We start from the raw sequence: 106,387 nt of genomic DNA, 5'->3' as shown, positions 1-106,387 counted from the left end.
TCTACCAAAGCATCGAAAAACAAATGGGACGAGAAAAACTCAATCAACTCCTCGACCTGCTCGAAGAACTACAAGCCGTCAAAGTCTGACCGAACGCGCATTTGGCTGCGCGGGTCAGCATTGCCGCTTTTCTTTGAAAGACACAGGCTGGAGTTGCCTGGGCGTCGCACGCTCCCATCACAAAACGTTTTCCGTCTCAAGCTGAAAGCTCCCCAGCCTCCGAGCACAATGCACCTTCACGTTTGACGACGGACCACGTTCAGCCAAAAACCTCCAACTCCAGTAGAACATGGTGTCAAATCCATTTGGCCGCCGACGAACGAGGGCCTACCACGCGGGCCAAGTCAGTCATTTCAATCACATCCAAGAGCCACGACACCTTTTAAAAGCTGGCTCTTCCTGTTCAACAAAATACTGGATGTTGGATACAATATCCTCTATAGCTGCGCGTATCGACTGATTCAGGGAGGATCACATGCTCAAGAAACTCGCCGCACTGGCGGCCCTCACCACTATCACCACAACTCCTGCGATGGCGGACACGCTGGACGATGTCGTAGATCGCGGGACATTGCGCTGCGGTGTTGTGTTGGATTTTCCGCCAATTGGGTATCGCGACGCGAATAACGAACCGGCAGGCTTTGACGTCGAATACTGCAATGATCTGGCCGCCGCACTTGAAGTTGAGGCCGAAATCCTGCCGTTGACCTGGGCCGAACGCCTGCCAGTGATCGTCACCGGACGCGCAGACGTTGTGTTCGGAGCAACCTCGGACAGCCTTGAACGGGCGCGGACGGTAGGCTTTACCATTCCTTACGCCATCTATTATGCGCAGGGTGTCGTGAATGCCGAAAGCGGCATTGAGACCTTCGAGGATATCCGTGGCAAGCGCGTGGCCGCCGCGATCGGCACCGTGCCCGAGCAGGAATGGCTGAAGATCGCCGCCGAATGGGGCGAAGAAGGCAATTACCAGGGCTACCAGTCCGAGAATGAGGTTTTCCTGGCGGTGGCTCAGGGCAAGGCCGATATCGGCATTACCACAAACACTGCCGTGCTGCCGATTACCCAGCAATATGACACTGTTGTTGCCGGCCCTCGCATGCCATGGACCACCGACTACACTTCGGTTGTAGGCAAGCGCGAAGATGTCACCTGGCTGAACTTCCTGAACCTGTTCGTGACCCACCAGGTGCGTTCGGGCCGCTATCAGGAGCATTGGGGTAAATATGTCGGCGGCGAAGCGCCTGAGCTGCGCATTCCCGGCGTAATGTACTGACCCTTTCCTACTCCATGCTTTCGTCCGGCTATGGCCGGGCGAAAGGACCGGTAGATTGCTTGAGGAACACCCGTGTTCGACTATAACTTCCATTGGCGACCGGTGATGAAAAGCCTGCCGGACCTGCTTGAGGCGTCGCTGCTGACGATACAGGTTGCCGTGCTGGCAATGGTCCTTGGCATTATCATCGGACTTTGTCTGGCGCTGACGCGGCTGCACCTGAAAGGTCCGCTTTACTGGTTCGCCTCAGCCTGGGTCGAACTGGCGCGCAATACTCCGGCGCTGTTCCAGCTGTTCTTTTTCGGCTTCGGGCTTGGTGCCTTTGGCCTGCATCTGTCGCCGTACTTCATCGTGCTGGCCGGGCTGACATTCAATTGCGCCGGTTATCTGGCTGAAAACTTCCGTGGCGGCTTTCAGGCCGTCCCCGAGACACAGCTACGCGCGTCCCGATCGCTGGGCATGACAGCGTGGCAGGCTTACACACGCGTCGTGATCCCGCAGGTGTTTCGCATTGTCTATCATCCGATCACGAACCAGATGGTCTGGGCTGTTCTAATGTCGTCACTGGGTATGCTGGTCGGCTTCCGGGAATTGTCGGGCGAGACCCAGTTCTTTGCCTCGCGCACTTTCCGAATCTTTGAATATTTCGCCGTCACCGCGGTCATCTACTACGTGATTGTCAAAATCATCCTGCTTGCCTCGCGCCTGCTGGCGTCCCGGCTTTTCCGCTACTGAAGGAGGCACAGATGCAACCCACTGTCAGCTTTTTCAGCGGCTTCAACATCAACGATCTGTGGTTTCTGGGCGAAGCCGCGCTGCGAACGCTCTGGATTTCAGTGCTTTCGATTTCCATTGGAACGGTTTTTGGCGTGGTGTGCGGTTGGCTTCTGTACGAGGGCAAACTGGCAGCGACCCTGACGTTGGCTCCGGTTCTGGATATTTTCCGGTCGGTCCCTCTGATCATCCAGCTGGTGCTGTTTTACAACTTTGCACCTATTGTCGGGCTCAATCTGGACCCGTTTGCCTCGGGCGTGGTGATCCTGTCCATCTACACGGCAGCACTGGTTGCGAATGTGGCGCGCGGCGGGATTGAAGCCGTTGGTGATCCGATGCGCCGCGCCGCGCGCAGCCTGGGCATGACCTATTGGCAGGATCTGCGATATGTCGTCTTCCCGATCGGAGGGCGCGCGGTGTTCCCTGCATGGGTCGGGGTCGCGCTGGGTGTGATGAAAGACAGCGCGCTGGTCTCGGTTCTGGGCTATGTTGAACTGCTGAAAGCCAGCCAGATCCTGATCACCCGCACGCAGGAACCATTCCTGATCCTGACAATCGCTGGCGCGTTCTATTTCGCGCTCAGCTATCCGATTTCGCGGTATTCCGCGTCGCTAGAAAAAAGGTGGGCCCAATGATCGAAATTCGCGACCTGCACAAATATTTCGGATCGCTGCATGTGCTGAAAGGTATCGATCTGGATGTGCAGAAAGGAGAAGTTCTGTCGGTGATCGGTGCGTCAGGCTCCGGCAAATCGACCCTTCTCTATTGCATCAACGCGCTGGAACCGATCCAGCAGGGATCGGTCAGGGTTGATGGCATTGATGTTCATGCAAAAGGCACCGACATCAACAAGCTGCGCACAAAGCTGGGGATGGTGTTCCAGCAATGGAACAGCTTTCCGCATCTGACAGCACTGGAAAACGTTGCGTTGGCCCCGAAGATTGTCAAAGGCAAGTCGAGAGACGAGGCGCGTGACATTGCCGCAAAGCAGTTGACCCATGTAGGGTTGGGCGAAAAGCTGAACGTCTTCCCCTCGGCCTTATCGGGTGGTCAGCAGCAGCGTCTTGCCATTGCCCGCGCGCTGGCGATGGAGCCGGAATACATGCTGTTTGACGAAGCAACCTCGGCGCTGGATCCTGAACTGGTGGGCGAAGTTCTCGACACGATGCGGCTTTTGGCCGAAGAAGGGATGACGATGATTTGCGTCACGCATGAGATGGGTTTCGCTCGTGATGTATCAGACCGGGTTGCTTTTTTTCATCAGGGCGTGATGGAAGAGATCGGCCCGCCCGCCCAGATTTTTAACGAAGCCCAATCTGAACACACCCGCAAATTCCTGGCGAATGTGCGATAAAAGCCCCCGCCCCAAAACAATTAGGAAGGTTACCTTCATGTCCCAGAATATCTTCACCGGCACCATGCCAGCCCTGATGACCCCCTGCAAACCGGACCGGACACCGGATTTTGACGCGCTGGTGAAAAAGGGCAAGGAAATGATCGCAGCGGGTATGTCTGCCGTGGTCTATTGCGGCTCGATGGGCGACTGGCCTCTCTTGTCGGATGCCGAACGGATGGAAGGTGTCGAACGTCTGATCGCGGCCGGACTGCCCGTTGTCGTCGGCACAGGTGCGATAAATTCGAAATCCGCCGTGGCGCTTGCCGCGCATGCGCAAAAGGTTGGAGCGGCAGGGCTTATGGTGATCCCGCGTGTATTGTCGCGTGGATCGTCCATCGCGGCGCAGCGTAATCATTTCAAAGCGATCCTGTCGGCCGCACCTGATATTCCGGCAATCATCTATAACAGCCCGGTTTACGGCTTCGCGACGCGCGCCGATCTGTTCCTGGAATTGCGCGCAGATCATCCCAACCTGGTTGGGTTCAAGGAATTCGGTGGCAAAAGCGATCTGCGCTATGCGGCGGAACACATTACCTCGAAGGATGATCAGGTTACACTGATGGTTGGTGTGGACACCGAGGTCTACCATGGCTTCGTCAATTGCGGCGCCACCGGTTCGATCACAGGGATTGGCACTGCCCTGCCGAAAGAAGCACTGCTGCTGGCTGCCCTGTGCCAGAAAGCGGCGGCCGGTCATGCCGAAGCGCGCCTGCGCGCGCGGGAACTGGAAGAGGCCTTTGGTGTGCTGGCCAGCTTTGACGAGGGCACCGATCTGGTGCTGTATTACAAACACCTGCTGGTCCTGAACGGCGAAGAGGAATACCGTTTGCACTTCAACGAAACCGACGAGTTGACAGATGCCCAGCGCAACTATTGCGAACAGCAATACGACCTGTTCCGCACTTGGTTTACTGATTGGTTCGGCCAGGGCGGAGTCATTGCTGAATGCATGTGATTGACAGTCACACCGGGGGAATGCCTACGCGGGTGATCCTCGACGGCGGCCCCGATCTGGGGTCCGGCCCGCTGGCCGAGCGTGCACGACGCTTGGCCAGCGAGCATGAGGTGTTCTACAAATCCATCTTGCTGGAGCCGCGTGGGCAGCCCGGAATGGTGGGGGCGCTTCTGGTCGCGCCCGAAGATCCAGGGTGTGAGACCGGCGTGATCTATTTTGATGCGGATGCAGTTCTTGGCATGTGCGGTCATGGCACCATCGGTCTGGGCGTCACTCTGGCACATATGGGCAGAATCCGGCCGGGCACGCATCGGGTTGAAACTCCGGTCGGTGTCGTCTCGGTGGATTTACTGGACGCCAATACCGTACGCGTCACAAATGTCGAGAGCCGTCGCGTGCGGGCAGCAGTGCAGATTGAGGTTGGCGGCTATGGGTCGATAACCGGCGATCTTGCCTTTGGCGGAAATTGGTTCTTCATTGTTGATCCCAGCCCAATCCCGGTGAACCCGGGAAACATTCGGGCGATTACCGATCTGACCATCACCATACGCGAAGCCTGCATCGCACAGGGCGTGCATGGCGAAAACGGAGAACTGGTCGACCATGTGATCCTTCAGGATCAATCCCCCAACAAGGATGTTCACAGCCGCAACTTTGTACTGTGCCCGGACAATCAATATGACCGGTCGCCCTGCGGTACCGGCAGTTCGGCGCGCCTCGCCTGTCTGGCGGCAAACGGGGTGCTGGAAGCAGGGGAAGAGATTGTGCAGGAAAGCGTGATCGGCAGCCCCTACGTGCTGAGCTACCAACCCGGCCCGAACGGGGGTGTCATTCCCACCCTGACCGGGCAGGCGCATATCATGTCGGAAGGCAGGTTGGTTTTCGCGCCGAATGATCCGTTCCGTGATGGCATCGCGCTTTGAAGTCAAGGCCGGGGACAGACGCTGTCCGGTCCCCGACCCCGTACCACTATTTGAGAACCTGTAACCATGCAGCATGACACCAAGACGGACATAGTTGTGATCGGTGCTGGCATCATTGGCATCAGCGCTGCGCTAGCGTTGCAAAAGCGGGGAAGGCAGGTGCTGGTGCTGGACCGTGAAGGCGTTGCAGCCGGGGCGTCAAAGGGCAATGCCGGGGCCTTTGCCTTTACAGATATCGTGCCGCTTGCAACGCCTGGGATCATGCGCAAAGCGCCAAAATGGTTGCTTGATCCGTTGGGGCCTTTGTCGATCCCGCCCGTTTATGCGCTGAGTATTGCACCGTGGATGCTCCGGTTCTGGCGGGCCAGTTGGCGCGATCGTTATGCAGCCTCACTATCCGCACAAGCCGCGCTGATGAACCACAGCCGTGCGGCGCTGGAGCGTCAGATCGAGCATGTAGACGGCGAGGCGCTGATGCAGCGCGAAGGCCAGTTGCAGTTGTTCGAGAGTGAGGGCGAATTCCGTGCCAGTCTGCCCACCTGGAACTTGCGCAAGGACCATGGCATCCCGTTTGATCTTCTGGACAGCCCGGATGCTATTGCCGAAATTCAGCCCGGGCTGAACCGGCGATTTACCCATGCGGGTTTTACCTCGACATGGATGAATACCGTCGACCCTGCCCACTGGACCGAGCATCTGGCGGCACAGTTCATCGCGCGCGGTGGGCAGGTAAAGATCTCAGGGATCACGGCACTGAAACCAACCGATGACGGCGTGCGCCTTGACACGGACAACGGCGACATTTCGGCAGGTCAGGTGATTGTTGCCGCCGGAGCCTGGTCACACCAACTGGCCAAGACCCTGGGGGATCATATCCCGCTTGAGACCGAGCGGGGTTATAACACGACCCTTCCCGAAGGCGCTTTTGACCTGCGCACTCATCTGACCTTTGGGGGGCATGGGTTTGTGGTAACCCGGATCAACGGCGGCGTGCGCATCGGCGGTGCAGTCGAACTGGGTGGATTGAAGCTGGCCCCGAATTACCGGCGCGCTGACACGTTGCTGGCCAAGGCCGGGCGCTTCATGCCAGACCTGAACCTGGAAGGCGGCACGCAATGGATGGGCTTTCGCCCTTCACTGCCTGACAGCCTGCCAGTGATTGACCGATCTTCGCGCGCACCACAGGTACTTTATGCCTTTGGCCATGGTCATCTGGGGCTGACCCAATCCGCAGGCACGGCCGAACTGGTGGCCGATCTGGTCACTGACGCCAAGCCGGTGCTCGATATGTCACCTTTCGCATCCACACGCTTCTAATCTGGAGAACACCTTATGAAAATCACCGGGCTGAACGTATATCAGGTGAATCTGCCGCTGAAAGAAGGCCGCTATAGCTGGTCCAACGGCAATTTTGTCGAAGTGTTTGACAGCACCGTTTTGGAAATCATCACGGATGAAGGGTTGAAAGGCTATGCCGAATGCTGCCCGCTTGGCTCGGCCTATCTGCCGTCTTTCGCGCTCGGCGTCCGGGCCGGGCTGGCAGAGCTGGCCCCGCATTTGATCGGGCAGGACCCACTGAATATCGGTCAGATCAACCGCACGATGGATGCGGCCTTGCGGGGTCATCCTTATGCCAAGGCCCCGGTGGATATTGCCTGCTGGGATCTGCTGGGCAAGGCCACGGAACAGCCGCTTTACACCTTGCTGGGGGGCGCGGCGCAGGACGATGTGGTGCTTTATCGCGCGATCAGTCAGGAAGCACCCGAGATCATGGCCAAAAAGATCGAAGGCTATGCCGCCGAAGGCTACACCAAGTTTCAGCTCAAGGTGGGTGGCGAGGCCAATGACGACATCGACCGTATCCACGCCACCCGCGCCGTTCTGAAAAAGTCGGACCTGCTTGTAGCAGACGCCAATACCGGCTGGACCCGGCACGAGGCCGCACGCGTGGTGGGCGCGATTTCGGGTCTGGATGTCTATGTGGAACAGCCTTGCCTGACCTATGAGGAATGCGTGTCGATCCGCCGCCGCACCGCGTTGCCCTTCGTGATGGACGAGGTGATCGACACTCCCAACACGCTGGTCCGCGGCATTGCCGAAGACGCGATGGATGTGATCAACCTGAAGATCTCGAAAGTCGGAGGGTTGACCAAAGCCCGTCTTATGCGTGACCTCTGCGTGGCGCACGGCATCCCCATGACGATCGAAGACACCTGGGGCGGTGACATCACCACGGCGGCCATCGCACATCTGGCCCGTTCAACGCCGTCCGAGTTCACATTCTCTGCCACGGATTTCAACTCTTACGGCACGGTGGACATTGCCGAGGGTGCGCCAAAGCGTGTCAACGGCCGGATGACCGCACCCGCCCATCCGGGTCTGGGCGTTACACCGATTTTTGACGCTCTGGGCGAGCCTGTCGCACAATATTGAGAGATCCGATGCGGAGCAGCAAAACCGTTCATATCATTTCAGCCCATGCAGAAGGCGAAGTAGGGGATGTTATCGTTGGGGGCGTCGCCCCGCCACCGGGCGACACCTTGTGGGAACAGCGCAGCTTTGTCGCGGGCGACCAGACGCTGCGCAACTTCGTTCTGAACGAACCCCGAGGCGGTGTTTTCCGTCATGTCAATCTTCTGGTGCCCCCAAAACACCCCAAGGCCGACGCGGCCTTTATCATTATGGAACCCGAAGACACACCGCCGATGTCAGGTTCGAACTCAATCTGTGTTTCAACCGTATTGCTGGATGGCGGGATCATTCCGATGCAGGAACCCGAAACTCATATGGTGCTTGAGGCCCCGGGCGGGCTGGTTCATGTCCGGGCAGAATGCAGCGGTGGCAAAGCGCAACGCATTTTCGTGCAGAACCTGCCCAGCTTTGCCGACAAACTGTCCGTCCCGCTTGAGGTGCCCGGATTGGATACGATCATGGTTGATACTGCTTATGGGGGTGACAGTTTTGTCGTGGTCGATGCAAAGGCATTGGGATTCGAAATTGTCGAACATGAGGCCCGTGACATTGCCCGATTGGGGGTGAAGATTACCAATGCAGCCAATGAACAGCTTGGGTTTTCGCATCCTGAAAACCCGGATTGGGACCATATCTCATTCTGTGCTTTCTGCGGCCCGCTGAGCCAGACCAAAACCGGATTGACCGGAAAATCTGCCGTGGCGATCCAGCCCGGCAAGGTTGATCGGTCGCCTACGGGTACAGCGGTTTCCGCACGCATGGCGCTGATGGCTGCAAAAGGGTTGATGTCGCCGGGTCAGACATTCGAGGCAGTCTCGATCATCGGATCACGGTTCACCGGTCGGATTGTCGATACCACCGAAGTGGCGGGCCGTGCCGCGATTGTCCCCGAAATCAGTGGGCGCGGCTGGATCACCGGCATTCACCAACACATGCTTGACCCGGATGACCCCTGGCCTGGCGGGTATCGCTTGTCGGACACCTGGGGTGTCTGACTAAACAGTGCATTGGCCGTGCCCACTCTCAGGGACAGGCAGTTACAGAAGGTTCCATTCGCTCTTGGTCTTACCGTGTTGTCTCAGCAGGGTTGAATCAACATGGATATTGGATGCATTATCAAACGGAGTGTCCTTAATCAGCTTTCTGGGTGGCCGAGTCGCGGCTTAACTTGGAATAACGCCGGTAACCGGTAGCTGTACCCAAACAAGTGGCAGGAAAGATATGGCAGGAAAGCGCGCGATAACCAAGCAAAGCCTACCAGATGTCATCGCGAACGATCTTCGTGAACGTATTCTGAACGGTGAACTTGCCGAAGGTGAAGCTATTCGCCAGGAAGCTCTGGCTGAGGAATACGACGTATCGCGGATGCCCATCCGCGAAGCCCTAAAGCGTCTGAACGCTGAAGGTCTGATTCAATGGGCCAATAATCGGGGCGGATCAGTCACCAAACACTCGCTGAACGAAATCGGAGAAATATTCGACCTTCGAATGCTTATTGAAGTCGATCTTTTCCGCAGAGCCATTCCGCAGATGACATCTGCCGACTTCGCACGATGCAACGAGATATTGACACAGATGGAAGCGTCTTATGACGAGAATGACGTCGGGAAGTGGGGGATCCTGAACTATCAATATCACTCCGCCCTCTACGCGGCGTCACAGAGGAAACTGACAAATGAATTGCTGGATCGCGTCAATCTGCAATCTGACCGCTATGTCCGAATGCATCTGAGCGTGATGAAACAGCGGGAACCGGCGAAAAAAGAGCATCGAGAACTGTTGAAACTGGCGCAAACAGGGAACGTTGACGAAGCCTGTGACATGCTGATGCGGCACATCCGACGAACAAAGGAACAGTTGCTGGAAATGATCGTAGCAAAACGCGCCATGGAGGAGACCTAACAGGGCGCTTGATTGTCTCTCTTAATTGGATACATTATCCATAGCTTCAGAATCGTAAATATGGAACCTTCATGACCTGCTCCCCCCATGGCAAGCACCTCATCGCTGGAAATTGGCTTTCAGGTGACACGTTTTTTCAGTCACAGCCCGCTTTTGGACCGTCACACAGTTTTTCGGTGGGGCGCCTTCAGGATGTTGACGCGGCTGCGGAAGCTGCCGAAGAAGCGTTCTGGAGCTATGGTTTGTCGACCCGGGAAGACCGCGCGGCATTTCTGAATGCCATCGCAGATGAGATCGAAGCCCGCGCCGAGGCGATTACTGCAATCGGAACGCAGGAAACCGGCCTGCCCGAGGCCCGTCTGCAAGGAGAGCGGGGTCGCACATCGGGCCAACTTCGCTTGTTTGCCACACATATTCTGAGTGGTGAGTATCTGGATCGGCGCCACGACGGCCCGTTGCCAGACCGCTCGCCGCTGCCGCGCCCGGATCTGAAAATGATCCAGCGCCCAATTGGCCCTGTCGCCGTATTCGGTGCTTCGAATTTCCCTTTGGCCTTCTCAACCGCAGGCGGCGACACCGCTGCCGCCTTGGCTGCTGGGTGCCCCGTTGTCGTAAAAGGGCACAGCGCCCACCCGGGCACTGGTGAGATCATAGCCGAGGCTATACATGCTGCCATCGAACGCTGCAAAATTAATCCCGGTGTCTTCAGTCTTATTCAGGGGGGTGACCGGACCGTGGGTTCCGCTTTGGTACAGCACCCGCTGATCAGGGCTGTCGGGTTCACTGGCTCATTGGCTGGTGGTCGGGCACTGTTCGATCTATGTGCCGCACGTCCTGAGCCAATCCCGTTTTTCGGTGAACTTGGCTCGGTCAACCCGATGTTCATTCTCGATGCTGCGCTGACGAACCGGGGCGACAACATTGCTCAGAACTGGGCGGGGTCGCTGACCATGGGCGCAGGTCAGTTCTGTACCAACCCCGGGGTCGCCGTTATGCTGGCGGGTGCAGCAGCGGACCGCTTCGCTGAGACCGCGCGAACCGCCCTGTCAAAGACACCCGCGCAGACCATGCTAACCGACGGCATCGCCGACGCTTATCGAGCTGGTCAGGCAAGGATCGCCAATACAACAGGTGTGCAGGAGGTTCTGACCTCGATGTGTGGCCAACGCACCGCGTCCCCGCACCTGTATCGCACCAATGCTGTGAACTGGCTGGCAAACGAAACCCTTGGTGAAGAGGTTTTTGGCCCGCTAGGCGTTATTGTGACCGCCGAAACGCCTGACGAAATGCAGGCCGTCGCACACAGCCTGCAAGGTCAGCTGACCTGTACACTGCATATGGATGATGCGGACATGGACACCGCGCGTTCCCTGATGCCGATCCTCGAGCGCAAGGCCGGGCGTGTGCTGGCCAATGGCTTTCCCACGGGCGTCGAGGTCTGCGACAGCATGGTGCATGGCGGCCCCTACCCCGCTTCGACCAATTTCGGTGCTACCTCGGTTGGCACATTGTCAATCCGGCGGTTCCTGAGACCAGTGTGTTACCAAAACATGCCAGACGCTTTGTTACCCGAACAATTCCTCTGATCCTTCAACAACACGCTGCAAAAGCATCAAGGCTCATCGCGAGAAAAGCGATGAGCCACGTGCCCTATGCGCGAATTTGACGGGTGCTGCGCTTTGGCCTGTTCAGTTGCTTTGCTAAACACCTGCCAGTTAGCCCCACTTACGACTCTCTTTTCCATTGGTGTTAGCATGTTGTTCATACCTACTGACCATGGCGGAGACCATCGCCCACATATCCGTAAGTGTTTAAGCTGGTAAACGCGGATTAAAAAACAACTTGCTACAAATACACACCATAATGCATAAATATTGCTAGCATTTTAGAGCATTTGAATAAGAATAACACATTTCTGGGGGCAAAAATCGAGCTTGGCGCGCTTCGCGCTTACTTAGACCCGTGGGGGGAAGGGGCTCTGGTTTGACTTGGTTAAAGATTGTGTTGGTTGTATTTGTTGTTGCGCTCATGCCAGCGCAAGCCCTTGCCAACATCGGGACAGTTATCAGCGCCAAGCAAGGCGCTCAGATCATTCGCGCCGGAAACGCACAGCCTGTCATTTCAGGAATGGATGTGGTGTCGGGCGATACGATTTCTACAGACCACAGCGGTTTGGTGCAGATCGTATTTGTGGATGAAACCAAAATTGCCGTAGGCCCCAATGCGCATATGGTTTTGGATGTGACCATGCTGCGCGGCAACCGAAAGGCCAAAAGCTTTGCCGTGCAGGCCTTGGGCGGCAGCTTTCGATTCATTTCAGGCAAAAGCAGAAAAAGAGCCTATTCGATCAAGACCCCGACAGCGACAATGGCAGTTCGTGGCACAACCTTCGATATGTGGGTCGTATCACAAACCCAAAGCGCAATGCTTGTCCTGCACGGAACTGTTCAAATGTGCAGTGCACAAGGGTCTTGCAGGTCCACAGGCCGCGTGTGCAGCATGTATGCCACCGGTGGAGGCGGAACAGTCGGGCGGCCCGCTGATCAGGCACAGTACGATCAAGCACTGAAAGAGGGATTCCCATTTATTCAGTCGCAGGAAGGCCTTCTGCCTCCTTTGCAGGTACGGGTTGAGGGATGTTCTGGCGAAGGCGCGCCCGTGCAGCAGGCCAAAGTCGACAGGGCCGATTTTCGCAGAACTGCGCCCCAGCCGCGCCCAGTCAGCGTCGCAGCGCCGCCAGCACCTCCGTCAAACCCAGAGCCAGAAGTAGAACCAGAACCGGAGCTGGAAGAACCAGAACCAGAACCAGAACCGGAGCCAGAAGAACCGGAACCGGAACCGGAAGAGCCTGATCCGGAAGAGCCTGAACCGGAACCCGAAGAACCTGATCGAGAGGAACCAGGTCAGGAAGATCCAGAGCAGCAAGAATCAAATAGTGAGCTGTTCCGGTAGCGATGTCGAAAAAGCGGAAATGGACTCACTTGTCCGGGGAACGACATGAGCGACGAAAAGCGCAAAACCAGGACAGGGAAATGGGCGTTCCGCCTTGTCGGATTGTGTCTGATCCTGGTGGGTTGTTTCATCCGAGTCATGGATCCTTATCCTGTGCGAATGACCCGTCTGATCTATTTCGACGTTCTGCAAAGGTCGTCTCCGCGAGAGTTCAATCCTGACCTCCCCATCCGGGTTGTAGATATCGACGAAGCCTCTCTGGCCAATTGGGGGCAATGGCCCTGGCCCCGAACACTGGTGGCGCAGATGGTTCAAAATCTGGGTGAATACGGTGCTGCGGCCATCGCGTTTGATATGTTGTTCGCTGAACCTGACCGGTTTTCGCCCTCGCGTCTTCTGAACGATCCATCTTTGGCAGGGGTCCTCACAGTGGAACGCCACGCTCAGAAGCTCGATAACGATGTCTTGCTTGGGATGGAAATCGCCTATTGGCCAGTCGTTCTTGGGACTGCCGCACGATTGTCGGCGGAAGGAAACCCCATCACTGCAAAAGCAGGTATCATTGAGTTCGGGGAAAATCCCGCCGCGGGTCTAATTTCAGTTCCTCATTGGACGCCAATCGCGCCCCCTTTGGACCGGACCGCTGCGGGTATTGGTGGGGTCAACGTCTCGCCCATCGGCGGAACCGGTATCATGCGCCGTGTGCCGGTTCTTTGGCGCGGGCCGGACGGGCTGTTGCCGGGTCTGTCAATTGAAGCCCTGAGAGTTGCCTTGGGTGAAACCAATATCGTAGCCGAAGGTGCGCAGGACGAAACAGGCATCATGTTGGCGGTTGAGGTCGGGGGATACCGTATACCAACGACAGAAAACGGCGAGATTTGGCTGAGATACCGGCGGGATGCGCCCGAACTGTACATCTCGGCCAGCGATATCCTCAAAAGCTCGGATGATGCGGATGTTCGGGCGGAAGTTGAGGGGCGGATCATCCTGATCGGAACGTCGGCCGCCGGTTTATTCGATATGCATCAGACAGCGCTTGGAGAGAGCGTTCCCGGCGTTTCAATTCATGCTCAGGTGCTGGAACAGGTCCTGACCAACGAAATGCTAAGCCGTTCGGACGTGACCGCAGCGCAGGAAATGCTTGCCTTCGCCTTTCTCGGGCTTGTCGTGATTGCCGTCATGTCCAGTTTTGGTGCGGTTGCATCTTTCATTGCAGGCGGTGTCGCCGCTGCCGCCGTTCTGATATTGAGTTGGCTGGTCTTTCAAAACCAGTCGGTTTTGTTCGACGCCACATTTCCGCTTATCGGTGGCATGGCCAATTTCGGGCTGCTGGCAGGGTATCTTTTCCTGTCCAGCGAACGGGAAAAGCGCAAAATCCGGAAAGTCTTCTCTCATTACGTCGCCCCGGAAATCCTTGATGAGATGGAAGCCACCGGGCATCAGCTGCAATTGGGAGGCGAGACGCAGGATATCACAGTGATGTTTTCCGACATCCGGGGTTTCACACCTCTGTCTGAATCCGCATCTGCCACCGAGCTAGTCTCACTGCTGAATGCGCTTTTTTCCAGTATCGGCGATCAGATACTGGCTGAACGAGGAACCATCGACAAGTTTATCGGCGACGCTGTTATGGCGTTCTGGAACGCGCCTTTGCCTGTCGCTGACCACCCGTGCCGGGCTTCATTAGCCGCGCTGAAAATGCGGCGCGCTTTGGCAGAGTTCAATGCATCCGACATCATGCAAAACCGCCCCCCTATCGCGCTGGCAACGGGACTTGCCACAGGGCAGGCCTGCGTCGGCAACATCGGCTCGCAGAAACGGTTCAACTACACGGTTATCGGTGACGTCGTGAATGTCTCAGCACGGATCGAACAATGCTGTCGAACAGTCGACTATGACATCGTCGTTTCCAACGGCGTCCATGAAATCACGCATGGGGATCTGGCCATGTTAGAGGCCGGGCATGTTGATCTGAAAGGCAAAGCCAACCCGGAACCCGTCTTTGTTTTGGTGGGCGATCAGGCCCTGTTGCAAACAGCGGCATTCCAGGATCTCAGGGCTGCACATGCAGAGCTGATTTTGGCGATCACCAATCGACACCCGAACAGCCTGGTCAAGACCTTGTGCCAACAGTGCGAAGAACTGGCTGAAGACATCGAGCCCGGCTTGCGTCAGTTCTACAGGGTGCTGCCCGGTCGTGCCGCTGACTTCCGGTCGAACCTACCATCCGGGCAATTCATGTTCACACGCCACAATCTTGGTTAACCAGCCACGTTTTCCGGCGTTTGCCCTCTTTGGGTCACGCTCACACCGGAACAAACTGATGCAGAACGGGTCGAAAACTGCCGTTACTGTAGTCTCTGCCCGTCATTTCCGAAGTAATATGCACGGTTGGGATCAAACCCGAATTGTACATCGTCACCCGGAGCAATTGCATGCTGGCCAAACAAACGAACTGTAATTGGCACGTTACTGGTTTGCAGAATGACATTGGTATCACCGCCCAACTGCTCAACATGCGAAACGGTGCCGGCGATCGGTCCGCCGCTTTCCAGGCGGATGTCCTCCGGGCGCAACCCCAGTTCGCGCGCATCGCCCGGGGTCAGGTTGTCCGCAGGCAGAAAATTCATGGACGGTGAACCAAGAAAGCCCGCGACAAAGCGGTTTGCCGGGTTGTTGTACAGCTCCATCGGGCTGCCGACCTGTTCCACCCGTCCGTCGCGCAGCACCACAATCTTGTCGGCCAGTGTCATCGCTTCTGTCTGATCGTGCGTGACATAAATCATCGAGGCCGAGAGTTGCCTGTGCAGATTTGCGATCTCGATCCGGGTGTTCATGCGCAAAGCAGCATCAAGATTGGAGAGCGGTTCGTCGAACAGGAACAGCTTGGGTTGGCGCACGATGGCGCGACCGATGGCAACACGCTGGCGCTGCCCCCCCGACAGTTCGGATGGGTAGCGGTCAAGATAGGGCTCCAACCCCAGCATCCGGCTCGCCTCCGCGACCCGCTCGTCGATCACGGCTTTCGGCTGGCGTTCCTGTTTCAGGGCAAGGGTTAGGTTGCCGCGTACATTCAGGTGCGGATAAAGCGCGTAGCTCTGGAACACCATGGCGATGCCACGTTTCGAGGGCGGGGTCAGATTGACCTGCTCGCCAGCAATTCTGATCTCACCCGATGTGGCATCTTCAAGCCCTGCAATAACGCGCAGAAGAGTGGACTTGCCGCATCCGGAGGGGCCGACAAAAACCACAAACTCGCCGTCCTCAACCTCAAGATTGATGTCCTTCAGGACCTCTACATTGCCAAAGGATTTGTGAATGTTTTTCAGTGAAAGGGCGGTCATTGGCGGGTCTCCTCAAGAGAAACGGGTTGGCCAGTGCGGATGCTTTGATCAGCGGCCAGGCAGATGGCAAGGGATTGTACGGCGTCGGACATATGGCGGGTCAGGTCGATATCCTCGGCGATGGCGCGCAGCATATAGGCTTGTTCAGCATCGCACAGTTCCTGATGGCCGGGCTCATCAGGCATGTCGATAATCCTGTCGCCCTGCGGCGTGTGAACCAGAAGGCCACCAACCTTGGTGTGACCATCGATGTCCGCTGACGCGCCCTTGTTTCCGTCGGTGATCGAAACAGACCCGTTGGGTGACACGATGTCCTTCACGAAAAACGCGGTTTCGGACATCATCGGACCCCAACCAGCCTCGTACCACCCGACCGAACCGTCGTCGAACACGACCTGAAACTGGCCGTAATTGTACATGTCAGGCGCGATTTCATCCGACAGGCGCAGACCCATGCCATGAACGCGAAGGGGGTTTGCATCGGTGATCTGGCACATCACATCGACATAATGCACACCGCAATCCACGATGGGCGACGTGGTCTGCATCAGGGCCTTGTGCGTCTCCCACTCAGGGCCCGAGGATTGTTGATTCAGGTTCAGACGGAACACATAGGGGCCACCCAGAGTGCGAGCCTCGGCGATCAGACGCATCCAGGATGGGTGGTGGCGCAGGATGTAGCCCACGACCAGCTTACGGTTCAGACGCGCCGCTGTTTCGACCACACGCCGCGCATCGGCAACGTTGGTGGCGAGCGGTTTTTCGACAAACACATGCGCACCCGCCTCCATCGCGGCGCAGGCGTAATCCGCGTGACTGTCCGAATAGGTCGCAACCACAACCAGATCCGGTTTGGTTTCGGTCAGAGCGGCTTCAAAACTTGAATACACCGAATAGCGCGTCAGATCAGGGTGATCCACGCGGCCGGATCGGTTCACCAGCCCGACAATCTGTGCGTCCGGGTGGTGGTGATGTGCCAGCGCATGGCTCAGCCCCATATTTCCAAGGCCTGCGATCAGGACGCGGGTCATTTCACCGCTCCTGACGTGATGCCGCGGATAAGCTGTCGCGAGAAGATCACATAGAGGATCAGCACCGGCAGGATCGCCATTGAAAGGGCTGACAAGACCGCATTCCAGTCTGTCACAAACTGACCGATGAAGACCTGGCTGCCCAGCGTCAGTGTCTTGGTCTCTTCCGCAGGGGCGAGGATCAGCGGGAACCATAGATCGTTCCAGATCGGGATCATGTTGAACACGGCAACCGTTGCCATTGCCGGACGCACCAGCGGCAACACAAGCCGAAAGAAGATTGTGTATTCGCTTAGCCCGTCAATGCGGCCCGCATTCTTGAGGTCGTCACTCACCTGTTTCATGAACTCGCTGAGGATGAACACCGCCAAGGGCAGGCCCTGCGCCGTATAGACAAGGATCAGCGCCCACAGGGTGTTCACCAGCCCGGTCGCCACCATCATTTCCAGGATGGCCACAGTGCCGATGCGGATCGGGATCATGATTCCAAGCGCCAGGTACAGACCCATAAGCATGTTGCCCTTGAACCGGTACTCACTCAGCGCATAAGCCGCCATTGCGCCAAACAGCAGGACCAAAGTCAGGGATGCAACGGTCACAATCAGAGAGTTTTGGAAATAAAGGAAGAAATCCCCCTGTTTCATCACTGTCTGATACCCGATCATCGAAAAACTGTCGGCATCGGGCAGCGCCAGCGGTTCGCGAAAGATCGCCTTGCGGGTCTTGAAGCTGTTGATCAGGATCACGAAAACCGGAAACAGTGCGATCAGCGTATAGAAGATCAGTGCACCATGCATCGCGAAGGTGTTTAGCGGGTTGGAGCGGGCCTTGTTCATGTCATCTGCTCCTTACAGCTGGTACCGGCGCATCCGGGTCTGGATGCCGAAAAGGTAGACACAGACACCCAGCAGGATGATTGCAAACATCGCACCAGCGATGGCCGAACCCATATGCGGATCACCCAATTGCAGCTGGAAGCCAAAGAATGTGCGATACATGAAGGTGCCAAGAATATCGGTCGAGAAGTCAGGCCCCGCCAGAGCGCCCTGTGCAGCATAGATCAGATCGAAGGCGTTGAAATTGCCGACAAATGTCAGAATTGAGATGATCCCGATCGAGGGCAGGATCAGCGGCAGCTTGATTTTCCAAAAGGCACTTGTACCGGTGATGCCATCCACTTCCCCGGCTTCCAGGATTTCCTCGGGAATCGACAGCAAGGCCGCGTAGATCAACATCATCGGGATGCCAACGAACTGCCAGACCGAAATCAACGCCAGTGTGGTCAGGGCATATTCCTCCTTCCCCAACCACGGGGCAAAGAGGGATTTCAACCCAACCGCGTCCAGCATCGAAGGCGCGATGCCCCAGATGGGCGACAAGATCAGTTTCCATGCAAACCCGACAATCACAAAACTGAGGATTGTCGGAATGAAGATCGCCGACCGATAGAGCACCGCAAATCGCAGGCGCGGATGACTGAGAAGCGCGGCCAGCGCGATGCCGATGGGGTTCTGCACCAGCATATGGATCAGAAAGAACCAGAAATTGTTGCCCAGCGCATTCCAGAACTGTTCCGACCAAATCGGATCGAAGAACAGCGTTTGAAAGTTCTGCAGTCCAACAAATATGCGGCTCTGGTCGACTTCAGAGTAAAGGGCCAGACGGAGCGTGTTGAACAGGGGAAAGATCATCACCGCTGTGTAGACAAGCACGGCTGGTGCCAGAAACACGACGATATGCCAGCGGATGCGGGGGCGGGTCATGGGGAGCGCTTTCGATGGAATGCCGGGCGTACCCGGGCAACTCATGCTGCCCGGGTATGGTTCAGCTTACTGATGTGGTGCGTACCACGAGGCGAGGCCCGCCTGTAGTTCTGCACCCAGCTCTTCGGGCGACTTGGCACCTTTGATCGCGGCAACGGATGCACCCCAGGTCTCGTTCTCGAGGTTTGGTGTGCCGCGCGACAGGATTTGATAGGTCGAGCGGATAGTCGATTCACATTCTTCACGCCAGCCGACGATTTCCTTGGCCAGCGGGTCCTGCAACTCGACCGGAGTGCTCGACAGCGGGAAGAAGCCGGGAAGAGCGTTGCCGAAGATTTCAGCAAACTCGGGGCTTGCGACCCAGGTCAGGAATGTTTCAGCGGCCTCAGGATTCTTTGTGGCCGCGTTCATGCCGATGCCAATATCCGTGTGGTCCGAGATATAGCAGGTGTCACCTGCGTTCTGAACCGGCGGCTTGAAAGCGCCCATTTCGAAATCGGCTTGTGCGTTGAAGCCGGAAATCTCCCATGATCCCGCAGGATAGATGGCTGCGCGGCCCAAAGTGAAGATGTTCTGGCTGTCGGGATAGGTCTGTGCTTCGTACCCGTCACCCAGATACGCACCCCAGCGGGCCAGCGTTGCATAAGGGGCTGTCCAGGCTTCATCGGTCAGCTTCTGTTCACCTGCGATCAACGCCTGACGACCTTCTTCACCCTTCCAGTAGTTCGGCCCGATGTTATTGTAACCCATCGTGGCAGCTTCCCATTGGTCGTTGGTACCCATCGCCATTGGGATGTAAGTGCCGTCTTCCTTGATCTTGTCCAAAGCGGCAAAGAACTCGTCTTCTGTGGTCGGCACTTCGAGGCCCAACTCGGCAAAAGCGTCCTTGTTGTAGATGAAGCCGTGAATAACCGATGCCATCGGCACGCAGAAGCTGGCCGAACCGTCATCCGTCTGCCAGGCAGACTTTGCAACGTCCGAGAAGTTGTTCATCGCCTCGACCGAGGACAGATCGGTCAGGTGACCGGCCTCATAAAGCGCCAGCGAAGCATCGAAGGGGCGGCAGGTAATCAGGTCACCGGCAGACCCCGCATCAAGTTTCGAGTTCAAAACCGCGTTGTATTCTGCCGGGGCAGACGGCGTGAACTGGACTTTGATGCCAGGATGCTTTGCTTCAAAGGCCGGGATGATCTGGTCCTGCCACAGTGTCAGGTCATCGTTACGCCAGCTTTCGATAGTCAGCGTGACGTCCTCGGCATAGGCGGCAGAGGCTAACAGCGTCCCACCAAGCAAGGCCAGTTTCAGGCTATTACGTTTCATTGTACTCTCCCATTTGGTTTGCAGTTATTTATCAGGTGTCAGTGCCGCGCTCAGAACTCCGCCCGTTTCTTTCAGGCGCACATTGGCTGCCGCCAGTGAAACGCCGCGAGCGGCGATGAGAATGGCGGATTTGGTGTCTCCTTGCGCTTCAGCCAAGGCGTTTTGGGCGGTGCCTGCATCAACTCCGGCGATCCGGGCGACGATGCCGGTCGCACGCGCCCGCAGCTTTGCGTTGTCTGCTCGCAGGTTGACCATCATGCCCTCGTGAACATGACCCAACTTGATTGCCATAAGGCTGGACAGCATGTTCAGCGCGATTTTCTGGGCTGTACCGGCGCCCATTCGGGTTGAGCCTGAAATCAGTTCAGGCGGGGTGGCAAGCAGAATCGCGTGATCGCATTGCGCCAACAGCGGGCTGCCCGGGTTGTTGGCTATCCCGATCGTGCTGGCACCCGCAGCACGCGCAAGTCGCGCGGCCTCAAGTGTATAGGGGGTGGTGCCACTGGCAGAGACAGCAATGACCGTGTCGCTGCGCATAAGCCCGGCCAGCCCTTCGACCAGCCCGTCGGTGTCATCCTCGGTTCCACCGGGCATATGCGCGGATTGCGGCAACCCTCCGGCCATCAGGATATGGACTTGGTTTTCGTCGATGCCGAAAGTACCGCCCAGTTCCATTGCATCAGCCGCAGCCATCAGCCCCGAAGACCCCGCCGCCGCGTAATACAATGAACCACCTGATGCCAGACTGCGGGCCATGGCGTCGGCACCGTCGCAAATCGCACGCAGGGCACCCTGCGGGGCACCGGCCGCTTCCTGCTGACCCCTGGACAGGGCCAGCGCCGCCTCTTCCAGCGGTCGGTTACCCAAATCGTATGCGTCCGGGTGGAGTTGTTCGGTGATGTGTGGCAGCACGTGTTTCTCCTCGTTGCCAGAAAGCATACCTATACAATACCATTTGTCCACTAATTTTTTTTCAGCCGCTATTGGCCTTATAATTCAACGTATTTTCGATCTTTCCGCCCTTATTGGATTTACTTTGGCATTTACAGTTCAACATAGGCATTATATAGGTATCATCATGCTTAGTTCGAAAAACAACCCTATCATCGCAGCAGACGGCGGCGGAACGAACTGTCGGATCGCCTATGACGATGGCCAGCAGCGACTGGTGGTCGAGGTTGGCCCCGCCAACGTCGCCAGCGATTATGACGGCGCGATTGTACGGCTGAAAGACGGCCTGAAGATGCTTGCGACCAAGCTCAGTGTTCAGCCCGAGACCCTGAAGCCGATACCGGCGTATTTTGGACTTGCGGGAGTTACAGGTGATCAGATCGCCCAGCGGGTGGCGGCGGATTTGCCGTTGGACAGTATACTGGTCGAGGATGATCGCCACCCTGCGCTGGCGGGTGCGCATCAAGCAACCGACGGTGCAATCGCCCATTGCGGAACGGGTTCGTTTCTGGCCCTGCAATCGCAAGCCGGCCGACGCTTTGCCGGTGGCTGGGGCTCTGTTCTGGGGGATGAGGCCTCTGCTCAGTGGATTGGGCGCAGAGCGCTTTCCGTTACGCTGGATGCATGGGACGGGCTGGTGCCAAAATCCAACCTGACTGAGGGCTTGCTGAACGCATTTGGCAGTACAAGCGGTATTGTCGCTTTCGCGGCCGCGGCACGACCACATGAATTCGGCCAGATCGCGCGACAGGTGACAGCGGCAGCGAGGTCAGGGGACGAACGGGCGGTTTCGCTTATGCACGAAGGTGCTGCGCATCTTTTGCAAGCACTGGAAGCAATGGGCTGGACCCCGGCCATGCCATTATGCCTGACCGGGGGTATTGGCCCTCACTATGAGGCGTATCTGCCGGATCGTGCGCGTGGCGCAGTAACAGAGCCCAATGGTGCGCCTATCGACGGGGCCATCGCGTTGGCCCGGGCTTTCCAAGTGGAGCATTCGGCATGAACGCGGCATCTTTTCTGGCTTCTGACGACTGGCTCGAGAACGGCGGCGGGCCGCGCTATGTCCGGCTGCGCCAGCGGCTGGAAGAAGGCATCGACGCTGGAGTCCTTCCCCCGAATTCCTCATTACCGCCCGAGCGCGAGATCGCCGAGATCACCGGCCTGTCCAGGGTCACCGTGCGCAAGGCCATTCAGGAACTGGTGAAACAGGGCGCAATCGTACAGCGGCAGGGTTCCGGGTCTTTCGTACGGAACGCCGCGCCGAAATTGGAACAATCGCTTTCGCATCTGACGTCTTTCAGTGAGGACATGCGCCTGCGCGGTATGGAATCAACCTCCAAGTGGTTGGAACGGGGCGTTTTTCTACCATCACCCGAGGAAACGGCGGTGCTCGGGCTGCCCGCTGACGGACAGGTGGCCCGCATTTGCCGCCTGCGAGAGGCTGGCGGGCGCCCCATGGCAGTCGAACGTGCCTCGTTGCCATTGGACATTCTGCCAAACCCGCTTGCCGTGCGCGACTCACTCTATGATCTTCTGGAAGAAAACGGCTGCCGACCTGTTCGCGCCATCCAGAAGATTTCCGCCGTTAATCTTGAGGCTGAAGATGCAGCTCTGCTTGGTGTCGCCGAAGGCGCGGCGGGGTTAAGCATCCAGCGGATTTCCCATCTGGAAGGCGGGCGCGTCGCCGAGTTCACAAAATCCAACTATCGCGGCGATGCCTATGACTTTGTGGCTGAGCTGCGACTTACTCCATGATCTGCGATTCTGATGGAAAGGCTGCCCCGATGACCCCGAAAACGACCCTGATGCGTCAGGAAATCGAAGAGATCCCTGTTGCCGTCGAGCGATTGCTCAGCAATGGCGGAGATGCCCTGAGCACAGCCGCGGACGTCGCCCGGAACGGCGGGCTGAAGTTCATGATTTCGGCGGCGCGCGGCTCTTCCGACCACGCCTGTACTTTTCTGAAATACGCAAGCGAATTGCTTCTTGGCTTGCCTATGGCATCCGTCGGCCCATCGGTCGCGTCAGTGTATGGCGCTGACCTGCATGTGGCCGGGGCGCTTTGCCTTTCTGTTTCACAATCAGGAAAAAGCCCGGATATCGTGCAGCTTACGAAAAATGCCCGAAAGGCCGGGGCCAGCACCGTAGCAATCACAAATGACCCATCTTCCCCCCTTGCACTGGCGGCTGAGGCGGCTTTGCCGCTGCACGCAGGCCCCGAGCTTAGTGTAGCGGCGACAAAGACATTCGTGACCTCGCTGGTTGCCGGGCTTTGGCTACTGGCGGAACTGAAAGGCGACAAAGATCTTCTGGCTGCGCTGCGTGGCCTGCCAAAGCACCTTGATGCCGCCACACGGTGTGACTGGGGCAAAGCGGCGGCTGCCGTCACCCAAAGCTCGCTTTATACGCTTGGTCGCGGACCAAGCGTAGCGATCTCGAACGAGGCCGCGCTGAAATTCAAGGAAACCTGCCAGATCCATGCCGAAAGTTATTCCTCGGCCGAGGTGCTGCATGGCCCTGTCTCGATCGTGGAAGGCGGATTTCCGGTTATTGCCTTTGCCGCCAATGATCCCGCAGAGCCGCTGTTGGCCGAGGTTGCCGACACGCTCGCGGCCAAAGGGGCACAGGTATTTGCCACCAGCCCAATGGTCACAAAGGCCGAGGTGCTGCCTCATGTCCGCACGGATCATTGGCTGACGGACCCGGTGGCAGCTATCGTGTCCTTTTATTCAATGGTCGAGCAGGTCGCAGTACAGCGCGGGATCAACCCGGATGCGCCACGTCACCTGCGGAAAGTGACGGAAACGGTATGAGCGGCCAGGCGACCATCTACCACGGCGGGCTTGTTTATGACGGCACCAGTTTGCATGACGGTGCCGCGCTGCGGCTGGAGGCTGGCCGCATCACCGATATTGGCGTTGACGTGAAGACAAGCGCTGGCAAGCTTGTCGATCTGCAAGGCGATATTCTGGCCCCCGGCTATGTTGACCTGCAAGTGAATGGCGGTGGCGGAGTGATGTTCAACGCCGCCCCGTCTGTCGATACACTGGCACGCATCGCCAAGGCGCACCGGACGCTTGGGGCAACCTCGATCCTTCCCACCCTGATCACGGATACCGCAGCCAAGACCCGCGCCGCCATCGAAGCGGCCAAGGCGGCGGTAGCTGCGGGTATTGCGGGGATCGCTGGCCTGCATCTTGAGGGACCACATCTTTCGGTGGCTCGGAAAGGTGCCCATGATGCAGCCCTGATCCGCCCCATGGATGACGAGGACCTGACAACGCTTGTCGCGGCAGCACAAGCGCTACCCGCATTGATGCTGACGGTTGCGCCAGAAAACGTGTCAATTGCGCAGGTGAAAGCGCTGGTCTCAGCAGGTGCCATTGTTTCGCTGGGCCACAGTGATGCGGATTTTGATACCTGCCTTTCTTATGCTGAGGCCGGTGCGTCCTGCGTCACGCATCTGTTCAACGCCATGAGTCAACTGGGCAATCGATCTCCCGGGCTTGTCGGGGCGGTTCTGGCCGCGGGTCGATTAAACGCCGGGCTAATCGCCGACGGTATTCACGTTCACCCTGAAGCCATGCGCACAGCCTGGGCCGCCAAGCGGGGCCCAGGCCGGATATTTCTAGTCAGCGATGCGATGGCGCCGGCTGGCACGGACCAGCGCATGTTCGAACTGGAAGGCCGCCGCATTTCCCGCAAAGACGGGCGTTTGACACTGTCTGATGGTACTTTGGCGGGGGCCGATCTGGACTTGACCACAGCGTTGCGTGTCCTGACCATGCAAGCAGAAGTTCCACTGGAAGACGCATTGGCATCCGCGACGCGTATACCCGCCGAAGTGATGGGATTGTCCGACGCGGGGCGGTTAACCATAGGAAAACAATGCCCGCTGATCCGCATTGCCAGAGATCTGAGCAACGTAGACGTGCTGGTTTGAACCAGCACTCCAAACGTTTTTTGCGTTACTCAGAACCAGTGTCATAAGACCTGCACTGACAAAATCCAGAATTTCTGCAACCAATAGTCAATTCACTGAACGGGAACGGATTTCAGGTAAGCTGCAATGGCCAATCGGTCTTCATCGCTTAGTTTCGTGGTGTTCTCGATGACTTCGACCATTTCGCCACCAGCGCTGTCATAATCCGGTGTGAAACCGGATTTCAGATATTCAGCGATGTCAGCCTCGGACCAGTCAAGCTGGGCGGTGGTCAAACCGGGGATGCGCCCCTTTCCATTCGGATTTGGCGCTCCGGTCAGCCATAGACCCCGCTTCAACCCTCCCAGTCCGTTTCGTGGTGTATGGCATTCTGCGCAGTGCCCCAAAGCTTCCACCAAATACCGGCCTCGGATTTGCTGGTCGGTCAGATCACCTTCAACCACCCAGCCCGAGTCTGAAAACAGAAGTTTCCACAACCCCAGCCCGCGCCGGATATTGAAAGGGAACCCAATGTCATGCGGGATATTTGCCGCGTCAGACGCAGGCAGGGTGTTCAAAAACGCATGAAGCGCCGCAACATCCTCGACCGTCATCTTGGCATAAGACGTATAGGGGAAGGCCGGGTAATAATGCTGTCCCTTGGGGCCTGTTCCGTGTTTAAGGGCATTGGCCAGATCCAGCGCGGACCATGTTCCAATTCCGGCGTCCGGATCACTGGAGATGTTTGGAGCTACAAACGTACCAAAATCCGTTTCGAACCGCCGCCCGCCGGAAAGAATAAGCTTTCCTTCCTCGCTGGCATCCGGGGCCGAGTGGCATGAGGCGCATCCTGCTGAATAGAAGACAGACGCCCCTCTGGTCACGTCGGGGGTCAGACCGGCCAACCGGGCTGGATCAACCCTTTGCGGCCGGGTCAACAGCAAACCGGCCAACCCGACCATAAGCATGACCAGAACGGCGAAAAGTAGAATGCGCCGCACTGATCAATTCTCCTTTAATTTTCCGGTGCTCTGTAAGCTTTGTGACAGGCAGAGCAGGTTCCGCCAAGCTGACCCATCGCCCCTTTCAGGGCTTCAACATCCTGACCTGCCGCAGCCTGCATCGCAACAGCGGCGTCGGCCAGTGCCTGCCCTTTGGCCCCAACATCTGCGAAGTTTTCCCAAATTGCAGGCAAGGCACGGGTAGACGGGTCTGACACATTATCCGATCCGGCTGGCCACATCGCAGACTGGTCGATCTGCGACACGACAACAATATTATTTGCGGCCCGTGTAGCCGCTTCGGCATCATATTCTGCCTCTCCCTTGGCCATGGCGCCCAGCGTTCCAAGGTTGAAAGCGTAAAGCTGCATAATCGAAGTCCGCGCTTTTACAGCCGGGTTTTCGCTATCCTGAGCAATTGCAGTTCCAACTACGGCCAAGGACAAAAGACCTGCCGCAAAGATCGAAGACTTCTTCATCATGGTGTGGCTCCCTGTTTAATGTGCCATATGATAGCTTGAACGATTTTTCTTGTAATTGTTTGTTATTCGGCCTCACTTGTTCATTTATGAACAACGACAATTGGGACGATATTCGATATGCCCTAGCCGTCAGCAAACACGGCTCGTTGAATGCGGCGGCGACAGCCCTGGGCGTTGCACATGCAACCGTCCTGCGCAGAGTTGCCGCCTTCGAACACCGATATGGCTGTGTTGTTTTTCGGAAAGACCCGTCAGGGTATACGGTTCTTCCCGAAGCCAGAAAAATTCTGTCCGCAATGGAAAGCGTTGAAGAGGCCGTGCTTTCGGTCGAACGCGCCGTTGTGGGCGCAAATCGTTCGCCTACGGGTCATGTGCGTATCGCGTCCACGGACAGCCTTTGCCAGTTTATCCTGCCACAGATACTAAACTCAATTTCCGCCCTCTATCCCAGCCTCGAACTGACGATCCTCAGCGGTAACAGCCACCATGATCTGACCAGGTTAACTGCGGATATCGTTGTCCGCCCTTCGGTTCAACTAGGTGAAGGGTTGACCGGAGAGCGCGCAGGAACGTTGCGCTTCGGGGTTTATAGTGACGGTACCCATAACCAAAGATGGATGCGGCTTGATGGGGCCCTCAGCCGTTCACTCCCGGCCAAATGGTTGGCTGAACATGTTCGTGCCGATGACATGACAAACGGAGCAGACAGTTTTCTGGTGCTTCAGCAGATGGTTGCATCCGGTGTGGGGAGAGCTTTTTTACCTGCGTTTATAGGCGACGCTGATCCCCGGCTTCATAGGTTGAACGACATTGATCCCCGAATCGAGGTTCCACTTTGGGTCGCAACGCTAGAGGAAATCGCACACACGCCAAGATTTGCGGTCGTGCAACGGGCACTGGTTGAACACCTGCCGCATGCACTGGCTGGGTGACGTCACAACTAAAGTGAATTGGTGGGTCATTTGGCGTTGAAATCTCCGGCAAGTCGTGGCGGGTGCCCTGCACCTGCAACAAGACGTCCTGCGCCGCGATGCTCAGGTTTTCACCGCCGCTCCAGATAGTCCTTACTGAACCTGTTTCGCCAAGACGTGTCAAAGGTACTTTGGGAAGGGCCAGATATGCGACACCTTGCTGCGAACGTTCCAACGCAAGTGGTGAAAAGCCCCAGAGAGAATGTGCCGCCCGTGCCATTCATCATTTACAAATATAAACATTCATCTTATTGATTTTGTATGAGCAGAGACCCAAATTTCTCCCGGCGGAACTTCCTGTCCCAAGGCGCATGTCTGGCGGCGCTCTGCCTGCGACCCAGCTTTGCGGTTGCGGAAATGACACTTGGCCAATCGGCAAGGATATCAACTTTGGCAGATGGGTATCTGTCATTGCCGCCCGAAATGGTCTTTGGGGCAATGCCCGAGGCAGAGCTGACAGAACTTCTGAACCGCTATCAGGCAGATCTGACCAGTTACGAGCCCGAGTGCAACATCGTGCTCTACCGCGATGACCAGAATACCATACTGTTCGACGTCGGGGCCGGGCCAGACTTCATGCAAACCGCTGGCAAACTTCCGGAAACTCTGGACGCCGTCGGGTTGTCTCCGGATGAGGTCACGCAGGTGATCTTCACCCATGCTCATCCGGATCACATCTGGGGTGTGCTGGACGACTTCGGAGATCCCCTCTTTCCCAATGCCAGATATCATCTTGGCCGCAAGGAATGGGACTATTGGTGGAACCCTGCAACCGTTGACACGATAGGAGCCGACCGCACGGCATTCGCGGTGGGCGCAAAGCGGCGCATGGAAGCCATCGAAGACATGGTTGCGTTCTTTGATGACGGGCAGGAAATCCTTCCCGGTATCGCAGCACGCGCTAGTTTCGGGCACACGCCCGGACACATGGCCTTCGAAATTCGCAAAGGCGGTGATGCGGTGATGGTCGTGGGCGATGCGCTCGGCAATCCACACGTCGCGTTCGAGCGTCCAGACTGGCTGAGCGGTACAGATCAGGACCCTGACGGCGCGGCAAGTACCCGGAAATCGCTGCTGGATCAGATTTCTCATGCCCAAATGAAGATTATTGGTTTCCATTTGCCAAATGGCGGAATTGGCCGTGTCGAAAAGGCTGGTTCGACCTATCGATTTATTGGAGAGCCTGCATGATGCGCGCTTTGTTGATTGCCTGTACCCTGGCCACGCAAACCTGGGCCAGTGAGGATATTGCAGACCAGTACCCGCAGAGCGTTCTTTACTCGAAACCTGTCGAATTTATTCCCGGCGTCTTTTCCGCCATCGGTGCAACCGCACCCCCGACTTATGAGAATTCGGGCCACAACAATAACCTCAGCTTTATCGTAACCGGAGAGGGCGTTGTTGTCATCAACGGTGGCGCGGCCTATGTGCTTGCCGAAGCGCTTCATAAGGAGATTCAAGCGCTCACGGATCAGCCCGTGATGCTTGTCTTCAACGAAAACGGTCAGGGGCACGCTATGCTGGGGAACGCCTACTGGTCGGAACTTGGGGTGCCCATCGTCGCTCATTCAGATGCTGCGGCTGAATTCGAAGAATATGGGCCTCAAATCCTTGAAGGGATGCAGGCATATAACAAGGACAAGGCAAAAGGAACGTTTTTGGCCGGTCCGACAGAAACGTTTGACGATGAATACGTTGTCGAACTCGGCGATTTTCGCATCGAGGCCAAACATCTTGGACCTGCGCACAGCCCCGGCGACATTTCGATCTGGTTGCCCAATCAAAGCCTTGTCATCGCCGGTGACATGGCATTTCACGAACGTATGCTGCCGATCTTTCAGGACACCTACACTGCAGATTGGCTTGAGACCTGGGACAACGAATTCGAGGCACTGGAAGCCAGATATGTGATCCCCGGGCACGGTCATCCTACGAACATGGATCAGGTGCGCCGGTTTACACGCGACTATCTGATCTACCTGCGCGCAAAGATCCAGGAACATATGGATGCTGGCGGGGATCTGGCCGAGGCCTATTACGTCGACCAAAGCCCTTATGCCCATTTGGACACGTTCGAAGAACTGGCCACGAAAAACGCGGGTCGGGTCTACGAACAGATGGAATTCGAATAAGTCAGGACCGCCGAAGAACGGGCATTCGCATCATCATCCGATGGGTGGCGACGGCCCCGACCCACATCGAGAAGACGGCAAGCCACGCAGTCAGCGACAAGGCCGATCCCCCGGACAATCCGGCACCAACGGCGCAGCCACCTGCCAACATTGCACCAAAGCCCATCAAGACGGCCCCGACAAGGTAACGCTCCATCGGAGTATCCGGGCCGAACTGTTCGATCTTCCACTCGCCGGACAGAACGGCAGAAACAGCGGCGCCAATTGCAACGCCCGGAACCAGACCAATGCCAAAGGACAGCGCAATGTTCCGTTCGGCCACCAGCGCCATCAATGTATCCGTTGCCGGGCCGGTGAACGTGACCGAAGACACCGGCACGACTTCGAAGGAGGCTTGTGCAATCGCAAATGTCATCAACCAGCCAAGCGCCACGGCGACACCAACTCCGGCGGCCGTGACAATCTTTGTCACTGTCACCTGCTGGCGCACTGCAAACACGACGGCCAGAACAAAGGTCCCTGCGGCAAAGACTGTGTACGCGATGGGCGAAAACCCAAGTAGTGCCGAAAGGTCGCGCGCATTGCCACCTGCGATCGTCCAAATACCGGAGAGCGTCTCGCGCGCGGGGCTGAGCACACCCGTGTAAGCCGCTTGCGCGACCAACGTCAGAACCAACCCTGTCACCATTGCCCGCAGGTTGCCGCATGAGGCCAGCACCAACAGGCGCGACGCGCATCCGCGCGCCAAAATCATTCCGGCGCCAAACATCAGACCGCCGATCACCGCCCCACTCAGGCTGCCTGTTGACGCAATTGAACGCGCCCCGGACAAATCCAGCCATTCAATCGAGACGAACCCCTGTACCAGCATCAACGCCGACGTGAATGCGATCAGCCAGACGGCCAGACGGGGCCCAAGTTCGCCCTCGGCGACTTCAACAGTAGATGCCCGCAAACAGAAATGAGATTTCTGAGCGGTAACCCCGAACAGGATGCCAACAAGCAAACCGGCGACAGCCAATGTGCCCGAATCTCCCAGCAGATCGATGAGGCGTTCCATAGACAAAAACTCTCACCTCTTTACGTGTCCGTCTTTGCCTTCCGTCAAGTTCTCACTGTGCGGCCATCGGTTTGCGCGCAAGCTGGCACTGTGTCCACAACGCACCCAATGCCTCGACCAACAGGGTTACATCTTCTGACGAATGTACAGGTGAAGGCGTAATCCGTAGACGTTCGGTGCCTTTTGGGACAGTGGGATAGTTTATCGGCTGGATATAAATCCCGTAGTCGCGCATCAAGACATCTGAGATAAAGCGGCACTTAACCGGATCGCCGACCATGACCGGGATTATGTGGCTTGGGTTGGGTGTGTGCGGTATGCCCAAAGCGTCCAGCCTGCCTCGAACCTCGCATACGCGTTGTTGATGCAGACACCTCTCCTCATTGCTTTGTTTGAGGTGCCGTACGGACGCTGCGGCACCAGCGGCGACGGCCGGGGGCAATGCGGTGGTAAAGATAAATCCGCTGGCAAAAGAACGGACAAAGTCGACAAGTTCCTTTGACGCCGCGATGTATCCACCAACCACGCCGAACGCTTTGCCCAACGTGCCTTCGATGACCGTCAGGCGATCCATCAACCCTTCGCGTTCGGCGATGCCACCACCACGCGGCCCATACAGCCCTACTGCATGAACCTCGTCCAGATAGGTCATCGCGCCGTACCGATCCGCCAGATCGCAGATTTCGGCGATTGGTGCTATATCGCCATCCATCGAGTACACACTTTCAAACGCGATCAGTTTTGGCGAGTTGGACGGCAGGTTCATGAGATGTCGTTCAAGGTCCTTCAAATCGTTATGCTTCCAGACCCGCTTTGCGCAACGACTGTGGCGGATACCCTCGATCATCGACGCGTGGTTCAATTCGTCGGACAGAACCGTGATACCGGGAATTCGAGAGGCCAGAGTTCCCAAAGCAGCCCAATTTGAAACATACCCGGACGTGAATAGCAGCGCTGCTTCCTTGCCATGCAGATCTGCAAGCTCGCGCTCAAGCAGAACATGCTCATGCGCGGTCCCCGAAATATTCCGGGTCCCGCCAGCCCCTGCGCCGCAGCTATCAATCGCCCGGTGCATGGCTGCCAGAACCTTTGGATGCTGACCCATTCCCAGATAGTCGTTCGAGCACCAGACAGTGACTTTCTCAGGTCCGTTTTCTGCATGGTTGTGTGCAGTTGGAAAGGCGCCGCAATGGCGCTCAAGCTCAGCGAAGACCCGGTAGTTTCCTTCGTTCTGCAATTGCTTCAGCTGGTCACGAAAATACTGTTGGTAGTTCATTTCAGTTTCCAACGGCTTCTTCTACAATACCGGCCAACAGGGCTTCGACTTTCTCCATCGGTCCGTCAGGATAGCTTCGGTAACCCACTTTGACACCGCCTTCGTCCTCGGCCACGAAGATCCCGTAGGGGCAATAGCCGATATTCATCGGGTCGGCCTCCATCATCTCGCGCGAGAGCTTTGCAGAACAGAAGATAAATATTTCAGCGGCTGTGAAAATCTGCTTGTCGCTGCCGACATCCGCCCCTGTCCGGTTCAGCATGTCACCAACATGGCTCACATAATCGATAACCAGCCCCTGCCCAACAATTGCTGATTCAACGGCAAAGGTTGCATCATCAAAGCTCCCGTCAAAGGGAACGGCAATGACCTCCTCAGCAATAACCGGGTTTGCCAATACAACTGAAAGTGCGGCTGATGCGATAAAGTGTTTCATGATGATGTTCCTCCTCCTGAACCACATTTCTTCAGATTTCACCGCCAAGGCTTTGACACCGGTCAAAGCCTTGGCGTTTCTTAGCCGAACATGTCCGATGTGATGCCGGCATACCAACCCAGCGACTCTTGGTAGGTTGCTTTTCTCAGGTCGGAATCCTCGCCGGTCTGGCTAATAAAGCCGTCCACCTTGGCAATTTTTTCAGACGTCGCCTCATAAGTCGCACCGACCTTGACCCCGTCATCCGTATCAATGAGAGACCAGCACGTGTTCGAAAACTTGGCCGGGAAGATCTTTGATCCGGTCAATGCGCCACGAACCGCATTGGCACAGACTTTCGCCTGGCTGTTGGCCGAAAAACCGGATTTCGGCATGTCGCCTTGCTGGCTGGCATCACCAAGAACATAGATGTCAGGGTCAGCTTTCGATGACATGTCCACCGCGTTCACCGGTGCCCAGGTGCCATCGGTTACACCGGCCATTTCCGCAATGCGCCCGGCTTTCATGGCCGGGATCACGTTGCAGACGTCGACCTTGGTTTCTTCACCGTCGATGGTCACCGTCATGGCATCCGGATTGACCGATACATTGCCGCCGCCAAAATCCTCTCCGATCCAGTCGATCATGCCTTCGTAATGGTCGGCCCAACCTTCCTGGAACAAAGACATCTTGGAGAATTTGGCCTTCGGATCAGCAATGATGATTTTCGCTGTCGGATTGTTCGCCTTCAGCACATGCGCAACCATCGAAACCCGCTCATAAGGTCCGGGCGGGCAACGGTACGGGTTCGGAGGTGCGACCATCGCAAAGGTTCCACCCTCGGGCATCGCCATAACCTGCGCCTTCAACAGCTCGGTTTGAGAGCCCGCCTTATACGCATGCGGCATCTTGTTCTGTGCAGTTACATCCCACCCCTCGACCGCGCCATCGACAAAGTCGATACCCGGGCTCAGGATCAATTTGTCATAAGGAATAGATCCGCCACCCGCCAATGAGACAGTTTTGGCGTCGCGGTCGACACCCACGGCCCAATCGTGAACCACGTTGATACCGTATTTTGCGGCAAGCGTGCCATAGCTGTGCGCAATGTCCGAAAGCTCTTGAAACCCGCCCAGATACAGGTTCGAGAAAAAACAGGTGTAATATGTTTTGGACGGCTCGATCAGAATGACATCAATCTCACCCTTGCTGTCTTTGGCGATATAGCGCGCCGCGGTTGCGCCGCCTGCCCCGCCCCCGATCACCACGACACGGGGCTTGCCCTGCGCCAGCACCATCGGGGCCGACAGCCCGGCAGCAAGTACCCCTGCGGTTCCCAGAAATGTCCGTCTGTCGAGTGTCATCGCGTTTCCTCCCCTTAGGCATTGTCACTGTGGGTTGTTGAAGTAAGCGGCCAATGCCGCGATCTCATCACTGCTCAGGCGGCCCGCGATCATCTGCATGACGGGATGGGGCCGCTGCTTGTCCTTGTAGGCGTGCATGGCGACAACAAAATCCTGGTCGGGCCAGTAAACGATCGAAGGAATCCCATCATCGCCACCCTCTATCTGGTGGCACGTCGTGCATTCGCTGCTCAGGTATTCGCCATATTCGGGATCGCCCTGAATCGCGAGGATTTCGGGGTTGACGGAATGGTCCGTTCCCTTTGCCGTTGGGTCGGCTTCGGGGATGTCTTGCGGGTTGTCGGAAAACACACGCAAATAGGCAATTACATTGGCCCGGTCTTCCGGGTTCTCGAGCCCGCGAAAGCTCATTCTGGTGCCGGATGCGAATGCGCGGGGGTTTTCAATGTAAGCCGACAATGTGTCGGCATGCCATTCCAGACCCGAGGTACCCGCACGGATCAGGCTTTTGGAATAGGTGAACTCCTCAAGCCCGGCAGCCCGGCGGCCAAAAATACCATTCAGGTGCGGACCGATCCTGTTTTCAGCGCCCGCGCCGACCTGATGACATCCTTCGCATTGGGCAAACACAAGTTTGCCAGCTGCTGCATCGCCAAGGTCCTCAGTCGCGGCGGCAGCGGTTGCCAGGATACTCGCAGCAAACATGACACCTGTTGCCCACCGCCGCCACATGATCAGCTTCCGAACGACTTAAGGTAAACAATGACAGCGTCGATATCATCCTGTTTCTTGAGGCCGGCAAAGGACATACGTGTCCCCTTCATATAGGCTTTGGGTTTGGCCAGAAATGCAGCCATTTCTTCATCTGTCCAAACCAACCCATCCTCGGCAGCAGCTTTCATCGCCTGAGAGTACTTAAAGCCTTCGGCACCAGCCGCATTGGCACCGGCAACACCGTTCAGTGCCGGACCGGTGCGATGCTTGGCGCCGTCCCCGACCTGATGGCAGGACTTGCACTTCTTGAAAACTTTTTCGCCACTTTCGATCATCACGGGATCAAGTGCCGCTATGTCCTCAGCAGGTTCATCGACTTCGACGGATGCTTCTTCGGAAACAGCCGCCTGGTCCGGACTGTCAGCCCCGGCTTCGTCAGGCGTTACATCCAGAACGGCGGCGCGCTTGGTGATTTCCACGCCTTCTTTGCAATCCGTCATGCATGGCTCATCCGTCCAGAAATGCGCCTCGGCCGTTTCGCGGTCATCCACGATGAAACCCCCGGCATTCGGCATTTCCACTTCAAGGAAATTTTCGTGCGAAAGCGTGAACTCATCATCAACGATGTCATTGGAATACAGTATATAGGCGACAATCGCGTAAACGTCGTCAGGCTCCAGCGTTTGTGCGTCTCCAAACGGCATCGAACGGTTCACATAGTCCCATACCGTCGAAAGGTGCGGCCAGTAAGAGCCCACTGTTTTCAGCGGGTCTTTATCTGCAAGCGTGCCCTCGCCGCCCGCCAGTTTCGGCCAGTTGTCCACACCTTCAGCAAAATCGCCATGACAGATCGCGCACCGTTCGGCAAAGACCTCTTCGCCGGTGAACACGTCGCCGGAACCTTCGGGCAATCCGGTTCCGTCAGGTGCAATGTCGTGGTCCCACGCCGCGATTTCTTCGGGCAACGCAGGGCGCCCAAGTCCAAGCTTGTCTGCATGGGCTGGAACCGCCACGCATAACCCAAGGGCCGAGGCGGCCAATAGCTTACGATACTTCGACATTTTCCGCCTCTCCGTTTTCCTTGATCCACCAGGTCTGGATACAATTGTTGTGGTAGATTGAGTTCTCGCCCCGCACGTCCCGCAGCTGAGCTTTGCTGGGTTGGACGTAACCGGTCGAATCCTTCGCGCGGGCCTGTAACAACATCTCTGAACCGTCCCAGTTATAGTCCAGATAAAACCGGGTCAGCGCCTTGTCTGTCCCGGAGGCCGCCAGACGTGCCGGAACCCAGTTCTTGCCACCATCCACCGACACGTCGACGCCGGTAATTGAGCCCCGCCCGGACCAGGCCAACCCGGTGATCACCAACGGCCCCGGCCCATGCGTGATCGGCGCTTGCGGGCTGGGCGATGTGACGACCGATTTGGCGTCCATGACCCATGTCCACTTGCGTGATGTTCCGTCTTCGAGAGTATCCGTATACTTGGATGTCTCTTCGCGGCTTTCGATAGCCATCTCGGTGACCTCGACCCGGCGCAACCACTTGACCCACATGTTGCCTTCCCAGCCGGGAACGACAAGACGAACGGGATATCCGTGCTCCTTGCGCAAAGCCTCACCATTGGCCTTGAACGCAACAAGTACGTCATCCATTGCCTTTTCCAGTGGGATCGAGCGACCATTCGAGGAAGCATCGGCGCCTTCTACGTAAACCCATTTGCCTTCGGGCTTTACCCCGGCCTCTTCCAGCAGAGTGCGCAGCGGAACACCGGAATATTCCATGTTGTGGATCATTCCGTGCGTGAACTGCGCGCCGTTGAGCTGCGCACCGGCCCATTCCATACCCGTATTGGCAGCGCATTCGCAGAAATAGATACGGTTTTCACGCGGGAAACGTTCCAGGTCTTCATATGTGAAAATCAGCGGAGTTTCGACCAGACCGTTGATCATCAGACGGTAGTCCGCCTTGCTCAGTTCGATCGCACCCGAATGGTGCCGCTCGAATGCGCATCCCTGCGGGGTGATCGTGCCGTCCAGCGCGTGGATCGGCGTGAAATTGATCGAACTGATTGTGTCTGCGGTCAACCACTCGACGTTGCGCCGTACGACATCACTCTCGAATTGGATTGGCAGGCCGTAGGGGGTTGCATCTACACCTTCGCCCGTTGCCTGTGCCCATTCCTGAACCTGAGTGATCAGCGGGTCAGGGCCTGCGGCGCGCGCCGCTGAGGCACCGACCGCACCTACGCCAACCGCGGCAGCACCGCTTAGAAACTGGCGACGCGATGGGGCTTTTGCCCTTGGATTCTCGCTCATTTTGTTTGCCTCCGTCATTCGATCAGCAAATCTTGTATTCAATGTTTGACATTCGGTTCGCGCTGTCAGGCTCCGATCACCTCGACCGATGTATTCGGCTCGACGGTGACGGTGCCCTGATTACGAATGTGGTTTTCGACGACATCCCAGATGGGCGGGCCTTCGGTGCCCTCGTTGACGCTGGCCCAACCGGCCACAACATAGGATTTCTCCGGATCAATCGCCTCACCCGTCTTGAGCAGGGTCATGTCGCTGATCCGCTGCCCTTGCGGTTTGGTAACATCGATACGGTACCCAAGGCCGCCGACACGCACCATGTCGCCACCCTGCTGGTAATAGGGATCGGGGTTGAACAGGTTGTCGCCAACATCCTCGAGGATCACGTGAATGAATTCACCCGTCATTTCCGTACGATACGCATTCGGATAGGACATCGAAGTGACGTTCCAGATATCCTCACGCGTGATCTCCTGACCGGGCAGGATCGACGGACCCCAGCGCACACCCGGCGACATGGCAATGTCTGCCTCGCGCTCGCTGATCAGTGCATCGCAGATCAGATCGTCCCACGTGCCATTGAAGTTTCCGCGCCGATAAAGCAGCGAGTCCGTCTTGCCGATCACTTCGCTTAGTGCCGCATCATATGGTGCACGCTGTTCGTTGATCAGGGCCGTGAGTGCCGGATCAGGTGCGATGACGTCTGAAAAGATCGGGATCAGCTTGTGCTTCAGCCCCATCATCTGGCCATCCCGCACGTCCAGATCAACGCGGCTGACGAATTTGCCGTTCGAGCCGGACGCGATAATATGCGTCTTTTCGACCAGAACCGGTTCAGGCAAAGCGTCATGGGTGTGACCGCTCAGGATTACGTCAATCCCTTGAACACGGCTCGCCATTTTTTTGTCCACGTCAAAGCCGTTATGGCTGAGGACGACGACCACATCGGCACCTGCGTCGCGCACCTCGTCCACCATGGCCTGCATGTTCTCATCCCGGATCCCGAACGAGTACTCCGGGAACATCCAACTGGGGTTGGCAATTGGCATATAGGGGAAAGCCTGTCCGATGACGGCAACCTTGGCCCCGCCGCGTTCGAAGAACTTGTAGGGCTTGAAAAGCTCCGCAGGTTCATCCCATTCCGCGTCAAAGATATTCTGACCCAGCGCCGCAAAAGGCAAACCCTCAACGATCTTGTTGACCCGCTCGCTGCCCAACGTGAACTCCCAATGGAATGTCATCGCATCGGGCTTGAGTGCATTCATCACGTTGACCATGTCCTGACCCGCTGTCTGATAGCAGGTATACGAGCCATGCCAGGTGTCGCCCCCATCCAGCAACAACGCATCTGGCCGGTCGGCACGGATGGCGTTGATAACGGTCGAGACCCGGTCAAGCCCTCCGACGCGGCCATAGGTCTTCGCCAATGCAGCAAAGTCATTGTAAGTCAGCGCATAGGCGGACGGGCTGCCATCTTCGATCCCGTAAGCCTTGCGAAATGCGGCCCCCGTCACATGCGGCATTTGCCCGCGCGCGTCTCCGATGCCCAGGTTGACCTCGGGCTCGCGGAAGTAAATCGGTTTGAGCTGCGCGTGGATATCCGTGATATGAATCAGGCTGATATTTCCGAAGGTCTCAAATTCCAGCAACTGGTCCTGTGTCAGGCTTTGCTGGGCTGCCAGCCTTGCCCAGTTCCCGAAACCGGATGCCCCGTACAGCGCTGAGGCCGCCATGGAGACCTGTAGAAAATCACGTCGCGATATCATCTGTTGGCTTTCCTATTTCACATATAAATGTGTGAATGTGGCAGAAATGAAAAACCCGCGCCCGGAAATCCCGGCGCGGGTTCTTTGTTACTGACGCACGGCTGGCGTTTCGACCGAAAGGCCGTTGCCGCGCGATGCTACATAAAGCTCCAGCGCTCGGAATTCGTCCGAACCTTCAGCAAAGGTTTCAGCGCGTGTATCACGAATACAGCCGCGGAAGCGGTTGTGACGCGAGATCAGCTTGGCCTGCTTCAGACGATAAGTCGGGAAACCGTTGATCATCCCCTGGCTCAGATGGTCGGCCCGGATCATGTTGCCCCAATTGTCTTCGTGACAGTTGGCGCAGCTCAACTCCAGCTGACCATATCGGGTGTAGTACATTTCCTTGCCTTGCTCCCAATATGGGGCAGCATCGCCGTCAATGGCGACATTCATGGGCAGCCCTCGTGACTGAAAGGCAATCAGCGCGACCATGCCCTGCATATCGGCACCAGACCATTTCCACGCATCTGCTTCCATGCGTTCCGTACGGCACTTGTTGATCAGATCTTCCATCACAACCAGCTTGCCGGTTTCCGCATCGACCTTCGGCATGGACGCTTGCAGCCCTTTGAAGCTTTCCACATCATCGTGGCACGAAGAGCAACTTTTGCCAGCCGCGCCATCGACAGCCTCATAAAGATCAGCGGCCTGGTCGACAAAGATCATAGCCGGGTTGTCGAAATCGTCGATCTGCAACGCCTGCGTTTCATCGGTCCTGAAATGCCACCCCGAGTAGATCGTATCGAAGTTCTCGACATGGGCCGGGGCCTCGGTCACCGAAACCATTTCCAGTTCTTCGTTGATCACCAGCTTGTCTTCGTCAGGTCCAGCTGCCACTGAAACCGGGAAAGCCAGAACTGCCGCGATCGCCGTGAGTGCTTTTTTATTCATTGCGTTCCTCCCTTGGGTGATCAGCGCAGGTTTTTACCACCGGCGCTGATCTGCCGTTACGGTCGAGCCGTCAGGCGATCTCGATCGGTTTTTTTGTGTCGTAAACGGACCCGTCATCGTCATACCAGGTGAAAACGAATTCCCCGGCTTCAGGCACGGTTGCATCGAACTGAAAATACGGGTTTGTCGAAATCGCCGGCTCCATCGTCACGTCTATCACCAGTTCTCCGTTAAATTCGCAGGTGAACCGATTGATGATCGAACGCGGAATGACGTTGCCTTCCTTATCCTTACGCTGGCCACTTTCCATATTGTGGCTGATCAGCGTTTTGATCGTGATTGCTTCGCCAGCAGCGGCTGTTTTTGGAACCTTGACGCGGGGTTTTACACCGGATGCCATTGGTTGTTCTCCTGTTCTTCAGGGCGCGTGGCGATCAGCCGCCGCAGCCGCCAATTGTCACTTTTACGGTTGCCGAAGCTTTGGCAAAGCTACCATCAGCCATTTTGGCCACAGCAATGACATCTTGCGTTCCTGCAAGACGAATGCGGGTCGAAGCCGCCTGCGCAGCAGCCAGCGGGCCAAAGTTGAACGTGGCAACGCCGGGCTCGGGGTTTCCGGCCGCTACGATCAGGATCGCAGCCGCACCCGGCGCGCTGACTTCGATCGGAACGGTGTTTCCGTTCTCGGCAATTTCCGGCGCCGTCAGTGTCACACCGCCGTCGGCCATGTCTGCACCGCCAGTAAACGCGGCTATCGCGTCTTCCGCAGCCGCATTTGCGCGGAACGGCATCAGGGTCAGGACCGCAGCGCCCAGACCAAGAGCCAGAGTCTCGCGACGAGAAAATTCCATTTTCAATCTCCTTTGGATCCTCACGAATTCACGCCTGAAAGCGTGATTATTGTTCTTTAAGGGTTGCGAGGAACGCGACGACGTCCTCGATTTCCTGTGCAGTCAGGATTGACGTCAAAGGCCCTGACGGGGCTTTGCCCGTATAGGCGTCGCCCGGGCGGATATAGCCGTCATCCTTGTAGAAAGCCGGCATGACCGTTCCGTCAAACGTCATCTTGGCATTTGCGACCAGTCCTCGAAGCTCCGCCTCGGACCACCGATCCCCGGCCCCATCCAGCAGAGGACCGACTTCGCCATGGAACGGAATATCCGCCAAAGCCGTGACCTGATGACAGGCCACACAGTTGCCCTTGGATTTCTCGCCCACGATGACCGCACCGTTTGCCGCATCGCCGGCGACGCCGGTCAATGAAGCCTCGATCGCACCATAATCGTCGAACTGTACGTCTTTTGGTCCTGTTTCTGCCGCGATGGCGGCACTGCCTGTTATGATACAAGCCAAAGTCAAGTGTCTCAGCTTCATGATCCCTCCCATTTGCTACCGCGCCGATGGCGCTTTGCGACCCAAAGCCTCTGTGTACCGTAGTCGACGGGCAGGGTTCATCGCAACATTAAATTCATCTTAATGAATTTTTTTATTTATATTGCAACACGTCAATCTTGCGAAACATTGTTTCTCTCTTGAATGCGGCGCGCGTGATACCGTTGAAAATCTTCCCCGTTATCAAGCTCGTACCGTTTTTCATTGACCCAGGTAAAAAGATCGAGGGTCGTTCCCTTCGAGAACGCCCCGGGCATGACCGCAACGGCCGCTTCGATTGCTGTGGCATCCTCTGACACGTCCTCCGGTAAGAAAACCAATGTAGGGGTGAACAGAATCCCCCATTTGCGCATCAGTGATCTTTGCTCGGCTTCTTCTCCGTCAAAATCGGTGGCCATCGTACTTCCGTGTAGGTCCAGCTGAACGACAAAGAAGTTTTCTTCGATATACGCAGACAGGTCGGGTTGCGGGAAAACCTCTTCATGCATCTTTTTGCAGTAGATGCAGCCCTGTTGTTCAATGAACAGAACCAGCCGCTTGCCTTCCCCCCTCGCTTCTTCAAGGTCTTCACGAAGGTCTTTGAACGTGTCTCGCATCCACGGCGTTTTATGCAGACCGTCATCCCCCAGTTCAGCTGCGTAAACCGCCCCAGCAAACAGCCCTGCAATCAAGAACAATACTATCCGTTTCATGGTGTTCTCCCGAATTAGCCAATGGCCGCCAGCCAAGGCATGTGATCCAGCATCCATTGTGCGATTAGATTTATGGAATTTGTCGCGATCAGGATGCCAAAAAGAATCAGCAAGACACCCATCGCCTTTTCAATCATTCCCAGATGTTTCCGGAAACGTGCCATCCATTGCATGAAGGGCCGAACCAGAAAGGCTGCCAGAACAAACGGCGCTGTCATGCCAACCCCATAGACGAACAAAAGCACGGCACCGCGCCAAGCGGTCTCGGTTCCAGCCGCCGTGAACAGGATCGCCGCCAAAACCGGCCCGACGCAAGGCGTCCAGCCAAAGGCAAAAGCCAGCCCCAGAACATATGCCCCGATCACGCTTACATTTGTCGTCTCGCCGATGTCTGCGCGAAACTGCCGATACAGGAAGCCGATACGGAAAAGACCCAGAAAATGCAGGCCCATCGCGATGATGATGAGCGCAGCGATCCATCGCAGAATGTCGAAATAAGCACGAACCAGCTGACCGAAGATCGACGCCGTGGCGCCAAGCGCCATGAAGACCGTGATGATCCCGGCGGCAAAAGCTATCGCTGACAGGGTCGCCCGGCGGCGAACATCCGGGGTGATCGTCGAACCGGCCGAAATCTGCTCCATCCCGACGCCCGCCAGATAGCTGAGGTAGAACGGGACAATGGGCAGAATGCAGGGGGACAGGAAAGACAAAAGCCCCGCGATCAAAGCCCCTGCAAACGTGATGTCGAGCATGGTCAAATCCGTCCAGACAGGTTACTATTCACACATTCAAAATAGTAAAGATGTGTCACCTAGGTCAATCGGAGCTTTTGATGCGTCACGTGTTGCAGACATTATTCGTAGTCACACTGCTGGCCTGGCCTGCTGCGTCGCGGGCCGAAATGGTATTGCTGATGGCCGAAGAAGACGGGTGCATGTGGTGCGCCCGCTGGGACGCCGAAATATCCGGGATCTACCCGCTGACAGCCGAAGGTAAAGCTGCCCCATTGCAACGAACGGATATCCACGCAACCACGCCCGAAGGGATTACCCTGGATCGGCCCCTTTTCTATACGCCGACCTTTGTATTGCTGGAGGACGGTCAAGAAATCGGCCGGATCGAAGGTTATCCTGGCGAAGACTTTTTCTGGGGGCTATTGGGTGTTTTACTACGCGACGCCGGAGTTAAGATCGAGAGCTCTGGTTAAATCCTCGGGATTTACATATACTGTTTTGAATACGTGAAGCCACGAAAGCGAGATGATCGTGTTGGACAAACCGTCGAAACTGCCCGTGTTCACCAAGGACATGTGCAACGAGGACTTGGACAGGATGATGGATAACGCCCAGACGGCGTCCAATTTCCTCAAGGCAATCAGCCATGAGGGGCGGCTGATGATTCTGTGCTATTTGTCATCTGGAGAAAAATCCGTCACGCAGATGGAGGAAATGCTGTCGGCCAGGCAGGCTGCCGTTTCCCAACAATTGTCCCGCTTGCGCTTTGAGGGGCTGGTCAAGACACGGCGCGAAGGCAAAACGATCTATTACAGATTGGCGGACGACCGGTCGACTCAGATCCTGGAAGTCGTCTACAATCTTTTCTGTCGGGACAAGTAGAAGCCCGAAATAAACACCGCCAGCTTTGGGAGGAGACTGGCCATGTTCGAACTTCTGGGAGACGCCAATACAGTTGCGCTGATCGGTCTGGTCGGCGGCATTGTACTTGGGCTTGCCGCGCGCATTGGGCGGTTCTGCACCTTGGGTGCAATAGAAGATTATCTTTATGCAAATGACGACCGGCGCCTGCGTATGTGGGCCGTCGCGATTGGTGTTGCGATCGTCGGCAGCCATTTGGGCATGGCGTTAGGGTGGATTGATCCACTCAGCACGACCTATATTGCGCAGACGTGGAATCCGATCGGAACGGTCATTGGCGGATTGATGTTCGGATATGGCATGGCCATCAGCGGAAACTGTGGCTATGGCGCGCTCTCGCGCCTTGGCGGCGGTGACCTGCGGTCATTCGTCATTGTCCTGATCGTGGGCCTTTCCGCGTATGTGGTCATGTCCGGCCCTCTGGCCTATGTCAGGATCTGGCTTTTTCCCGAAGCCATGGATCTCGGTAATCCACAAAGCGTCAGCTTCCTAGCCGAACGGCTGACGTCAATACCGGCATGGGTTACAGGAACGCTTGTCGGCTCTGCCATAGTAGTATTTGCCCTGACAAATGATCGATTTCGCAAATCACCTGCGCAGGTTTTATGGGGTGCGGCGGTCGGATTGGCAGTCGTTTCAGGCTGGCTTGGCACCAATTGGGTGGCCACACACGGGTTTGAAGGTGAGACCTTGCAAACACACACGTTTGCCGCGCCTTTGGGTGATACCGTGTTCTATCTCATGACCGCCTCAGGCAACACGCTCTCGTTTGCGGTCGGTTCGGTTTCAGGGGTTTTGATTGGTGCTTTCCTCGGGTCATGGTCAAAAGGTCATTTCCGCTGGGAAGCCTGCGAAGATCCACGTGAGCTTAAGCGGCAGATGCTGGGGGCGGCAATAATGGGGCCCGGAGCAATAATTGCGGTTGGATGCAGTGTCGGACAAGGCATCTCCGCTTTTTCTCTGCTGGCCTATAGCGCGCCCATAACCTTTGCGGCGATCTTTGCCGGAGCGGCCCTTGGCCTGCGACAGCTTGTATCAGGATTGTCTTTCATTCCAGAACGTTAAGCCCCGCTATAAGCTGCGGTTTCTTCGAACAGGCCCTGCGCAGGTTTTCGGGGCATTCATCAAGCCCCGAAAACCTGCAACAGACCTTTCGATCAGCCATTGGCCATGATGGAATCCAGCGTGTCATGTTCCGCTACAAAATGGTCTGGTGCGACTTCTTGCAGCTTTGGAACATAATCACTGTGACCGTTGACCAGCCGACTGGGCAAGAAACGCAACGCGGCTTTGGGATCCAGCGGCGATGGCAGCTCACCCGGCAGTTTGAGGCGCTGCCGCGTCCGCTCTACATCCGGGTCCGGTATCGGCACGGCCGAAATCAGCGATTGAGTATAAGGGTGGATCGGTTCCGAGCAGATCACCTCACCGTCACCCATTTCCACAATTCGCCCGAGATACAGAACCATGATCCGGTTCGATACCGCACGCACAACCGACAAGTCATGGCTGATGAAGATCATCGACAGGCCAAATTCCTGCTGAAGTTCCTTTAGCAGCTCGACAATCTGCGCCTGAATGGAAACGTCGAGAGCTGAAACCGCCTCGTCGCAGATAATCAGCCTGGGCTTGTTGATCATCGCCCGCGCAATGCCGACGCGCTGGTTCTGCCCTCCGGACAGCTCGTGCGGGTAACGGTTGATCATGTTCGCTTGCAGCCCGACCCGCTCCATCATCGCGGCGACCATCTGTTTGCGTTCCCGGTCCGTAAGATCGGGGCGGTAGGTTTTCAGCGGTTCAGCAATCGACGCTGAAATGGTCATGCGTGGATCAAGACTGGCCAGAGGGTCTTGGAACACGATCTGCAAGTCCTTGCGGTACTTGTTCAACTCGGACCGCTTCAAGCCGACGATCGGATGGCCCAACCAACTGACGCCCCCCGCGCTGGGTTCGATCAGTTGCAAGACCGCGCGCGCCAGTGTCGATTTTCCGCAACCGGATTCGCCCACGACACCCAGAGTTTCGCCCTTGCGAATATCAAAACTGACACCATCGACAGCCTTCAGCGGAACCTTGCGCCCGAACAACCCGCCAGAGACATGAATGGGGAAATGAACTTTGACGTCATCGACCTTGAGAAGGGGTTCTTCGGCCTTTTCCAAAGCGCGCGGCGCGTCGCCGGCATCAATCCGGGGCATCGCCTCCAGCAAGGCCCGCGTGTATTCGTGTTGCGGATTTCGGAACAGCCCGCGTGTTTCACCGTCTTCGACGAATTCGCCCATCCGCATGACCTGAACCCGGTCGCACATGCGCGCAACGACGCCCATGTCATGTGTGATCAGTGCAATTGCAGTGCCTTCATCCTTTTGCAGATGAACCATCAGATCAAGGATGTCTGCCTGAACCGTAACATCCAGCGCCGTCGTCGGCTCGTCCGCAATAAGCAGTTTGGGACTGCACAGCATCGACATCGCAATCATCACACGCTGTCGCATTCCACCGGATAATTCGTGCGGGAACTGGTCCAGACGGCGGCCCGCTTCGGGAATGCGCACCCTGTCCAACCACTCCAGACAGCGCGCGCGCGCGGCTGACCCCTTCAGGCCCTCGTGGACCTGCAGCACTTCACGCATCTGTTGCCCAATCTTCAGATGTGGCGTTAATGCAGTCAGAGGATCCTGAAAGATCATGCCGACATCGTCGCCGCGAATCTGGTTCAGCTTGTTCACTGGCAGGTTCAAAATCTCCTGACCGTTCAGCTTGGCTGACCCGCTGGCATGTCCGGCAGGGGGCAGCAAACCCATTGCCGCCATGAAGGTCTGGCTTTTGCCGGATCCACTTTCACCGACGATACCAAGGCATTCGCCCGGATTGATATCAAAACTGATGTCTTTGACCGCCTCAACGACACCATCGGGGGTGTCAAATCGGACGCTCAGGTTCTTTACGGAAAACAGACTCATATCAGCGGTCCTTCGGGTCCAAAGCGTCACGCAAACCATCGCCGATGAAGAACATCGTGATGATAATGGCGACATAGAATGTCAGCGGGAACATCAATTGCCACAGCGTTCCATAGCCCATGGTTCCCGCCCCTTCTGCGATCAGCCTCCCCAGCGACGTGTAGGGTTCGGAAATCCCCAGGCCCAGAAAGGAGATGAAACTTTCGGTCAGGATCATCTCGGGCACCAGAAGCGAGGCATAGACGATCACAACACCCAGCAGATTGGGCAAAATATGACGATACATGATCGTAAATTCACTGACGCCCGCGGCGCGAGCAGCCTCGATGAATTCGCGGTTCTTCAGGGCAAGCGTCTGTCCGCGAACGATACGTGACATGGTCAGCCATCCAACCGCGCCCAGTGCGATGAAAAGCGTGAAGAAGGATCGCCCGGCAACAACCAGCAGAAGAATGATGATCAGAGTTGTCGGGATAGCCAAAAGGATGTCGACAAAACGCATCATCGCGCCATCCGTCCGCCCGCCAAAATACCCGGCAGTAATGCCGTAACACGTACCAACGATCAAAGCGGTCGCCGCCCCGATCAACCCCACAAGCAGGGACGTCGTGGTTGCCTGAATGACGCGGCTGTACAAATCGCGCCCCAGATCATCAACACCGAAATAGTGACCCGTTTCCATAGACGGCATTCCCATGCCCCGGACATCGCCCATGACATTCCAGTCGATCTCTTCATTGCTCCAGACGGCAAAATACGGGCCAATGATCGTGAACAGCACGATAAGCAGCAAAATGAACACGCTGGCCATTGCCGCTTTGTTTCGTACAAAGCGCATTCGCGCATCCTGCCAGAGCGAACGCCCCTGAACGGCTGTATAATCGGTGATTTCTTCGGCCAGATGCGCGGCTTTTTGTGATTTTCCTAGCATATCCAGCCCCTCAGTAGCGGATCTTCGGATCGAACCAGGCATAGGCCAGATCGGTCAGCAGGTTTACCAGAACGGTCAGAACGCCATAGAGGATCGTAACCCCAAGCAGCACAGCATAGTCGCGTGACAAGGCCGAGCCAACATAAGCCTGCCCCAGACCACCGGTCGAGAAATAGATGTCAACAAAGACGGATCCGGTCAGCACATAGACAAACACCGGCCCCAGATAAGATACTACCGGCAGCAAGGTCGGCTTCATCGCATGGCGCCAGATCACGGTTCTTGTCGGCAGGCCCTTGGCACGGGCGGTTCTGATGAAGTTCGAATTCAGAACCTCCAGCATTGAAGACCGGGTGATCCGTGCAATCGATCCCATGTAAGATGTCGCAAGGGCGATAACCGGCATGATCAGATAGGGCCACTGACCACCATTCCACCCGCCGCCGGGCAACCATCCCAGCCACAGGGTGAAGGTCAGGATCAGGATCGGACCCATGATAAAGTTGGGCAGCGCCTGCGCTGCAATCCCCAGCCCAACCGCAAAGTAGTCGATCCAGCTGTTGTGCCGGATTGCGGCGGCAATCCCCAGTCCGATGCCCACCACAGTAGCGACCAGAAAGGACAGCGACCCATAGGTCAGCGAGATCGGAAAGCCCTGCGCGATGATGTCGTTCACATCGCGGTCCTTGAACTTGAAAGACGGGCCAAAGTCGAAATGCACAACGATATTGTACAGATAATCCCAGAGTTGCTTCCACAACGGCTGGTCCAGACCGTACCGCGCCTCGATATTGGCCAGAACCTGCGGCGGCAATGTCCGTTCTGAGGTAAAGGGCCCACCGGGCGCATAGTGCATCAAGAAGAAACAGGCGACGATCAGCAGCAGAATCGTCGGTATGGCGGTCAGGACCCGCCGAATGACATAGGCAAGCATTCAATGCCCCCAATAGATGGCGCTGCCCCGAAGAAAACTTCGGGGCAGGTCATGGTCAGAAGATGATTACTCGGCGATTTTGTAGAGGTTCTTGGAGTACCAGTTTTGCTCTACGTTTTTGACCGGCCAGTTTCCGACATCGCTATCCATCATGTAGACACCAGCATAGTGATAGATCGGGATAACGGGGGTTTCCTGAGCGATAATACGCTCGACCTCGGTGTACAGCGGTGCCGGATCGTCCGAAGTTTTGGCTTCGGCCAGCAACTCGTCCACGCGGGCATTGTTATACTTGCCGTCGTTGTAGCCCGAATCCGACTGCAACAGGTCAAGGAAGGTTGAGGCTTCGTTATAGTCACCACACCACGCGCCGCGGGCCAGATCAAAGTTCTGGTTGCCCCGCTCTTCCAAGAAGACTTTCCATTCCATGTTGGCCAGTTCAACATTGGCGCCCAGTTTTTGCTTCCACATCTGGCTCAGCGCGACGGCAACTTTCTTGTGGGCTTCCGAAGTGTTGTAGACCATCGAGAAGGTCAGAGGGTTATCCGCGCCAAAGCCGGCCTCGGCCAGCAGTTCCTTGGCCAGCTCATCGCGCTCGGCCTGGCTCATCGATGCCATTTCAACGACCGGGACAGTAAAACCTGCGGTTGCTTCTGGCACGAATGTATACGCGGGCGGCTCGCCACCGGCCTTGATATTCTTGGTGATGATGTCCCGGTCAACGGCTAGCGACAGGGCCTGACGAACTTTGGGATCCTTGAATTCTTCAGGGCCGCTGTCCGACACGTTAAACGTGTAGTAGTAGTTGCACAGGCGCGGGAAGCTGATGGCCTCTCCCGGATGCTCTTCCTGCAGACGCGGGAATTGACCGGCGGGAACTTCGGTCCGGTCCAGTTCACCGGCCAGATAGCGGGTCAGGGCTACGTTTTCATCATTGATGACCAGTGCCACAACCTTGTCGATGATGGTGTTGTCATTGTCCCAGTACATCTCGTTGCGCTCACGGACGGAACGTTCCTGTGGCAAGTGCTCGGTCAGAACATACGCGCCATTGGACACGATGTTTCCGGGTTTGGTCCACTCATCGCCAAATTCCGCGATCACCTTCTGAGGTGCCGGGAAGGTTGTCGAATGCGTTGTCATCTGCGGGAAATACGGCAGAGGCGCGCTCAGCGTGACTTCCAGGGTTGTGTCATCGATGGCTTTAACGCCCAGATCATCAATCGGTTTTTCGCCTGCGATGATCGCTGATGCGTTTTCGATCGACATCAGTTCCATGAACCACGCGTAGGGAGAGGACAGTGCCGGATCAACCGCGCGTTTCCAGGCGAAAACGAAATCTCCGGCGGTTACCGGGTCGCCATTCGACCATTTAGCATCGCCGCGCAGTGTGAAGGTATAGACTTTCTTGCTGTCATCGACGGTGTAACCTGTGGCAACGCCCGGAACCAGATTGCCATCCTCATCCTGGTTCATCAGCCCTTCAAACAGGTCGCGTACAATTTCAGCACCGGAAACGTCTTCGACAACCTGCGGATCGACCGAGCTGTGCTCGTCCAGAATGCGGTAGGTAAAGGTTTGATCGTCCGCCAGCGCTTCGCCGGTTTCAGGATGCGTGCCAGCGGCAAACGCGGCACCTGTGATCATGGTCGACGACAAAAGCCCCGCCATTGAGTTCCGAATGTATCTGTTCATGATTTCTCTCCCATATGTTCGTCGCCGCGCGGCCCCACTTGATCGGGGTCGCACGCAGCAGCCGGATTAGACCGACGCCCGCTGGGACTTCGTTCATTTCGATTTTGGTTTTGCCAATTCGCAAGGAACACTGCGTCGCAGCTTTCTTGGTTTCTGTCGGTAAAGAAGTTGCGAAAGTTGTCTTTCACTGCGTTGAACCGTGACATCTTTTGGCTCTGGGATAAAGCCTTGATGAAATTTTAGGCAACCACAAGCAGAAATATCTCCAACGACCTATCGCTGGCAATTTTCTGAGGATCAGCTCGGTCTTCGTGACATTTTCGTGAAGCCACGCGAAATCCGAACAATCCTTCGTGCCCGAATGGCGACTGCATTCTGGCCTCGGACAAACCAAAAAATACGCGAATCAGTGACGTCATTTCAGCAAGCCTGTGGTCCATTACATGTATCACACGGTTCAGAATACCACGGGTCAGATCACTGAGCTTTGTCAGGCTCTGTTGCACAGAGTTGAGCGCGCCGAGTAGTTCGGGTGATCGCATGGGCCTTTCCGTCGTCATGCAGCTTCGGCGATTGCAGTGGCATGACCGGCATGACCCCGAATATCCAGCACCTCTCCAAACGCATTGCAGAACATATCGAAGAACCTTCTAACGAAGACCACCGAGCTATTATCGCACAAGCGGGCCGCTTTGGCGGCTGGTCGTTTTATGTTGAAAATGGCGTTCCAGCCTATGCCTACAACTGGTTGGGGATCGAGATATTTACCGTTTCGGCGTCCGAACCTGTGACCGAAGGTACTCATGAAATCGTCCTCGATTTCGATTATGACGGTGGAAGCCCTGGCAAAGGTGGGACGGCACCCTCTTTGTTGACGAGATGCAGGTGGCACAGGGCAGGACCGACCAGACGCAGGCCATCATCTTTTCGGCGGACGATACAGCAGACGTTGGCTTCGACCTTTCCACACCGATGGCCAAAGCGAACGGCACCGAAGCAGCTTTGCGTTTTACCTGCAAGGTAATCTCGGTGACGGTGGCGGTTGAGTAAGATCGCTCTGAAAGAGGAGAGGCGTTCAGGCACCTGCCACAACGGGTGCCTAGAACCGTTGATGGAAACACGCTTATCATGACGATTGAAAGGCTTTCGGCACTGCTGAAGCTGGCGTCGGTAATTGCCTTTGTGGCTATTCCCGCTTTTGTTTTGGCATTTATTTTTCAGGTAGAGTCGGACCGGCATTGCCATCTACATCTTCAAGTCGCTCGCCTCCTCGCTAACGATTTGTAGGATCCTGTTTCTCTGGATCTTTCCCGACGGGCCCTTTGGAAGATCAATCAGAATGTGAACTTTGTCAGGAGACTTGAAACGGCCTAGCTGGGACTCACAGATCTTTGACAAAGCTTGCGGCGTCAATTCAGAACCTTCTCGAATTTTTACCGCTGCCTCGACGGTTTCACCGTAGCTTTTGCAAGGGCGGGCAAAGGCCGCAGCTTCAACAACGTCGGGGTGTGAATAAAGTGCCTCGTCAATCTCACGAGGGGCTATATTCTCCCCTCCCTTAATGATCAGTTCTTTCAATCGACCGGTCACATAAACATACCCGTCCTGATCCATGCGGGCGAGATCTCCGGTCAGCAACCAGCCATCCGAAGTAAATGTGCCCGCAGTAGCATCCGGGTCATTGAGGTACTCCAGCATCACATTCGGACCGCGTATGACCAACTCACCTTCTGTTCCGGTAGGTACAGGCCGAAATTCCGCGTCCAGAATTGCAACCTCATTTCCATATGCAATGCCGGGTGAACCAATCTTCCGAACGCCGGGGGGCAGCGGGTTTGACAGAATCTGAGCGGCAGTTTCCGTCAAGCCCATGGTTTCCACGATTGGGATTTCGAAACGATCCTCAAAGCCACGCTGCACGTCCGGCGCCAAGGCTGACGACGCAGAGCGCCCGAAACGCACGCGTTGCCGGGTTTGCGCATCCGGACTAGTCTCAGAGTGCAGCAGATGCGAGATAATGGTCGGAACGACCGAGAACCACGTTGCCTCGGCCTTTCCAAGATTGTCCCAGAATTTGCTGGAAGAAAATCGTTCGCACATGGCCAACGATCCGCCTGAGACCAGTGTTCCCATCACCGTCACGCAGAGCCCGTTAATATGATAGATCGGCAAGACGCAAAACCCGCGATCAGCCTCGGACAATTCATGGGCAATTTTGGTCGTCCAACCCCCTGCCAACAGGCTGGAATGTGTGTGGACCACCCCCTTGGGGCGACCGGTTGTTCCGGATGTATACATCAACAAAGCGTGGCTATGAGGCGAGAGGCTATGCAGGTTGCTGCCGGACTCAACGGCATCTGCCACCTTCAACTGTTTGATTCTCGCAGGATTGGCCGTTCGCCTGAACAGGTCCGTTTGATCGGAATGTACAAATCCATAGCACGCGCCGCTGTGTTCCAGCGCATAGGCAACGGCGCTGTCACCCGCGACAAGATTGATCATCGTGGCCCGAAATCCGCCATAGAGAACGCCAAAAAGGACCTCAAGCGCTTCCCGGCAATTGGGGTAGAGGATGGCGACGCTTTCTCCCTTCGCCACACCCCGTTCGGTCAACATGCTTGCGATGCGGCGAGCTGAGTCACGCAATTCACCCCAATTCAGGTCCCGCGCCCCGTCCGGGAAAACGAACCCGGTTCCCCCGCGGCTTGCCCGACGGTCAAGCCAGTCCCGGACGGTTCCCTTGGGTGGTTCGATCATTGCCCCGCCTCCGACCAATAGCCGCCAAATATCGCTTCCAATTCGGGCTCGCGCGGCGGCGTTTCACGGATGATCTTTGTCGTTTGTACGAAATGCCGCCAATGCAGATTGGTGTCGATGGAATTGCCTCCCCAACTGCCGCAGCCCATTGACAGCGAAAAGGGCATGCAGTTGGTGAAGCTGCCACCAGTGGCAAAGGTATGCGCCTGGTTTACAATGACCCGGCAGGTGGGCAGGTCACGACCCAACCCAACCGCGCGCGCGTCGTCGCTGGTATGGATTCCGACAGAATGCCCCGCGCCCTGGTGTTCCAGAATACGAGCCGCGATTACCTTGGCTTCTTCAAAATTTGCCGCTCGATAAAGCGCCAGAACCCGGCTGAGCTTTTCCCCCGACAAAGGATGATCCGGGCCAATTCCGTCAGTTTCCACGGCTAGGAACTTGGTCCCTTCGGGGACCTTATCCGCCATATCCAGTGCTTCAAGCATCTTGCCAGCGTCCTGCGCGATTACAGATCGGTTGAGATGCCCATCGGGCCACAGCCGTGCGATGATGTTTCCAGCCTCGGAAGATGGTACCAAGGCACCGCCTTCAACGGCGATCGCGGCGACAAAGGCGTCATAGACCGCATCTACAACAACCAGCGCATTTTCAGACGAGCAGGACGTCGCGTTGTCGAAGCATTTCGATGCCGTGATCCTGAAAGCAGCTGCGGCCAGATCTGCGGTTTCGTCCACAATCACCGTCACATTGCCCGCACCAACCGCCACTGCTGGCGTTCCACAGGATTGTGCGCGTTGGACGTTGTTCTGACTGCCGGTACAGATCACGCGATCTACGGCTTCCATCAACCTTTGTGTCTTGGCCTTGGATCCGGGCGCAGGGATCATCTGGACCAGATCGCGATCGAGGCCGAGCTTGTCAAACTCTGAATGGATAAAAGCGATCAGCATCTCGCAGGAAGCGACTCCTTTGGGGGATGGTGCCACCACGATGGAGTTGCCTCCTTTGAGCGCATTGATGATATTGTTCGCCGGCGTCGCAGCGGGGTTGGTCGATGGAACCACAGCACCGATTACACCGATTGGGCGTGCAATCTCGGTCATGCCGGTTGCTGGATTGTCGCTAATGATGCCGTGGGTTTTCACGTCAGCGATATCGCGCAACAAGCCCAGAGTCTTGCGGTGGTTCTTTGTAATCTTGTCCGGAACATTACCCAGACCGGTGGTCGCAACAGCGATTTCGGCCAGTGCCCGATTGCGTGTTGGCTCCATGATTGCCCATCCCGCCGCCAGCGCCGCCTTGTCGTACAGCGCCTGACTGCCGCTTTCTTCAAAGGTCGCTTGGGCCTTGCGCGCATGCGCTACTATGCGATCAACTTCGTCGATCTGGGGGGAAACCCCTTCCTGAGCGTTCATCTCGGTCCTCGATTGTTTGATCGGGGCGGACCCACTCCGCCCCGTAGGGAGTTGACTGGTTCAGAGCCCAGCCAACAATTCGTTCAGTGTTTGCTGACGTTTCTCCCACATCTTGATCACTTCATCGCGTGTCATGATGTGCATGGGCGATCCGCCAGCTTCCATCTTTTTCACCACACGATCGTTGGCGAACATCTCGGGAACCGTTTCCGCAAGTTTCTCGATCACCTCGGGCGGCGTTCCCTTGGGCACCATCACGCCCCGGAAATTGACCGACGAGTTGTCGACATCAAGCCCCTGTTCCATCATAGTCGGCACGTCGGGCAGGAACGCGTTTCGCTCAAGATCTGCGACACCCAGGATTTTGACGTTGCCCGCCTCTTTTGCGCGGAACGCATCCGACAGGTTGTTTATACCACCCATGACTTCGCCAGCAATTACCGCTTTCATGGCCGCTGCGCCGCCACCTTTGGTCGGGATATAGGCCATCGTTGTTCCTGCAGCCTTGTCGATTTGAAGAGCCGCAATGTGGTGACCAACAAAAAGCCCAGCCCCGGACACGGTAAGCTTGCCGGGGTTTTCCTTGGCATATGCGACAACACCTTCCATCGAGTTGAACGGGCTGTCCGCACCAACCACGAAGACAGCCGGGTCAGCACCCCAGTTGGCGATGGGCTCAAAGCTGTCGACCGAATACTCGACCCCACCCTTGATCGATTGGGCGATGAAATGTGGAACATTGTAGGCAGCAAGCGTGTAGCCATCGGCGTCGGCCTGGGTTGCGAACCAGTTCCAACCCACACGCCCTCCGGCGCCGGGTTTGTTTATGATGGCGATTGGCATTCCCAGCGCGTCTTCATTCCCGGATGTCATGGTGACAATCCGCGCCTGAAAGTCGGTTGCGCCACCAGCGCCGTAACTGACCATCATCATGATTGGGCGTTCGGGATACTCCTCGGCAACCGCCGCGCCCGTCAGGCTCGTGAGGGCCAGTGCTGCCCCTGTAATCAACCGTTTCATTTGCGTTTCCTCCCTATTTTGGTTCACCCGCATCCCTTGCGGTCAGAACAGAAATTCCCTTGGTGTGTAGACTTGCAGAAGCATGGCAAAGAGCCCGTACATCACCGCCACAAAGATCGCTGTGATGACACCGCGCTTGACCCAGGTTTTGGCTTCGGAATGTGGGTCTGGATCGTAAATCGACAGCAGAATGAAAAACGCGATTGCCGTTGCTGTGTAGAACCCCAGCGATTTGGACGCCCAGAAGACATAGATAAGGGTGACGAACAGGCCCGGCAGCATGTTGATGAACATCATGCGGGTCACGCCGTTGCCTACCTTGGACAATCCCATCAGCGCTTTGCCGAAGGTCCACCCTGCCAAAACCACAAAGACCGAAGCGATAAGACGCGGAAACAGAAATGCCTCGACCGGTTGTTGAGTAAAGCTGACCCAGGTTACCCAAAGTCCTACGGCAAAAACCAAACCCGACCCGATTATGTGTTGTGTGCGGTTCATGCCTGTGCCTCCTCTTTGGTGGTATAGCGCCGGTGGCGAAGTTCCATCCAAACCGAGTAGGCAATTGAAGCCAGTACAACGGCGATCAGCAGAAGATTCAATCCGCCCGTCAGGAAGTAAGAGGCCTTGCCGACGGTCGCGTCCGCGATCATTCCGCCCTGAATGAAGTTGGCTTCGGCAATCGGACCAAGGATCAATCCCAGTACCAACGGAGCAGCCGAGAATCCAAATCGTTCCAGAAAGAACATCCCAATGCCAAGGCACGCCATGACATAGACATCCCCCATCGAACTCTGAACCGAGTAGGCGCCGAAGACCGAAAGGGCCAAAACAACGGCCGCCATGACCGATTGCGGCACCTGCGCGACACGCGCGGCCAGACCAGCAATGTATAGGCCGAAGACGCACATCAGGACCTGGCCGATCAGCATGGAGTTTATGAACGTCCACGCAACGTCCGGGTGGTTGTCGAACAGATCCGAGCCCGGAAAAATTCCGTGAATCAGCAGCCCGCCCAGCAAAACGGCTGCGGTTGGGCTACCCGGGATCGACAAGGTCAACAACGGTACCAGAGATGGGCCCACCATCGCATTGTTGGCGGACTCCGCGGCAATTACGCCCTCGGAATGACCCGTGCCGAACTTGTCCTTCTCGGCTGAAAACTTCTTACTCTGATCATAGGCAACCAGCCCGGCAATTTGCCCGCCAACGCCTGGGATCAGGCCAATGATGGAACCTGTCAGTGTGCCGATGCTAAGTGCTCGGGTGCGGCTGAACAGTTCTCGCAATGCGGCCATGATCGAATGGCGCTGTACTTCGATGACTTCAGCACCCGTGTCGTGGCGTCCCTTTGCAAACATCGTCAGCACCTGAGGGATCGCGAACAGACCGATCAGCGCCGCGATAATGTTGATGCCGCCGCCCAGTGCAGGGTGAAAGATAAAGCGTTGCGCGCCCATAATGTCGTCGAAACCGACTGTCGCCAGCCACAATCCGATACAACCCGATAGCAAACCTTTGACCACGGATGCAGAATCCAGCGTGCCGATCACAGTCACCCCTAAAATGGCCAGCCAGAACAGGTGTGAGGGGCCAAACGCCAGCGCCCATTTGGCCAAAACCGGTGTCAGAAAGATCAATAGGAGCACACCGAAGATGCCGCCAACCGCCGAGGCCAGAAACGACAGTTGCAGCGCCCGCGCCCCTTGTCCCTGCTTGGCCATGGTGTGGCCGTCCAGAGTGGTGGCAATATTGGCTGGAGCGCCTGGGATTTTCAGTAGAATTGCACTCACCGCGCCACCAGCAACGGTCGAGGTATAGGCGGCTCCCAGCAAGATCAGCCCCTGTGCGGCCTCAAGCTGGAAGGTGAACGGAATCAAAAGGGCAACCGCCATCGTTGGTGACAAGCCTGGTGTCGCGCCCAGGATCAGCCCTCCGATCGTGCCGCCCAAAAGCAGCAAGAAGGACATCGGTGTGAACACATCCCCGAAGTAGTAAATGAATTCCATCCAGTGCCTCCCAACCCGTTTGTCTGCACTTTTGGTTTGTTGACAAATCAGGTTAGGGGATGAAAATAGTATTGCAAATGTTTTCATAAAATCGACCGAACAGGACGAAATTATGTCTAATTTTCAGCATGGTAAAGTCGATATCGTGGCAGTCGCAAAGGCCGCGAAGGTTTCACCGTCTACGGTTTCTCGTACCTTCAATCACCCTGATCTGGTCAGCCCTGCGACTCGCAAAAAGATCAACAGGGCAGTGCAGCGGCTCGGGTATATCCGCAATCGTGCCGCTCAAACAATGCATGGCAAACGGTCAGGAACGATTGGCCTGGTCGTACCAACTATCAACCATGCCATCTTCGCCGAGGTCATTCAGGCTTTTTCCGACTCTATCGACAAGGCAGGATTCAGCCTTCTACTGGCGTCGCACGGGTATGATCTAGATCGGGAATACGCGATGGTCCGCAAGTTTCTTGAACATCGTGTGGACGGCGTGGCATTGGTTGGCTTGGAGCATTCCGATGCCACCAATCGGTTGATCACGCAGCAGAAAATACCTGCACTTGCGATTTGGAACTACTCAAAGGATTCGGAACTTCCTTGTGTCGGGGCCGACAACCAGTTGGCCGGCCGTCTCGCAACAGAGCACCTGCTGGCCCTAGGGCATCGTGACATTGGGCTGATCTTTCCAAAGACCAGTGGTAATGACCGCGCGCAACATCGACTTTCCGCCGTGCACGAAGCGCTACAAAATATGGGTGTCTCCGTTCCGGGCGAGCACGAATCTGAAGCTCCTTACAGCGTTTCGCAGGCCAAGCAGGCTGCGCTGAACCTTTTGGCGGAAACATCTCGACTTACGGCTTTGTTATGTGGAAATGACGTCATAGCGCAGGGCGCTTTGTTTGCGGCCCAGAAACTGGGGTTAAACGTTCCCGGCGATCTTTCAATTATGGGCATCGGAGATTTCAAGGGATCGGCTGATGTTGAGCCGGGGCTCACCACCATTCGAATCCCCGCCGAAGCCATCGGTAAACTCGCAGGTGACAAGTTCACCGATTACATTACGTCAGATGAGTCGGAACATTTTAAAATTTGCTGCGAGCTGGATTGTGTTGTTAGAGGAACAACAGGTCCAGTGTCAGTATAATAGTCGGCATTGCCAACTTGTTTGCACATTCAGAACGGATGTGTCGCAAACTATGAGGCCCGGTTGACGAACATGCGCGATTTGACGTTTTCCCCATCGAATAGTTCGTTAACAGATTTCAACATGATCTCATTAAAAGGCTGCCATCTCCTCAAAGATGCAGTTTTGTAAGCTGGGTACATCTATCAGTTCTGACACTAGTCCGACCCTGCGATAACAACTTCGATTTCATTTTTGTCGAGCATGGCCAGGATGTTGGCAGGAGGAACGCGGTCCGTATACAAAACATCAATTCCGGCCATGTTATGGAGAGATATCGGAGCCCGCTTGTTGAATTTTCCGCTGTCGGCTACGACGATGCGCACCTGCGCATTTTCAGCTGCAGCACGCGCGATATTGGCCTCTTCAAGATCATGAAGCATGAAGCCCAAATCGCCATTCACGGCTCCAACCGAGAACACTGCCAGCTGTACGTTGAAACGCTTCACAAGATCCAATGCCTCTGCACCGAAAGCACCCCCATCATGGGCACGCAGTTCTCCACCCGCCAGAAACACCCGGTTGTTGTTGTGCTTTGACAATGTGTAAGCGACGAAAACCGAATTTGTGACAACAAACAGGTCTTTGTGCTTCCGCAGTGCAAGCGCGACGTAAGCGGTTGTCGAACCAATATCCAGAAATAAGGAATCCCCGTCGCTTATGGTGTTTGCGACTGCCCGGGCTATTGCTTCTTTCGCATGCGCTTGCGTTCCCAAGCGGTTTTCAAAAGGTGGTTCTATTGCGTCTTCGCTAAGATGTACGCCGCCATGAACCTTCCGCACGATCTTGCGCTCTTCCAGTGCCTTGACGTTACGCCGGATCGTTTCATTGGAAACATTCAGTTTTTGAGCCAAGAGGCTGACCCTGCACGACCCGCCCGCATGTTGCAGCTCTCGAAGGATTTCTTCTTCGCGCTGATTTGTGGTTTTTCGTGGCTTTAACATGCGACCTCCTGAAAGGGGGATACGGCAGTCATCCCAATAAAACAATATTGCGCCCAATACGGTGCCATTCGGGGCTTTTTGTGTGAATTTTAACGAATTATCGTGGATAAGTGTGGTTTTTATTGACGTAGTTGTCAGGCTAGCGCAGCATGGAAGTGTAATAAACGAAAAACACTCAAAAAGCCACATTCAGGGAGCACAACATGATCAGGAAATTCAATACACTACACGCAATAGCATTAGTCGCTGGCGTAACTGCTTCGGCTTCTTGGGCCGCCGAATCGACGGACCCAATCAAACTGACGTTGCATGATTGGTCAGGGCAGCTGATCAACACCAAGATAATGGGATCAATCCTGCAAGAGGCCGGATACAACGTTGAGTATGTACAGGCAGACTATATCGCTCAGTTTGCGGGCCTGAAGACAGGTGATCTACATCTGGCAATGGAAATCTGGGAAACCACCGGGCGTGAAGCGCTGGACGAAGCCACCGCCTCTGGAAATGTGGTGAACGTTGGTGAAACCGGTCTGATGGCGATCGAAGAATGGTGGTACCCGACTTACATGAAAGACCGCTGCCCCGGCTTGCCAAACTGGGAAGCTCTGAAAGACTGCGCAGGGGAATTTGCCACGGCTGAAACCTCGCCAAATGGGCGCTATGTCGGCGGACCCGTGACCTGGGGCGGTTTCGACGAAGAACGCGTCGAAGCGTTAGAGTTAGAGTTTGAAGTTGTCCACGCAGGCACGGATGCTGCGCTTTTTGCAGAGCTGGAATCCGCATATCAGCGCGAAGATCCGATCATGCTGTGGGTCTATGTTCCGCACTGGGCCCCGGCCAAATATGACGGTGAATTCGTGGAGTTTCCGCCATACTCGGCCGAGTGCTACAGCGACCCGTCCGTCGGTGTGAACCCGGCCTTGGCCTATGATTGCGGAAAACCGCGCGGTCCGATCTGGAAGGCTGCTTGGTCTGGCCTGCAAGAAAAGTGGCCGGGCGCGTATGACATCATCGAAGCCTATAACATCAATAACGACGAGATGAGCGCCATGGTCGGCAAAGCCGATCTGGACGGTGTGGATATTGATGCAGTTGTCGCGGATTGGATGGAGACGAACAAGGACCGTTGGTCTGGCTGGATCTCTAAATAATCTGCTTGGCCGAAGCGGTTACCCCGCTCTCCTCTACCGCTTCGGTCTTTTTCCGTCTTAGTCCCGGACACCACTGATGACTCCCACAACAAAACTGTCCTGCCGAAACGTTTGGAAGCTTTACGGTCCAAACGCCGAGACCCTTCTGGCGCAAAATCCGAACCCATCGGCAGATGACATTCGAAATGCGGGTGTGATCGGAGCGGTACGCAACGCCAATATTGAAATCGTTGAAGGTGAAATCTTCATCATCATGGGCCTGTCCGGTTCAGGCAAATCAACCCTGGTTCGTTGTCTGTCCAGGTTGATCGAACCTACAAGCGGTGAGGTTCTGTTCGACGACGCCGACCTGCTGCGCGCCAGCGAGAAAGAAATGATTGAAATCCGCCGGCACAAGATGGGCATGGTGTTTCAGCATTTTGCCCTGCTGCCGCACCTGACCGTATTGCAGAATGTGATGTTCCCCCTGACTATTCAGGCTACGCCCAAACACGAAGCCGACGCAAAGGCGAGAGACGTGGTGGAACTGGTCGGCCTGAAGGGGCGCGAGGACTACTATCCACGAGAGCTCTCGGGTGGTCAGCAACAGCGTGTGGGCATTGCTCGATCGTTGGTGACAGAGCCCGATCTTTGGTTTCTGGACGAGCCTTTTTCGGCCCTCGATCCGCTGATCCGGCGCGAAATGCAGGACGAATTTCTGCGACTCCAGGAACGGTTGCATAAGACTATTGTCTTTATCACGCACGACTTTGAAGAAGCCGTTCGCTTGGCCGACCGCATCGCCATTATGAAGGATGGTGAAGTCATCCAGATCGCCACCCCGGAAGAACTGGTGATGAATCCAGCGACAGAATATGTGGCTGAATTCACGCGCCATATTCCGCGCTCCAAGGTTTTGACGGTTGGTGGTGTAATGACCGTCGGCGCTGCAGGTGAAGGTGAGCCCATTGTGCAATCGACCCGCGTCTCGACCGTGGCGGAACGGATCATCGCCGCAGATGCGCCAATTCCCGTGACAGACAGCAATGGGCTGGTTATTGGCGCCATTGATCGCAAGGATGTGGCCCATGTGCTATTCGGTGAAGGGGACGCGGTATGAGCCGCCTGTCCCGCAGTCAGCTCATCATTCTGCTGTTTGTCGGACTCACGATCCTGCTGGGGTATTTCGGCAGCAACCTGGGAAAAGCGCTCGATGCGCGCTGGATCACCAAATTCCCGTCGGCTTGGGTCGTCCCGTTCAAAACTTATATCTCATCTGCAATGTCCTGGCTGATCGAGGATGCTGCAATCGGCCCAGTTTCGTTCACCGACGTTACCCGCGCTGCTGCTTGGTTGATAGAACAGCCCTATGACCTTGTCTTGTCCCTGCTGGCCGAGGGTTTTGTCACCGGGCAAGGCAACGATGCGCAAGTCATCCTACCTGCGATCAGCTGGATTGTGGTTATCACCGCCGTAATAGCTTTGGGACAGTATTGCCGGGACTGGGGGTTGGCGGCGTTGGTCGGCGGCTGCTTTACCTATCTGGCCGTTTTTGGCCAGTGGGACAGCGCGATGGTAACGCTTGCCTCCGTCCTGATTGCGGTGCCGATTGGCGCGGGCGGCGGGCTGTTGTTGGGGATATTGGCCTATCGCCACCTGACTTTCGATCGCATCATCTCGCCCATTCTGGACCTGATGCAGACAATCCCGATCTTTGCCTATCTGGTACCAATTCTGTTCATGTTCGGCTTTGGACCGATTTCGGCGCTTGTTGCAACTATCATCTATGCGACACCACCCATGGTGCGGATCACCACGCTTGCCTTGAGAGCCGTCGACCCCGAGATTTTGGACTTCGGGCGCATGGCAGGCACGACGCAAAAGCAGTTGATGTGGCGCGTTTTGGTTCCTTCCGCCAGCCACAGTCTGATGGTAGGCGTCAATCAGGTGATCATGCTGACGCTGAACATGGTCATCATTGCCTCGATGATCGGGGCCGGAGGATTAGGGTTTGACGTCCTTGCCGCGCTGCGCCGGCTGGACATCGGCGCTGGGTTCGAGGCCGGTATTGCCATTGTAGTTCTGGCCATTGCCGTCGATCGCCTAAGTCAGGCTTTTGCTGAGCGTATGGGGCAGGTACATCACGAGCTCCCCGGCTCGTGGATCACCCGCCATCGTCGGACAGTTCTGGTAATGATCCTGCTGATTTTGACCTGGGTTCTGGGACAGTTTTCACCCCTGTTGCTGGAATATCCTGAAAGCCAGACGATCACCACTGGCGGGTTCTGGGATGACACGGTCAAATACCTGAACATCAATTATTTTGACACGTTCGAGGCGATCAAGATCTTCTTCCTGACGTGGTTCATGATCCCGATCAAAACGGTTTTGCTGGGAATCCCATGGCCTTGGGCCATTGCCATGCTGACCTTGCTGGGTTGGCACGCAGGGGGCTGGCGGCTGGCGCTGCTGTGCGGAGGACTGGCGTCGCTGATCCTCGTGTCAGGACTGTGGGCCAAGGCAATGGTGACAGTTTATCTCTGCGGAGCCTCTGTGTTTCTTGCTACTCTGATCGGCGTTCCGCTGGGTGTTGTGGCCGCACTGAACAAACGCGCCGGGACATTGATCAACCTGTTGATTGATACGTTGCAGACTTTGCCCAGCTTTGTCTATCTGATCCCGGTAGTGATGCTGTTCCGGGTCGGCGATTTCACTGCCCTGATTGCCATAGTCCTTTACGCACTGGCCCCGGCCGTACGTTATGCGGCCCACGGCGTGCGCTCGGTCAGTGAGGAATTGATCGAGGCCGGATTGGTTTCTGGCTGCACACGCACGCAACTCTTGCGCCATATTCGCTTGCCGATGGCCCTGCCCGAAATCCTTTTGGGTATTAACCAGACCATCATGCTGGCACTGTCCATGCTGGTTATCACGGCCCTCGTTGGCACCCGGGATTTGGGGCAAGAGGTCTACATTGCCCTGACAAAGGCTGACACTGGCCGGGGTCTGGTAGCAGGTCTGTCCATCGCATTCATTGCCATCATCGCTGATAGGCTGATCAACGCAAGCGCTCGTCAGGCACGCATCCGCTTTGGAATGGAGAGCTGATATGACCCAATCCGATCTGATGACCCGCATTCGCAAGCTACCGATCTGGCAGGGCGAGATCAAAGCCACCCCTTTGACGGGTGGGATCACAAATGTGAACTACAAGGTTACTGACAGCAGTGGATCCTACGTGGTGCGTGTCGGTGACGACATCCCTTTGCACCAGGTGATGCGCTTTAACGAACTGGCTGCCAGTAAGGCCGCCCATGCTGCAGGTCTGTCACCTGCTGTAGTATTTTCGTCCAACGAACTAACAGTGCTGGAATTCGTCGAAAGCCGCACTCTGACCGAAGAAGACGTACGCGACCCCAGTATGCTGCCTCGGGTGCTGGAACTCGTGAAAACCTGCCACCTTGAGGTGCCCAAGCACCTGCGCGGCCCGTCGCTGGTATTCTGGGTCTTTCACGTCATCCGCGACTATGCTGCCACTCTCACCGAGCGTGGAAGTTCGCACACGGACCTGATCCCGGAACTTGTTCGAATTGGAAATGACCTGGAAGCCGAGGCCGGGCCGTTCGACATCGTGTTTGGCCATAACGACCTGCTTTGCGGCAACTTTCTGGACGATGGCACCCGCCTGTGGCTGATCGATTTCGACTACGCGGGATTCAACTCGCCATTATTTGACTTGGGGGGGCTGGCCTCGAACAACTCTCTTTCCAATGAACAAGAGGACTGGGTTCTGGAAACCTATTTCCAGGCACCCGTCACCAACCAATTACGTCATCGCTATACGGCGATGAAATGCGCCTCGCTGCTTCGTGAAACCATGTGGAGCATGGTGTCCGAGATCACCTCGGAAATCGACTTCGATTACGCAGCCTACACAAGCGAAAATCTCGCACGGTTTCGCACGGCCCTGACCGACTACAAAAACACCTGAGGACAGATATGACCGACCTTCCAAATACAGCCAAAGCCGTCATCATCGGCGGCGGCATCATCGGCTGCTCGACCGCCTATCACCTTGCTAAGCTGGGTTGGACCGACACGGTGCTGCTGGAACGCAAAAAGCTGACTTCAGGCACCACATTCCATGCTGCGGGCCTGGTGGGGCAGCTGCGTTCGAACGCCAATATCACTCAGCTGCTGGGATATTCAGTCGATCTGTACAACAAGATTGAAGAAGAAACCGGTCTGGGAACGGGTTGGAAAATGAATGGTGGTTTGCGCCTTGCCTGCAACGAGGAACGCTGGACCGAGGTCAAACGGCAGGCCACCACAGCCCATTCCTTTGGTCTGGACATGCAGCTGCTAACCCCGAAGGAAGCGCAGGATCTTTGGCCGCTGATGGATATCGGTGACGTCATCGGCGCGGCGTTCCTGCCCACCGATGGGCAAGCAAACCCCTCGGACATTACCCAGGCGCTGGCCAAGGGAGCGCGCATGGCAGGCGCGAAGATATTCGAGGATACCAAGGCCACCGATCTTGAAATCGAGAACGGCAAGATCCGCGCCGTAATCACTGAACATGGCCGTATCGAATGTGAAAAGGTGATCGTGTGTGCCGGTCAGTGGACGCGCGATTTTGCCGCCAAGTTCGGTGTGAATGTGCCGCTGGTGCCAATGGAACATCAGTACATGGTCACAGAACCATTTGGTGTACCCGGTGATCTGCCTACCCTGCGGGATCCCGATCGGCTGACCTATTACAAGGAAGAAGTTGGTGGGCTCGTCATGGGCGGTTATGAGCCGAACCCGATCCCGTGGGCGGTGAATGGCATACCTAAAGATTTCCACTACACCTTGCTCGACAGTAACTTCGACCATTTCGAACAGATCATGGAGCTGTCGCTGGGCCGGGTGCCAGCGTTGGAGACCGCGGGGATCAAGACCCTAACCAATGGTCCCGAAAGCTTCACTCCGGATGGCAACTTCATTGTAGGTGAAACACCAGAGCTGAAGAATTTCTTTGTTGGTGCTGGTTTCAACGCCTTTGGCATTGCTTCTGGCGGTGGCGCCGGAATGGTGCTGGCAGAATGGGCCGCCAAGGGCGAGCCGCCCTTTGACCTGTGGTCCGCCGACATTCGCCGTTTTGGCCGCCCGCATTTCGACACCGATTGGGTTCGCACCCGAACAGTCGAAGCATATGGCAAACACTACACTATGGCCTGGCCTCATGAAGAACACGAGTCCGGCCGCCCCTGCCGCAAGTCACCGCTGTACGATACGCTTATGGATCAGGGCGCTTGCTTTGGTGAAAAACTGGGTTGGGAGCGTCCAAACTGGTTTGCCGACGCATCGCTGGGTGAAACGCCCAAGGACGAATACAGCTTTGGTCGCCAGAACTGGTTCGCTGCTGTTGGCCGTGAACACAAAGCGGCCCGAGAAGCGGCAGTGCTGTTCGATCAAACATCATTTGCCAAATTCGCGCTGAAAGGCCCGGACGCCTTGGCGGCGATGAACTGGATTTGTGCCAATGATGTGGACAAACCGGTGGGTGCGCTGGTCTATACCCAGATGCTCAATGACAAGGGCGGAATTGAATGCGACCTGACCGTGGGCCGTGTAGCACATGATGAATTCTACATTGTCACTGGTACCGGCTATGCCACCCACGATTTTGACTGGATCAGCCGAAATATTCCGGACGGGCTGAATTGCCAGCTGTTCGATATCACCTCCTCGAACGCAGTGTTGTCGCTGATGGGGCCAAAAGCACGAGATATTCTGGCGGCAGTTACCCGTGATGATGTCTCGAATGACGGGTTCAGGTTTGGCACGATCCGGACAATCGGCATCGCGGGTTGCCCGGTCAAGGCGCTGCGGGTGACATACGTGGGCGAGCTTGGCTGGGAACTGCACTTGCCTGTCGAATACGCGCAAACAGTCTATTCCGCGCTGATGGAAGCAGGGCAACCGCAAGGGCTGGTTAATGCGGGCTACCGCGCAATTGAATCTCTTCGGCTAGAAAAGGGTTACCGCGCCTGGGGGTCTGACATCGGGCCCGATCACACGCCGTTTGAAAGCGGTCTGGGATGGGCTGTGAAACTGCGCAAGAACATAAACTTCAAGGGTCGCGCGGCAAGCGAGAAGCAAAAGGCCGAGGGCGTCAAAAAGATGCTGGCCTGCTTCACCGTCGACCCCGATGTGGTGCTGTTGGGCCGCGAAACGATATACCGGGATGGAGAACGGGTGGGTTGGCTAACGTCGGGAGGCTATGGCTATACAACCGGTAAATCCATCGGTTACGGCTATGTCCGAAATCAGTTCGGCGTCGATGCAGATTTTGTTACGTCCGGCACGTATGAGTTGGAGGTTGCGACCCAACGTGTCTCCTGCGACGTGACACTTCAACCGCTTTACGATCCCAAAATGGACCGTATCAAATCATAACACAAACTCCTGTTACCTGGATGAGGTTGGGGCAAATGTGTCCCAACCTCAATACCTCAGGAAACGTGGTTATTTTCCAGGTAAACCGAGAGGTATCTCGGCAGGATTTACCGCCCAGATCACCAGGTTTCTGGCAGATTTGGAATGCACAAGCACTTTGTTTCCAGTTCTCGCCGCGCAAAAGTCAAATACCCCGCCAGACTACATGCTCTGGAGAGGCACAAGTCAGATGTTCAACTGCATGGATGACTTTGTTCGGTCCATTGCAACGAATGTTCTGAACTTTCGGATGTTCTTGTTCGAAAAGAACAACCGTTGGGTAAGCTTTTCATATTCGGACATATCTCGAACGATAACGATCAGAACAAAATCCACTTCACCAGTAACATAGTAGCATTGCTGAACCTCAGGGGCATCATAGAAGCTTTTCTTGATTTCATCGATTTTTCCGCCAGTCTCGGTTTTTAGTTCGACTTCGACGAAAATGGTCAGCGGCAATCCCACGGCTGCCGGATCAATATGCGCTGACTGCGCGGCAATGACCCCCTCCGCCTCCATGCGTTTGATCCTCCGCTGCACGCTGGGCGCAGACAGATTCACGCTTTCACTGATTTGACGGTGCGGCACCGTATTGTCCTGCTGCAACACCCTAAGAATCGCGAGATCGAAGCTATCCAGACTTCCTGATGAATATTTTTGTTTCATGGCGACCTCATGCAAGTTTGCCTCAAAATTACCAGCAAGTCAGAGCGAAAACATCGCTGACATTGAATTATATTTGCACCAACAATGGAAGGACCACAAATGCTCGCAAACTTTGAGACAGTCGGAATTGAAAGCCATACAGCCAAGCCAGGCTTTGGCCATGCCGCCACAGCCACCTTACCCCGCGAGGGATTTGACCTCGCACAGAGGGAAATTCAAAGCTGGAGTGGGTACAAAAGAGCGCCAATGCCGTCCTTTCAAGGTCTAGCCGAAGCACTGGATCTGGGCGCAGTCTATTACAAGCATGAAGGGTTAAGATTCGGTTTGGGCAGTTTCAAAGCACTTGGCGGCGCTTATGCGGTTCTGCGAGTATTACAGCGCGAATTAACCAAAAAGACAGGCCGTGAAGTCACTGCCGATGAGATCCGAAACGGCACCCATACTGCCGGAATTGCAGACATAACCGTCATTTCGGCGACAGATGGCAATCACGGTCGTTCAGTGGCTTGGGGTGCCCAGCGCTTCGGCGCGCCATGCCGAATTTACATTCACAAAGAAGTAAGCGCATTCCGCGCCGACGTAATGCGCCAGCTGGGGGCCGAAGTGATCAGGGTTGATGGAGATTACGACGCTTCCGTGGCACAGACCCGGACCGATGCAGCGGCACACGGTTGGTTGATTGTTTCAGATACTTCCTGGCCCGGTTACACTCAGGCACCTCTTGATGTCATGGCTGGTTACGGGGTCATGGCGCGCGAGATCGTGCAGGATTTGGCTTTGCCACCCACTCATGTCTTCCTTCAAGGCGGCGTTGGAGGCTTAGCGGCTGCCGTCACCGCGGTATTCCTCCAGGAATGGGAGCAGAATGCGCCGCGCGTCATCGTGGTCGAACCTGAATTGGCCCCCTGCCTTTTTGCAAGCGCCCAGGCAAATCGGCCTACAGCCGTCGAAGTAGGCGAAGAAACCATAATGGCTGGTCTATCCTGCGGCGCGCCGTCCGAATTGGCATGGAACGTTTTGGAAGAGGCCGCCAGCGGTTTCATGAAAATCCCGGACCAGCTTGTGGCACCGGCCGTCCGCCTATTGGCAAACGGCGCTTTCGGAGATGAGTCAATCGAAGCCGGAGAAAGCGCCGTGGCCGGTCTGATTGGCTTGATCTGCGCGTCATTGCGCACCGACCTGCGGCAACAATATCAAATTACGCCACAATCCCGAGTGATGTTGATCGGGTCAGAGGGCGTCACAGATCCGCATGTTTTCGACCGGATCATGAATGATAGCAACTGACTTGCGGAAATGACCCGGCGTGGTATTCCCCCTTGGTGGAAGCCGCGCCCGGCTTCCACCTTCCGGCCACGCCGCAGGAGTTTACCGCTGTCCGGCCTGCAAGATACGCCTTTGTTCTTGGCCAATCATGCAGGTTCACTTCCTTTCGACAGTGAACCGCGTTCCCCAAGGGTCTGTCAGCTCTTGCGGTTGCAATACAGTCCCATCCGTCAACAGCACGATCTCATCCAAGCCGCTGCTGTCAGTTGGACGAGCTTTTGCACCATTGCTGTTCCAGACGTTGCCTGCAAAGTGATGGTGGTACCCACCCGAACTGTAGAACCCTGCTGAACCTTCGTGCAGCATGCGATCCTGCGCTAGATGTCGTGTCATGAATTCGTCGACCGCATTGATATCCCCGACCTGTAGGTGGACATGTCCGACCACCATATTTTCCGGAGCCCCGGACCAGTCTTGACGGGCCGCACCTGCAATGGCCTCCAGGTCCAGATGATGCGAGCCCATGCGGATATACTCTCCATCCATCTGCCATGTTTCAACAGGCCGGTCGGCGTAGATTTCGATCCCATTGCCTTCTGGATCGTTTAGATACAGCGCCTCGCTGACGTCGTGATCCGCCGCCCCGGTCAAAGGGATGCGGTTTTGTGCAGCATAGATCAGCCAGCGTCCCAGGTAATCGTGGTCCGGCATCAGAAAAGCTGTATGGAAAAGACCCGCCGCATGCGGATAGCGCCGCGCAGCACGGTCTTGGCGCAACTCGAGCAGAACGTTGTTTCCTGCGCCCAGTTTCAGGGTTTCGCCATCCCGCGCCAATTCCTCAAGGCCAAGCACTTGTTGGTAAAAGGTCCCAACAGTGTCCAGATTGTTCACAATCAGTGCCACACGGCCGATTGACACGGGGGCTTCGCTGCTTCTCATGCCATAGGCTCCTTTTCTGAGTTTCGAAACCCCCTTCCCATCAACCGCGCTGGCGTAGGCCCGCGTTGCCAGCATATCAGCGATCATCGCTGTACCGGCGGCGGCGGTCAAACCTCCGGCCATCCTGTTTAGAAATCCTCGCCTGTGCACATTGCCGGGTTTGATGGTCATGGGGTTTCTCCTGATCCTCAATACTCGAACACGCCGTTGGTGTTTGCGGATTCTCCGGTCTGCGCTTCTTCGATGTCCCAATGCTCTACGATGAAACCATTGTCATCAAAGCGGAAGATATCGAAAAATCCGATGCCCAGATCGCCCTCAATGTCGAGGTTGGTCTGCTTCGAATGAACCAGCACCATGTCGCCCATCGCAATAGTCTTGGCAATTTCTGTTTTTAGGCGCACGTTATCAGCAGCTAGTCCGGTCAAGTATTCTGCCAGAGCATCGCGCCCATCCGGCACGCTCGGGTTGTGCTGTATATAGTTCTCGGAGGAGATATACGCTTCGACCGCTGATAGATCACTTGGGTTTTCAAAGCTTTTCAGAACGGCGATAGCACGTTCACGGTTCTGCTCGATATTCTGATCGGAATAAACATCTGCGTTTGGTCCCTGAAACATAGTGTTTTCATTCGCCGCGCTTTCGGGGACCTGCTGGTAGTGGTCCCAGTGTTCGACCAGTTTTCCGTCCTCGGCGCGCCAGACATCAACATAGACGTACTGGTCCCCGTTACTGCCGGTCCAGACAGAATGGATTGCAACATAGGAACCCTCGGCAAGCACACGGTAGAGATCCACCTGCACATCAGGATCGGCAGTCAGTTCACCGGCAACGGCCTTGATCAACTCAACCGGCCCGTCGCCATATGCGGTGGCATGCTGAACATAGGTATCGCCGATGTACTTCCCGAAATTGTTGAGGTTCCGGTAAACCAAAACATCCCGATAGAACCCTTCGGCCAGTTTGATTGAGGCCTGGGTTTGTGCGTCAATGCTTAGCTTATCAGCATGGAGCGGAGTGGAAAGCGCCATAACCACAGCGGTTGCAGCAAAGAGGACGGATTTTCTAAACGGCATGGGTTTACCTTTTCGGTTGCATGTGGCGACCAGATAGAGATTTTCATTGATGAAAATAACAGAAAGAATAACCATATAACTCATGAAGAAAAACGATAATAAGGAACTCGGCGTCCGTTTGATACGCATGTTTGCCGCAGTCTATGACACAGGTTCGATCACGGCGGCGGCCAGACGTCTGGAGGTCACACAATCCACTGTCAGCCATGGATTGAACCGGCTACGCGGAATTGTGAAAGATGAGCTGTTTGTCCCTATGGGGCGCGGTATCTCTCCTACGCCGCGCGCAGCCCAGTTGTTTGCACAAGCGCAACATATTCTGGAGGCAGTGGACGCATTTACAGAACCCGCGCAATACGAGCCTCGTGATGACAGCGGCCAGTTTGTGATCGCCGCCAATGATTATGAGACCGAAATCGTGCTGAAACCCTTATTTCACGCGTTGCGACACCGCGCACCGAAGGTACAACTGCGCATTTGGCGCGCGCAGTCGCAACAAGACTGGGCCGAACTACTACGCAACGGGCAGGTCGATCTGGTGCTGGCGCCCGAGCTTACCGGAACCGAAGCCGACTTGATGCAGAAACTGATCCTGACCGACAATGATCTTTGCTATTTCGACCCTGACCACGTGACTGCTCCTGATACAATCACGGCTTATTGCGCGTTGCCCCACGCGGTCATGATGCCCGGGCAACACGAACTTACCGCTATCGATTTGGCGCTCAGCCACCTGGAAAGGCATCGCCGCATCTCAGTGACGCTGCCTGGTTTCTCGGCAATCGCCTCTCTTATTCGCGGGACCAATACTATTGCGACTATGCCTGCGCGGTTAAAGGACAATATCTTTGCCGGCTTTGCTCATTGCAGTCCACCCGTCGACCTGCAACCCGATAGAATTGCGCAGATCTGGCACGTGCGCCAGGCAGCGTCACCTCGCCACCAATGGCTCCGCGCGCTCATATCGGAGATAGCGACCGCCCGATGAAGGGCAAAGGAACTTTGATTGCCATCTCTGAGATGGCGCGCAAAAGACGTGGTCCGCCGCATGCGGACCCTCCTTCCGACAACCGGAACCGATATCCTAACTGCGAAAGCGGAACGTTCACTGGAAACTTCCTGGCTGATCAACCGCCAGAAATTCATATAGCCCCTTGACGTGCCGATGTGCACCGCGCTGGCGACCTGCCCATGTCTTCCAACAAACATGCTGAAGTCTCGCAGTGGGGCCTTAAGGCGATGTGTTCGACATGCTCCCCAATCTCGCGCGCGTATCTTCTTTTACGTCGCCCATCGCCATGCGCGCAAAGGCTTGCCGCCAGCCAGGGGCGAGGTCCGTCAGATTTGCGAGGGCTTCGGCATCCTTGCGGGAAACTCGTCGTGTCAGTCGGGCGCGGGTCACGTGCTGCACGCTCCAGTCCGGATTGCGCCTTTCAATCAACGTTATTCGATCTCCTGCTTCGACCTCGCCGGTTTCCAGAACACGGTAGTACCACCCAGTGCGACCCGTTTTCTGAAACAGGTAGGGCATCCTTTCATTTCCGGTGTGCAGTCCCAGTTTCCAGCAGGGCTGACGGCCCTGGCTGATTTGAACGATTGCCGTGCCCAGCCTCAGGATGTCGCCAATGCACAGATTTTCCTCGGTCAAACCGGTTGTTGAGATGTTTTCACCAAATGCTGCGGGCTCTGTGCCGGGGGGCAGCTGCCCTTCTCTCTGCCAATCCGCATAGTGATCCTGCGCATAATGGTGAATGGCTTTTTCTGCACCGCCATGCACGGTCAGGTCCGCCTGTGCATCATCTGAAAATCCAGTAAGCGAAATGACCTGACGGCCAGACACCCGATCCTTCTGAATGGCAGAGGGCGGCTTTGCCTCCCAGCGGTTCGTGACACAACCCAGGAAAATGCCACCTATTACTGTCGATAGTTCAGGAAGGGTCATTCAGGCCTCTTTGTGTTCAATACATATCTTTTCTTCTTCGCCACGCTCGAGGCTCACTTCCAGCAAGCTGCAGAAGCCATTTTTCTGACCTTTCTTATGATAGGCGCAGGTCATGCATTTCCCGAACGAGTGACCACCGTTCGCTGCCAATGCCAACATCAAGCTCTGAAGCAGACCATCCTTGAGAGACACCTGAACGCTGGAGGGCAGATTGCCGATGGCGTCAGCAATCGGATTGGCCTCTGTCAAAACAGAGGCGCCCGCCTTGGACAGTTCGTACGAGATCGACCGCTGGTCAGATTTTTGTCGGTGCTCGGCAGCGTATCCCTTGCGCACAAGCGCTTTCAGTGTCTGGGACATCGTTCCGCGGGTTGTCCCAAGGTACTCAGCGACATGTGACGGTGAACGGGAAAACTGATTTGCCTCGGAAAGGTACTCCAGCGCCGCCCTTTGTGTCGGGTTCAGGTCGCCCGTCCAGCCCGCAGCGGAATCTATCCGGGCAAGACGGTTGATAAGGATACGAATACTGTGGGCGGTTCTCATGCCCAACAAGTAGCGAGTCGAAATTAAAGTTGCAATATGTTTCTCCGTTTGGTAGCGAGTCGATATCACTTTACCGGAGATAAGAAATGACACTCACCTGGAAATCACTTGCTGCAGTTGTGATCGGAGCTTCGTCCGCCGTCGCAGAAGGCGATCACGCGATACATCAGGAGGGGGCTGTTGTCTCTCCCGCTGATGTCGCCAAGGTGGCCGACTTTGACATCCTTGCAGCGCATGCGCATCGCAACGGCAATACCATTACGTTCCACATGACCACCAATGGTACTGCCGGGGCATCGGTGCCGGCAGGAACCGGGGCAGTAGGAGGGTCAGACGTCTGGTCCTATGTGTGGCCTACATCCCTGGATACGTCTGCAGTAGGTTTCGAAGGCGGCGCCGGCATCTTGGCAATGGCTGCAACCAGCCACCCGGATTTTGACGACACCCCGCTGTTTGATGAAAACGGCGATGGCGACCCAGCCAACGACGGTATCGAATGGCACAGCCACTGGGTTGTTCTCGCCCCGACCGAAACTTGCGGCCCGGGCGCCCTTGCAGTGCGCGATATCCCTGAAGGGACGACGCCAAAGCTTCCTGCAACCTGGCCTGGATTCCCAATCTTCCTGGACAGCCCAGGGTTCACACCGCTGTTCGATGGTCCGGAAATTCAAGTCAAAGCCGGATTTTCCAACGACGTTCAGTTGGAAGGCATCGCTTATGATGGCGTAACCTCTGCTCTGCGGGTAAACGCCAACATTCACGCTCCGCTTTTGTGCGTCACGGATGTTTTCGACATTGCCTCGGGCGACCTGAGCCTACCGGGCAAGCTTCAATAACGATGTCAGCCGGTCGTCTCAGGCAGGCGGCCGACCTCTGAACAGGAGAGATCAATATGCAAGCGCCTGAACTGCAGGTCAGTGAATGGTTCAACACTGACAAGAACTTAATGCTTTCGGATTTCCAGGGTAAGGTTGTCGTCATTGAGGCTTTCCAGATGCTATGCCCAGGCTGCGTCATCCATGGCATCCCTCTGGCACAAGCTGTGCGGGAGCATTTTTCCAACGAACACGTCGCCGTAATCGGGTTGCACACCGTTTTCGAACATCACGACGCAATGACGCCGGTATCACTGAAAGCCTTTCTTCACGAATACCGTATCAGGTTTCCTGTGGCGGTCGACAAACAGGGCACCGGGCCTTTGCCGGAAACCATGGCGGCATACGGAATGCGCGGCACGCCCAGCCTTGTTCTATTGGATCAGTCAGGCCGGATTGCGGCACATCACTTTGGCCAGGTCTCTAAGCTGCAGCTGGGTGCAGAGATTGGAAGCCTACTTGCCAGCGAGGCTGCCGCTGTGGACGCAAGTCGGCAACCCAGCCAGGCCAGGCGGTGTGATGACACTGGCTGCGCTGTGTGAAACGGCGGCATACAGAGGGCAAACCTAAGCGTATCTACCTCCTCGGCGTGCGCGACATTGGTTCTCCATTTTCTCTGCTAAGCAAAACTGCCCGGGTTCCACATGTTCGTTTAGGCACGGTACCGCGCCCGTTTCAGACTTGCGTACCCGCGACAGCAATACGGCCGGATTATCGGGACTACGGCTTCACATCATTTGGAGGAAGTTTCGCGAACTCTGTCGTGTTCGACTGCAAACCTTGTCGCGTATGAGCGAGTGAACCCAGTGAAATTCTTACTAAATCCGTGTGATCGGCAAACTTCGTCGATACCTTGTTTCTTGCAATACTCGGGGAAAATGGCTGATGAAATTCATTCACATCACTGACATACACCTCGTCCGCGACTCCGGCCCGCTAAACGGCGGCTTTCCATCCCAGCGGCTGGACGCCTGTTTGGACGATATCCTTCGGTGGCATTCCGATGCGGCGTTCTGTGTCATCTCTGGAGATTTGGCTGAATTTGCTGAGGATGAGGCCTATCGGGCGCTCAAGGCGAAACTGGCCGCATTTCCGCTCCGCTCATTTCTGCTGATTGGAAATCACGACGACCGAACTGTTTTCCAATCGGTCTTCCCGGATCATCCAAAGGATGCCAACGGGTTTGTCCAGCATCGGTTCGAAACGGATGAGGGGGTTTTCTTGTTTCTCGATTCAACCAAAGACGGGCGCGATGTGCATGAAGGGCAGCTTTGCCCTGCCCGGCTGGACTGGCTCAGGCAGCAACTGACCCAAGCCGAGGACAAGCCAACCTATGTGTTCCTGCACCACCCGCCCTTTGACCTTGGCATTCCCCTTGTGGACGAGATCAGGCTGGTCGAGGCGGACGCCTTTGCTGACGCCCTCAAACACGGGCGCAACATTCGGCATGTGTTTTACGGCCATGTGCACCGCATGACCTATGTGAACTGGCGTGGCATTCCATTTACCAGCCTGCCCAGTCTCAACCATCAGATTCCGTTGAATGCGGCCAGTGTCGATGGCGAGTTCTGCGACGAACCTCCGGCTTACGGTGTCGTACAGATCGCCGAGGATCAGCTGACGGTGCATTTCAACACTTTCCTGCAACGTAACCCATTGCATCAGACCTGAGGTATGGAAGCCTATTGGATCGCATTGGTTCTGGTTTCGGCGGCAACCCACCCATTGCGCGACCTTACGCTGAAAGGGGTTGCGCATCCGGTGTCGTGCTATGTCGGAGTGTCTCTGACCTGGGTGATCCTGGCGGCGGTTCATACGCTGGTTATGGGTCAGGAATTGAGCCTGCCACTTGAGACCTGGCCCTTTGTCGCAATCTCAGCCCTTGGGTTGACCTTCTACTACTACGGCACATTGTCGGCCCTGAGACGTGGGAACCTGTCGGTTTATTATCCGATTATCCGTTCGTCGCCGATTGCCATTGTCGCCTTCAGCTGGCTGGCCCTTGATCAGCATTACTCGTGGTTCACCCTGCTGGGGATCGCATTGGTCCTGCTAGGCAGCCTGATGATTCAGAAGTCGCCTGGCGGACTGCTGCATGATCACAAAGCATTCGCGCTGGCAAGTATGGCGATGCTGGGATCTGCCGCTTATTCGCTAAGCGATGCCCAAGCGATGAAGCTGACCAATCCGGCATCTTTCCTGTTTTTCACCTATATTCTGGTGACACCGCTGCTTGCTGGCATCAGAGCCTGGGAAGATCGCCACTTGTCAGCCCCGTTTCTGGGGGTCGTGCGTGGCTGGGCGCAGGCACCGGTGCGGATCGCTTTTGCCGGGATTGCGTCCTATCTGTCTTACCTATTCATCCTGACCGCGTTCCAGCTTGGGGCCGAAGCCGCCACAGTCAGCGCGGTACGGCAAGCATCGATCCCGGTTTCAGTGACCCTCGCGGCGATCATATTGAAGGAATCCCGTTTTCTGCACCGTATCGGCTGGGCAAGCCTGATCGCATTGGGAATCCTTTTGATTACGCTGTCCCGAGGTTGAAACTGTAGTCACTGTCTTGACGCGCTACGAATTCGTCATTCCTTTACTGGCCTTGTTTGGGATCTCTCTGGACGTAAACAATCGGTCCTGTAATGGCCGTGCACGACAGAATCAAACGGCTACACTGATGATCCGAAACACTCCATCTCTGGAACCAACGTGTAGATGCCATAGTCGCTCGGGCAGTGCAAATACGCCAACTCCTTGACGAAAACGAACTTGGCAATCCTTAAGATCTAAATGCCGCTACGGTAGCCGATCTCCAGGTTTTCGCAGCGACAGCCTGCAACAGTCACCGGCCACTGATCCTGCCGAGCCACTCGGATGTCGCTTCTAGCCCTTGTCGCAGAATAGCAAACATATGCTCGATTTCGCTTTTTGTAATGATGAGGGGCGGTGAAAGAACACACATGTTGATCACGGGTCGTACAAGCAGACCGCGTTTCTGGCATTCCATATCGATACGACTGCCAATCTCATAGTCGCGCCCAAGCTCGCTCTGGGGATCGCCATCGACTGAGCACTGAACACACCCCATCAATCCCATCCCACGGGCATCGGCCACAATGTCAATCTGACGCAACTGCTGTAATTGATCCTGAAAAACCGGGCCGACTTTTTGAACGTGTTCGAGTATCTTTTCCCGCTCGAAAATCTCGATGTTTTTCAACCCGGCAGCCGCGCTGACCGGATGGCCCGAATAGGTGTAGCCATTCGAAAAGGTGGCATCTTTTCCCGCAACATCCGCTATCAGCCGATCTGAGATAATCGCGGCCCCCATCGGCGCATACCCGGATGTCATCCCCTTGGCGCAGGTGATTATGTCGGGCTGAATGCCAAAGACAGCCTCGGAGGCGAACCAATGACCCAATCGGCCGAAAGCCGTGACAACCTCGTCTGATATATACAGGACATCATACTTCCTGCAGATGTTCAGGCAGCGTGCGTGATATCCGATTGGTGGCACGATGACACCGCCCGAGGCCAAAACCGGTTCAGCGATAAAAGCGGCAACATTTTCCGGGCCAAGTGCCACAATGGCGTTTTCGAGATCGGCAGCTTTCTCGTTCAGAAAGCTTTCATCGCTTTGACCGGGCGCGCGGTAAAGCGGGTTCACGTCCGGCAGGAAATGCGCCAGGTCGTCGGCCTTGTCGAGCCAAAGCCTGTCACGTTCTTTTCCACTGACGCTGGCTGCCAGATAAGTGCTTCCGTGATAGGCTTTTTGCCTTGAAATGATTTTCTTTTTCTCTGGCCGACCCATAAGGTTGTTGCGGAAATGGACAAACCGGATGGCTGTATCAACCGCAGTGGAACCGCCGGTTGTAAAGAAGACATTATTCAGATCGCCGGGCGCACGTTTGGCGATTTCGCGGGCGAACTGTGCCGCAGTCGAGTTGGTGTTGTTGAAGGGTGAGAAATAGGCAAGGTTCCGGGCTTGCTCGGCCATTGCTTCGGCCATTTCCGTGCGCCCATACCCAATCTGGGTGCACCACATTCCCCCCGGACCGTCGATCAGGCGAGCACCCTTTTCGTTTATCAGATGGATGCCGCTGGCGCCTTCGATAAAGGTGCGGTCGTTTTCACCCAAAGCCTCCATCCCTTCCCACGGGTGCAGGAAGTGGTCGTTGTCCCATTGCTTGGCGTTGGAGTTATCCATGGCGGGCCATGCTTTCCGCGCTTAGTACAATAGGGAATTCTTCGCGCACCCGAGCGTCCAAAGCACCAAAATAATTAGGAAAATGGCTGTCGAGGATGGAATTCGCCTTGTTGCGGGCGCGGTCCAACAGATCCGTTTTCCCCTCATTCTCCCAAGTGTCCGTACGCTCGCGGTCCATCAGCTGTGGGTAGACAAATTCGCTGTTCATATAGCTCAGCGTGTGCGGATTGCCGAGGAAATGACCCGGATCTATGGCGCATTGGTGAATCACATCCACCGCCATGGTTTCATCAGTAACCTCTATCCCACGCAACGATCGCAGGATCATGCCGCCCGCTTCGTCATCGATGACCATGCTTTCAAAGCTGCATCCCATCAGGCTACCGATCATGCCACCAAACTCGCACAGGCGATTGGCACCAGCATGCGCCGCAAGGGTAAAGGTCAGCGCCTTTTCCAACCCGTATTGCGCATCAGGTATTTTTGCATCGGTCATACCTGCACCCACCGAGGTAGGAAGGCCGTAAAAGTTGCCCATCTGAATTGCTGCGGCACCGATCAGCGCCTGTTCGCCGCTGCCGCCAGTAAAAGACCCGCTGCGCAAGTCCGTAATGAAGGGCCAGGCCGCAAAGCAGATGGGGCAACCCGGCGTGATCAGGTTGACGATGGCAACGCAGGCAAGTGTTTCGGCGACGGTTTGAACCAGCGTTCCCGCAAGCGTCGCAGGTGCCGTGGCCCCGGCTTGAGGCGGCACAGCCAAATCGACAGTCAGGCCAAGTTTGGCGGTATCAATCAGGATCTCCATATTTTCCTTGCCGATCCGCAAGGGGGAAACAATGGGGCAGCCGCCGAATATGACGCTTGGCTTTTTCAGGAAAGCCCCCTCGCCCCCTTGGGCCAGATCAAACATGCGGATGGCATGTGGAATGTGGCTGCGGTCACGGAACGTCAGGCAAGCGGGTTTTTGGCTGCCCGCAAGCATGGCATAAATGGTGTTCATGTCATGGGTGAAGTCATCGGTCACATCCGTCGCCAGAACCGTGTCGCCCAGCATGTGAATGTTTTCCAAACAGTCGACCAGGCGGGTGAAATCATAAACATCACGCAGAACCGACGGACGATAGGTTTTGGTTTTGGAATCGAATGTTGTCACGGCGGTGCCGGAATTGGCGAAATAGACGCTTTCTGCCGTGCAATGCATGTCGTCCTTACCTTCGCGCTCCCCTCGGGCATAGACGTAAAACTCCTTGGCGGCACCTGCCAGGATTTCCTCCATCAGGGCGCGTGGGAAGCACAGCCGGTTGAGGTCACTCAGCACTGCACCTTTGGGAAGCACCAACTCAAGCAACTCCGGGAAATGGTCGGTAATTCCGGTTTGTTCCAGGACGGTCAAGGCCGCATGATGGATGTTCTCCATATCGGTCTGAGTCAGCGGTCTATAGCGTCCGCCGCTCAGACCCCCGCGTACGGCTTCGTTACCCGTGGTCGTCTGTTGTACCTTCAGACGCGCTGCGCGCCCCCCGCCCCCGCGACGACGTGAACGGGGTGCTTCATTGGTGCTGTTCATGTTGCATCCTCTGCCAAATCAATAATCTCACGGCGAAACCAGTCTTTGTCTGCATCGACCTTTGGGCGCTCGAAATCGCGGGCGGCGCGATGACCTGCAAAAACTGCGTCTGCGATCAGTCCCGGCGACGCGGCATCACCAATGAGGTCAAGGGTTTTCAAACCGGCTCCCTTCAGGCTGTCGAAAAGGGCGGTTTCACGCTGGCGCTCGGTCACCAGAACCGTTGAGGCGCACGGGATATCAGTTTCGCGGTCGGTAAAGGCACAGCCTATCCGCACCGCGTCGCTCTGAACCGCCGTAAGCACCTGATTGCAGCGGATATCGACCGCCAGTTCGATCATGCGGGCCTGGATGCGGGACTGTTCCAATGTGTGAACGGCGTAGGCCGAAACCAAACTCTCTGGCGTGGCAAAAATGACCTGATATCCGGCAGTCGCCAATTTCTCGGCAATCACCCCAGCCAGATAGATGTGATCATCATCATAGATCATCACCGGGCCGTCCGGGGGCAGAACCCCATTCATGATGTCATCAGGCGTCAACACCTTGGCATCCGGCGTGACCCTAGGCAGGCGGCGCTGCGTATTGCGACCCACTCCATCGGCACGCCAATAGCTGCCGGTTGCAACAAAGACATGCTCGATGCCAAGCTCGGCGACTTGTCCGGCTTCGAGCTTGCTGTCAGTGAATAACTGAACATTGGCCCGCTGTTTCAGATCGTTCAGGCGATAGTCAACCACGCGCGACCAGGCGGCGAGGCCTGGAAGTCTGCTTTCCCTACCTACCCGTCCACCAAGTTCGGCTGAGGCCTCGGCCAGTGTCACCTGATACCCGCGCCGTGCCAATTGCATGGTGCATTCCAACCCCGCAGGTCCACCACCGATGACCAGCACTTCGGCCTCGCTTTTTTTCGGCGCGATGATCTCGGGGTGCCAGCCGCGGCGCCATTCCTCGCCCATCGTTGGGTTTTGCGTGCAGCGGATCGGAATACCCAGATTGTCCGACGACACGCAGATATTGCAGCCGATGCATTCCCGGATTTCGTCGATCCTGCCTTCCTCGATCTTTTTTGGTATGAAAGGGTCCGCAATGGATGGCCGCGCGGCACCGATGAGGTCGACAATTCCCTTTTTGACCATCGACAGCATCATGTCCGGGGACGTCAGTCGGCCAACGCCAACAACAGGCTTTCGGGTGATCTGTTTGACGTGGGACAGAAACGCGTTCTGATAGCCATCTTCGGGCTGAAAACGGGTCGTTGCGCTGTCATTGGACCAATCCGCGACATTCACGTCCCACAGGTCGGGAAGATCGGCCAATAACTCGACAACGGCGCGGCCTTCTTCTGCCGCCTGCATACCGTCGGCGCCCATCATCTCGTCAATGGCAAAGCGGAACGCCACGGCACAGCTGTCGCCTATGGCTTCGTGGGTGTCTTCCAGCAACTCACGGGTCAGCCGCACGCGGTTTTCAAGCGACCCCCCATATTCATCGCTGCGTTGGTTCATATGGGCCAGCATGAAATGTTGCGCCAATGTCATGTTGTGCCCGGCATAGACATAAACGATGTCAAACCCGGCCTCTTTCGCGCGCAGGGCTGCGTCGCGGTGCCAACGGCGGAGTTCCCGGATATCAGCCTTGTCCATGGCCTGCGCATGCTTTGGTTGCGTCGTATCCACAGACATTTCGGACGGTGCAAGAACCGGAGCGCGGGTCAGCAGATTCTGCGCATGGTTGCCGTTATGAACCAGTTGGATGGCCGCCAGCGCGCCATGTGCATGCACCGCATCCGTCATCAGCCGCAGCGCAGGCACATCGCGCGCATCCCACAGTCGCCCTTCTGGGAACGGGGACAAGTCCGAGGTCGGGTGAATCTCGGTCTCCTGATTGGACACCACGGCCCAGCCACCTTCTGCTTTCATTCCCCGAACGGCAGCGTCCGCCCGCGGCCTGAGATGCCCCATCCCGGTGCAATGCGGCACCTGATAAAAGCGGTTTCTGGCTGTGACGGGCCCGATCTGGACCGGTTCGAAAAGCAGAGCATATGGGTTCGCGTTCGACATAATCACGCGTTTTCCTGTAGTTGAGTTCCGGAGCCTAAAGGCTCCGGATAGTGGGTTATGTTAGAAGCCGGCTTTGATCCGCTCGAATTCGGCCAGCATCTTCGCCTCAAGCTCGGGGTTCACAGCATCAAAGAACAAACTGCCTTCGAAGAAGCTTTTGGGATCGGAAAAACCATAGGCTTCTATACTGCCCTGATCGGCGATTTCGAACGCTTTTGCGTTGGAATGCGGGTAGCCCCAGTTGTCGATGATGTACTGACCACTGGCAGGGTCCGTAAGCGCGTTCAAAAGGTCATAGACCTGATCGACCGGTGTCGTGGACGATTTCAGATGCACATAGCCACACGCCCAGGTCGCGATGCCCTTGTCCACGTTGCGCATCATGGCCGCGGGCACTTCGTTCCAGATCAGGTTCAGTTCGGACTGGTTCCAGGCCCACCCCATTTCGATCTCGCCACTGGTCATGGCCTGGTCAAACTGACCCGCATCGGACCAATAAAAACGCATATTCGGGTGGATCGAGCGCAGGAAATCCGATGCTTCCTTGAATTGCTCATCGCTCAGGTTGGTGTAGTCATCCGCGTTTCCGGTGGCCAGCGCGGCCAAGGCATAAGCAGACGATGCAGCATCCGGGATGGCGATTTTGCCTGCATAGGCCGGGTCCGCCATCAATTGCAGTGAGATGTCATCCCCTGATATCTTGTCGGTGCGATAGATAAGACCTGTGTTCCCCCATTCGAACGGCAGCATGTAAAGCTGGCCGTCCAGAACGATGGCGTCGACCTCTTTGATCTCGGGCAGCACATCCGCCCAATTGGTCAGCTTGCTTTCATCCAAAGGCTGAATCAGATCAGCTGCGACCCATTTTCTGACCGCGTCAGAACAAGGATGTGCCAGATCAGCGGTAAAACCGGAACTCAGCTTGGTAAAGGCTTCTTCCTGGCTTCCGAAATAGGAATAGCTTGGCGCTTCATCCCCGTATTTTTCCATGTAGCTGGCAAAGAATCCGGGATCTTCATATCCCGACCAGTCAAAAACCGTCAGATCGGCGCCACCTGCACTGGCACTGCCTGTCGTTATTGCCGTCGCACACGCGAAGGCCGCAATTCCCTGAAGTTTCATTCTATCCTCCCTCTGTTTTATTCCGAGATCGTACCAAGATCGATCACGCTAGCCGCCTGAAGCCCCAGCCAAACGACATCGCCGCGTTTAAAGTCGACCGTGTGGAAATAGTTCGGAACCGAGACCGAGATTGGTTTCTCGGCCCCAGCCACCTGAATGTGGTAGTGAATATTCTCACCGTAGAAGGCGACGTTGCTGACAGTGCCCTGAACCGTTGATGGGTAGTCTTCAGGACGGTCCTCAGCAATCTCCAACTGTTCCGGTCGAATACCGATGTTCATGTTTCTGGCGCTGGTCGCCACATTGGGGTTTCTCTCGATTTCCATCCGCCCGAAGGCAGCCGCATCGATTGACAACATGTCACCGCTTTCGCTCAGTAACCGGGCCGGCAATATGTTCATCTCACCGATGAAGCTGGCCACTTGTTGATCACAGGGACGGGCATAAAGCGTCGTTGGCGTGTCAACTTGTTTGAGTTGTCCGTTGAACATCACGCCGATACGGTCGGACATGGTCATAGCCTCGTACTGGTCATGCGTGACCATCACAAAGGTAATGCCAAGCGACTGTTGCAGATTGCGCATTTCAAACTGCATCTGTTCACGCAGCTTCTTGTCAAGCGCTGACAAGGGTTCATCCAAAAGCAACACCTTTGGCCGCATGATCAGCGCGCGGGCAAGCGCCACCCTTTGACGCTGCCCGCCCGACAACTCGCTTGCGCCGCGATCCTGAAGACCACCCAGTTCGACCATTTCCAAAGCTTCGGCGACGCGCTGGTCGATCTCGGCCTTGGGCGCTTTGCCCCGCAACCCGTAGGCTACGTTGTTCCCGACATTGAGGTGTGGGAAGATTGCGTAGCTTTGGAAGACCATGTTCGTCGGTCGGTTGTTGGCCGGCACTCCTTCCATATCCTGACCGTCAATCAGCACCTTCCCCCTGGTGGGTTCCTGAAAGCCCGCGATCATGCGTAAAACCGTGGTCTTGCCACACCCTGAAGGACCGAGGAGCGAAAAGAACTCACCCTCTCTGAGGTCAAGGTTTATTCCGCTCGCGGCCACAAATGTTCCGTAGCGCTTTTCGACGTCCCTGAGCTCTATGATGTTTCTGTGTGTCATCGGACCTCTGATGCGGATGAACGGCGGCGGAAGTATTCGGCCAGAACCAGAAGCAGAACCGAAGTCAGCAGCAGGATCGACCCCAGCGCCAACACATTTGGAAGCTTGGCGGGGAAACGGATCTGGCTCCAGATGTAAACCGGCAGGGTTGGCTGGTTGCCGGACAGGAAAAAGGCAAGGACGAACTCATCGAAACTGACGGTGAATGTGACCAAAACACTGGCTACGATACCGGGGGCGACGACCGGCAGCGTCACGCGGCGGAAGGTTTCGAACACACCGACGCCCAGATCGTAAGATGCTTCCTCCAGTGATGCGTCGAAGTCATCAAAGGCTGATTTCAAGATCGAGACAGAGAACGGCAGCGCGAGAAACGTGTGGCCCAGAATGACGGTCAGCAATGACGGCTTGAGACCAAGAAACAGAAACAGGACCAGCATTGAAGAGGCGACGATAATACCTGGGATCACCAAAGGCAGCATCACCAGACCTTCTGCCGCGCGTTGACCCCGAAAACGGTACCGAACGAAGGCACGGGCGGCGAACAATCCCATGGCGGTCGACAGAAGGGCAACAACAGTGCCGACAGCAAGCGAATTCCAAAGCGCCTGGATCAACGTGTCCTGCTCGCCCAGCTTCCGATACCAGTCCAGTGTCCAGCCCTTAATCGGGAACGCAACGATTGTGCCGCTGTTGAAAGAGAACAAAGGCAGGAACAAAACCGGCAGGTACAGAAACAGCAGATACACGAACGCATAGGCTGTCAGGGTCGTAGGACGTCTCATCTGATCCGCCTCCCCAGCCGTGTGGCGGACATGACAAACACGATGGCCGCAAAGCCCACCGACAGCATTGCGATTAACGATAGCGTAGCCCCAAGTGGCCAGTTGTTGGCGGCCCCGAACTGCACCTGAATAAGATTGGCGATCATCTTCCCATCTGAACCACCAACCAGAGCCGGGGTCACATAATCACCGACTGTAGGGATGAAGATGATCAGGCAAGCAGCAATGATACCTGGGATCGTCAGCGGCAGCGTCACCCGCATAAAACGTTGAAAGGGGCTGTTCCCAAGATCTGTTGCAGCCTCAAGAAGGCTCGGATCGATCTTTTGCAGTGAGACATAGATCGGCAGGATCGCAAATGGTGCCCAGGCATGAGCGAGCGTCAGCACGACTGCGAATTCGTTGTAGAGCAGGAAGTCGAGAGGTTCGCTGATCAAACCCAGCGCAAGAAGCGCAGAGTTCATCACTCCATTGAACCCCAGAATGAGCTTCCAGGCAAATACGCGCAGCAAATAGCTGGACCAAAACGGTATGGTGATCAGTAATAACCAGATGGTCTTTTTCTGGGCCTTCATCGCGATAAAATACGCGATGGGATAGGCCAGCGCGACGGTGACTATGGTCACCGCTCCGGCAATCCAGATCGACCGAAGCATCAGGTGTCGGACCAGCGGATCCGCAAACGCATCGCTGTAATTCTTCAGCGTCGGTGTCTTGTCGAGCGTCACATAGGTTTGGGTCCAGAATGAATAGGCAATCAGGATCACCAATGGCGCCGCGACCAGAAAGCCCACGTAAGCCGTGGCTGGCGCGCTAAGGGTATATCCCCGGGACGCTTCGCTGCGAAAGATCACCCAACCTCCCTTCCCGCAATTCACGAGTCACTAATGGACGATCGTCCATTAAATGTTGCGCCAGAATGGCCTTTCGTGTCAATATTCCTGTGAGCTACCTCTATGAGACATTCACAAACGGTTGGTAACATTGAATAAAGCGCAAAGTGTCAAGGAACAAAAACGCGGTTCAAAGCGGGATCCGGAAGCCAATAAACAGCTACTGATCGACGCGACTCTGGACACGATTGCCGATATTGGGGTTACCGATACCTCGGTCAGCCGAATCTGCGAGCGCTCCGGTCTGTCACGCGGAATGATCCATTTGCATTTCGGGGGTAAGGACAATTTACTGACCGCAGCCGCCCAGCATTTCAGCACCGAGTATTATGCCGAGATGGACAGACGGACAGATCTGGGCGCGAGCGCAAGACCCGAAGACCGTGTTATGGCAGTGATTGAGGCCGACCTGTCAGAAGCACTGCTCAATCCCCGCAGTACTAAAATCTGGCATGCGTTTCGGGGTATCGCAAGCTCTCATCCAGGTATCGCCCGTTACAGCAGCACTCAGGATGACAAACTTGTCGAAACCTTGCGGTCCGCGTTCACAGAGATAGCCTCGGAAAACAGGGGCGACCCGAACCTGGTAGATGACGCAACCAGCGGAACGCTGGCCTTGCTGGAGGGGATGTGGGTGAACTACCTAACCGATATGCAGGGATTTTCACGCCGCCGCTCTGTCAACCTTGTTCGAAGGTTTTTATGCGGACTTTTCCCCGGAAAATTCTAGGTCTAAGTCTAGGCGGCGTTCCAATTCAAATTGGATAGCTCGGAGACAGAAGTTTCTGAGAGATAATTGTTCCGGGCGCATGCAATCAGCTCGCCTGTGCTTTCGTTTTGCAAGATTCGCGATAGCCGTGCCAACACTTAAATGTCCTTACTTCAGATACTGACAGGTGACGAAGCACCCTGCCCCACGGGCCCTAACGCGCTTGTCCCACTTGTCGAACAGATACAGGTTCTTCGTACCCAAACTGGATATGCGTGACCTTTCCCATAGGCGTGGACTCTGGCTTTACCATCAAAACAATGCCCACACGCCGCCGAAAAAATGTTTCACTTTGGGGAATTTTTTCCAGGTGCCTTCGTAGTTGTATTGTCTGCCATCCGGCAGACCTGAAACAGTCGGAGAATACAATGTCCCTAAAGTCCCTTACTTTTTCTGGTGTCGCGCTGGTTGCGACTGCAACCGGTTCATTTGCGGATGGTCACACCGGTGCGCCAGCCGTAACTGGCAAGCTCAACGGAGAAACCTTCCTGATGGATGCGCACAAGATGACTCTCTATACCTTTGACAAGGACGAAACAGGCGTTTCGAATTGCTATGATGACTGTGCCACCAAATGGCCGCCGCTGATGGGTGATGCCAACATGGAACTGAAAAAAGGCTACAGCCTGATCGAACGCAAAGATGGCAGCGTTCAGATCGCCTACAAAGGAAAGCCGCTTTATCTATGGTTCAAAGACGAAAACCCTGGGGACATGACAGGGGACGGTGTAAAAGGTGTTTGGCATATCGCACGCCCCTGAACCTTGGTGCCGGGGGAAGGTTTCCTCCCCCGGCTTACGTACATGCTTCAGTCATTTGAAAACCAGCTTGAAAACTGCCTCCCCGATCTTTGGCGTTATGCCTGGTCGCTGACCCGTGATCGGGATGCGGCGGATGATCTGGTGCAGGATTGTGTTGAACGCGCCCTGCGCAAACGATTGCTTTGGCTTCCGGGGCGGCCGTTGAAACCATGGCTCACTAAAATATTGTTGAACCTCTACCGGGACAGGTGGCGTCGAGAGGCCAGATTTAACACTGTCGATCTAGACAACATTTCGACGCTGGCAGCAACGACAAGCACAGTCGAAGAATGGTTGGAAATCAAGGCTGTCTGGAAGGCGCTGGATTCTGTTCCTCAAGATCAGCGAGAAGCCCTTCTTTCTGTTGTCATTGGTGGATTAAGCTATGACGAAGCGGCCACAACTTTGTCCATTCCAAAGGGTACGCTGATGTCGCGGATCTCGCGCGCCCGCACTAAAATCAAATCTGAAATGGACGCTTCAGCCGCCGTGAAGATCAGGAGCGTGAAATGACGCACACCCCATCCATCGAAGACCTGGTTCAGCGTAGCATAGACGGTGAATTGACATCGGAAGAAAGCGAACGCCTTGACCGTCACCTTGAACATCACCCGGACGATGCAGCGCGCATCCGTGCATTACGGCGTCAATCAGACCTGATAAACAAGGCGGTCCCTGTTCCTTCTGCGGCACATCTTCGAAGTCTGCGGAAACAGGCCAAGCCGCCCTCGCCAGTCTCTTTGAGGCTGGTTGCTTCGGTCGCGGTTTTTGCCGTTGGTTTTGGTTTGGGGTCTTATTTGCAACCTTGGGAGAGCCGAGCAACCGACGATCTGGCATTGTTTTCGCAACACGCAAAAGCGGCGCATTCTTTGTTCGCCGTTGAAGTTCTTCACCCTGTGGAGGTCGCCGCTACGGAAAAAGATCACTTGCAAACCTGGCTCTCCAATCGATTGGGCTCTGCCATTATCGCGCCACAACTTGGGGAAACCGGGTTTACCCTGATTGGAGGACGCCTTCTGCCCGCAGGCGACCATGCCTCAGCTTTATTTATGTATGAGAATGCAGAGGGTGATCGGTTGAGTTTGATGGCCACGCACGGCGACACAATTCAAACTCAATCGTTTCGGTTTCGACAAGAGGACGGATATCTCGTCGTCTTCTGGCAGGACGGACCCTGGCAGTATACGTTGGTCGGGGACCAGAAACGTGACCCGATGGAACACATCGCCCGCTTGGCGCATGGTCAAATGATCTAGTAACCGCCTTGACGGGCTTCATTCGCACAGAAATTTGGCGACAATCCTTTAGAGTTATGGCAGATCATCCAGCAACATCGGGTACAGCAAGTTTCCTGCCTGCGGCCCGGCCCCGAGGTAATCAACCCATTGATCGGTCGACTCGTTGTACCGCCGGTACCGTTCGATCTTGTCATATAGCCCGTTGACGATGGTTTGCTGCTCTGAAATCGGAAGGCGCACCCAATCATCTTCAGTGATAGTCATGATCTGAGACTTATAGGGCAAGTCAGACAGGTATTTGTCCAACGCTACAGCTTCGGCAAGGCTGGGGTCTGACTGGCGTGATACCTTATCAGGTCTGCGGCTCATGTCTGCGGCAACTCCAAGAACCTGTGCAAAGAACTGATCAGGGTTTACGACGTTCCGCTCGGCCTGGTCGACAATGATCCGCAATGCTTCTTCCAGGTTACTCAGATCCGCCTTCGAGATTTTCAATGAAATTACCCTTTGATATCAGAGATAAACTCTCACTCGCAAATGATATTTTTACCTTCCTTGGGCACCTCGGTGCCGGAGTTGGCGCATTTCTTGCGTTTCTCGGTATTACTTCCAATTTGACGAACAATACGTCCAGTATTGTGTTCAATGCTCAGGTTTCTTCACTGTCTTTACCTGTCCGCCTGACATTATTAGTTTTAGTCGCTGCGGCATTGGGATGGGGATTGGGTGCACTTGTCGGAAAGCTAAGTCAGCAAAGAAATGAGTCTCTTGGCTTTGCAGCTTATGTCGTCGCGCTTTTGTGGGGCGGCCTTATGGTGGGGGCCGCTGACTGGCTTTCTATTGCGCCCCACCAACAGGTCTTGCCGGAAATCCTGTTATTCACTGTCGCAGGAACGGGTCTTGCCCTGTGGGTCGCTGGATTCCATTTTCAAAGCGCCGGTGCAGGTGGGAGGCGAGCACTGCGGGTCAGGTGCGACGCGCTGTTCCTATTCTCGATCCGCGCGGCCCTTTTTATGGTGCTTACTTTGTTGGGGGCACGGACATGAAGCTCGGTGGACCTCTGGATTCAAAAAACGCCGCGCGCCTGCTGAGCGCCGCCGCTGTCCTAGATTTTATGTTTCTGGGTTTTGTATTGGTCACTTTGGAACCTGTGTTGCGTCAGGAACTACGGTTGGGAAATACCGGTCTGGCCTTACCGGTAGGGCTTTATCTGATCCTGGTCCTTAGCTACTGGTTGATCTGCGAAGGTTTTCTTGGTGGGCACAGCCTGGGACGATATGCCTTACGTCTGAATATGCGCGACAAACGCGGCAATCCGGTATCTCATATGCGGCGTTCTACCCGCGCGTTGAAAAAGGTCATGTCGTTTGGCTTAACCGGAGCAAATCCAAATGTCGCATCCCGATATGACAGGGCAGCCGATGTGACATGGTACAGTCCGATGGCTCCCCGCGCCTTGGCCTTTTGGCAACTGGTTGTTCTGAACGGCCCGGATCGCGGCAAGTTTTTCGAATTTCGGAATGTTAAAGGCTTGTCTAACACACATCAGATCAAAATCGGGCGTGACAAGAACTGGGCTGATCTTGCGCTTTCTCGCAGCGAAAGAACTTCGGGTCAGCATTGTGTTTTACGCGTAGAAAAAACGGGCGATCTTTTTATTCGTGATATGGGCTCAACGAACGGAACCTGGACAGGTGGACGGCGTGTCGGTCCTGAAAAATGGGTACCGTTGGCCGCGGATGGTCGGTTCCGTGTAGGAAATGTCCAGATTGCCACGGTCAGGTGACCAGTTCCAACGTACCGCGGGTTTTAGCATAGTTTGTTAGCTACAAATGCACGGCAGGTATTTCGGCTGGTTAATTCCCTAAATTTGATTTTGGAATTGGTTAATCACTCAGGATTCCACGGTCATCAATTGCGATCCGGTTGCGACAAGACCTCGGTACAGGTTTCGGGCGGATCACCCTGACGTCATGGTAAATTTGTTTGACATTTGACTACCGATATCTCATATTTCTGTCATGACAGAAACAACTGACTTATCCGAATCCTCGGCCCGTTCACAATTCATCCTCTATTGGGGTGATATGGGCAGCCAGTGGGGCGTGAACCGATCCGTAGCGCAGATACATGCGCTTTTGTACCTCAGCACTTCGCCCATGAATGCCGAAGAAATCGCAAACGAACTTGGCATCGCCCGGTCAAATGTTTCAAACTCGCTGAAAGAGCTGGCCGGATGGCGTTTGATCCACCGCGTGCCCGTCCCCGGTGATCGTCGCGAGCACTTCGCAGCCGAAACCGATGTCTGGAACATGGCCCTTCTGATTGCAAAAGGCCGCAAAGAGCGCGAGATCGACCCCGCGATGCGGGCGTTGGACATCTGCGTGCAACAAGCCTCGGACGAGGCTGATCTGTCCCCTGTCGTATTGGAGAGAATGCAAAATATGCAACAGTTCCTGACTACGGCCGACCAATGGTCCGAGCAAATGCTGTCGGTCCCCAAGTCCAAGCTTTCGGCTCTTATGAAGATGGGCGACAAGATCTTCACGCTTCTCAAGATCGGGAGCAAGAAAGGCAAGTCGTAAAAAAATTTTGAGAAAATATTTCTCTTCATACAGAAATAACAGCAACTACAGCATATGGTGTGATATGAAACTGAGCAATTTCTCTCCGCATGTTATGGACATGTCCGATCAAAGGTTTCGCAACTTGGTTGGCCCAGCAGCTTGGGCCGCCCTGCCCCATCAGGTCCGGGCGCGGTTTGGTCATTGCCTAGCGAACGGCGCCAGCGTGGTCTATCAGGGCAAAGTTGTAGCAATGCGGCTGACGCTGGCCGGGCAATTGCTGGCGCATCTGGCCCGTCTGATCGGCGGCCCCCTACCCTTTGATACATCCAGCGTGGATCAGCCCGCGATTGTCACCGTGACCGAGGATAGTTCCGTTAACGGACAGTTCTGGATCCGCCAGTATGGGCGCGACGGAGGGTTTCCTCAAGTTATCCACAGCTCAAAACGGTTCTCTGGACCGACCGGGATCGAAGAATACATCGGCGCCGGTATCGGTATCGCATTACGCGTTCAAGCAGACCGCACCGGTCTCCGCTTTCTCAGCGATCATTACTTCGTTCAATTGGGTGATAGGAAACTGCGCCTCCCGCGCTGGATTCGCCCTGGCGTTCTGACCATCACTCACACCGATCTTGGCGACGCGCGGTTTCTGTTTTCCCTAAGCCTTCATAGCCGCCTGTTCGGAGAGTTGATCCACCAGGACGCCATTTTTTACGACAGAAAGGATCCGACATGACTGACCCGCTGCTTTGGACATTGATTGCCCTTCAGATCTCGATGGGTGCATTCGACACGCTGGTGCACCATGAAGGCACCGAGCGGCTGGCCTGGCGCCCTTCGCAACAGACCGAACTGCGCCTGCATGGGGTCAGGAACGCGTTCTACGCCGTCATCTTCCTGTGCCTTGGATGGTTCGAACCCCACGGCACGTTTACCATTGCTCTGACCATAATCCTGGGCCTTGAGGTCCTGATTACCCTTTGGGATTTCGTTGAAGAGGACCTGACCCGCCGTCTCCCCGCCACAGAACGGGTCAATCACACTTTGCTGGCGCTGAATTATGGTGCGATCCTCGCGCTGGCTGCCCCATACCTTTGGACCTGGTCTGCCCTGCCGTCAGAGATGGTACCCGTCCATCACGGCGGTTGGAGCATCATGGCGACCCTTGCCGCGATTGGTGTGGCGCTGTTCAGCGCGCGCGATTTGGTGGCGGCCGCACGCAGCACGCGGTTGAATGCTGTCAACGCGACCTCTCTGGTCGCGCAACTCGCGCCCCGACAACATCTGCTGATCACGGGTGGCACCGGTTTCATCGGACAACGCCTGGTCGAAGCCCTGGTTGCTGGCGGCCACCACGTCACCGTCCTGACCCGCAATCTGCAAAAGGTCGACGCTTTGACCCATCCGGTACGCCTGATCACCTCACTCGAGCAAATTGACAACACAGAGCGTTTTGACGCCATCGTCAATCTGGCGGGTGAGCCGGTAGCAAACGCGCATTGGACGCCTCGGAAACGCGCGCGCATCCTGCAGTCTCGGGTCAAGATGACGAAAGATTTGGTCGCACTGATCCGCAGGCTGGATCAAAAACCATCTTGTCTGATCACCGGCTCCGCCGTGGGCTGGTATGGGCTGCGGCAAGACGAGACCCTCACCGAAGACGACACGCACTGCCCCGCCTTCATCCATGAGGTGTGCGACACATGGGAGCGCGCCGCTGCGCCAGTCGTGGATATGGGCGTCCGGGTTGTGCAACTGCGTATCGGTCTGGTGCTGGGGGTTGAAGGCGGCATGCTGGCCCGAATGCTGACACCTTTCGAGTTTGGTGCCGGTTGTCAGCTGGGGAATGGACAACAGTGGATGCCCTGGATCGAACGGGATGATCTGATCCGCGTCATCGCATTCGCCATGTCGGATTCGGATATCAACGGCCCGCTCAACGCCACTGCTCCAAACCCGGTGCGCAACGCAGAGTTCACACAGGCTTTGGCAAGCGCATTGAACCGCCCTGCCCTGATACGTCTGCCTGCTTGGCTGATCACAAACGTCGCAGGGGATATGGGACGTGAAACGATACTGGGTGGCCAGCGTGTCATTCCGGCAAAACTGCTACGCAGCGGGTTCCGTTTCAATAGCCCCGAGCTGGCCCCCGCCCTTGCCAGGATCACGGGCGCTCGGGCCGCCTCAAACAGCGTCAGCTCTGAGAAACGCCGCGCCTGACCCGCGCCCGCTGCGCAACGCCGGGATCCAGAAAATCCCGGTGTTGCACGAGGCAAGGGTTGGTCGTGTTACGGCTTGGCTTGCTTGTTGGTGCACAGACCCAGAAGCGCATAGATCGGACAGAATTTCATGAATGCCGTCACCACAAACACAGCCCCAAGCCAACCCCAGGGGCCGATAGTACCGGTCAGTGCCAGAAGGATCAGCACACCACCGAGGATCAGGCGCAGAATCCGGTCGACAGAACCAACATTAGACGTGAATTGCATGGTCGAATCTCCTTGATTGTCTGGCCCAAGATTCACTGTTTTCCAAGCCATATTATGTGACGAGGTCACACAACCCCCGTTCTGGCATGGTGGTGCAGAGCTGGGCGGTCCTGCAGATAAATCACACCTCGCTCAAGCCTGACCCACCCGCGATGTTCAAAATCCTTGAGGATACGGGACATGACTTCGCGCGCGCTGCCCAGTTCGGCTGCAATGCGCTGGTGCGTGGTGCGAATATCGCCCGAAGTTGCGCCCTGATCCAAAAGCCACTGCGCCAGTTTCAGGTCCATCCGGTTAAGTAGAAGATCATCGATAACCTCGGACAGCTCAACAATGCGTTGTGAAAACGCCATGAAGACCGCGCCCCGAAACTCGGCATCTGTAGCCAGCAACGTGTTGAACTTGTCCCGCCCGATGGCCAGCGCCGTCACCGGCCCCTCGGCATAACCGAACCCTGAATAGGGGATGTCCGACAACATGCACGAGGTCGTCATAACGCAACTGTCGTACGGGCCAACCCGATAAAGAACAACGGTGCGTCCCGACGGACTGGTTTGTTCCACCCGGACGATGCCCGAACGGACGATCAAAAACATCTCACCGTAAGCGCCCGGAGCAAACAGTTGGGATCCGTCTGGTATAGTCAGATTACTTCCTGCGGACTTGAGCCGGTCGAGAATGGCCTGGCTCCAGTTCTGTTGGGTCACTGCTCTACCTCCGTCTCACACTCACTCCCGGATTTTTAGCCTTGGGGACCTCGCGAGCAAACCCAATTTGCCTGTGACAAACCCACCCGCGCGGAACCAAAGTTGACAATTCTACTACGGTCTTAATAGCGGCAGCATCAGTGGAGATGGCGACTCGATTGGCCTGCCAGTTGGGCGAAATGCTGAAATGGACGGAGTCCAGGGGAGATCTGCCTTTAGCGGATCATGTTTTTCAGCTTAATGGTCGTCAGGGCAAATGCGGTTGAAGCAAAGGATTTGATTGCCAGCATGGGTCTGGATCCTCTGTCGCTAAAACGCCGTTTTATTCGGTAGGCACGGATTTGAAACAGAATCGAAACGAAACGCTTCACGATGCGTTCGCGCCTACGGGTTGATTGATGTGTGCTTTCGGCTTGGTTGTTCAAGCCTTTGTGCGAGATGCGTCCATGCATCTCGCCTTTGCAGTTTACACAAATGGAAGTGGTAAGAAGTTACCGTGTCAGGTCACGTCAGATCGTCGACACGTGCGTCAGGTGCGTTCCGTTTGACGGAATCGATCCCATTATCCCGCCCTGAAGTGCTGGTATAGCTCTCGCTGGTGCCGATCACCTGACCGTTGCTGGCCTTCAAGTTGAACATATGACCGCCGGACTTGGTTTCCTTGCGCTCGTACCGGCTGTCATCCGGCGCGTTCTTCTTGACTGACTCGATCCCGTTCGTGGCACTCGCCTTTTGAACATATCCTTCACTGGCCAGAATGATTTCACCATTCCCTGCTTTCAGACGAAATCGAAATTCACCAGCCTTGTCTTTATATATCTCGAACTTCCCGGCCATTTGACGCCTACTCCTCTGTTCTACTTTCGATTTTTTCAAATACATTCCTATAATTAAACATTCGTCTCAAGAAAAAAGATGAGGCGAGCAATCTACCCAGAGCAAGATACCCCCAAAGTCACAGGTAAGATCGAAATGGATGATCTGATGCTGGCTTCGGTTCCATTCGTTACACCTCGCCAGAACTGGCAGGATGCGAGCAAACCCGTCCTTTACCAAGGGACCTCAGCAGCCACCTAGCGATCAGCTTCAGCCATCCGCGTTCTCCATCCCCCATGCCGCCAGCAGTTTCGGCAACGCTACGTTCCAGTCCATCACGCCGACGGTTTCCGCCCAAGCCTGGTATTGATGGATCATGTCTTTCTCAAGGGCGGCGTTGCGGCCCGCTAGGTCGGTCAACTCGGTACGGTCGGCCACGATATCGTAAAGCTCCCAGGGGCGGTCATGCAGTCGAACCAGCTTGAACTGGCCCAACCGGATGGCGGCATTGCCCTCGTGCTCCCAGAAGATCGGCTGCTCGCGCTGCCAGTCCTTGCCCTTCATTAGACCTAGCAGAGATTCCCCTTGCAACGGTTGGATATCATGACCGCCCACCTCTGTCTGATAGGCGCCTCCGGTGGCTTCCAGGATGGTCGGCAGAATATCGACCACATGGCAAGCTGCATGAGCTGTGCCGCGCGGTTCGAACCCATTTGGCCAATGGGCCACCAGTGGCGTGGAGATACCGCCCTCGTGGACATAATGCTTGTAAAGCCGGAACGGCGCATTGGAGACATTGGCCCAAGGTTTGTCATAGCTCTGGAAGGTTTGGGCATCGCCGGGGCGCAGATCGGTCACATTGCCCATGGTGATCTGCCTGCCGTCATGGGTGCGGTCGGGATAGAACTTGGCCCAGCCGTCCTCGGCCATGAACTCGGCGCAGCCGCCGTTGTCTGACAGGAACAGGATCAGCGTGTTGTCGAACTGACCGAGCCGTTTCAGGGCCGCAACCAGCGTGCCGATCGACTGATCCATTCGGTCCACCATCGCCGCGTAGGTGGCCATCTTGCTGGCCTCCCAGTCCCGGTTCTGTTCCTGCTCCCAACCATGTACAGTGCTGTCGCGGGGCGAGATGTCCCAGCCGCGCTGGAACACACCCTGACCGTTCATGGTTTCATGGCGCGCGGTGCGAATATGGTCCCAGCCTTTTGAATAGACCCCATCGTATTTTGCGATGTCCTCGGGGTGGGCGTGCAACGGCCAGTGCGGCGCTGTGTGGGCTAGGTAAAGGAAGAAGGGTTTTTCTTCCGCCACAGCGCCTTCGATCATACCAATAGCCTTTTGGGTGATGGCGTCGGTGAAGTAGAAGTCATCGGGGAAGGTTTCGACCCGACTGTCATCCTCCAGCATGTAATGCGGCGAAAAGAAATGTGTGGCCCCATCCATGATCCCGTAAAACCGGTCAAAGCCGCGTTGGCGCGGGGTTGGGTGTTCGACGTCGCCAACCCGCCAACTGTCCACCTTACGGGCTTCAAAATCACCCGCCACATGCCACTTCCCCGACATCAGCGCGGCATAACCGCTAGCGCGCAGATGCTCGGCAATCGTGGCACTGTCATTGCGCAGGAAGCCCTGATAGGCAGGGCTGCCCAGATTGGCGCCCATGTGGCCAACGCCTGCATTATGCGGATAAAGCCCGGTCAGAAGCGAAGCACGGGTGGGGCAGCAGCGGGCGCAATTGTACATCGCCGACAGCATAACACCGCCCCGCGCAAGGGCGTCGATGTTGGGGGTCTGGATTTCAGAACCGGTGCAGCCGAGATCGGCAAATCCCATGTCGTCCGCAAGGATCAGGATGACATTGGGCCGGCTGGTTGCTGCCTGTGAGTTGAGGTGGGTCATTGCGATACTTTCGCTAAGGTCAGGCCGCAGCAGCGGGCGCGAGGGGCACGCCCTCGACGGTGACACGATGCATCAGGCGGCGGAAGCCGTGATAATCATTGATCGCCTTATGCCAGGTGGCGCGGTTGTCCCACATGGTGATGTCACCGGCCTGCCAGCGCACACGGCATTGAAATTCGGGTTGCTGGCAATGGGCATAGAGCATGGCCAGAAGCGCCTCGGACTCAGCCGGGGCCAAACCCTCGATACGGGTGGTGAAGACCGGGTTCACAAAAAGGCCACGCCGTCGGCTCAGGGGATGCGTGATAACAACCGGATGCCGGGCGTCCTGGGTTGCGGCCTCTGCATTGCCCAGACGTCCTGACTTTACTGCCTCGCTATCCATTACGGCAGCGCCGAATACATGCCGCGAGGAATGCACGGCCGTCAGCTCGCCGAGAAACCGGCGCATCGGGGCCGAGAGCGCCTCGTAGGCGGCCCCCATAGAGACAAACAGCGTATCGCCGCCGTAAGGCGGCATTTCGATCGCATGCAAAATCGAGCCCATCGCCGGTTCCTGATCATAAGAATGATCGGTATGCCAACCTTCTCCAACGGCTTCTTTCTGGTCCTTCTCTTTCAGCACCATGGCGATCTCGGGGTGCCCTTTGACCGGCTTGAAGAACCGGTTCACGTTGACCGGCCCGAAACGGCGGGCAAAGGCCAGGTGATCTTCCGGGCCCACATCCTGCCCCCTCAGCACAATCACCGAGTATTTGGCAAAAGCAAGCTGAATGGCGCCAAAATCTGCATCGCTGCGGACATCCGCACCCAGAATTTCGGCACCGAGCCCCCCCGTCAGTGGAAGAATCTCCATGTGAGTCTCCTGTTTGTCCCAAAAGCAGCATAGGGCTTGCCAAAAGGTCGATAAAACTGATTTAATACACCTCAAAAGTCAGTTTTTTAGATGATTAATTTCACCCTTCGCCAACTCGCCTACCTGTCAGAAACCGCCCGGCGGGGCGGTATTGCCCAGGCTGCCCGGCAATTGAATGTTTCTCCCGCCGCGATTGCCTCAGCGGTGGACAAACTGGAGGCGACCACCGGCGTGACCCTGTTCGACCGCTTTCCGGCGCAAGGCATGCGGCTGACGCCTGCGGGAAAGGAATTTTTTGCCCAGGCTGAGGCGCTGCTGGCGCAGGCCGCGGCGCTGGACAGGCAGGCCGAGAACCTGGCGTCAGGACGCACTGGCAGGATCCACATCGGCACTCATCACGCACTGGCACAGCGGATCGTCCTGCCTGCGGTGCTTGCCTTCCGCGAAAGCTACCCAGTCGTTCGTGTCGAGGTGAAGGAAGCGGATTATCCGACCTTGGTGGACGCACTGGACAGTGGCGAAGTGGATGCGCTGGTGGTCTTTGACCAGGGGTTCGATCTCAAGCGGCATGAGGCAGAAGTGCTGCTGGAGCTGCCGCCCCTGGTTCTGCTGTCAGGCGAACACCCTTTGGCAGCAAAAGCCCGGATCAGCCTGTCCGACCTGATCGGACTGCCCTATATCGCTGTATCACCAGCCGGGCCCGGCCCTAGCTATCTTCAACTGCTGCAGGCCGCAGGCGTTCACCCCGAAGTGCCATTCCAATCCCAATCACGCGAGCTTGTTCAGGCCTACGTCGGCAAGGGGTTCGGCTTCACCCTGGCAGGCTTCCCGCCCAAGCAGGATCGCACGATTGAAGGCGACCCCATCGTTGCGCGACCGCTCGAGGAAAGCATCGGACACTACAGGGTGGTGATTGCCCGCTCTCGCCAAACAGTGCAGACAGCGTTGATTGACCGGTTTCTAGAGATTTGCAGGTCGCCGATCTCTGTGCCTAGCCTTGCAGGTAAACCGTTGAATGAAAAAGCCAGTACATCTCGTTAGCGAATCCTGAAACAAGGCAGTTGATGCTGCCGTGCGGGTCATGGAACCTGCGGTTCGCTGCATGAGCAAACTCCTACTCTGCCCGAGCTCGGGAATATCGGGACTTTTGCCTGGCGTCGCATTGAGAACAGACACGCATTTGGCGACAGTTCTTCATGATGAGATGACCTCAGCTGATTCCACACCTCAATCCACGGATCGCACCCTTGCGGGCGTTGCACTGATGCTTGGATTTTGCCTGACTGCTCCCTTGCTCGATGTAGCTGCCAAGCTCGCATCGGCCAGTGTGCCGGTTGGGCAGATAACGGCCGCTCGCTTTGTATTGCAAGTTGTGTTGATGGGACCGTTTGTCTGGAAAATGGGACTGTCATTGCGTGTCGCGAGCGGTGAATTGATGGTACTTGTATTCCGCTCAATACTTTTGCTGTTCGCGACTTTTTGTTTCATTACGGCTATCCGAGTGATGCCGCTTGCTGATGCCCTTGCCATCGTGTTTGTGGCACCGTTCATTGTCTTGCTGGTCGGCAAGTTTTACCTTGGTGAAGATGTCGGTCCTCGTCGCGTCGGGGCAGCTCTTGTGGGGTTTGTCGGGGTATTGTTCGTCATCCAACCCAGTTTCGCGGCTTTCGGCGCAGTGGCAATTATTCCTCTCGGTACGGCTGTTGCTTTCGCTTTCTACATTCTTGTGACGCGGGGCTTGTCGCGACGGATGCACCCGGTGGCTCTGCAATTTCACACTGGCCTGGTTGCCAGTCTGTTTTGCATTCCAATCTTATTGGTTGCGCAAGGTTCTGGCTCCGAACTTTTCGATCCCGTTTGGCCGAAAGACATTGCGCTGTTGTGGCTTCTTGGGACCGGTTTTTTTGCGACGGTAAGCCACATGATGATGACTTATGCGCTTTCGTTTGCCCCGTCTGCCACATTGGCTCCTTTGCAGTATTTTGAGCTGCCGGTAGCAACCTTGTTTGGCTACCTTGTCTTCAATGACTTTCCGAACAAGTTTAGCCTGCTTGGCATTGCCATCATCATCGGTGCAGGTCTGTACATGATACATCGCGAAAGAGTTACTGCCAGACAGTTGATCACAGCGCGCGCAGCACCTCCAATCTAAGATTGCACGTGATTGCAACCTTGTGCAGACCTTGATGGATCGAGCGGCCCCTGTCAGGTTCCCTTCTGTGCTCAAAGGGTGTTCCACCATTGGGTTTCCTGGTCGGGTCGCCTTTTCATACAGCAATGTCGGAAGCAGTGAATTCTTACGCATAGCTTCCCAAGTAAAGTGCTTTCGACAACCAAACTCATCAGGTGTTGAAACTGACCAGCGGAGCCGACCCTGGACAGTTTTCAAACAGCAGATTTGGCCGAAGGGGCACGAAAGTGGCGCACCTACTCGATTCGTTTCAATTGAAACACCTGACTTTGCGCAACCGCATCGTCAGCACGTCCCATGCGCCGAATTTTGTTGAAGATGGCCATCCCCGGGACCGCTACAGGTTGTATCACGAGGAAAAGGCAAAGGGCGGGGTTGCCCTGACCATGGTCGGTGGGTCGACCAATATCGCCCCTGATAGCCCATCGGTGTTCGGCCAGCTTTATGCCGGTGATGACAGCGTCATTCCATGGTTTCGGAAACTAACGGATGGCGTTCACGAACATGGTGCCGCGATCATGTGTCAGATCACTCATATGGGGCGCCGCACTGCATGGGATGATGGCCATTGGCTGCCTGTCATAGCTCCGTCCAGTATCCGCGAACGTGCACATCGTGCCTTTCCCAAGGCCATGGAACAAGAAGACATCAACCGCGTGATTGACGATTTCGCAGCCGCTGCGCGTCGCTGTCAGCAAGGAGGATTCGACGGGATCGAGCTCCTGTCCCACTCACACCTTCTGGGGCAATTCCTGTCCCCGCTGACAAACAAGCGCGACGATGACTATGGTGGAACGCTGGAGAACCGCATGCGCCTGACCTTGCAGGTGCTCGACGCCGTGCGCGCCGAAGTCGGCGCTAATTTCATCCTGTCGATGCGCATCACCGGCGATGAACTGAAAGAAGGTGGGCTGAGCGCTGAAGAATGCATTGCCGCAGCCAGGATGCTGGAAAAATCCAGCGATGTCGACCTGCTCAACATCCTCGCCGGCGCGCCCTATGATGATCTGGGTTTGGCTGAATGGGTGCGCCCCATGGGCCTGCCGGCGGCACCGCATATCACCGTGGCCGGGCGCATCCGTGATGCCGTCGATTTGCCTATCCTGCACGCAGGAGGGATTGCGGATATTGCCACGGCCCGCCACGCGGTCTCCGGCGGCCATGTCGATCTGGTGGGCATGACCCGCGCACAGATGGCAGATCCCTATCTGGTAGAAAAACTCGCGCGGGGGGAAGAAGAACGCATCCGCCCCTGTGTCGGCTTGGGCTACTGCGTGGACCGGGTCAATCAGGGCAAACCTGCCGTTTGCGGACACAATGCCGCCACGGGGCGTGAGCAGACCTTGCCTCATATCATCGCCTACAGCGACACCCGAAAGAAAGTTGTTGTCGTCGGCGGCGGGCCCGGCGGACTGGAGGCCGCACGGGTCTGCGCCCTGCGCGGTCACGAAGTCGTGCTGTTCGAGGCATCGGATCGGCTGGGCGGGCAGTTGGTTCTGGCCTCTAAAGGGAAAACGCGCAGACAGGTCTGGGGCGTAGCTGACTGGTTGATTTCCGAAGTGACTTTGCTTGGGATCGATATCCGCTTGAACACCTATGCCGAAGCTGATGACGTGATATCCGAAGCCCCCGATTTGGTGATCGTTGCAACAGGCGGCTGGCCCGAAACCACAGTTATCCCCGGCGGCGACCTGGCAATTTCCAGTTGGGACGTGTTGTCGGGCGAGGCACGTGTCTCGGGCGAGGTGCTGTTGTTCGATGAAGTCGGCGACCACCCTGCGGCTGTAACTGCCGACGCGCTGGCGGGCAATGGTTGCAGTGTAAATCTTGTAACCCCGGACCGGGCACTTCTGCATGACCTTGGCCCAACGACCTCTGCCGTCGCCTTACGCGATCTGGCCGCCAATGGAGTTACCTTCACCTGCCTGCAAGAGCTTACCTCCCTGGTGCGCGAAGATGATGGAGTTCGCGCCAGCCTGCGTCATGTGTTGACGGGGGATGTCACTGAACGTCTTGTTGATCACGTAGTCGTAGAACATGGCCTGTCCCCAATGGACGGACTTTTTCACGATCTCAAACCAAGCTCGCGGAACCACGGGCAGGTTGAACACAAGGCGCTTATTGGTGGGACATTTCCATTCGTTGACACCAATCTAAGCGGCCGTTTCCATTTGGCCCGAATTGGCGACGCAGTTACAAGCCGAAATATACACGCCGCAATTCTCGATGCATTGCGGATATGTGTAACTGTCTGAAAGAAATTTCACTTCTTTGCTGACCAATGGAGGAAGCCAAGACGCTTTATCAGGCGGCGCAACAACCGTTTTGCGGCCCGTTTGTCCCGCTTCGGTTGGAGTATTTCGTCCAGCACGATGCCATGCTGATCGACCGCGCGCCAAAGCCAATACCTGCGACCAGCGATTTTCACGACAACTTCATCGAGATGCCAGACATCACCAGGACGGTCCTGACTTAGTCGCAAGTTTCGAGCCATCATCCGTCCGAACTTGATCACGCAACGCCGGACAGTCTCGTAAGAAACGCCGATCCCGCGCGCAAGCAGCATCTCTTCAACTTCGCGAAGGCTCAAATTGAAGCGGAAATACAGCCACACAGAGTGGGCAATGATCTGAGGCGGAAATCGGTGACGCTTGTAGCTGTTGGACGATGGATTCACCAATGCGATCTATGTCCAAATCCAGACACGAGCAACCGATCTAGGGTTAACCTGACAACACCCCTGTCATTCTGCCCCCAGTCGGAACAGACGCCATCTAGGCATCGGTAACGCCTTGACAATTTAAGTTAACATTTTGTTTGAAATCGTTAACACTGTTTGTTAACAATTTATATCGTCAAGGGAGATCACATGGAAATTCTAGTTGTAAACCCCAACTCTACTGAATCGATGACACGCAAGATCATCACGTCCGCCCAGGCGGCCGCGAGTGCCGGTGTCGTGATCAGAGGCGCTACCGCGCAAGGCGCACCGGCGAGTATCGAAGGGCATTTCGACGAAGCGATGTCAGTTCCCGGCCTTCTGTCCTGCGTGCAAGCCGCAGAAGACCAGCAGTTCGATGGCATTGTCGTTGCTTGTTTCGATGATCCCGGTATCGGCGCTTGCCGCGAGATCGCGACGGGCCCTGTCATCGGAATCTGCGAAGCTGCGGTGAAGGCGGCGAGCATGCTTGCCACCTCGTTCTCGGTCGTCACCACTTTGCCGCGGTCAGTGCCCATCATCGAACACATGATCCATGGCTATGGCCTGTCGCATCAATGCCGGCGGGTTCGGTCAGCAGAGATCCCTGTTTTGGCCTTGGAAGAGCCCGGCTCGAACGCACGCGAAAAGATCCGCGAGGAAATCCTGCGCGCGATTGAGGAAGATCGTTGCGAAGCAATTGTTCTGGGATGTGCGGGGATGGCCGATTTGACCGCGTGGCTCAGCGAAGAGACCGGCATTCCTGTGATCGATGGCGTGAGCGTGGCAACCCGCATGATCGAAGCGCTGGTCGGTTGCGGCCTAAAGACCAGCAAAATCAATGCCTACGCCCGGCCAAAACTAAAATAACCTGTCATCGGAGGAGAAAATGACAATCAAATCAGACACGGCCGACACGGTCGCTATGTCGCACGACGATCACGTAACCCATATCGAACACAAGGCGATCGGGGAAGAGAGCCTGGCACCGCAAGAGACGCGGATCATGGACCCGTGGTCCTATCTTTTCGCGTGGCTTGGCGGATGTGTTTCCATCGGAACATTTACTATCGGGTCGGGCTTGGTCGGTACGCTGAACCTCCTGCAGACCTTTGTCGCTATCGCCATCGGCTGCACGGTGATCGGGCTCGCGCTAATGATCAACGGTCAGGCCGGTCACAAATATGGCATTCCGTTCATGGTACAGGCCCGGTCCGCCTTTGGCTTTGCGGGCACTCGGATTCCGGCGCTGGTGCGTTCGGTTCCCGCTATCGTCTGGTTCGGGTTCCAGAGTTGGATCGGCGCGGGCGCACTCAACCTCGTGTCGGAAACGCTCCTCGGTTATTCGAACATGTGGGCGTTCTTTATCGGCTTCCAGCTCCTTCAGATCGGTCTTTCGGTGCTTGGGTTTCACGGGATCAAGTGGCTCGAGAATATCGGATCGATCTTCATCATCGCGTCGCTGATCTACATGTTCTTTAGCGTCATCAACAAATACGGCGAAGAAATCTCGACCAATCTGGTAAATGTCGAGGGCACCTGGGGTGCACCGTTCTGGGGGGCAACCATGCTCTTCCTTGGGATCTACAGTACGATGATGCTGAACGTATCGGACTATTCGCGCGAATTACGCCGGAGCGTTGGGCCGCTAAGGCAGGTCGCGATCTATGCCAATTCGATCCTGCCGGCGACACTTTTCATGGGCCTCATTGGGCTGATGGTGTCCGGTGCTACCGGTGAAGTTGATCCAATCAAGGTGTTTTCGAGCGCTGTCGACAACAAACTGCTGCTGGTCGTAACGCTCCTGTTCATTGCTTTTGCTCAGGTCACAACGAACATCCTGAACAACGTCGTCCCTCCCGCTTATGCGCTGATGGATGTCTTCAAGATCAAATTCAAAACCTCTGCAGTGATCGTCGGCTTGCTCGCCTTCTGCACTTTCCCGTGGGAACTTGTAAAAGATGAGTCCGCGGCAGGCCTGAGCATATTCATTCAGACCTACTCGGCTTTCCTAGGTCCCATCTTCGCGATCCTTGTCGTCGATTACTTCGTGCTGCGCAAACAGACGCTTGATCTTGACAAGCTCTATGATCTGGAAGGCCCCTATAACGGCGTGAACTGGGCTGCCGTGATCGCCATGGGTGTCGGAGTTGTCGCGGCCCTGATCTTTTCGGGGATCTCCTGGTATGCAAGTCTGATCCCGGCGGGTCTGACCTACTACGTGCTGATGCACCACCTGCCGAGCGCGAAAAGGTTTCTCGACGCATAGTCGATGACCCATCCGCCAAAAGAAGGCTCGCGTCATTGCGGGCCTTCTTTCTTAGGCATTTACTGCTCGCCGCCGTCAAAAAACAGACACGTCCCGGGTAGCTAATAAGCGCCTTGGCCTAAACGACGCGCCCGGCCCTAAGCTGCCGGTGGCCGCCTGTTGGTGATGCTGCGGCGCATCCCGTCGAATCTGCCATTCGCTGCGAGAGAGAAAACTTGGACGCTAAGAACGCACATATTTCAGCGTTATTGCAATTTGACATTATCTCACGTGCTTCGTTGAGAATAACTAACCAACAAAAAAGTTCAGACACACAACAACGATGACCGCGCCGCGACGGAGCTGTTGATATTTGCTCGAACACGGATGAACATTGACACAAGAAACTGGGCGCGTCTGAACGCGCCCAGTTTCGTCAAGTCGCGACGTGAGATACCTCTTTGTCCGGTGAGTATATGTCCAAGATGTTCCAATGTCCGGTCGTTGGTGTTGGGTTGTTGATCATTGGGACATCAAGAACGGTTGGTTTGCCGCTGGCGATTGCCGCTTCCAATGCGGGCAACAATTCATCAGCAGCACAGAGCCTGTGCCCTTCTGCACCATAAGCTCTTGCAATATCCGCATAACCCGGTCCGTTTGCAGGAGCTGCGGCTGATCCAGGGAACGTGGTCCCGTATGTCAGACCGTAATGCGCCTTTTGAAGGCCCGCGATAGTGCCGAAGGCGTTGTTGTTCATAACCAGCCAGATGATGCCCAGATCAAGCTCGACCGCGGTTGCCAGCATCGACGGGTTCTGACCGAACCCCCCATCGCCAACAAGACTTATCACCACACGGTCAGGGGCTGCCAGTTTTGCGCCGATCGCTCCCGGAGGGCCAAAGCCCATCGTCGCGAATCCACCCGGGGTCAGGATTGAACCGGGTGCCAGGATATCAAATTGTTGTCCGACGCCGTTCTTGTTCCATCCCACGTCCGTAGTGATAATGGCATCCTCGGGCAGTGCCTTGCGGGTATCTGCCAAAATACGTTCGGGCATCATCGGAAAGGACGACGAGGTCGCCATGTCCACGTTGCGCGCTTTGAAGTTCGTTCGGAAGTCGGTGATCTTCTGTTCCAGCGCGGGGCGTTTGAAGCCCTCAGGATACATCTCGCGGGCAACTCGGTTGACGACGCGCAAAGCGGCCTTGGCGTCAGCAACGACTCCGATCTCGGTGGGATAGTTCCGTCCAATCTCTTGCGGTTCAATGTCGATATGGATGACCTTTGAGCCAGGAATGTTGAACGTGTAACCAGGATACCAGCTGGAGCAATCGGCCTCTTTGAACCGGGTTCCGACAGCAAAGATGTAATCCGCATTCAGGCAAGACTGGTTGACCAGCTCGGTGCCCCAAAACCCGGTCATTCCCAGCACAAGCGGA

At 56.0% G+C, this 106,387-nt stretch carries 105 protein-coding genes and 1 pseudogene (1 of these 106 only partly in view); 52 read left to right on the top strand and 54 right to left on the bottom strand.

Annotation, left to right across the window (positions count from 1 at the left end; all coding sequences use genetic code 11):
• From ACR0EK_RS10850 to ACR0EK_RS10785, 14 genes are all read left to right on the top strand, one after another.
• A partial coding sequence (locus ACR0EK_RS10850) for a hypothetical protein (protein ID WP_480911421.1) occupies positions 1-246 on the top strand: 246 nt, incomplete at its 5' end.
• A gap of 229 nt (positions 247-475) precedes the next feature.
• Positions 476-1,276: a transporter substrate-binding domain-containing protein gene (locus ACR0EK_RS10845; protein WP_480899666.1), complete on the top strand. Its 801-nt coding sequence runs from the start codon at positions 476-478 to the stop codon at positions 1,274-1,276.
• A gap of 72 nt (positions 1,277-1,348) precedes the next feature.
• Complete coding sequence (locus ACR0EK_RS10840; RefSeq protein ID WP_209507537.1) at positions 1,349-2,011, top strand: amino acid ABC transporter permease; 663 nt, start codon at positions 1,349-1,351, stop codon at positions 2,009-2,011.
• Positions 2,012-2,022: 11 nt separating this feature from the next.
• Positions 2,023-2,685, top strand: a complete 663-nt coding sequence (locus ACR0EK_RS10835) for an amino acid ABC transporter permease (RefSeq protein WP_480483377.1) — start codon at positions 2,023-2,025, stop codon at positions 2,683-2,685.
• The gene (locus tag ACR0EK_RS10830) at positions 2,682-3,404 is read left to right on the top strand and encodes an amino acid ABC transporter ATP-binding protein (protein WP_480483379.1); all 723 of its coding nucleotides are present in this window, start codon (positions 2,682-2,684) and stop codon (positions 3,402-3,404) included. The genes ACR0EK_RS10835 and ACR0EK_RS10830 overlap by 4 nt, the downstream gene beginning before the upstream one ends.
• 37 nt (positions 3,405-3,441) lie before the next feature.
• A complete protein-coding gene (locus ACR0EK_RS10825) occupies positions 3,442-4,401 on the top strand; it encodes a dihydrodipicolinate synthase family protein (protein WP_480483381.1) in 960 nt (319 codons plus the stop codon).
• Complete coding sequence (locus tag ACR0EK_RS10820; protein WP_480899668.1) at positions 4,392-5,324, top strand: 4-hydroxyproline epimerase; 933 nt, start codon at positions 4,392-4,394, stop codon at positions 5,322-5,324. The genes ACR0EK_RS10825 and ACR0EK_RS10820 overlap by 10 nt, the downstream gene beginning before the upstream one ends.
• A 66-nt stretch (positions 5,325-5,390) precedes the next feature.
• On the top strand, positions 5,391-6,641 hold the full coding sequence (locus ACR0EK_RS10815) for an NAD(P)/FAD-dependent oxidoreductase (protein WP_480773794.1): 1,251 nt from the start codon (positions 5,391-5,393) through the stop codon (positions 6,639-6,641).
• 15 nt (positions 6,642-6,656) lie between these two features.
• Positions 6,657-7,757 (top strand): cis-3-hydroxy-L-proline dehydratase, encoded by a 1,101-nt coding sequence (locus tag ACR0EK_RS10810; RefSeq protein WP_480507655.1) that lies wholly within the window; start codon positions 6,657-6,659, stop codon positions 7,755-7,757.
• Positions 7,758-7,765: 8 nt separating this feature from the next.
• Positions 7,766-8,791: a trans-3-hydroxy-L-proline dehydratase gene (locus ACR0EK_RS10805; protein WP_480899672.1), complete on the top strand. Its 1,026-nt coding sequence runs from the start codon at positions 7,766-7,768 to the stop codon at positions 8,789-8,791.
• 226 nt (positions 8,792-9,017) lie between these two features.
• Positions 9,018-9,698 (top strand): GntR family transcriptional regulator, encoded by a 681-nt coding sequence (locus ACR0EK_RS10800; protein WP_480914247.1) that lies wholly within the window; start codon positions 9,018-9,020, stop codon positions 9,696-9,698.
• A 71-nt stretch (positions 9,699-9,769) separates the two neighbouring features.
• Positions 9,770-11,284, top strand: a complete 1,515-nt coding sequence (locus ACR0EK_RS10795; protein ID WP_480967801.1) for an aldehyde dehydrogenase (NADP(+)) — start codon at positions 9,770-9,772, stop codon at positions 11,282-11,284.
• A 397-nt stretch (positions 11,285-11,681) separates the two neighbouring features.
• The gene (locus ACR0EK_RS10790) at positions 11,682-12,650 is read left to right on the top strand and encodes a FecR family protein (RefSeq protein WP_480832935.1); all 969 of its coding nucleotides are present in this window, start codon (positions 11,682-11,684) and stop codon (positions 12,648-12,650) included.
• A gap of 45 nt (positions 12,651-12,695) precedes the next feature.
• Positions 12,696-14,915: a CHASE2 domain-containing protein gene (locus tag ACR0EK_RS10785; RefSeq protein ID WP_480899678.1), complete on the top strand. Its 2,220-nt coding sequence runs from the start codon at positions 12,696-12,698 to the stop codon at positions 14,913-14,915.
• Between the two features lie 83 nt (positions 14,916-14,998).
• On the opposite strand, the gene ACR0EK_RS10780 is transcribed toward ACR0EK_RS10785, so the two are convergent.
• The 6 genes from ACR0EK_RS10780 to ACR0EK_RS10755 all read right to left on the bottom strand — a co-directional run bounded on the left by ACR0EK_RS10780 (position 14,999) and on the right by ACR0EK_RS10755 (position 21,020).
• On the bottom strand, positions 14,999-15,994 hold the full coding sequence (locus tag ACR0EK_RS10780) for an ABC transporter ATP-binding protein (protein WP_480483400.1): 996 nt from the start codon (positions 15,992-15,994) through the stop codon (positions 14,999-15,001).
• Positions 15,991-17,025 carry a Gfo/Idh/MocA family protein gene (locus ACR0EK_RS10775; RefSeq protein WP_480899680.1) on the bottom strand — a complete coding sequence of 345 codons (1,035 nt, stop codon included), beginning with the start codon at positions 17,023-17,025 and terminating at the stop codon, positions 15,991-15,993. The genes ACR0EK_RS10780 and ACR0EK_RS10775 overlap by 4 nt, the downstream gene beginning before the upstream one ends.
• Positions 17,022-17,861, bottom strand: coding sequence for a carbohydrate ABC transporter permease (locus ACR0EK_RS10770; protein WP_267366204.1), 840 nt, complete (start codon positions 17,859-17,861; stop codon positions 17,022-17,024). The genes ACR0EK_RS10775 and ACR0EK_RS10770 overlap by 4 nt, the downstream gene beginning before the upstream one ends.
• A gap of 12 nt (positions 17,862-17,873) precedes the next feature.
• The gene (locus tag ACR0EK_RS10765; protein WP_209597484.1) at positions 17,874-18,788 is read right to left on the bottom strand and encodes a carbohydrate ABC transporter permease; all 915 of its coding nucleotides are present in this window, start codon (positions 18,786-18,788) and stop codon (positions 17,874-17,876) included.
• A 66-nt stretch (positions 18,789-18,854) separates the two neighbouring features.
• Positions 18,855-20,108, bottom strand: a complete 1,254-nt coding sequence (locus ACR0EK_RS10760) for an ABC transporter substrate-binding protein (RefSeq protein ID WP_267366202.1) — start codon at positions 20,106-20,108, stop codon at positions 18,855-18,857.
• 24 nt (positions 20,109-20,132) lie between these two features.
• Positions 20,133-21,020 carry an N-acetylmuramic acid 6-phosphate etherase gene (locus ACR0EK_RS10755; protein ID WP_480483407.1) on the bottom strand — a complete coding sequence of 296 codons (888 nt, stop codon included), beginning with the start codon at positions 21,018-21,020 and terminating at the stop codon, positions 20,133-20,135.
• Positions 21,021-21,186: 166 nt separating this feature from the next.
• Between ACR0EK_RS10755 and ACR0EK_RS10750 the strand changes: the two genes are divergently transcribed.
• From ACR0EK_RS10750 to nagA, 4 genes are read left to right on the top strand one after another with little or no spacing between them, the layout of a single operon-like run.
• A complete protein-coding gene (locus ACR0EK_RS10750) occupies positions 21,187-22,065 on the top strand; it encodes a glucosamine kinase nucleotide-binding domain-containing protein (protein WP_480483409.1) in 879 nt (292 codons plus the stop codon).
• Complete coding sequence (locus ACR0EK_RS10745) at positions 22,062-22,817, top strand: GntR family transcriptional regulator (RefSeq protein ID WP_209507520.1); 756 nt, start codon at positions 22,062-22,064, stop codon at positions 22,815-22,817. Before ACR0EK_RS10750 ends, ACR0EK_RS10745 begins: the two co-directional genes overlap by 4 nt.
• Before the next feature lie 29 nt (positions 22,818-22,846).
• Entirely contained in the window at positions 22,847-23,875 is a 1,029-nt protein-coding gene (locus ACR0EK_RS10740) for an SIS domain-containing protein (RefSeq protein ID WP_480483411.1), read from the top strand.
• Positions 23,872-25,005, top strand: coding sequence for an N-acetylglucosamine-6-phosphate deacetylase (nagA, locus tag ACR0EK_RS10735; protein WP_480967800.1), 1,134 nt, complete (start codon positions 23,872-23,874; stop codon positions 25,003-25,005). The genes ACR0EK_RS10740 and nagA overlap by 4 nt, the downstream gene beginning before the upstream one ends.
• A 92-nt stretch (positions 25,006-25,097) precedes the next feature.
• On the opposite strand, the gene ACR0EK_RS10730 is transcribed toward nagA, so the two are convergent.
• The gene (locus ACR0EK_RS10730; protein ID WP_480899688.1) at positions 25,098-25,985 is read right to left on the bottom strand and encodes a c-type cytochrome; all 888 of its coding nucleotides are present in this window, start codon (positions 25,983-25,985) and stop codon (positions 25,098-25,100) included.
• A gap of 14 nt (positions 25,986-25,999) precedes the next feature.
• Positions 26,000-26,467, bottom strand: a complete 468-nt coding sequence (locus ACR0EK_RS10725) for a c-type cytochrome (RefSeq protein ID WP_209597499.1) — start codon at positions 26,465-26,467, stop codon at positions 26,000-26,002.
• An 86-nt stretch (positions 26,468-26,553) separates the two neighbouring features.
• On the opposite strand from ACR0EK_RS10725, the gene ACR0EK_RS10720 reads away from it, so the two are divergent.
• The 3 genes from ACR0EK_RS10720 to ACR0EK_RS10710 all read left to right on the top strand — a co-directional run bounded on the left by ACR0EK_RS10720 (position 26,554) and on the right by ACR0EK_RS10710 (position 29,570).
• Positions 26,554-27,399, top strand: coding sequence for a LysR family transcriptional regulator (locus ACR0EK_RS10720; protein WP_480899690.1), 846 nt, complete (start codon positions 26,554-26,556; stop codon positions 27,397-27,399).
• A 300-nt stretch (positions 27,400-27,699) separates the two neighbouring features.
• Complete coding sequence (locus ACR0EK_RS10715; RefSeq protein ID WP_480899693.1) at positions 27,700-28,629, top strand: MBL fold metallo-hydrolase; 930 nt, start codon at positions 27,700-27,702, stop codon at positions 28,627-28,629.
• Positions 28,626-29,570: an MBL fold metallo-hydrolase gene (locus ACR0EK_RS10710; RefSeq protein ID WP_480899694.1), complete on the top strand. Its 945-nt coding sequence runs from the start codon at positions 28,626-28,628 to the stop codon at positions 29,568-29,570. Before ACR0EK_RS10715 ends, ACR0EK_RS10710 begins: the two co-directional genes overlap by 4 nt.
• Before the next feature lies 1 nt (position 29,571).
• Here ACR0EK_RS10710 and ACR0EK_RS10705 read toward each other — a convergent pair whose 3' ends face one another.
• The 14 genes from ACR0EK_RS10705 to ACR0EK_RS10640 form a co-directional block, all read right to left on the bottom strand.
• Complete coding sequence (locus tag ACR0EK_RS10705; protein ID WP_480899695.1) at positions 29,572-30,630, bottom strand: YeeE/YedE family protein; 1,059 nt, start codon at positions 30,628-30,630, stop codon at positions 29,572-29,574.
• 52 nt (positions 30,631-30,682) lie between these two features.
• A complete protein-coding gene (gene hemA, locus ACR0EK_RS10700; protein ID WP_480899697.1) occupies positions 30,683-31,906 on the bottom strand; it encodes a 5-aminolevulinate synthase in 1,224 nt (407 codons plus the stop codon).
• Between the two features lies 1 nt (position 31,907).
• Positions 31,908-32,342, bottom strand: a complete 435-nt coding sequence (locus ACR0EK_RS10695; RefSeq protein ID WP_480488033.1) for a DUF302 domain-containing protein — start codon at positions 32,340-32,342, stop codon at positions 31,908-31,910.
• Positions 32,343-32,422: 80 nt separating this feature from the next.
• Positions 32,423-33,685, bottom strand: a complete 1,263-nt coding sequence (locus ACR0EK_RS10690) for an FCSD flavin-binding domain-containing protein (protein WP_480483431.1) — start codon at positions 33,683-33,685, stop codon at positions 32,423-32,425.
• Between the two features lie 24 nt (positions 33,686-33,709).
• Positions 33,710-34,390: a c-type cytochrome gene (locus tag ACR0EK_RS10685; RefSeq protein WP_480483433.1), complete on the bottom strand. Its 681-nt coding sequence runs from the start codon at positions 34,388-34,390 to the stop codon at positions 33,710-33,712.
• A 29-nt stretch (positions 34,391-34,419) separates the two neighbouring features.
• A complete protein-coding gene (locus ACR0EK_RS10680) occupies positions 34,420-35,460 on the bottom strand; it encodes a c-type cytochrome (protein WP_480773813.1) in 1,041 nt (346 codons plus the stop codon).
• A complete protein-coding gene (gene soxC / locus ACR0EK_RS10675) occupies positions 35,444-36,715 on the bottom strand; it encodes a sulfite dehydrogenase (RefSeq protein WP_480773814.1) in 1,272 nt (423 codons plus the stop codon). The genes ACR0EK_RS10680 and soxC overlap by 17 nt, the downstream gene beginning before the upstream one ends.
• Positions 36,716-36,780: 65 nt before the next feature.
• Entirely contained in the window at positions 36,781-38,478 is a 1,698-nt protein-coding gene (gene soxB / locus ACR0EK_RS10670) for a thiosulfohydrolase SoxB (protein WP_480967799.1), read from the bottom strand.
• An 87-nt stretch (positions 38,479-38,565) separates the two neighbouring features.
• Positions 38,566-39,411, bottom strand: coding sequence for a sulfur oxidation c-type cytochrome SoxA (gene soxA / locus ACR0EK_RS10665; protein ID WP_209507504.1), 846 nt, complete (start codon positions 39,409-39,411; stop codon positions 38,566-38,568).
• A 70-nt stretch (positions 39,412-39,481) separates the two neighbouring features.
• Positions 39,482-39,811, bottom strand: coding sequence for a thiosulfate oxidation carrier complex protein SoxZ (gene soxZ / locus ACR0EK_RS10660; protein WP_209507503.1), 330 nt, complete (start codon positions 39,809-39,811; stop codon positions 39,482-39,484).
• Between the two features lie 34 nt (positions 39,812-39,845).
• A complete protein-coding gene (gene soxY / locus ACR0EK_RS10655) occupies positions 39,846-40,262 on the bottom strand; it encodes a thiosulfate oxidation carrier protein SoxY (RefSeq protein WP_209507502.1) in 417 nt (138 codons plus the stop codon).
• Between the two features lie 46 nt (positions 40,263-40,308).
• Entirely contained in the window at positions 40,309-40,785 is a 477-nt protein-coding gene (soxX, locus tag ACR0EK_RS10650; protein ID WP_209507501.1) for a sulfur oxidation c-type cytochrome SoxX, read from the bottom strand.
• 131 nt (positions 40,786-40,916) lie between these two features.
• Positions 40,917-41,495 carry a thioredoxin family protein gene (locus ACR0EK_RS10645; RefSeq protein ID WP_480478083.1) on the bottom strand — a complete coding sequence of 193 codons (579 nt, stop codon included), beginning with the start codon at positions 41,493-41,495 and terminating at the stop codon, positions 40,917-40,919.
• Positions 41,496-41,509: 14 nt separating this feature from the next.
• The gene (locus ACR0EK_RS10640) at positions 41,510-42,250 is read right to left on the bottom strand and encodes a cytochrome c biogenesis CcdA family protein (protein ID WP_267366182.1); all 741 of its coding nucleotides are present in this window, start codon (positions 42,248-42,250) and stop codon (positions 41,510-41,512) included.
• Positions 42,251-42,330: 80 nt separating this feature from the next.
• Here ACR0EK_RS10640 and ACR0EK_RS10635 point away from each other — a divergent pair, with 80 nt between their 5' ends.
• The 3 genes from ACR0EK_RS10635 to ACR0EK_RS10625 are packed head-to-tail and all read left to right on the top strand — an operon-like array spanning position 42,331 to position 44,218.
• Positions 42,331-42,705 carry a thioredoxin domain-containing protein gene (locus tag ACR0EK_RS10635; protein ID WP_209507498.1) on the top strand — a complete coding sequence of 125 codons (375 nt, stop codon included), beginning with the start codon at positions 42,331-42,333 and terminating at the stop codon, positions 42,703-42,705.
• Between the two features lie 52 nt (positions 42,706-42,757).
• Positions 42,758-43,114 (top strand): metalloregulator ArsR/SmtB family transcription factor, encoded by a 357-nt coding sequence (locus ACR0EK_RS10630; protein WP_480483447.1) that lies wholly within the window; start codon positions 42,758-42,760, stop codon positions 43,112-43,114.
• A gap of 42 nt (positions 43,115-43,156) precedes the next feature.
• Positions 43,157-44,218 (top strand): YeeE/YedE family protein, encoded by a 1,062-nt coding sequence (locus ACR0EK_RS10625; protein ID WP_480899703.1) that lies wholly within the window; start codon positions 43,157-43,159, stop codon positions 44,216-44,218.
• 92 nt (positions 44,219-44,310) lie between these two features.
• Here ACR0EK_RS10625 and ACR0EK_RS10620 read toward each other — a convergent pair whose 3' ends face one another.
• From ACR0EK_RS10620 to ACR0EK_RS10595, 6 genes are all read right to left on the bottom strand, one after another.
• The gene (locus ACR0EK_RS10620) at positions 44,311-46,116 is read right to left on the bottom strand and encodes an ABC transporter ATP-binding protein (RefSeq protein WP_480488019.1); all 1,806 of its coding nucleotides are present in this window, start codon (positions 46,114-46,116) and stop codon (positions 44,311-44,313) included.
• Between the two features lies 1 nt (position 46,117).
• Positions 46,118-47,047 carry an ABC transporter permease subunit gene (locus ACR0EK_RS10615; protein ID WP_209507494.1) on the bottom strand — a complete coding sequence of 310 codons (930 nt, stop codon included), beginning with the start codon at positions 47,045-47,047 and terminating at the stop codon, positions 46,118-46,120.
• Between the two features lie 10 nt (positions 47,048-47,057).
• On the bottom strand, positions 47,058-47,981 hold the full coding sequence (gene oppB, locus ACR0EK_RS10610; protein ID WP_209507493.1) for an oligopeptide ABC transporter permease OppB: 924 nt from the start codon (positions 47,979-47,981) through the stop codon (positions 47,058-47,060).
• A 66-nt stretch (positions 47,982-48,047) separates the two neighbouring features.
• A complete protein-coding gene (locus ACR0EK_RS10605; protein ID WP_480507608.1) occupies positions 48,048-49,676 on the bottom strand; it encodes a peptide ABC transporter substrate-binding protein in 1,629 nt (542 codons plus the stop codon).
• Positions 49,677-49,915: 239 nt separating this feature from the next.
• Positions 49,916-50,218, bottom strand: a complete 303-nt coding sequence (locus ACR0EK_RS10600) for a hypothetical protein (protein ID WP_480773818.1) — start codon at positions 50,216-50,218, stop codon at positions 49,916-49,918.
• A 14-nt stretch (positions 50,219-50,232) separates the two neighbouring features.
• Positions 50,233-50,481: a hypothetical protein gene (locus ACR0EK_RS10595; protein ID WP_480773819.1), complete on the bottom strand. Its 249-nt coding sequence runs from the start codon at positions 50,479-50,481 to the stop codon at positions 50,233-50,235.
• A gap of 80 nt (positions 50,482-50,561) precedes the next feature.
• On the opposite strand from ACR0EK_RS10595, the gene ACR0EK_RS10590 reads away from it, so the two are divergent.
• Positions 50,562-50,726: a hypothetical protein gene (locus ACR0EK_RS10590; protein ID WP_480539211.1), complete on the top strand. Its 165-nt coding sequence runs from the start codon at positions 50,562-50,564 to the stop codon at positions 50,724-50,726.
• Between the two features lie 195 nt (positions 50,727-50,921).
• Here the strand turns inward: ACR0EK_RS10590 and ACR0EK_RS10585 are convergent, their stop codons facing one another.
• The 5 genes from ACR0EK_RS10585 to ACR0EK_RS10565 are packed head-to-tail and all read right to left on the bottom strand — an operon-like array spanning position 50,922 to position 56,877.
• On the bottom strand, positions 50,922-52,433 hold the full coding sequence (locus ACR0EK_RS10585; protein ID WP_480773821.1) for a class I adenylate-forming enzyme family protein: 1,512 nt from the start codon (positions 52,431-52,433) through the stop codon (positions 50,922-50,924).
• On the bottom strand, positions 52,430-53,851 hold the full coding sequence (gene sauS, locus ACR0EK_RS10580; RefSeq protein WP_480899706.1) for an acylating sulfoacetaldehyde dehydrogenase: 1,422 nt from the start codon (positions 53,849-53,851) through the stop codon (positions 52,430-52,432). Before sauS ends, ACR0EK_RS10585 begins: the two co-directional genes overlap by 4 nt.
• 60 nt (positions 53,852-53,911) lie before the next feature.
• Positions 53,912-54,871 carry a Bug family tripartite tricarboxylate transporter substrate binding protein gene (locus ACR0EK_RS10575; RefSeq protein WP_480488016.1) on the bottom strand — a complete coding sequence of 320 codons (960 nt, stop codon included), beginning with the start codon at positions 54,869-54,871 and terminating at the stop codon, positions 53,912-53,914.
• A 42-nt stretch (positions 54,872-54,913) separates the two neighbouring features.
• Positions 54,914-55,369 (bottom strand): tripartite tricarboxylate transporter TctB family protein, encoded by a 456-nt coding sequence (locus ACR0EK_RS10570; protein WP_480483463.1) that lies wholly within the window; start codon positions 55,367-55,369, stop codon positions 54,914-54,916.
• A complete protein-coding gene (locus ACR0EK_RS10565; protein ID WP_480488014.1) occupies positions 55,366-56,877 on the bottom strand; it encodes a tripartite tricarboxylate transporter permease in 1,512 nt (503 codons plus the stop codon). Before ACR0EK_RS10565 ends, ACR0EK_RS10570 begins: the two co-directional genes overlap by 4 nt.
• A 112-nt stretch (positions 56,878-56,989) precedes the next feature.
• On the opposite strand from ACR0EK_RS10565, the gene ACR0EK_RS10560 reads away from it, so the two are divergent.
• Positions 56,990-58,018: a LacI family DNA-binding transcriptional regulator gene (locus ACR0EK_RS10560; protein WP_480773823.1), complete on the top strand. Its 1,029-nt coding sequence runs from the start codon at positions 56,990-56,992 to the stop codon at positions 58,016-58,018.
• 197 nt (positions 58,019-58,215) lie between these two features.
• On the opposite strand, the gene ACR0EK_RS10555 is transcribed toward ACR0EK_RS10560, so the two are convergent.
• Positions 58,216-59,190: a DeoR/GlpR family DNA-binding transcription regulator gene (locus ACR0EK_RS10555; protein ID WP_480899708.1), complete on the bottom strand. Its 975-nt coding sequence runs from the start codon at positions 59,188-59,190 to the stop codon at positions 58,216-58,218.
• A 14-nt stretch (positions 59,191-59,204) separates the two neighbouring features.
• On the opposite strand from ACR0EK_RS10555, the gene ACR0EK_RS10550 reads away from it, so the two are divergent.
• The 5 genes from ACR0EK_RS10550 to ACR0EK_RS10530 all read left to right on the top strand — a co-directional run bounded on the left by ACR0EK_RS10550 (position 59,205) and on the right by ACR0EK_RS10530 (position 66,575).
• Entirely contained in the window at positions 59,205-60,152 is a 948-nt protein-coding gene (locus ACR0EK_RS10550; RefSeq protein ID WP_480899710.1) for an ABC transporter substrate-binding protein, read from the top strand.
• A 76-nt stretch (positions 60,153-60,228) separates the two neighbouring features.
• Complete coding sequence (locus tag ACR0EK_RS10545; RefSeq protein ID WP_480483473.1) at positions 60,229-61,251, top strand: quaternary amine ABC transporter ATP-binding protein; 1,023 nt, start codon at positions 60,229-60,231, stop codon at positions 61,249-61,251.
• Positions 61,248-63,239, top strand: coding sequence for an ABC transporter permease (locus tag ACR0EK_RS10540; protein WP_480899712.1), 1,992 nt, complete (start codon positions 61,248-61,250; stop codon positions 63,237-63,239). The genes ACR0EK_RS10545 and ACR0EK_RS10540 overlap by 4 nt, the downstream gene beginning before the upstream one ends.
• A gap of 1 nt (position 63,240) precedes the next feature.
• Positions 63,241-64,122, top strand: a complete 882-nt coding sequence (locus tag ACR0EK_RS10535; RefSeq protein ID WP_480899713.1) for a phosphotransferase — start codon at positions 63,241-63,243, stop codon at positions 64,120-64,122.
• A gap of 8 nt (positions 64,123-64,130) precedes the next feature.
• Positions 64,131-66,575: a GcvT family protein gene (locus ACR0EK_RS10530; protein ID WP_480899715.1), complete on the top strand. Its 2,445-nt coding sequence runs from the start codon at positions 64,131-64,133 to the stop codon at positions 66,573-66,575.
• Between the two features lie 225 nt (positions 66,576-66,800).
• On the opposite strand, the gene ACR0EK_RS10525 is transcribed toward ACR0EK_RS10530, so the two are convergent.
• The gene (locus tag ACR0EK_RS10525; protein WP_480871246.1) at positions 66,801-67,280 is read right to left on the bottom strand and encodes an Lrp/AsnC family transcriptional regulator; all 480 of its coding nucleotides are present in this window, start codon (positions 67,278-67,280) and stop codon (positions 66,801-66,803) included.
• 84 nt (positions 67,281-67,364) lie between these two features.
• Here ACR0EK_RS10525 and ACR0EK_RS10520 point away from each other — a divergent pair, with 84 nt between their 5' ends.
• Positions 67,365-68,567, top strand: coding sequence for a diaminopropionate ammonia-lyase (locus tag ACR0EK_RS10520; protein ID WP_480967798.1), 1,203 nt, complete (start codon positions 67,365-67,367; stop codon positions 68,565-68,567).
• A gap of 135 nt (positions 68,568-68,702) precedes the next feature.
• Here the strand turns inward: ACR0EK_RS10520 and ACR0EK_RS10515 are convergent, their stop codons facing one another.
• Both ACR0EK_RS10515 and ACR0EK_RS10510 read right to left on the bottom strand, forming a co-directional pair.
• A complete protein-coding gene (locus tag ACR0EK_RS10515) occupies positions 68,703-69,656 on the bottom strand; it encodes a VOC family protein (protein ID WP_480487999.1) in 954 nt (317 codons plus the stop codon).
• 17 nt (positions 69,657-69,673) lie between these two features.
• Complete coding sequence (locus tag ACR0EK_RS10510; RefSeq protein ID WP_480899720.1) at positions 69,674-70,690, bottom strand: nuclear transport factor 2 family protein; 1,017 nt, start codon at positions 70,688-70,690, stop codon at positions 69,674-69,676.
• On the opposite strand from ACR0EK_RS10510, the gene ACR0EK_RS10505 reads away from it, so the two are divergent.
• Positions 70,689-71,549, top strand: a complete 861-nt coding sequence (locus tag ACR0EK_RS10505; RefSeq protein WP_480899722.1) for a LysR family transcriptional regulator — start codon at positions 70,689-70,691, stop codon at positions 71,547-71,549. The genes ACR0EK_RS10510 and ACR0EK_RS10505 overlap by 2 nt on opposite strands.
• 243 nt (positions 71,550-71,792) lie before the next feature.
• Here the strand turns inward: ACR0EK_RS10505 and ACR0EK_RS10500 are convergent, their stop codons facing one another.
• Positions 71,793-72,503 (bottom strand): MOSC domain-containing protein, encoded by a 711-nt coding sequence (locus tag ACR0EK_RS10500; RefSeq protein WP_480899724.1) that lies wholly within the window; start codon positions 72,501-72,503, stop codon positions 71,793-71,795.
• Positions 72,504-73,139, bottom strand: coding sequence for a MarR family winged helix-turn-helix transcriptional regulator (locus ACR0EK_RS10495; protein ID WP_480483493.1), 636 nt, complete (start codon positions 73,137-73,139; stop codon positions 72,504-72,506). It abuts the gene before it with no gap.
• On the opposite strand from ACR0EK_RS10495, the gene ACR0EK_RS10490 reads away from it, so the two are divergent.
• The 4 genes from ACR0EK_RS10490 (at position 73,133) to ACR0EK_RS10475 (ending at position 76,465) form a co-directional block, all read left to right on the top strand.
• Positions 73,133-73,882, top strand: coding sequence for a hypothetical protein (locus ACR0EK_RS10490; protein ID WP_480483495.1), 750 nt, complete (start codon positions 73,133-73,135; stop codon positions 73,880-73,882). The two genes, ACR0EK_RS10495 and ACR0EK_RS10490, sit on opposite strands and share 7 nt — an antisense overlap.
• A 56-nt stretch (positions 73,883-73,938) precedes the next feature.
• A complete protein-coding gene (locus ACR0EK_RS10485) occupies positions 73,939-74,463 on the top strand; it encodes a redoxin domain-containing protein (protein WP_480483497.1) in 525 nt (174 codons plus the stop codon).
• Between the two features lie 343 nt (positions 74,464-74,806).
• Complete coding sequence (locus ACR0EK_RS10480) at positions 74,807-75,592, top strand: phosphodiesterase (RefSeq protein WP_480546016.1); 786 nt, start codon at positions 74,807-74,809, stop codon at positions 75,590-75,592.
• 3 nt (positions 75,593-75,595) lie between these two features.
• Positions 75,596-76,465: an EamA family transporter gene (locus ACR0EK_RS10475; RefSeq protein ID WP_480899725.1), complete on the top strand. Its 870-nt coding sequence runs from the start codon at positions 75,596-75,598 to the stop codon at positions 76,463-76,465.
• Between the two features lie 292 nt (positions 76,466-76,757).
• Here the strand turns inward: ACR0EK_RS10475 and ACR0EK_RS10470 are convergent, their stop codons facing one another.
• Genes ACR0EK_RS10470 through ACR0EK_RS10440 form a run of 7 tightly spaced genes read right to left on the bottom strand, consistent with a single transcriptional unit; the run spans position 76,758 to position 85,628 of the window.
• Positions 76,758-78,122 (bottom strand): aminotransferase, encoded by a 1,365-nt coding sequence (locus ACR0EK_RS10470; RefSeq protein WP_480487994.1) that lies wholly within the window; start codon positions 78,120-78,122, stop codon positions 76,758-76,760.
• Positions 78,115-79,689: a trimethylamine methyltransferase family protein gene (locus ACR0EK_RS10465; protein WP_480899727.1), complete on the bottom strand. Its 1,575-nt coding sequence runs from the start codon at positions 79,687-79,689 to the stop codon at positions 78,115-78,117. Before ACR0EK_RS10465 ends, ACR0EK_RS10470 begins: the two co-directional genes overlap by 8 nt.
• Positions 79,686-81,752: an FAD-dependent oxidoreductase gene (locus ACR0EK_RS10460; protein WP_480899730.1), complete on the bottom strand. Its 2,067-nt coding sequence runs from the start codon at positions 81,750-81,752 to the stop codon at positions 79,686-79,688. The genes ACR0EK_RS10465 and ACR0EK_RS10460 overlap by 4 nt, the downstream gene beginning before the upstream one ends.
• A gap of 60 nt (positions 81,753-81,812) precedes the next feature.
• Entirely contained in the window at positions 81,813-82,874 is a 1,062-nt protein-coding gene (locus ACR0EK_RS10455) for an ABC transporter substrate-binding protein (protein ID WP_480483509.1), read from the bottom strand.
• 17 nt (positions 82,875-82,891) lie between these two features.
• Entirely contained in the window at positions 82,892-83,989 is a 1,098-nt protein-coding gene (locus ACR0EK_RS10450; protein ID WP_480483511.1) for an ABC transporter ATP-binding protein, read from the bottom strand.
• A complete protein-coding gene (locus ACR0EK_RS10445; protein ID WP_480483513.1) occupies positions 83,986-84,774 on the bottom strand; it encodes an ABC transporter permease in 789 nt (262 codons plus the stop codon). The genes ACR0EK_RS10450 and ACR0EK_RS10445 overlap by 4 nt, the downstream gene beginning before the upstream one ends.
• Positions 84,771-85,628, bottom strand: coding sequence for an ABC transporter permease (locus ACR0EK_RS10440; RefSeq protein WP_480483515.1), 858 nt, complete (start codon positions 85,626-85,628; stop codon positions 84,771-84,773). The genes ACR0EK_RS10445 and ACR0EK_RS10440 overlap by 4 nt, the downstream gene beginning before the upstream one ends.
• Before the next feature lie 130 nt (positions 85,629-85,758).
• Between ACR0EK_RS10440 and ACR0EK_RS10435 the strand changes: the two genes are divergently transcribed.
• The 4 genes from ACR0EK_RS10435 to ACR0EK_RS10420 all read left to right on the top strand — a co-directional run bounded on the left by ACR0EK_RS10435 (position 85,759) and on the right by ACR0EK_RS10420 (position 88,492).
• Positions 85,759-86,397: a TetR family transcriptional regulator C-terminal domain-containing protein gene (locus ACR0EK_RS10435; RefSeq protein WP_480773836.1), complete on the top strand. Its 639-nt coding sequence runs from the start codon at positions 85,759-85,761 to the stop codon at positions 86,395-86,397.
• 407 nt (positions 86,398-86,804) lie between these two features.
• On the top strand, positions 86,805-87,197 hold the full coding sequence (locus ACR0EK_RS10430) for a COG4315 family predicted lipoprotein (RefSeq protein WP_480832995.1): 393 nt from the start codon (positions 86,805-86,807) through the stop codon (positions 87,195-87,197).
• A 6-nt stretch (positions 87,198-87,203) separates the two neighbouring features.
• The gene (locus ACR0EK_RS10425) at positions 87,204-87,749 is read left to right on the top strand and encodes an RNA polymerase sigma factor (protein WP_480899740.1); all 546 of its coding nucleotides are present in this window, start codon (positions 87,204-87,206) and stop codon (positions 87,747-87,749) included.
• Positions 87,746-88,492, top strand: a complete 747-nt coding sequence (locus ACR0EK_RS10420) for an anti-sigma factor family protein (protein WP_480899742.1) — start codon at positions 87,746-87,748, stop codon at positions 88,490-88,492. Before ACR0EK_RS10425 ends, ACR0EK_RS10420 begins: the two co-directional genes overlap by 4 nt.
• 54 nt (positions 88,493-88,546) lie before the next feature.
• Here ACR0EK_RS10420 and ACR0EK_RS10415 read toward each other — a convergent pair whose 3' ends face one another.
• A complete protein-coding gene (locus ACR0EK_RS10415) occupies positions 88,547-88,969 on the bottom strand; it encodes a hypothetical protein (RefSeq protein ID WP_480967797.1) in 423 nt (140 codons plus the stop codon).
• Between ACR0EK_RS10415 and ACR0EK_RS10410 the strand changes: the two genes are divergently transcribed.
• From ACR0EK_RS10410 to ACR0EK_RS10390, 5 genes are all read left to right on the top strand, one after another.
• Positions 88,969-89,520, top strand: a complete 552-nt coding sequence (locus ACR0EK_RS10410) for a hypothetical protein (protein WP_480899746.1) — start codon at positions 88,969-88,971, stop codon at positions 89,518-89,520. The two genes, ACR0EK_RS10415 and ACR0EK_RS10410, sit on opposite strands and share 1 nt — an antisense overlap.
• Positions 89,517-90,260 carry an FHA domain-containing protein gene (locus tag ACR0EK_RS10405; protein WP_480911371.1) on the top strand — a complete coding sequence of 248 codons (744 nt, stop codon included), beginning with the start codon at positions 89,517-89,519 and terminating at the stop codon, positions 90,258-90,260. Before ACR0EK_RS10410 ends, ACR0EK_RS10405 begins: the two co-directional genes overlap by 4 nt.
• Before the next feature lie 235 nt (positions 90,261-90,495).
• Positions 90,496-91,059: a GbsR/MarR family transcriptional regulator gene (locus ACR0EK_RS10400; RefSeq protein WP_480899749.1), complete on the top strand. Its 564-nt coding sequence runs from the start codon at positions 90,496-90,498 to the stop codon at positions 91,057-91,059.
• 64 nt (positions 91,060-91,123) lie between these two features.
• Positions 91,124-91,777 carry a DUF4166 domain-containing protein gene (locus tag ACR0EK_RS10395; protein ID WP_480967796.1) on the top strand — a complete coding sequence of 218 codons (654 nt, stop codon included), beginning with the start codon at positions 91,124-91,126 and terminating at the stop codon, positions 91,775-91,777.
• Positions 91,774-93,261, top strand: a complete 1,488-nt coding sequence (locus tag ACR0EK_RS10390; protein WP_480899752.1) for a TIGR01777 family oxidoreductase — start codon at positions 91,774-91,776, stop codon at positions 93,259-93,261. The genes ACR0EK_RS10395 and ACR0EK_RS10390 overlap by 4 nt, the downstream gene beginning before the upstream one ends.
• Before the next feature lie 68 nt (positions 93,262-93,329).
• Here the strand turns inward: ACR0EK_RS10390 and ACR0EK_RS10385 are convergent, their stop codons facing one another.
• The 3 genes from ACR0EK_RS10385 to ACR0EK_RS10375 all read right to left on the bottom strand — a co-directional run bounded on the left by ACR0EK_RS10385 (position 93,330) and on the right by ACR0EK_RS10375 (position 95,074).
• Positions 93,330-93,530: a YgaP family membrane protein gene (locus ACR0EK_RS10385; RefSeq protein ID WP_480483558.1), complete on the bottom strand. Its 201-nt coding sequence runs from the start codon at positions 93,528-93,530 to the stop codon at positions 93,330-93,332.
• Between the two features lie 65 nt (positions 93,531-93,595).
• Complete coding sequence (locus ACR0EK_RS10380; RefSeq protein WP_480487969.1) at positions 93,596-94,237, bottom strand: Crp/Fnr family transcriptional regulator; 642 nt, start codon at positions 94,235-94,237, stop codon at positions 93,596-93,598.
• Positions 94,238-94,741: 504 nt separating this feature from the next.
• Positions 94,742-95,074 (bottom strand): YegP family protein, encoded by a 333-nt coding sequence (locus ACR0EK_RS10375; protein WP_480539187.1) that lies wholly within the window; start codon positions 95,072-95,074, stop codon positions 94,742-94,744.
• Between the two features lie 78 nt (positions 95,075-95,152).
• Here ACR0EK_RS10375 and ACR0EK_RS10370 point away from each other — a divergent pair, with 78 nt between their 5' ends.
• Positions 95,153-95,314: a hypothetical protein gene (locus ACR0EK_RS10370; RefSeq protein ID WP_480539185.1), complete on the top strand. Its 162-nt coding sequence runs from the start codon at positions 95,153-95,155 to the stop codon at positions 95,312-95,314.
• 9 nt (positions 95,315-95,323) lie between these two features.
• On the opposite strand, the gene ACR0EK_RS10365 is transcribed toward ACR0EK_RS10370, so the two are convergent.
• Together ACR0EK_RS10365 and ACR0EK_RS10360 are read right to left on the bottom strand one after the other, a co-directional pair.
• Positions 95,324-96,955, bottom strand: a complete 1,632-nt coding sequence (locus ACR0EK_RS10365; RefSeq protein ID WP_480899756.1) for an arylsulfatase — start codon at positions 96,953-96,955, stop codon at positions 95,324-95,326.
• A 19-nt stretch (positions 96,956-96,974) separates the two neighbouring features.
• Positions 96,975-97,811: a TauD/TfdA dioxygenase family protein gene (locus ACR0EK_RS10360; RefSeq protein WP_480899758.1), complete on the bottom strand. Its 837-nt coding sequence runs from the start codon at positions 97,809-97,811 to the stop codon at positions 96,975-96,977.
• 90 nt (positions 97,812-97,901) lie between these two features.
• Between ACR0EK_RS10360 and ACR0EK_RS10355 the strand changes: the two genes are divergently transcribed.
• The 3 genes from ACR0EK_RS10355 to ACR0EK_RS10345 all read left to right on the top strand — a co-directional run bounded on the left by ACR0EK_RS10355 (position 97,902) and on the right by ACR0EK_RS10345 (position 102,257).
• Entirely contained in the window at positions 97,902-98,852 is a 951-nt protein-coding gene (locus ACR0EK_RS10355) for a LysR family transcriptional regulator (protein WP_480967795.1), read from the top strand.
• A gap of 163 nt (positions 98,853-99,015) precedes the next feature.
• Positions 99,016-99,963, top strand: a complete 948-nt coding sequence (locus tag ACR0EK_RS10350) for a DMT family transporter (RefSeq protein WP_480967803.1) — start codon at positions 99,016-99,018, stop codon at positions 99,961-99,963.
• Between the two features lie 266 nt (positions 99,964-100,229).
• Positions 100,230-102,257, top strand: coding sequence for an oxidoreductase (locus ACR0EK_RS10345; RefSeq protein WP_480483565.1), 2,028 nt, complete (start codon positions 100,230-100,232; stop codon positions 102,255-102,257).
• Positions 102,258-102,292: 35 nt separating this feature from the next.
• On the opposite strand, the pseudogene ACR0EK_RS10340 reads toward ACR0EK_RS10345, so the two are convergent.
• Positions 102,293-102,688 (bottom strand): annotated as a pseudogene (locus ACR0EK_RS10340) (IS6 family transposase); the annotation flags it as partial.
• A 183-nt stretch (positions 102,689-102,871) separates the two neighbouring features.
• Between ACR0EK_RS10340 and ACR0EK_RS10335 the strand changes: the two are divergent.
• Positions 102,872-103,570, top strand: a complete 699-nt coding sequence (locus ACR0EK_RS10335) for an aspartate/glutamate racemase family protein (protein ID WP_480967794.1) — start codon at positions 102,872-102,874, stop codon at positions 103,568-103,570.
• A 19-nt stretch (positions 103,571-103,589) separates the two neighbouring features.
• Positions 103,590-104,969, top strand: a complete 1,380-nt coding sequence (locus ACR0EK_RS10330) for an NCS1 family transporter (protein ID WP_480967793.1) — start codon at positions 103,590-103,592, stop codon at positions 104,967-104,969.
• A gap of 415 nt (positions 104,970-105,384) precedes the next feature.
• On the opposite strand, the gene ACR0EK_RS10325 is transcribed toward ACR0EK_RS10330, so the two are convergent.
• Positions 105,385-106,387 carry the 3' portion of a thiamine pyrophosphate-binding protein gene (locus ACR0EK_RS10325; RefSeq protein WP_480911356.1) on the bottom strand. 779 nt of this gene lie beyond the right edge of the window, so the window shows 1,003 of its 1,782 coding nt (coding positions 780-1,782); its start codon lies beyond the right edge, outside the window — the gene reads right to left on this strand; its stop codon occupies positions 105,385-105,387.

Source organism: Ruegeria sp. AE4 (assembly GCF_056542185.1).
Note: the sequence above shows the minus strand (reverse complement) of the source record. Positions and strands in the feature narration are given on the sequence as shown.

What these genes read in the sequence shown, in the direction of transcription:
- ACR0EK_RS10845 (WP_480899666.1), top strand. Translation starts at nt 476, where the DNA reads ATGCTCAAGAAACTCGCCGCACTGGCGGCCCTCACCACTATCACCACA.
- ACR0EK_RS10835 (WP_480483377.1), top strand. Translation starts at nt 2,023, where the DNA reads ATGCAACCCACTGTCAGCTTTTTCAGCGGCTTCAACATCAACGATCTG.
- ACR0EK_RS10830 (WP_480483379.1), top strand. Translation starts at nt 2,682, where the DNA reads ATGATCGAAATTCGCGACCTGCACAAATATTTCGGATCGCTGCATGTG.
- ACR0EK_RS10825 (WP_480483381.1), top strand. Translation starts at nt 3,442, where the DNA reads ATGTCCCAGAATATCTTCACCGGCACCATGCCAGCCCTGATGACCCCC.
- ACR0EK_RS10820 (WP_480899668.1), top strand. Translation starts at nt 4,392, where the DNA reads ATGCATGTGATTGACAGTCACACCGGGGGAATGCCTACGCGGGTGATC.
- ACR0EK_RS10815 (WP_480773794.1), top strand. Translation starts at nt 5,391, where the DNA reads ATGCAGCATGACACCAAGACGGACATAGTTGTGATCGGTGCTGGCATC.
- ACR0EK_RS10810 (WP_480507655.1), top strand. Translation starts at nt 6,657, where the DNA reads ATGAAAATCACCGGGCTGAACGTATATCAGGTGAATCTGCCGCTGAAA.
- ACR0EK_RS10805 (WP_480899672.1), top strand. Translation starts at nt 7,766, where the DNA reads ATGCGGAGCAGCAAAACCGTTCATATCATTTCAGCCCATGCAGAAGGC.
- ACR0EK_RS10800 (WP_480914247.1), top strand. Translation starts at nt 9,018, where the DNA reads ATGGCAGGAAAGCGCGCGATAACCAAGCAAAGCCTACCAGATGTCATC.
- ACR0EK_RS10795 (WP_480967801.1), top strand. Translation starts at nt 9,770, where the DNA reads ATGACCTGCTCCCCCCATGGCAAGCACCTCATCGCTGGAAATTGGCTT.
- ACR0EK_RS10785 (WP_480899678.1), top strand. Translation starts at nt 12,696, where the DNA reads ATGAGCGACGAAAAGCGCAAAACCAGGACAGGGAAATGGGCGTTCCGC.
- ACR0EK_RS10780 (WP_480483400.1), bottom strand. Translation starts at nt 15,994, where the DNA reads ATGACCGCCCTTTCACTGAAAAACATTCACAAATCCTTTGGCAATGTA.
- ACR0EK_RS10775 (WP_480899680.1), bottom strand. Translation starts at nt 17,025, where the DNA reads ATGACCCGCGTCCTGATCGCAGGCCTTGGAAATATGGGGCTGAGCCAT.
- ACR0EK_RS10770 (WP_267366204.1), bottom strand. Translation starts at nt 17,861, where the DNA reads ATGAACAAGGCCCGCTCCAACCCGCTAAACACCTTCGCGATGCATGGT.
- ACR0EK_RS10765 (WP_209597484.1), bottom strand. Translation starts at nt 18,788, where the DNA reads ATGACCCGCCCCCGCATCCGCTGGCATATCGTCGTGTTTCTGGCACCA.
- ACR0EK_RS10760 (WP_267366202.1), bottom strand. Translation starts at nt 20,108, where the DNA reads ATGAAACGTAATAGCCTGAAACTGGCCTTGCTTGGTGGGACGCTGTTA.
- ACR0EK_RS10750 (WP_480483409.1), top strand. Translation starts at nt 21,187, where the DNA reads ATGCTTAGTTCGAAAAACAACCCTATCATCGCAGCAGACGGCGGCGGA.
- ACR0EK_RS10745 (WP_209507520.1), top strand. Translation starts at nt 22,062, where the DNA reads ATGAACGCGGCATCTTTTCTGGCTTCTGACGACTGGCTCGAGAACGGC.
- ACR0EK_RS10740 (WP_480483411.1), top strand. Translation starts at nt 22,847, where the DNA reads ATGACCCCGAAAACGACCCTGATGCGTCAGGAAATCGAAGAGATCCCT.
- nagA (WP_480967800.1), top strand. Translation starts at nt 23,872, where the DNA reads ATGAGCGGCCAGGCGACCATCTACCACGGCGGGCTTGTTTATGACGGC.
- ACR0EK_RS10725 (WP_209597499.1), bottom strand. Translation starts at nt 26,467, where the DNA reads ATGATGAAGAAGTCTTCGATCTTTGCGGCAGGTCTTTTGTCCTTGGCC.
- ACR0EK_RS10720 (WP_480899690.1), top strand. Translation starts at nt 26,554, where the DNA reads ATGAACAACGACAATTGGGACGATATTCGATATGCCCTAGCCGTCAGC.
- ACR0EK_RS10715 (WP_480899693.1), top strand. Translation starts at nt 27,700, where the DNA reads ATGAGCAGAGACCCAAATTTCTCCCGGCGGAACTTCCTGTCCCAAGGC.
- ACR0EK_RS10710 (WP_480899694.1), top strand. Translation starts at nt 28,626, where the DNA reads ATGATGCGCGCTTTGTTGATTGCCTGTACCCTGGCCACGCAAACCTGG.
- ACR0EK_RS10705 (WP_480899695.1), bottom strand. Translation starts at nt 30,630, where the DNA reads ATGGAACGCCTCATCGATCTGCTGGGAGATTCGGGCACATTGGCTGTC.
- hemA (WP_480899697.1), bottom strand. Translation starts at nt 31,906, where the DNA reads ATGAACTACCAACAGTATTTTCGTGACCAGCTGAAGCAATTGCAGAAC.
- ACR0EK_RS10695 (WP_480488033.1), bottom strand. Translation starts at nt 32,342, where the DNA reads ATGAAACACTTTATCGCATCAGCCGCACTTTCAGTTGTATTGGCAAAC.
- ACR0EK_RS10690 (WP_480483431.1), bottom strand. Translation starts at nt 33,685, where the DNA reads ATGACACTCGACAGACGGACATTTCTGGGAACCGCAGGGGTACTTGCT.
- ACR0EK_RS10685 (WP_480483433.1), bottom strand. Translation starts at nt 34,390, where the DNA reads ATGTTTGCTGCGAGTATCCTGGCAACCGCTGCCGCCGCGACTGAGGAC.
- ACR0EK_RS10680 (WP_480773813.1), bottom strand. Translation starts at nt 35,460, where the DNA reads ATGTCGAAGTATCGTAAGCTATTGGCCGCCTCGGCCCTTGGGTTATGC.
- soxC (WP_480773814.1), bottom strand. Translation starts at nt 36,715, where the DNA reads ATGAGCGAGAATCCAAGGGCAAAAGCCCCATCGCGTCGCCAGTTTCTA.
- soxB (WP_480967799.1), bottom strand. Translation starts at nt 38,478, where the DNA reads ATGATATCGCGACGTGATTTTCTACAGGTCTCCATGGCGGCCTCAGCG.
- soxA (WP_209507504.1), bottom strand. Translation starts at nt 39,411, where the DNA reads ATGAATAAAAAAGCACTCACGGCGATCGCGGCAGTTCTGGCTTTCCCG.
- soxZ (WP_209507503.1), bottom strand. Translation starts at nt 39,811, where the DNA reads ATGGCATCCGGTGTAAAACCCCGCGTCAAGGTTCCAAAAACAGCCGCT.
- soxY (WP_209507502.1), bottom strand. Translation starts at nt 40,262, where the DNA reads ATGGAATTTTCTCGTCGCGAGACTCTGGCTCTTGGTCTGGGCGCTGCG.
- soxX (WP_209507501.1), bottom strand. Translation starts at nt 40,785, where the DNA reads ATGAAGCTGAGACACTTGACTTTGGCTTGTATCATAACAGGCAGTGCC.
- ACR0EK_RS10645 (WP_480478083.1), bottom strand. Translation starts at nt 41,495, where the DNA reads ATGAAACGGATAGTATTGTTCTTGATTGCAGGGCTGTTTGCTGGGGCG.
- ACR0EK_RS10640 (WP_267366182.1), bottom strand. Translation starts at nt 42,250, where the DNA reads ATGCTCGACATCACGTTTGCAGGGGCTTTGATCGCGGGGCTTTTGTCT.
- ACR0EK_RS10635 (WP_209507498.1), top strand. Translation starts at nt 42,331, where the DNA reads ATGCGTCACGTGTTGCAGACATTATTCGTAGTCACACTGCTGGCCTGG.
- ACR0EK_RS10630 (WP_480483447.1), top strand. Translation starts at nt 42,758, where the DNA reads ATGATCGTGTTGGACAAACCGTCGAAACTGCCCGTGTTCACCAAGGAC.
- ACR0EK_RS10625 (WP_480899703.1), top strand. Translation starts at nt 43,157, where the DNA reads ATGTTCGAACTTCTGGGAGACGCCAATACAGTTGCGCTGATCGGTCTG.
- ACR0EK_RS10620 (WP_480488019.1), bottom strand. Translation starts at nt 46,116, where the DNA reads ATGAGTCTGTTTTCCGTAAAGAACCTGAGCGTCCGATTTGACACCCCC.
- ACR0EK_RS10615 (WP_209507494.1), bottom strand. Translation starts at nt 47,047, where the DNA reads ATGCTAGGAAAATCACAAAAAGCCGCGCATCTGGCCGAAGAAATCACC.
- oppB (WP_209507493.1), bottom strand. Translation starts at nt 47,981, where the DNA reads ATGCTTGCCTATGTCATTCGGCGGGTCCTGACCGCCATACCGACGATT.
- ACR0EK_RS10605 (WP_480507608.1), bottom strand. Translation starts at nt 49,676, where the DNA reads ATGAACAGATACATTCGGAACTCAATGGCGGGGCTTTTGTCGTCGACC.
- ACR0EK_RS10600 (WP_480773818.1), bottom strand. Translation starts at nt 50,218, where the DNA reads ATGCGATCACCCGAACTACTCGGCGCGCTCAACTCTGTGCAACAGAGC.
- ACR0EK_RS10595 (WP_480773819.1), bottom strand. Translation starts at nt 50,481, where the DNA reads ATGAGTACCTTCGGTCACAGGTTCGGACGCCGAAACGGTAAATATCTC.
- ACR0EK_RS10585 (WP_480773821.1), bottom strand. Translation starts at nt 52,433, where the DNA reads ATGATCGAACCACCCAAGGGAACCGTCCGGGACTGGCTTGACCGTCGG.
- sauS (WP_480899706.1), bottom strand. Translation starts at nt 53,851, where the DNA reads ATGAACGCTCAGGAAGGGGTTTCCCCCCAGATCGACGAAGTTGATCGC.
- ACR0EK_RS10575 (WP_480488016.1), bottom strand. Translation starts at nt 54,871, where the DNA reads ATGAAACGGTTGATTACAGGGGCAGCACTGGCCCTCACGAGCCTGACG.
- ACR0EK_RS10570 (WP_480483463.1), bottom strand. Translation starts at nt 55,369, where the DNA reads ATGAACCGCACACAACACATAATCGGGTCGGGTTTGGTTTTTGCCGTA.
- ACR0EK_RS10565 (WP_480488014.1), bottom strand. Translation starts at nt 56,877, where the DNA reads ATGGAATTCATTTACTACTTCGGGGATGTGTTCACACCGATGTCCTTC.
- ACR0EK_RS10560 (WP_480773823.1), top strand. Translation starts at nt 56,990, where the DNA reads ATGTCTAATTTTCAGCATGGTAAAGTCGATATCGTGGCAGTCGCAAAG.
- ACR0EK_RS10555 (WP_480899708.1), bottom strand. Translation starts at nt 59,190, where the DNA reads ATGTGGCTTTTTGAGTGTTTTTCGTTTATTACACTTCCATGCTGCGCT.
- ACR0EK_RS10550 (WP_480899710.1), top strand. Translation starts at nt 59,205, where the DNA reads ATGATCAGGAAATTCAATACACTACACGCAATAGCATTAGTCGCTGGC.
- ACR0EK_RS10545 (WP_480483473.1), top strand. Translation starts at nt 60,229, where the DNA reads ATGACTCCCACAACAAAACTGTCCTGCCGAAACGTTTGGAAGCTTTAC.
- ACR0EK_RS10540 (WP_480899712.1), top strand. Translation starts at nt 61,248, where the DNA reads ATGAGCCGCCTGTCCCGCAGTCAGCTCATCATTCTGCTGTTTGTCGGA.
- ACR0EK_RS10535 (WP_480899713.1), top strand. Translation starts at nt 63,241, where the DNA reads ATGACCCAATCCGATCTGATGACCCGCATTCGCAAGCTACCGATCTGG.
- ACR0EK_RS10530 (WP_480899715.1), top strand. Translation starts at nt 64,131, where the DNA reads ATGACCGACCTTCCAAATACAGCCAAAGCCGTCATCATCGGCGGCGGC.
- ACR0EK_RS10525 (WP_480871246.1), bottom strand. Translation starts at nt 67,280, where the DNA reads ATGAAACAAAAATATTCATCAGGAAGTCTGGATAGCTTCGATCTCGCG.
- ACR0EK_RS10520 (WP_480967798.1), top strand. Translation starts at nt 67,365, where the DNA reads ATGGAAGGACCACAAATGCTCGCAAACTTTGAGACAGTCGGAATTGAA.
- ACR0EK_RS10515 (WP_480487999.1), bottom strand. Translation starts at nt 69,656, where the DNA reads ATGACCATCAAACCCGGCAATGTGCACAGGCGAGGATTTCTAAACAGG.
- ACR0EK_RS10505 (WP_480899722.1), top strand. Translation starts at nt 70,689, where the DNA reads ATGTTTGCCGCAGTCTATGACACAGGTTCGATCACGGCGGCGGCCAGA.
- ACR0EK_RS10510 (WP_480899720.1), bottom strand. Translation starts at nt 70,690, where the DNA reads ATGCGTATCAAACGGACGCCGAGTTCCTTATTATCGTTTTTCTTCATG.
- ACR0EK_RS10500 (WP_480899724.1), bottom strand. Translation starts at nt 72,503, where the DNA reads ATGACCCTTCCTGAACTATCGACAGTAATAGGTGGCATTTTCCTGGGT.
- ACR0EK_RS10490 (WP_480483495.1), top strand. Translation starts at nt 73,133, where the DNA reads ATGACACTCACCTGGAAATCACTTGCTGCAGTTGTGATCGGAGCTTCG.
- ACR0EK_RS10485 (WP_480483497.1), top strand. Translation starts at nt 73,939, where the DNA reads ATGCAAGCGCCTGAACTGCAGGTCAGTGAATGGTTCAACACTGACAAG.
- ACR0EK_RS10480 (WP_480546016.1), top strand. Translation starts at nt 74,807, where the DNA reads ATGAAATTCATTCACATCACTGACATACACCTCGTCCGCGACTCCGGC.
- ACR0EK_RS10475 (WP_480899725.1), top strand. Translation starts at nt 75,596, where the DNA reads ATGGAAGCCTATTGGATCGCATTGGTTCTGGTTTCGGCGGCAACCCAC.
- ACR0EK_RS10470 (WP_480487994.1), bottom strand. Translation starts at nt 78,122, where the DNA reads ATGGATAACTCCAACGCCAAGCAATGGGACAACGACCACTTCCTGCAC.
- ACR0EK_RS10465 (WP_480899727.1), bottom strand. Translation starts at nt 79,689, where the DNA reads ATGAACAGCACCAATGAAGCACCCCGTTCACGTCGTCGCGGGGGCGGG.
- ACR0EK_RS10460 (WP_480899730.1), bottom strand. Translation starts at nt 81,752, where the DNA reads ATGTCGAACGCGAACCCATATGCTCTGCTTTTCGAACCGGTCCAGATC.
- ACR0EK_RS10455 (WP_480483509.1), bottom strand. Translation starts at nt 82,874, where the DNA reads ATGAAACTTCAGGGAATTGCGGCCTTCGCGTGTGCGACGGCAATAACG.
- ACR0EK_RS10450 (WP_480483511.1), bottom strand. Translation starts at nt 83,989, where the DNA reads ATGACACACAGAAACATCATAGAGCTCAGGGACGTCGAAAAGCGCTAC.
- ACR0EK_RS10445 (WP_480483513.1), bottom strand. Translation starts at nt 84,774, where the DNA reads ATGAGACGTCCTACGACCCTGACAGCCTATGCGTTCGTGTATCTGCTG.
- ACR0EK_RS10430 (WP_480832995.1), top strand. Translation starts at nt 86,805, where the DNA reads ATGTCCCTAAAGTCCCTTACTTTTTCTGGTGTCGCGCTGGTTGCGACT.
- ACR0EK_RS10420 (WP_480899742.1), top strand. Translation starts at nt 87,746, where the DNA reads ATGACGCACACCCCATCCATCGAAGACCTGGTTCAGCGTAGCATAGAC.
- ACR0EK_RS10410 (WP_480899746.1), top strand. Translation starts at nt 88,969, where the DNA reads ATGAAATTACCCTTTGATATCAGAGATAAACTCTCACTCGCAAATGAT.
- ACR0EK_RS10405 (WP_480911371.1), top strand. Translation starts at nt 89,517, where the DNA reads ATGAAGCTCGGTGGACCTCTGGATTCAAAAAACGCCGCGCGCCTGCTG.
- ACR0EK_RS10400 (WP_480899749.1), top strand. Translation starts at nt 90,496, where the DNA reads ATGACAGAAACAACTGACTTATCCGAATCCTCGGCCCGTTCACAATTC.
- ACR0EK_RS10395 (WP_480967796.1), top strand. Translation starts at nt 91,124, where the DNA reads ATGAAACTGAGCAATTTCTCTCCGCATGTTATGGACATGTCCGATCAA.
- ACR0EK_RS10390 (WP_480899752.1), top strand. Translation starts at nt 91,774, where the DNA reads ATGACTGACCCGCTGCTTTGGACATTGATTGCCCTTCAGATCTCGATG.
- ACR0EK_RS10385 (WP_480483558.1), bottom strand. Translation starts at nt 93,530, where the DNA reads ATGCAATTCACGTCTAATGTTGGTTCTGTCGACCGGATTCTGCGCCTG.
- ACR0EK_RS10375 (WP_480539187.1), bottom strand. Translation starts at nt 95,074, where the DNA reads ATGGCCGGGAAGTTCGAGATATATAAAGACAAGGCTGGTGAATTTCGA.
- ACR0EK_RS10370 (WP_480539185.1), top strand. Translation starts at nt 95,153, where the DNA reads ATGAGGCGAGCAATCTACCCAGAGCAAGATACCCCCAAAGTCACAGGT.
- ACR0EK_RS10365 (WP_480899756.1), bottom strand. Translation starts at nt 96,955, where the DNA reads ATGACCCACCTCAACTCACAGGCAGCAACCAGCCGGCCCAATGTCATC.
- ACR0EK_RS10360 (WP_480899758.1), bottom strand. Translation starts at nt 97,811, where the DNA reads ATGGAGATTCTTCCACTGACGGGGGGGCTCGGTGCCGAAATTCTGGGT.
- ACR0EK_RS10355 (WP_480967795.1), top strand. Translation starts at nt 97,902, where the DNA reads ATGATTAATTTCACCCTTCGCCAACTCGCCTACCTGTCAGAAACCGCC.
- ACR0EK_RS10350 (WP_480967803.1), top strand. Translation starts at nt 99,016, where the DNA reads ATGACCTCAGCTGATTCCACACCTCAATCCACGGATCGCACCCTTGCG.
- ACR0EK_RS10335 (WP_480967794.1), top strand. Translation starts at nt 102,872, where the DNA reads ATGGAAATTCTAGTTGTAAACCCCAACTCTACTGAATCGATGACACGC.
- ACR0EK_RS10330 (WP_480967793.1), top strand. Translation starts at nt 103,590, where the DNA reads ATGACAATCAAATCAGACACGGCCGACACGGTCGCTATGTCGCACGAC.